This is a genomic window from Anaerocaecibacter muris, from assembly GCF_943192945.1.
In the GTDB taxonomy this organism is placed as follows: domain Bacteria; phylum Bacillota; class Clostridia; order Christensenellales; family Pumilibacteraceae; genus Anaerocaecibacter; species Anaerocaecibacter muris.
On sequence record NZ_CALPCE010000001.1, the window covers coordinates 173,014 to 288,356 of the forward strand.

A 115,343-nucleotide genomic window follows, 5' to 3' on the forward strand; every position below is an offset into this window, starting at 1 on the left:
TTTGCCGTTGCGACGACGGGCGCGGGTCAAATTGCTTATTATACGTTGGTAGCGGCGCAAATTTCGTCGAGCGCGGCTATAAGCCCGTCGATCTCCTCGCGCGTGATAGTAAGCGGCGGAACAAGTCTTATCGTGTTATTGCCCGCAACGTTTACCAAGTACCCGCGTTCGCGCAGTTTGCCCTCGAACGCCGCGGCGGGGATTTTGGGAGAGAGCTGTATTCCGCGCATAAGTCCTATTCCGCGAATATCCGTGATAAAGTTGTACTTGGAAAAATGCGCGAGCCGTTCGCCCAAATATTGTCCGACTTCCGCCGAGCGTTCGAGCAGTCCGCCCTCGGTCAAGATCGTGAGCACCGCGTCAGCCGCGGCGCAGGCGAGCGCGTTGCCGCCGAACGTCGAGCCGTGATCGCCGAGCGCAAACGCCGTTCCGACTTCCTCGGAAGCGAGGCATGCGCCCATGGGTATGCCGCCCGCTATCGCTTTTGCCAGCGTTATTATATCGGGCTTTATTCCGAAATGACTGAAAGAAAACAGTTTGCCCGTTCTGCCCATGCCGGTCTGCACTTCGTCGAGTATAAACAGAACGCCTTTGGACTTGCAAAGCGCGTATGCGTTTACGAGGAAATCATTGGAAAACGGTCTTACGCCGCACTCGCCCTGCACCGTTTCGAGTATTACCGCGCCAACGTCGTCGGTGAGCTTGGTTTTAAAATCGTCGAAATCGTTGTATTTGAATGTTCCGAACCCGTCGGGAAGCGGGGAATATACGCGGTGTTGATTGGCGTTGCCCGTAGCGGTAAGCGTGGCGAGCGTTCTGCCGTGGAACGCGCCCTCGGCGGACAGTATGCGCTTTTCTCCGCCGTTGTTTTTAAAATATCGGCGAGCCAGCTTGATTGCACATTCGTTGGCTTCCGCGCCCGAATTGCACAAAAAAACGCGCGAAAATCCGGACGCTTCGCACAGCTTGGTTATATATTCCGATTGCACGGCGGTATAGTAATGATTGGATACGTGCATGAGTTTGTGCACTTGATCGCATACCACTCGGGTGTATTCGGGGTGGTTATATCCGAGTATGTTGGTCGCTATGCCCGCAACGAAATCGACGTACTTGTTGCCGTGTACGTCGTACAGGCAGTTGCCTTCGCCGCGCTCGATAGCGATGTTGTCGCGCGTGAAAACGGGCATGTAGTGCGTCGCTTCGGCTTCTTTGATTTTATTGAAATTCATTATTCACCTTTAATTGTCTTTTTCGATCATAGTTCCCACGCCGTCGTCGGTAAACAGTTCCAAAAGTATGGAGTGGGGAAGCGTGCCGTTAAGTATGAATACGCTGTTTATGCCGCGTTCGATTGCGTCTATACAGCTTTTGGCTTTGGGTACCATGCCGCCCGAAACGGACCCGTCATCTATCATTTTGCGCAACGCCGACACGTTGATGCGCTTGATGAGCGAATCGGAATTGTCCTTGTTTGCCATAATTCCGTCAATGTCGGACAGAAACAGCAGTTTTTCGGCGTGCATAGCCGCGCCGATAGCCGCCGCCGCAACGTCCGCGTTTACGTTGTAACTGTTGCCCTTGTCGTCAGTCGCAATGGACGCTATAACGGGGATAAACTCGTCCTTTGCGAGTATTTCCAAAAGTTTGGCGTTGATTTCGGTTATTTTCCCGACAAAGCCGAGTTCGGGGTCAAGGTTTTCCGCTTTTATAAGCTGCGAATCCTTGCCGCAAAGCCCTATCGCTTTTACGCCCATGGAGTTTAGCTCGCCGACAATGTTTTTGTTTATTTTTCCGCACAAAATCATCTGCGCGACTTCCATTGTCTGTTCGTCTGTGACGCGCAAGCCGTTTTTGAACTTGGACTGTATGCCCAGCCTGTCGAGCAGTCTGTTTATTTCGGGTCCGCCGCCGTGCACGAGTATGGGATTAACCCCCACTATTTTAAGCGCGGCGATGTCTTGCAATATCGTCGTCGTTACGGCTTCGTCGTTCATGGCGTTGCCGCCGTACTTGATGACCAGCGTTTTGCCCGAATATTTGCGTATGTAGGGCAGTACTTCGCAAATTATGTTTGCGCGTTCTATCGTGGATTTGTATGCGTCGTTCATGTCGTTCTCGCTTGCGATTGAATTTGTTTATTTGGTTGGTCGTCACCGAGTATTCGTAAAAGTTCGGTTGTCGTAACGTGTTATCTGTTGTTGTAACGGTCTGTCAGATAGGCGCGTAACGCGGAAGCCCCGCGGCTTCGTCCAGTCCGAACATTATGTTCATGTTTTGTACCGCCTGTCCCGCCGCGCCTTTTAAGAGGTTGTCTATAACCGACACGACTATGCCGCGGTTGCCGTCGAACCGTGCGGAAAATACGCAACGGTTGGTGTGCGCCACGGTCGTAATTTCGGGGAACGTTTCCGAATATTCGACAAACTTTTCGCCCGTGTACGCGGTTTTAAGCGCGTCGAGCGCGGCAGTCGCGTCGGGCGTTTTAAAATACACCGTGGAAAGTATACCGCGCTTAATGGGTAAAAGGTGGGGGGTAAACAGAATTTCCGCGCCTGTCTTTTCGCTCATTTCGGGCGCGTGGCGGTGGTTGAATACGCCGTATGCCTTAAAGTTTTCGTCGAGCGCGCAAAACCCGTATGCCTCGTCGCTTTTTCTCCCCGCACCGCTCACTCCGCTTTTGCTGTCGGCGATAATATCCGACGCAAGCCCCGCTTTGCACAGCGGGAGCATGGGTAAAAGCACGCTCGTAACATAGCAGCCGGGATTGGCTACAAGTTTAGCCGCGCGTATTTTGTCGCGGTTGTATTCGCAAAGCCCGTAAACGGCAAGCGCGTTTAGGTCGGGTCGGGGGTGCGTGACTTTGTAAACGCGTTCGTATAGCGCAACGTCGTCGAAACGGTAGTCTGCGGACAAATCGACAACGCGCACACCCGCGTCGATAAGTTCGCCGACAAGCGCCGCGCCCGCCGTTTGCGGCAGAGCGACAAATACGACGTCGCAGGTTTTGAGAACGTTGTCCGCCATATCTGTAAAAGCGAGTTCGCAAGGTAAAGCGGGGAACACGTCGCAAACGCGCTTGCCGTAATGCGCTCTGCTTGTTACGGCGGTAAGTTGCGCGTTGGGGTGCGCCGCTATCAGTCTTAAAACTTCTGCGCCCGCATAGCCGTTTGCGCCGACTATGCCGACTTTTACGATGTTGTTTTTCATTGTCAGTCCGTTTAATATATTTAGACTACTATTATAATACATTTAAATATAAAACGCAACAGAAATGCCAAAGTTCGAGCGTTCGATTGAATATCGGCATAATTGCGCTCCAATGCGTTTCGGAAAAATGATTGACAAACGATTGTAAAAATGTTATAACTCAATCAAAGGAGCTTGATATGGCAAAAAGCGGAACTTGCGAGCTGTGCGGACTGCCCGACAACAGCTATTCGGTAGAGGATAACGGTAACGTATTTAAGGTATGTAAGCTGTGCTATGACGGTTTTATCGCAAAGCACGGCAGCGATTCCATTGACGGCGCGGCGACGGACGACGTGGACGCGTTGGCGGAACAGATAAAAGCCACGCCCGAAACAGGCGCAAAGCCCGAAACTCTTTCGCCCGACCAAATGGCAAAGTTGCTCACGCCGACCAGCGAGGAGAGGCGTAAGCTCAACAATGCTATGAAGCGCGCGGCGTCTACATCTTCGGAAGAAGAGGACGAAGCCAAAGAGGAACGGCGCAAATTGAGCGAATCGCTCAAACGCACGACTGCTATGCTCACCGCCGACACGGAAGATATTCGGCGCGAACTTCTCGAAGCCAAAGAGCAGATAGCGGAAGAAGAGCGTATTGTAGTCAAGCAGAAAGAAAAAGACAAGGCGAAACAGGCGCAAAAAAGTCCGTCGGAAACCGAGCAGGATAAACTCGACGGGCAACTGCACGCCCAGCGCGCCGAAGAAAAACGCCGCGCGGCGATAGAAAGAATGCGCAAAGCGGCAAACCCGACTATCGACGACGAGCGTATCAAGATAACCAGTCCGGAAGTGGAATTGCAAAAGGACACGCGTCCCAAAACCAACTTTGACGTTGCGACAAAGGAGCATGTCAGTTCGGTTCGGTTTATTCAGGCGTTTAAGTATGTAGTTCACCCCGCGGTGTACGCCGTTTTTGCGGGGCTTGTCGTGTTGGCGGTTGCCACCGCGCTCATGATAACCATGACGTGGAAGGAAGCGGTAATAGATTTTTGCGCGGGCGCAGGCGCGGTTTCCGTCGGGTTCTTGCTTGTGTGGTATTTAAAACGTAGGCTGGAAGTGGACAGGCGCACATACTTGCTTCGCATACGACAGGAACAAATAGCTTTCGACAGCATGACGACGACTTGTTACCGCGAACTTAAAACCAAATATCCCATGATAAAAGCGTTGGCATGGCTGTTGAGCAAACTCTCGATCATACTTACGGTTGCGACGATAATAGGCGGAACTGCGGCTGCTGTAATACTGTCGTTCTTGGCTAAGTGGTGGTTGCTTGCGCCCGTGATTGTCGGCGCGGCTATCGGTGGCGTGCTTATGTACTATATATTCAAGTTCGCCGCGGACTTTGTCAGCTACAAACTCGATATAGAACGCAATCAACAGATTATGCAACAAACTTTTCTGGATATTCTGTCCAAAAAAGGAAAATAACCCGTCATACTGTATTGTGTACTACAAAACGCTTGACAAATAAGCATAAATGATGTACAATCATTTTGCTTTGCCGGTGTGGTGGAATTGGCAGACGCGCCGGACTCAAAATCCGGTGGGCTAATAACCCGTATCGGTTCGACTCCGATCACCGGCACCAATTAAAAAGGCAGGACGTTACGCCCTGTCTTTTTGATTATAAAAACAAAAAAACGTTCGCCGAGATTAGACGGTTAAAATATATATAATAAGATTGTCGCATAAATCGATTGTTGATAAGTCAAGCAATTTATTAGTATAAAAACGATTGACAATCGAAGTTTAAAAGCATATAATTGCCCATGAATATACTATCTTCGGAGGTTATATGTATTCGAGTAAAGCAAAACGCAAACCGTTTATAGCGGTTATGATCCTTGTCGCGGCGCTGTTTATATCGGCGCTTTTTGTCGGAATCAAATTCGGCGTGAGCGCGGCGGCGGACGAGGGTAATGTCGGAACGAGTTTCTACTATAAGGAACTTAAAGCAAGTCCCATGGCGGAGAAGTTTTACGGCGTTATTAAAGATATGTCCGAAAAAGGACATTTGGATAACGGCACTTACGAATATGATTTGTCCGCAGTGCTTACCGAAAGAGAAATTTCGGATTATGTGGACAATGCTTCGCCTAAAATTCCCGTTGCGTTCGGCGCGGCGCGCGACGCGTTCTATATGGATCACCCCGATCTGTTCTATATAGACGTTTACAAACTGTATTTGAGCGCCGGCATGAAAAACGGCAAGTATGTGGCTTATGTCGGCACGGGCAACGCCGATAATTATTACACCGATTACACGGTTAATAATGCTACGGAAGTCGCGCAGGTGAAAACCGCATACGAAACCGAAATTCAAAAAGCCGTTGCTGCCGCTAAAATAAATAACGCGGACGTCGTGACGCAGATTAGAAACGTAAACAATTACATAATGAGCAAAACGTCTTACGATTACGGCGCGTATGAGGACGCCATGAGCGGCAAGGTTACATACAACGGTTATGTCAACACTGCTTACGGCGCGCTTGTCGAGGGCAAGGCTATGTGCGGCGGTTATGCGCGCGCGTTCAAAGCCGTTATGGATAGGCTCGATATTCCGTGCGTGCTCATACAGGGCTCGGCGTATTCGGGCAAAGGCGTTGTTTCGGATAGTACGTCCGAGGAACTAAAAGCGGGTTTTGTCGCGCATATGTGGAACGCCGTCGAAGTTGACGGCATGTGGTACGGCGTGGACGTTACTTATAACGACGGCGCGAACAATCCCGAAAAATATATGCTTGTCGGCGACGAATATCTTTCGCAAACGCATATCGCCGACGGTGTTATTTCGTCGTCCGGTTTCGAGCTTAAATATCCCGCGCTTCGTCCTCTCGATTACGGCGATTTTACCGATATGAGCGGGTTTACTTTTAAAGACACCGGTAATATCGGCGATAAAGAATTCGGCTATTACAATAGCGGCGAACATGAAGATAATTACTCGCTCACGCTCGGCGTAAGCTATCTCGGCAAGAACTCCAAGCAGTTGGCGGAAGAAAACAAATATTTGGCTTTCCGCATGGGCGACAACGTGATGTGGATCGGCTTCGAGGCGTATGTCGAGTATATGAGCGCCAACATCGATATGAGCGACGCGAATATTAACGAATATTCCACGTTCTTTCTTAACTATTCCGTGTCCAAAATTCAGTGCGCGGTGTTCGACATTGCGCCCAATTTGGAAGTAAAGGACTTTTTGGGTTCTGCTATTATGGGTTATGAAGCCGATAGCCTCACTCCCGATCACATTATAGCGGTAAGTGCGGTTTACGGCAACAAGGCTTTCGGCAATTATGTGCCTGCGCCTTATGTCAAGAAATTGACACCCGACAACAAAGGCAATATAACCAACTTCGACCCTATGAAGGTCACGATTGAATACAGTGAAAAGTTGGTATACGCCGACGAAAACGATAAGACGGTCGGCGTGTCGGTTACGGGAACAAGCCCCGATCTCGGCGAAAAAGTCAAGATTTCCGATGTAGTTTGGAACGAGCAAACCAACACAATATCTTTTACTCTTACGCCGAGCAAGTATTATGCGCATTTCTCCGAGGCATATAACATGGTTCCCACCAACCTTGTAGGCGAGAAGAGCCGAAAAGTACCCGAGGCTGCGCACCTGTCGTTCAAGATGAAGCAAGTCGTTTGTCCCAAAGTATTCAACGACGGCAGACTGTATATGCAAGTGTTCGGTCAACCGCAGTTCGTCAGCGCGAGCGACGAATCGCTTAACGGATTTGCGGACGCCGACGGCAAACCTATTGTCGGCGACCAAAGAAGTCAGCTTATGCTTGTCGTTAACGAGCCGTCCGAGTCGGATAGCGCGGAAATGAAAGACGCCGCGCTCGATCCCTCCAACAACACGGGTTTGACGAACAGCGACGATATTAAAGCAAGCTCCACTTACGAAATAGATCTGCTTATGTGCGGACTTGTTCAAAAGGTTCCCACCGGCAGCTATATGCAAGTCGGCTTCGGATTCCCCAAGGGCTACGGTCCCGAGAGCGCGGGCGTAACGTTTACGGTTTACCACTACACGCGCAATCCCGACGGCACTATTAAGAGCGTTGACGCAGTGCCGTGCGTAGTTACCGAATACGGCATTATTGCTACCGTCAAGAGTTTCAGCCCGTTCATGATTTGCGTTATTGACGAAGCAAAAGCTCCCAAGTACAAAACTTTGTACGTCAATGTCAACGGCGAGGGCGGCAAGATAAGCGACGGAGAAATCCGTACGTTCGAACAGGGCGACAGCCGCACTTATACCGTTACGCCCGAAGAAGGGTATAAAGTAGATAAAGTTATCCTTAACGGTGTGGCGCAACAGCTTACGGGCAATGCGCTTACAGTAAAATACGACCAACTCAACGGCAAAAATAACAGCAACGAACTCGAAGTTACTTTTGTCGCGGAACGCGTTTCGACCTATCGCGCCGAGAACAACTTGGAAATCAAACAGCCCAAAGTAGTTGTGCGTCAAAGCGATATGATAGAAGCCGTCGCACCGAACGCTCCCGTAGTGCCCACTACGCCCGGCGCGGCGCAAAATGACAGCAATGTCGTCGGTATAGTCGTCGGTGTTGTAGTTGCTATCGTGGTCGTGTTAGTCGGCGGATGCCTTGCGTTCTACTTCGTAATGCGTAATAAGAAAAAGGCGGCTACCGCCAACGGCGCGTCCGCTAACGGAACGAAGCGCGCCGAGGTCAAAGCGCAACCCGCAAAAACGGAACAGCCGCGCAAGACCGAAACGACGGCAACCCGTCCCGTTGCGCAAAATCGTCCCGCGCCGCAGAACAGACCGACGCCGCCCGTAAATCGCAATACGGCAACGCCGACTGCCAACGCGCCGCGCAATGCGCCTCCCGCAAAGCCCGCCGCGACTACTCGTCCCGTCGCGCAAAACAGACCGACGGCAAACGGTAACGGTCAACAGCGTCCGCCCGTAAGTCGCAATGTACGGCAGGACGGCGCAAATACCGCACGTCCCAATGGCAACAAGCCGACGAACAATCGTAAATAATAGTAAGGTCAAGCAATCCCGTCGCAAAATCGCGGCGGGATTTTTGCGTACCGTGTTGACTTTTTACGCGCGGCGTGATATTATTGGGCTATGACGGATTTGCACATGCATACTAACTTTTCGTTCGACAGCGACGAATTGCCCGAAAATTACTTAAAGCAAGCGACGGCGCGCGGCGATACTCATATAGGGTTTACGGATCATTGCGAATATAATAATCCGTCATTTCCGACTATTGTCGATTTCGATTTGTATTTTTCAGTTTGGAATGATTTGGCGAACAAGTACCCGAATATAAAGATATTAAAGGGCGTGGAGTTCGGATATGCGGACGGCGTGATTGGGAAGTATAAACAGATATTAAAAAAATATCCGTTCGATTATTGCATTTTGAGTATTCACACCGTCGGCACGCGAGGGGATTGTTTCGATTTAAAGTATTACGACGGGCTCGACAAACACGCCGCTTACGGACAGTATCTCGACGAAACGCTTAAAGCCGTGCGGTCCGATATAGATTTTAAAATATTGGGGCATATAGGATACATAACCAGATATGCGCCGTATGCCGATAAAAGTCTTGTTTACGGCGATTTTGCGAGCGAAATAGATAAAATTTTGATCGCGCTTATTGACCGCGGGGCGGCGTTGGAAATTAACACTAGCGCGGCGGGCTTGCCGACCAAAACAGTTACCGATATAAGTATAATAGCTCGATATGTCGAACTGGGCGGCAAAACTTTTACGTTCGGTAGTGACGCTCACTCCGTCGTGAGATACGCGCAAAACGCGGAGTTTGTCAAAAATCTTTTGACCTCTTTGGGAATAAATTACGTCGTGCGTTACGAAAACGGCATGCAGATTAAAGAATTTTTTGAATAAACTATAAAGTAAAAGATTCCGCCGATTCAGTCGATAACGCGGAATTTTTTATTTTGATTTTTTATGTTAAAACGCTTTACTAATTTAGCGCGATAAAGTATAATGATTATACAGTACGCAAATACAGATATTGCACTATACGCGAATAAATTTTTAAAGCGTGCAACCGCAAAAACGGTATCGCATAAATCGGATCGTATAGTTGCAAAATACGCGGTCTGTTTGACGGTAAAAGGAGAGTGCGCTCATGGATAAGACCAAGATGTCGGAACATATACAAGAATTGTGCGAGGCGATATTGCGGCTCGAAAACGCCGAGCAGTGCCGCGCGTTTTTGGACGATCTTTGCACGTACAAGGAAGTCGAGCAAATGGCAATGCGCATATATGCGGCAAAGCTGTTTTTGCGCGGTAGCACATACAACGACATAATAGACAAGACCGAGCTGTCGAGCGCGACTATAAGCCGCGTATCGCGCGCGCTGTCGCACGGAAGCGGCGGCTACCGCTCTGTGTTGGACGGAAATGCGCGCGGCGCGTCGGTAGAGGCGGGTAATATAAATGAAGATTAACGGCATACGGACGGACAGTCTTAAAAGCGAGGAACGCGCGGCTTTGGCGCTTAAAGCGTTGTATCGCAGTTACGGTTACGGCGAATATAAACTTTCGGGGTTCGAGGATTATTCGCTGTATTCGGATAACAGCAGTTTCCTCGACGGCAAGGGCGTATTGTCGTTCGGCGTAAACGGCAGATTGCTCGCGCTTCGCCCCGATGTGACTTTGAGCGTTGTTAAAAACGTAAATGCGATCGGCGCAACCGATAAATTGTTTTACGACGAGCGTGTGTATCGCAAGGCGGCGGGAAGCGGCGAATTTTCGGAACTGCGGCAGATAGGCGTGGAAGTTATAGGCAATATCGACGGTGTTACGGAAACGGAGGTTTGCGAGCTTGCGCTCAAAACTCTCGATTGCGTGAGCGACGGATATATTCTCGACGTGTCGCATGCGGGTATTATAGAAAAACTGTTGAACGGCATGGGGCTTACGGGCGGCGCGCGCGCGGCGGCGACGGCGTGTTTGCAAAACAAGAACGCGCACGATTTTTTGCGGGTTGCGCACGATTGTCGCGACAGCATTTTTGCCGACGAGTTCGTCAAACTGATAACGCTGCCCGTACAGCCCGAAGCCGCGATTGCGGCGTTAAGCAAAAACGCCGCGACCGTCGGAATACAGTCGGAGCTTGATGAATTGTCGCGCATAGCGGCGACCGATCCAAAACACATGGAAATAGATTTTTCCATAGGCGGTGATGCGGACTATTACAGCGGTGTTGTGTTTAAAGGTTTTACGCGCGGCGTGCCTTACGCGACGCTATCGGGCGGGCGGTACGATAAGTTGCTTAAAAAGTTCGGAAAGTCGTCCGCCGCCGTCGGCTTTGCTCTGTACCTCGGCGAGCTGTGCGACTGTTTTTCGGACGCGCCCGATCGCCCCGACGCCGTGGTCGTTTACGACCGAACGACAGCGGAACAAGCGGTTAAAAAGGCGGCGGAATTGCGTGCGCGCGGGCTTAACGTGCTGTTGAGCGGCGAAAAGCGCGACTACGGCGACGGCGTTAAAGTTTACGGAACGGAGGGCGAATACGGTGATTAATATCGCGTTGCCAAAGGGCAGGCTGGGCGAAAAAGCATACGCATTGTTTACCGCCGCGGGTTACGGCGACGGGCGGTCGGATATAGGCAGGCGGTTGTCGTTCCGCGACGAAAAAAGCGGGTTCAATTATTTTTGGGTCAAGCCGTCGGACGTTGCGATTTACGTCGAGCGCGGCGCGGCGGATGTCGGGGTTGTCGGTAAAGACGTTTTGGACGAGGACAGACCCGACGTGTACGAACTGACCGATTTAAAAATAGGCAAGTGCAAGATGTGCGTTGCGGCGCGCGCCGATTTTAAAGACGATTTTTCGCGTCCGCTACGCGTTGCGAGCAAGTTTGTGCGCAGTGCGGAGCAATACTATTCGTCGGTCGGTCGGCGCATTACGGTTATAAAGCTCAACGGGTCGGTCGAGCTTGCGCCCATACTCGGACTGTCCGACGTTATCTTCGACATAGTGGAAACGGGCGACACGCTAAAAGCCAACGGCTTGCGAGTGATCGCGCAGGCAAACGAAATAAGCGCGCGCTTTATCGCCAACAAAGCGGCGTATAAATTCAAGCGCGATATAATTTCGCGGCTTGTCAAGCAACTGGACGGAGTGACCGAAAATGATTAAACCTGTAATTTATAACGGCGAAAAAGCCGAGGCGTTGTTCGGCGCGCGCGAGGAAGCGAGCGACAAAGCGGAACAAACCGTCAAGGCTATAATATCGGACGTGCGCGACCGCGGCGACGCGGCGTTGCGCGAATATTCCGCCAAGTTCGACGGGTATACGGGCGCGGAACTCGAAGTTACGCAAGCGGAGTCAGACCGAGCGGAACGCGAAGTCGCGCCCGAATTCAAAGAAACGCTTTTGCGCGCCGCGGACAACATACGCGCTTTTCACGCGCGGCAAAAGCGCGACGGGTTCGAGCTTAATGCGGACGGTCGGATCGTCGGGCAAAAGGTGATACCGCTTGCGCGCGCGGCGATTTACGTTCCCGGCGGCACGGCGGCGTATCCGTCTACCGTGCTTATGAACGCTATTCCCGCGAAGATAGCGGGCGTGGGCGAGGTGATTATGGCGACACCCGTGAAAGCGGACGGCAAAGTCAAGCCCGAAGTGCTTGCCGCAGCGCGCGTTTGCGGCGTTGACAGGGTGTTTAAAATGGGCGGCGCGCAGGCGATAGCCGCGCTCGCATACGGCACGGAAAGCGTGCCCAAGGTCGATAAAATAACGGGGCCGGGAAACATATTTGTAGCGACTGCGAAACGACTTGTTGCGGGCGTTGCGTGCGGAATAGACATGATAGCGGGTCCGAGCGAAATATTGGTTGTGGCGGACGGCGGCGCAATTGCGGAACACGTCGCGGCGGATTTGCTGTCGCAAGCGGAACACGATGCGCTTGCTTCCGCGGTGCTTATCTGTGACGACGTAAAGTTTGCCGAGCGCGTTATTTCGTGCATGTACAGGCGATTGGAGCGATTGCCGCGCCGCGAAATTGCGACGGCGTCCGTCGAGAACAACAGCAAGGTTATAATTACCGACAGCGTGGCGACTGCCGTCGGGCTTGCCGACGAATATGCGCCCGAGCATTTGGAACTGTGCGTAAAAGACCCGTTCGCTTTGCTCGATAAAGTGCGCAATGCGGGGTCGGTGTTCCTCGGCTACAACACGCCCGAAGCGGTGGGCGACTACTTTGCGGGCGCAAATCACACACTGCCGACAAACGGCACGGCTCGGTTTTCGTCGCCGCTCGGCGTGGAGGATTTTGTAAAAACAACGCAGTACATATACTACGACGAGAGTGCGATTTGCCGCGCCGCGGACGATGTTGCTCGGTTCGCAAGAGCGGAAGGGCTGACGGCGCACGCGGAGAGCGTGGAGGTGCGGGCGGAGAAATGAGCGAGTATTTTTCTCAAAGGCTGGCGGAGCTAAAACCGTATACTGCGGGCGAACAGCCCAAAGACGGACGGTATATAAAACTAAATACCAACGAAAATCCTTACTTCCCGTCGCGCTATGCGGTCGGTAAAATAGACGGAGCACGGCTTGACGGATTGCGGCTGTATTCCGATCCCGATTGCGAACAGCTTACGACGGCGATTGCGCGGTATTATAACGTAAAGCCGAGCAACGTTTTGCCCTCTAACGGGTCGGACGAAGCGCTTGCGTTTTGCTTTGCGGCGTTCGGCGACTGCGGCGTTGTTTTTCCGGACGTTACTTACGGGTTTTATAAAGTTTTCGCGCGACTGTTCGGCGTGAGTTACGACGAGATCCCGCTCGATTCGGATTTCTCGGTGCGAGTAGACGACTATATCGGCGTGGGCAAAACCGTTGTGCTTGCCAACCCCAACGCGCAGACGGGTATGTATTTGCCGTTAAAAGAAATAGAACGCATTGTTGCGGGCAATCCCGACAACGTCGTGATTATCGACGAAGCGTATATCGACTTCGGCGGCGAGAGCGCGGCGCGATTGACGGAGAAGTACGGTAATCTGATTGTCGTCCAAACATTTTCAAAATCGCGTTCGCTCGCGGGCGCGCGCGTCGGGTACGCAATTGCTTGCGACGCGCTTATAGCGGACTTGCAGCGCGTAAAGTTTTCGTTTAACCCGTACAACGTCAACAGTTTGTCATGTGCGCTTGCTTCGGCGGCTATGGACGACAAAGCGTATTTCGAGCAGTGCACGGCTAAAATAATCGCGACGCGCGCCGACTTGACAAAAAGATTGCTCGCGCTCGGTTATACGGTTATTCCGTCGTCGGCGAATTTCGTGCTTGCCAAAAGCCCTGAAATAGGCGGCGCGGAGCTGTACGCGTTACTTAAAAAAGCGGGTATACTCGTCAGGCATTTCGACGACGCGCGCATTGCGGATTATATAAGGATTACGGTAGGCACGGACGAACAAACGGCGGCGCTTCTTAAAGCCGTCGGAGAATTGGAGGAAAAATATGCGTAACGCACAAATAAGCCGAAAGACGGCGGAAACGGATATAACTTTGTCGCTCGATTTAGACGGCGGCGCGCGCGCTATCGGTACTGGGTGCGGGTTCTTGAACCACATGTTGGAACTGTTCGCCGTACATTCGGGTTACGGTTTTACGGTGTGTTGCGTAGGCGACAGCGACGTGGATTTTCACCACACGACGGAGGACGTCGGAATTGCGCTCGGTCAGGCGTTTAAAGCGGCGCTCGGCGACAAACGCGGCATTGCGCGATATGCGGATATAACTTTGCCAATGGACGAAGCGTTGGTGCTGTGCGCCGCGGACGTAAGCGGGCGCGCGTATCTTAATTTCGACGTGGAGTTGCCCGCCGCAAAGGTGTTTGACGGCGAGGACGAAATAACCGTTAAAAAAGTGGGGTTGTTCGACAGCGAACTTGTCGAGGAATTTTTTATAGCGTTCACGCGCGAAGCGGGCGTCACGTTGCATTTTAAAAAGTTGTACGGAAAGAATACTCACCATATTATAGAGTGCGTGTTTAAAGCGTTTGCGCGCGTTATGCGCGCGGCGACTGTAATTGTCGGCGGCGGCGTGCCGTCGAGCAAGGGCGTGTTATGACGGTCGGGATCATAGATTACGGTTGCGGAAATTTGTTTTCGCTCCGCAGTTCGTTTAGCAGAATAGGCGCGCGCGCGACTGTCACGTCGGACAAAGCCGAGCTTATTAAGTGCGACAGAATTGTCCTCCCGGGGGTGGGCGCGTTCCCCGAAGCAATGCAAAAACTTAACGGAGCGGAGCTTGTCGGCACGGTAAGAGACATGGCGGCAGGCACGCCGCTACTCGGAATTTGCCTCGGCATGCAAATGCTTTTCGACAGAAGTTCGGAGTTCGGCGAGTGCGACGGATTGGGCATGATAAAAGGCAACGTCGTGCCGCTCGACTGTGCGGCTGTCGGACTTAAAGTGCCGCAGATGGGCTGGAACGCGCTTAAAATCGACAAGGGCTGCCCGCTGTTCAAGTATACGCGCAACGGCGACTATGTTTATTTCGTGCACTCTTATCACGCTGTCAACTGCGGCGAGAGCGTGACGGCGACCGTCGATTACGGCGGCGACGTGACGGCGGCGGTTTCTTGCGGACATGTGTTCGGAACACAGTTCCACCCCGAAAAAAGCGGCGAAGTCGGGCTGAATATTTTGCGCGCGTTTACGGAGTTATGATGTTATGAAAATTTTTCCTGCGATAGATATTTTGGGCGGTAAGGTAGTGCGACTGCGGCGCGGCGATTACAACGACGTTAAAACTTACGAAACAGATTGCGCGCAAACGGCGACGGCGTTTAGGGTGCAAGGCGCGTCGTGCTTGCACGCCGTGGATTTGGACGGGGCGCGCATTGGTAAAGCTGTTAATGCCGGTGCGGTCGAGCGCATAATTTCCGCCGCGGATATGTTTGTCGAAATAGGCGGCGGCATACGCACGGAGGCGCAGATACAAAGCTATATCGAGGCGGGCGCGGGCAGGGTTATTCTCGGCACGGTCGCCGTGCGCGATTTCGGATTTACGTCGGCAATGGTCGAAAAGTATGGCGATAAAATTGCCGTCGGAGTGGATGCCGCGGACGGCAATGTGGCTGTCGCGGGCTGGCGCGAAGTGACCGATATTCGGTCGGTCGAGTTTTGCGAGCGGCTTGCAAAAAGCGGCGTTAAGTCTGTTATCTACACCGATATATCGCGCGACGGCATGCTCGGCGGAACAAACATGCAAATCTATTCGCGGCTCGTGCAAATCGACGGGCTTAATATAACGGCTTCGGGCGGGATTTCGTCCATAGAGGAAATAACCGCGCTCAAAGATATGGGCGTGCATGCGGCAATACTCGGCAAGGCGTTATACGAAAACAGGCTGTCGCTTAAAGCCGCGCTCGCGGCGTCGGAGGATTTATAATGCTTGCAAAACGCATAATACCGTGCTTGGACGTAAAAAACGGACGAGTGGTTAAAGGCAAAAATTTCAGCGGGCTTGCCGACGTGGACGACCCCGTCGCGCTCGCCGAAAAATACTCGGACGGCGGCGCGGACGAACTCGTTTTTTACGACATAACGGCGAGCGCAGAGGGGCGCAAGCTGTTTACGGACGTGCTTCGGCGCACTGCGGAGCGCGTGTTTATTCCGCTTACCGTCGGCGGCGGCATAAATTGTACGGACGACTTTGCGGCGGCGCTCGATAGCGGTGCGGACAAAGTGAGCGTCAATTCGGGCGCGATTGCCGATCCCGGAATAATAGACCGCGCGGCGGCAAAGTACGGCAGTCAGTGCGTCGTGCTGTCTGTGGACGTAAAACGATCGGGAGGCGGTTTTACCGTTTTTTCGCACGGCGGGCGGGTCGATACGGGATTGCGCGCCGAGGATTGGATTAAGCAGGGCGAACAGCGCGGCGCGGGCGAAATAGTAATAAACAGCATGGACACCGACGGCGTAAAGCGCGGGTTCGATTTGGAAATGCTCGCCGCGCTCACTCGAGCCGTCGATATTCCCGTCGTTGCGAGCGGCGGCGCGGGCTGTATCGACGATTTTGTCGAGCTATTCAAAAACAGCAACGCGGACGCGGGTTTGGGCGCGTCGGTGTTTCATTACGGCGAGATTGCGTTTTGCGATTTGAAACGCGCGCTGAAAAACAACGGCATTGCCGTCAGAATTTGAGAGGGTAATATATGTTAAAAATAAGCGAATTGAAATTTGACGCCGACGGACTTATCTCCGCGGTCGTGACCGACTTTTACACAAAAAAAGTTTTGACCGTTGCGTACATGAACGCCGCAAGTCTTGAAATAAGCATGCGCGAAGGCAAGACGTGCTTTTATTCGCGATCGCGCAAAAAGCTGTGGCGTAAAGGCGAAACGTCGGGCAATTATCAAAATATCGTTGCAATCAAAGCCGACTGCGACCGCGACGCGCTCACGGTCGAGGTGGTTAAAAGCGGACCTGCGTGTCACCTCGGAACTGACAGTTGCTTTAACGACTACGTTTATATGTCCGACGAACTCGAAGAGTTTTCCGTCGCCGATCTTTATAAGCTAATCGACGGGCGCAAGACCGATAAAAAAGAGGGGTCGTATACCAATTATTTGTTTGAACAGGGCATAGATAAGATTTTGAAAAAAGTGGGCGAGGAGAGCGCAGAAGTGCTGATAGCGGGCAAGGGCGGCGACAAAGCCGAAACGGTCTACGAAATTGCCGACCTTGTTTATCATTTGCTCGTGCTGATGTCGCAAATGCAAATCGCGCCCGCCGACGTTATCGACGAGCTTAAAAAGCGTCACGTGATTGATAAAAAAGTCAAGCAACAACGCATGCAATAGCGTCGGTTGTTGACGGCGCGGCGACAGCGTTATCGACTAATCGCCGACGTGATATTCTCCGTCGTCGTCTGCGGCGTTGTATATTTCATCGTATTTAAACGCCAATTCCTGTGCGAGTTCGAGTTGCAATAGATTGGCGGTAGTTTGTTCCATGCCGAGCATGCCCATTGACGAAGTAACGGCAAGCGCTTCGTAAGCCGCTTCCGCCTCCGCCCTTTTGACGCGTTCGGCGGCGAATTTGCCGCTTTTCGCGTTGTCGAGTTCCGCCGCTTCGGCTATGGTGTCTTTATAATCGTGAGTGCGTTTTTCCATGCGTTTAGTATGCGCCGGAAAAACGCTTTATATTTGCTTTAATAAAAACCGTTGCGGCGCGGATACAGGTACGGCGAAGGTAATACAACGGGGAATACGAAAACGGAGTTATTTGGCGGCGTTGTATATTTTTGCCATGCGTTCCGCTTCCGCGCGTATTGTTTCCACAAGTTCGGGCGGATTTAGCACTTTTACGGACGACCCGTAAGACAACAGCCGTTTGACGAGCGCGTCGTTCATGGGCACTTCCGCGCTCGCTATAAGGCGCGTCCCTCGTTCGGTTATTGCGGACAGGCCGAGCCAATCGATAACGCTGTCGGTGACGGGCGAGTAAAACTCGAATTCGAGATCGGCATACACTTCGTTGTAATATTCCAGTTCGAGTTTTTCGGTGAGTTTGCTTTCGTACTTTATAAAGCCTTTACTTGTAAGTCGCAAGTCGCTTATGCGCGACAGTTTAAACAGTCGAAAATCGCCGCGAAGTTTGCACATGGCGTAAATATACCACGCGCCCGATTTGAATACGAGCGTATACGGTTCGATTGTGCGGTACGACGAAAAACCGCGCGCGTCGGTGTAATTGATTTCCACGGCGCGCGACGCTTCTATTGCGCCCGATAGAATTTTCATGCGCGGGCGCAGGAACGCCGCCTGTTCGTAATCGCAGTCGATATACAGCGCATCTTGCTTGACGGCGAACCCGTCCTGCTCGCGGCTCTTGTTTACGCTGTTAAGTTTTTCTATTATGGCGAGGTTGGCTTTGTCGTCGAATTCATCTGCGGTGCGCGACAGCGCGTTTTTTATTCTTATGGTTTCCGCCTCCGACAGGAACGATTTGTCGATTATATAATCGTCGGCGAGCATAACTCCGCCGCCGCGTCCGGGTACGGACGTAATGGGCACGCCTGCGTCTTCGAGTATGTTTAGGTAGCGCGACACCGTGCGTTTGCTTATGGAAAAACGCTCGGCAAGATAGTCGCGCGATACCTTGCGTTTGCTCATTAAAATCATCAGAATGGAAAAAACGTTTGATTGTTGCATTGTATTACCGTTTTGCGAGCGTTGTTTTTGAGTATAATTATAGAATAATCCGCGCGCCGTGTCAAGATAAAATTTTTTAAAAACGCCGTTAAATCAATTGTAATAATCGCGGAAGTATGATAAAATATCGGTATACCTATAATTATATTCGGAGCCGTAATGAGTAACGAAGAGAATGTAACATTGCAAAACGCGGAAGATTCCGCTGACAAGGAACAACAAAAGGAGCAAACGCCCGATATGCAAGAACCGCAAACGGATAAACCCGTAGAGGGAATGCAGTCGGATACGTCTGCGGACATCAGCGACGATAGCGCGAAAAGCGACGACGTCGCGCTCGCGCCCGAAAAAAAATCGGACAAGCCCGATAAGCAAAAAACGCGCGCCGTGTCGGCAGGCAAGAGCGCCGCGGAAAAACGCAAGCTGTTTAAGGTTATTTATTATCCCGTGCTTGCGCTGTTTGTCATGCTCATGCTTGTATTTTCGGTAATCGACGGTGCGTTCGGGTACAGCCCCGCGCCTTACGGCGACGCTTACTATAAGGCGGTCAACGCGCATATAGCAAAGCTCGCCGAAAACCCGCGCTCGGCAATGTCGCCTTCGGGCGGACAGGGCAGTGCGATCGGTTTGGTCGCCGCGCAGGACTATATAAGAGAAACGCTTATCGACGGCGGATTCGGTTATAACGAAGAGAAAAAGCCCGAAACGAACGACGGCGACGATTCGGACGAAAAGTATAACACCGTCACGGACTGGTACAGAGCTTCGGGCGAAAAGAAGCCCACAGTTACCGTTCAGTCGTCCGTGCTTGCCGCAGACTTGCAAAACGGCATCAACGGCGGGGAATACCTTGTCGGTGCGGAAATTAAAAATATAATTGCGGCTATTCCGTCCAAAAAACAGAACGCCAAATCTATAATCGTTACTGTGCGTTACGACAGCCGTCCCGATACGGTCGGCGCGGCGGATAACGCGGCTTTCGTCGCCAACGCCATGCAAACGCTTATCGAATACGTAAAGTCCGGCGCGCAGTTCGACAACGACATAATAATCGTGTTTACGGAGGACCTGGACAAGTCTTACGGCGCGTATGCGTTTTTCAATCTGTTTAAGGGCTTGGACGACGTGACGGAACGCGCCGTCGCGGGTATCAGCCTCGACGCATACGGCAACGGCGGCACGCTCGCGCTTACCGACGCTTCGGGCGCCGGTTTGGATTATATCAACGCCTACACCAAGGTTTCGGGCAACGTGTTTAATTCGTCGTTCGTGCCGAGCGCCGTTCCGTCCGAACTGATTAACAAAAACGCTGTCGCCGCGTTCGGCGATATTCCCGCCGTTCAAGTAGCCGTTCTCGGCGGGCTCGACGCGGCGCAATCGCCGCTCGACACGGCAGGAAACATATCGCAAGCGATAGTGCGTCAACAGTCGAGCTTTATTAAAGACTATATCGACGAATTCGGCAACATCACTGCCGCGTTCACCGATAAAGCGGACGACGGCACGGCGATATTCTCGTATCTCGACGGCGGTACCGTCGCATATACAAGCGTCGCGTCGTATGTGATAGGCGCGTTGATTGTCGCGCTTGCGGCGGTTGTCGTTATCGTACTCGCGCTCAAAAAGACGTTCTCGCTTAAAAATATGTTTGTCGCGCTCGGAGTGCAATTACTTGTAGTACTCGGCACGTTTATAGCTTTGGTGGGCGCGTATTTCCTCGTAACCCTCATGCTGACGGGCTTCGGCGTATTGCCGTTGCGCGCCATCACCGCGGTAAGATACTTCAATGCGGGAATACTGATTGCCGCAATGATCATATCGCTCGCGGCGTCGTTCGGCTTTACTTCGCTGTTTAAAAAGTTGTTCCGCGTAACTTCGTCGGACGTCGTTCGCGGCACGGCAATGCTGTTCGGGCTTGCGGGCGCGGTAATGAGTTTTGCTTGCCCTGCGTACTCGTTTGTCACGTCGTGGCTCGGCATGCTCATGCTCGCCGTATTGCTTGTGTCGGTGTGCTTGCACAAAACGTTTAAATCCAAGTTCGGCATGGGCATGGACCAGTTGTATCTGTACGCTGTGCCCGTCGCGCTGTGCTTGCCGCTTATAATGTCCAACATAACCATGCTTATGTGGTTATTGCCGCTTGCGCTCATGCCCGTAATCACGACATTGTTTACAGCAACGCTCGGCGTGGGCGTGCCTTACCTCGACCGCACGAAAGCCGTGTTCGATAAGGTAGCAAAAAAATTGCCCAAGCGCACAATCCGCGTCGAACGCGTCGTAACCGAAAAAATTGAGGACAGAGCCAAAAAAGGCAAGTTCACCGAAAAGACGTTTAAGCGCGTCGAGAAAGAAAAGATCGCGGTCAACTATAAAAACTACTTCGGCATAAGCGTTATAGCCGTGCTCGGCATTGTAATAGCGTTGTTCTCCGGCGGGTTCGGAGTTGACTTCGGCAAATCGCTTACGGGCTACACAAGCTATGCAGACAGCGTGTATAACGACGCGCTCGTATACGAATGGGAAAAGGGCACGGGCGACAGCGTTACGCAACGCATAGTCGTCAGCGACCTTACCGCGTATAAGTTTATTCGCTACTCGCTTACCGATCTCGAATGGGACGGGGACAAAGGCAGATACAGCAAGACCGTGCACTACAAGCACACCGATATAGTATCGCGCGAACCCGATATCGAAAAGAACGGCGACGAATACCGCGTAACGACGTTTGACGGCGCGCGTTCCAACGTGACCGTGACAATCCCGTCTGCGCGTGCGATAACCAAGATAACCGTAAAGGAAGCGTCCAAGAACTACGACGACTACGAAGGTTATGTTTACGAATTTACCAATCAGGACAAAATCGTCCTGCGCCTGCCTTACGGTTTCGGCGACTTCACCATGGAGTTCGAGGGCGCATCGCCGACCAAGTTCGAGTACGAAGAACACCGTTCGGTCGCTTCCGACGGCACGGACGGCGCGCTCGACAATATCGACGAATGGAACAGAGTGCGCGTAGATTATTCGGGTACGGAAGTCGGAAAGTCGTTCCGCGGCGCGATCGTGTTAAAGCGCACAATCAGTCTGTAAGACGCATAGTATAGTAATACGCATTACAAAAGCCGTGCCAATCAAGCGCGGCTTTTTTGTGCGTTGCGGTGCGGCGGCGCGTATTTGCGGTATCGTAAACGGCGGCAGTAAACGGCGCGTAAAAATCCTTGCCGATATCAAACGCCCCGCAGAACGGCTGTTTTGGGCAAAAAACGGGCGGTATTTCGATTATTTCGGTATTTTATACGACTAAAATCGCGTCGAACAGTAGACAAATGCGAAAGCGGTGTGATATAATTACACAAGTAATAAGTTGAGGCGAGAAGGAGAAAAAAAATGGCAGTTACACGCAAACCGAAAAATACGTTGAGGTTTTCCCAACCTTCGTCATGGTGGGGAAGTCAGTGGCGCGAGGGTTTGCCGCTCGGCAACGGCGTAATAGGCGCGTCCGTATACGGAGGCGCTGCCAGCGACGTAATTATGCTTACGCACGGCGATCTGTGGTGGCAGGGTAAAGACTCCGCATTGCAGGACGTTGCCGAAAAAGTAGCGGGAGTTCGCAAGAAAATAGACGACGGCGATTTTTTGGGCGCGGAAAAGATTTTATCGACCGAGCTTATTCGCAAGGGCTATCGCCCGCAGTTGTCGTACCCGTTGCCGCTCTGTGATTTTAAAATAGATATGAACCTCGACCGCGCGGCAAAGGAATACAGCCGCACGCTCGATATGGAAAACGCCGAAGCCTCGGTGTCGTTTAAGGACGGCGCGACGCGCTTCGAGCGCAATGCGTTTGTTTCGCGCGCGCGCGATATAATAGTGTACGAAATTACGCGCACGGGGCAGAAGAATATCGACGCGAGCTTTAAGTTCGAGTTGCACGATAAGTTTAACGCGCGCACTCCCGTCGCGGTTTCCGCCACGCCCGAAAGCGTCAGCGTCAAGAGCGAAAATTACTGGTTGTATTTTTCCGCGCGTTCCTCGTCGGGCGCGGACTTCGGCGCGGTTGCAAAGATCAACTTTTTCGCGGGCAAGCAGGAAATCAAGGACGACAGGCTTGTAATTACGGGCGCGGAAAAAATCCTCGTAATAATCAAACCGTTTATCGAAGCGCAACGCGACAAGGCGTGGAAAGACTGCAAAGCGGCGATTATGGAAATTAAATTGCCGTATGATAAATTGCTCAAAGAACATCAAACACTGCACCAAAAACTGTTCTATTCGGCGGAAGTCGATTTTGCCGCCGACCAGCAGTCGCGCGACGAATTTGTAGACAAGTCGGTCGCCGACGCAGTGCAAACGGGCGAAACCAATGCCGCCACGCTCGAAAAACTGTGGGCGTTCGGCAGATACCTGATGATCACGGGTTCTTCGCCCGACGCGCGTCCGTTTGCGCCTTACGGCTTGTGGTGCGGCGATTACAAAGCGGAAAAAGCGCAGATCAATGCGGCAGGCGATTTGCAAGCCGTGTACGACATGACGCAGAGCGGAAATCTTAACGATTTTGCGGAAAGCGTGTTCCACCTGTACGAAGCGGTCATGCCGTCATTAAAGACCAATGCGTCGCGGCTTTACGGTTGCCGCGGCATATTTGTGCCGTATACCACTTCGCCCTCGACGGGCTACCTCGGCGACATAAGCGATTCCATGATTCACTTCACGGGTGTCGCGGGCTGGTTGGGCAACCTGTTTTACGATTATGCGCTGTACACCAACGATCAAAAGTTTTTAAAGACGCGCGCACTCCCGTTCATGAAAGAGGCGGCGACGTTCTACGAAGAGTTTTTCAAGCTCGTCGATCTTAAATATTACGAATCTTCGCCGTCGTATTCTCCGTTTACGACCCCCGGCAACCTTGCGGGAACGGGCGATGAGCACGGTATTGCCAAAAACGCAACGGTCGATTTTGCGGTTGCGCGCAGTCTTTTGACAAATCTTATCGAGGGGTCGAAGTCTGCGGGCATGAACAAAGCGGAAGTCATTAAGTGGGAAGACATGCTCAAAAAGATTCCGCCGTTCAAGTTCAATCCCGACGGCACCGTAAGCGAATTTATAGACGACCGTTGCACGGATAACCCCGCGTCGCCGTCGCTTGCGCTGTATTATCCCGTTTATCCCGATTACAGATGTCGCGAAAACGCCGAGCTTAACAAGGCGATGAGCGCGACCGCGCGTAAAAAGACCTCTACAGCAAAGGAAAATATGTCCGCGGCGGACGTCGCGCGTTATGCGCAGGTGTTTGCGCGGTTGGGCGACGGCGATCAGTTCTATGAGCAAATAAACGCGCTTGTACGCGGCATGGCTATGAACAACTTGATGTTTGCTGAAAGCGATTGGCGCGGCATGGGCAGCGGTAAAAAGGACTTGTGGGCGCAGCCCGTTCCTTACGTCAATCTGATGGTAACGGGCGCAATGCAAGAGGCTCTTGTCCAGTCCACGCCCGACCTTATCCATTTGCTTCCCGCCGTTCCGTCGGAAATGAATAAAGGCGTGCTGACAGGCTTCCAGACAAGGGCGAACGTGGAAATTTCGTCCATGGAGTGGGATATGTCGCGCGGAACGTTGCTTGTCAAGCTAAAAGCCAAGCGCGCGGCTGTGATTGACGTTCAGTTCCCCAAAACGGCAAAAGCGCCCAAAAAGGTGGACGCGCAAAAGTTCGACGATACGCGCGGCTTGCTTATAGGACTGAAACTCGCGGCTAACAAACTTGTAACACTCGATATAAAATTCTAACACAAAAAAACGTGCGGTGACTGTCGCACGTTTTAATTTTGAATTTATTCACTTGTTGTTTGTAAGATAGGCGACTACGTCGTCCATGTCGTATAGCGCGGGTTTTGCCGATAATACGAAGTCCGCCGCGCGGAACGCGCCCGCCGCAAAAAGTTCTCTGCTTCTTGCCGAGTGCGATATTGTAACCGTTTCGTGTTCGCCGTAAAAACCGATTTCGTGTTCGCCAACAACCCCGCCGCCGCGCACCGACGTAATGCCCAGTTCGCCGCTGTTGCGCTTGCCGTCGCGGTTTATTATTTGTTTGTCGCGCGGCGCGAGCGCATCCGCGAGCAATAGCGCGGTTCCGGACGGGCTGTCCGCTTTTTGATTGTGGTGTTTTTCGACGATTTCGATGTCGAACCCGTCGCCGAGTATCGCTTGCGCGGCTTTAGCCGCCGCCTTGGTCGCGGCTATGCCGAGGCTTGTATTGCCCGAACGGAAAACGGGCACGCGCTTTGCAAGCAGTCTTATGCTCATCAGTTCGCTGTCGTTATAGCCGGTCGTGGCGATTACGCAGGGCGTTTTGCGCGCGTCGGCGAGCGATATTAACGGCGTGAGCGTTTGCGGACGTGAAAAGTCGATTATAACGTCGAACGGCACGTTTATGTTGCGCACGTCGTCAAACGTCGGAATTTCGGGGTGGGGAAAAGCATCGAACCCGCCTGTTATTTCGTAACCGAACGACGGCGCACATTGCACGAGCATTTTGCCCATTTTTCCGCTTATGCCGAATAAGAAAGCCTTTTTCATTTTTGTTGTACCTATGCGACTTATTTTATAAGCCCGATTTCTCGCATTGCCGCGGCGAGCCTGTCTGTGTGTTCGGGTTCCAGTTCGGTAAGCGGCAGGCGCGGCGTGCCGACGTCCAGCCCTATGAGTTGCATGGCTTTTTTGACGGGAATAGGGTTGACCTCGCAGAAAAGACTGTGTACAAACTCGCTAATACGAAATTGAAGCGCGCGCGCCTCGGCGTAATTGCCTTTGTCGCACAGTGCGCAAAGTTCGCTCATGATTTTGGGCGCGGGGTTTGCCGCTACCGATATTACGCCTTTGCAACCGAGCGCCATGGCGATAGTCGTAAGACTGTCGTCGCCGCAGTACATTGCAAAGTCTTTTTGCGCGCATACCTTTGCCGCGTCCTGAAATTGGTCGATGTCGCCGCTCGCTTCCTTAATGCCGATAATGCCGTCTATGTCGGCAAGCTCCGCAATGGTTTTTGGCAAAATATTTACGCACGTGCGAGTGGGGACGTTGTAAACAATGACGGGCGCGCCGACAGCGGCGACCGCTTTGTAATGTTCCACAATGCCGCGTTGCGTGCATTTATTGTAGTAGGGGGTTACGACGAGCACGGCGTCCGCGCCCAAGTCCTTTGCTTTTTTAGCGCGTTCGCACGCGACGGCGGTGCTGTTACTGCCCGCGCCGACTATGACCGGTACTCTGCCGTTGGTTTTTGCTATAACAAACTTGACGGCTTGTTCGTATTCCGCCGCTTTGACCGTGGCGGGTTCGCCCGTGGTGCCGAAAGGAATCAGCGCCGTCGTGCCGCCCGACAGCAGGTGCTCTATGTAGCGTTCGAGTACGTTGTAATCGATATTTCCGTCTTTTCCGAACGGCGTGACCATAGCCGCGCCCACGCCCGTAAACAGTGTCATAATCTTACCTCTGAATTAGTCTTGATTATTGTATGCCGCGCGGTTCGCGCGTATGAAATGCCTTAATAGCCGTTGCCGTGCAACAGTTCCGCTATTTGGACGGCGTTGCTTGCCGCGCCTTTGCGAATATTGTCTGCGACGACCCAGATGTTAAGTCCGTTATCGACGGAGTGATCCTCGCGCACTCTGCCGACAAACACTTCGTCGTGCCCTTCCGAATCGATAGGCATGGGGTAGACGTTGTTTGCGGGATCGTCGCACACTACTATGCCTTTGGCTTGACGCAAAACGTCGAGCGCGGCGGCGCGCGTAACGGGGTTGTAAAATTCTATGTTAATGCTTTCGCTGTGACCGTAATATACGGGCACGCGCGCGGTTGTAGCGGTGATGCGCATAGCGTCGTCGCCTAAAATCTTGCGCGTTTCGTTTACCATTTTAAGTTCTTCTTTGGTATAGCCGTCGTCGGTAAAAACGTCTATATGCGGTAAAACGTTAAACGCAATGGGGTGAGGGAACTTTTTGGGCGGCTCGCCGTTTATTCCGTTTTGAAGATCGTCGTAACCTTGACGACCCGCACCCGACACCGCTTGATATGTAGAGTACACTATGCGTTTTATCTTGAACGCGTCGTGGAGCGGTTTGAGCGCGACCACTGCTTGTATCGTCGAGCAGTTTGGGTTGGCGATAATTCCGTTATGCTTGAACGCCGCTTCGGGATTGACTTCGGGCACGACGAGCGGCACGTTTTTATCCATGCGCCAGTAGCTGGAATTGTCTATCGCCACCGCGCCGCACGACGCGAATATAGGCGCGAACTGTTTGGACACGTCGCCGCCCGCGGAAAATATTGCGTATTTTACATTGGCTTTTTTTATGTTTTCGGCGGTTAGTTCTTCAACCGTGTATTTTTTGCCATTAAACTCCATTATTGCGCCCGCACTGCGCGCCGACGCAAAAAGGTGCAATTCTCCGACCGGGAAGTTGCGTTCTTCGAGTACTTTGAGCATCATGCGCCCGACAAGACCGGTTGCGCCTACTACCGCTGTTGTTACGTTCATATAAAGCCTCCGACGAATATATTATCATTATCGTTCGGCATTGTCAAGCGTATGCGATTACGCGCGCGCACAAGGCGCGTCGGAGCGTGCGTTCTTATTTTTAAAAATGCCGTCTTTTTACTTGAAAAAAGGCGCGATAAGTAGTATAATGTAATCATGGGTGATCTATCTTTGCAATACCTTACCGATACGCGGCGCAAGCTACACTCGCTTGCGGAGCTGTCGGGCGAGGAGCATAAAACATCCGCATTTATCGCGGACGAGCTTAAACGGCTCGGCTACAAGCCCAAGTTAATAGGTACGGGCGTATATTGCGACGTAGGGCGCGGCGCGCCGCGGCTGGCGTTTCGTGCGGACATAGACGCGTTACCCATAACCGAGGACGTCGCAACGACGGGCATGTCCGCTTGCGCGGCTTCGGGCAACGTCATGCACGCTTGCGGTCACGACGGGCATACAGCCAACCTGCTAAACGTCGCGCGCATACTCGGCGGAACGAGCGACGTTCCGATTAGATTTATTTTTCAGTTCGGCGAGGAGGGTATAGGCGGCAGTCAGGTCATGATTGACGGCGGAGTGATGAACGACGTCGGCGAAATTTATGCGTTGCACCTTTGCCCCGAACTCGACGAAGGCAAAATCGGCTACTGCTACGGCGGTATGTTTGCGGGTTGTTGCGAATTCGACGTGGAAGTCGAGGGCAAGGCGAGCCATTGCGCAATGCCGCAACTCGGCGCGGACGCCGTTAAAGCGTCGATAGCAATCGCCAACGCGGCGTTCCGCGCGGCGGAGGAACGCGGGCTGTTGTTAAACCTCGGCAAAACCGTCGGCGGCGCGGCGCGCAATATCGTCGCGGACAAGTCGAAGTCGGAATATTCGTTGCGGTTTTACGATATGGCAAAGTGCGAAGCCGCCATGCTCGACATAGAGCGAGCCGCGCTTGACGCGGACGATAAGTTGGGCACAAATCACCGCATAATAAGTCAAGCCGTTTACAAACCGTTAATCAATTCCGCGTTTGCGGTTGACCGAGTGCGGAGCGTAATGGGCGAAGCGTGCGTTGCGGTCGAACCGCGCAACACCGCGGAAGATTTTTCCAACTATCTCTGCGAGGCGACGGGTTGCATGGTTTGGCTGGGCACGGGCGCGGACGGACGCAGATCCCCGTTGCACAGCGAAAGTTTTTCGTTCGACGAGCGCGCGTTGCTCACGGGAACGGAGTTGTTTCTTAAAATAATCGAATCGTACTCGAAGAAGAAATAGGAGAGCTAATGGCTAAAAGCGACACCACGGTAAAAAAGAAAAAGAAAGGCATAGTTCAGCGCATGATGTTCGGCGACGACACAAAGCCCGATCTCACGCCCGAACGCATGAAAATGTCCAAGTGGGCAATGTTTAAACACCTGTTTTTCCACAGATTCGGAACTATGGTGTTTTTGAACTTGCTCACCGTTTTGTTCGCACTGCCCGCGGCGGCGGTTATGGTGCTGTTCTATTTGAACACGGCGGTCGCGGCGAGCTTTATTCCGTATTCGGGCAATCTCGGCATCGGCTATCCCATTGTCACCGACGCAATCACGCAGGGCGTACTTACTAATTTTTCTTACGAACTGATGGAGTTTTTAATACTTGTTCCGTGTATTGCGGTGTTTGCGCTCGGCGTTTCGGGCAACCTGTACGTCATGCGCAAGCTCGTTTGGGAAGAACCCACAAGGACGTTTAAAGACTTTTTCCGCGGCATTAAAAAATGCTGGCTGCCCGCGCTCGTCATGGGCTTTGCGTTCGGGCTTACTATACTGCTTGTACAGTTTTCGTTCGGGTACTTCGACGCTTACCGCCTGTCAACGGGCTTAAAAGCGTTGAGCATAACGCTGTCCATTATTTTCTTGGTGTTTATGATACTGTTTGCGTCGTTCTTCCTGACGCAGAACGCGGCGTTCAAAATGCGCCCCATGGTGTTGATACGCAATTCCTTGCTGTTTGTAATCGGCACCAACATACAGGCGATACTGATAATCGGGCTTGCGCTCGCACCCGTGTATTTGATGTTTATCCCCGGGATAATGATGATACTTGTAATGGTTTACGTGTTTTTGGGCGTGTCGTTCTCCACGCTCGGCATAACGCTGTACTGTCATCACTGTTACGAAAAGTTTTTGTACGACAAGATTGAGAACAAACCCTCTACCGTGTACGCCAAGCGCGCGAGCGATTTCGACGACGAAAAAACGGAGCAGGTCGGCAAAAAGAAGCAACAGCCCGTCGCGTACAAAAATCCCAAAAAGCGCAAGAAGTCCATTGACGAAGGCGCGTCCATTACTCCGCTTACTCCCACGTTCAGGCGCGAGGATTTGGAGCGTTTGGAGAAAGAACACGAAAAGGTCATGCGCGAAAGCACGGACGACGACGGCGAGGACAGCGCGGAGAGCGACGGCGAAGTTGCGCCCGCTGTAACGGAAACCGCGCCGACCGTTCCCGATAGCGCCGCTTCCGAAGTCGGCACAGACAAAGCCGACGGCACGGATAACGGTAAGGAATAACGATTGATAACCGCATTTGATAAAAACGGCGCTGTTGCGCTGTATAAACGCGAGTTTGCGGAACGGCTTAAAGAGGACGATTACGAAGGCGCGCTCGACAGGCTTTTAAAGTATTCGGAAGCGACCGAAAATCCCGATTTTCACATGGCTTGCGGCATGCTTTATCTTGTCATGTCGCAGTCGAGCGACGATCGCGAATTTTTAACGTTGGCTTACCGCGAATTTATGGAGCATATTCGCAGGTTCCCCGACTGCACGGCGGCATACCGCAATCTTTTGGCTACCGTATATTTGCGCCGCGACCCCAACGCAATGCTGTCTTGCGACGAGTTTGTGCAATCGAGCGGGCAGAATTTAAAAGAAATCGTGAACGAGTTGGCGGACGTCGGAATAGGCGTAATCATGGGCGATTCCGAATACGTGTTTGTGGAGGAGTTGTTTCGCGCGGGCGAGTACGGCGCAATAGATCCCGCCGAGCCTGTCGCAGATAAAGACGAAGCCAAAGCGGACGGCGCGAACGTCAAGGGCAGCGGTACGGCGTCTAAAATAATTAAATTTCGCGGCGCGACAAATTCGGAAGCGGCGGAGGATAACGGAAACGGCGGCGACAGGCACAAATTGACGGAAGAATTCGACAGCGATAATCCCGTGTATGATTTTTTGCAAATGGCAAAGATGATTGCCGAGGACGACGACGCGGTCACTGATTTGCTTGCAGACGACGAGGAAACAGACGCCGACGAAAAAGAAAACTTTTCTTTCGAAGACGCGTTTATAAACGATTTAAATAACGAAAACTTGCCTGCGGAACTGCGCGCGCGAGTTGCGCTTCGCACGGCGGAACACTATTGCGACAAAGGCGAATACGACGCGGCGTTGTCCACGCTCGATAAAATAGGAACGCACGACAAGCATTTGTACTATTGCGGCGAGTGCGTGCGCGCGTTTATACTGCTGGAAAACGAGCGGTACGGCGACGCGGAACGCGCAATAAGACGCGCGCTCGGCGTTCATGCGGACGGCGCGCTTGCGGGCACGCTGTTGTGCACGCTTTACGAAGTTCAGCGCAAGTTCGATGAAATTCCCGCCGCGCTCAAAGCTATCGCAACCGACGATTTTATAGACGCAGACCACGTATACAAAGCGGCGCGGCTCGCCATAAATTACTGCACGCCCGACGACGCGCTCGAACTGTTGGAAGATTATATCGACGAGTTCAATATCCTCGACATACGCCAACTGTATGCGCAGGTTTTGTATAATTACGGCGAGCGCGAGGACGCGACCGCCGAGTTGTACGACCTTACCCGCATACTTTACGACGATTTTAACATCAGATATTATTATCTGGCGGCAAAGGCGGGCGCGCAAGAATTACCCATAGGCGAGGAAGCGCCGCAACATGCGTTGAGCATGATTGTAGAAAACATTTCAGGCGTTGCGGCGGCGGGCATAGTAACCGACGAAATGCTTAATAACGAAGCGTTTAGGCTCGGACTCGAAGTGTTTTTGACGCTGGAATATCGCAACGACCGCAAGACGACCGTCGCGATGTTCGAGGCGGCGCGCAGACTGGCGGCAATCTACAAGCTGGACGAAGTAATGCGCGACGCGCTGGTTTCGCCGTATATCGAACCTATGGTCAAGTCTGTTATACTTGCGGAGCTGTTAAAGCGCGCCGACGAATTTACCGTAAGCGTCGCTTACTGCCCGTATTCGGACAGCGTCGTTTGCTCGCTCGGCGAAAATGCGACCGCGGGTAGCCGTATCGCTTATGCGTTTATACTTATTTTGGAGCGGGGCAAGACCGCCGCGCTATCGGAAAAGGTCAAAGAGATAGAACCGTTATTGCAAAGCGGAATATTCGACGACGACGAGAATAGCGAGCGCGACGTTGCGTATTACTTAATCAAGTCCGTTATGACCCCCGAACGGCGTAACGGCACGGTGGGCGACAGAATAGAATACGCGCTCGGATATTCGACAAAGACCGCCGCAAACACGGCATACAAAGCAGTTGCCGCAAAAATACACGGCGCGGCAAAAAATTAACGATCGGATAAAAGTCCGTAAGGAGAAAACAATATGAACGACGAAAACAAAGAACTGTACTTTTTCGACTTTGACAAGCTGTTCGAGAACTATGCCGATAAATATTACAACGAACACGAAGCCGAATATTCCTCGCCGGAGGACTTTGCCAAGCGCGATTTGGACAACGTTTACCATACGTGGGCGACGTCGCCGCAAACCTCGCTCGGCGGAATTTCGCCGTCCGAATTTTTTAACAGAATTCCGACCGAAGAGCTTATAGACATTCTTAAAGGCGCGTGCGTCGGCGAACTCAATCCGTGCTCGCTGTTGTTTGACAGAATAGCGACGGAACCGTCGCTTTTGGACGATCTTGTCGCGCTTGCACGGTCGGCGACGGACGAAAAGTTGCTTGCCGTTACGGTCAGTCTTATATCGGAACTGGGCGGCGCGGACAACGACTTTTATTTGGCAATGATAGAGCGCGATATAGACGAGTCTATTCGCGAAGTGTGCGTGGAAGCGCTGTGCGACCGCGCGGAACAAGTCAAGGATATAATTCTCGAACGCGCGGAAACAACGGACGACCTCGATAAAAAAGAACAGTATGCCGAAATCCTTACGTTCTGCGATGCGGGCGACGACAAAATACTCGCGCTGTTGCGCGATCTGTTGGCGACAGATCCCAAAGTCCCGTATATTGCGGCGCTGATAGGCAGGTACGGCGACGACCGCGCTTGCGCCGATTTGTACAAGCTGATAGACACGTGCACGTTTGCGGAGTTTATAGAAATTCGCAATTCCATAGAAATGATGGGCGGCACTGTTGACGAACACTGTCGGGATTTTTCGGACGATCCGTTATATAAAGCCTATTACGGCTTATAATAATAAGAGTGAATATGTCGAAAGAAATAACGCTTAACGACGTCAAAGAAAACGACGAGTTTAAACAGCTTATAAACGCGAGCAACAACAGCCTTAAAGTTCTCGGTTACACCGAGCACGGGTTGCGGCATGTCGGGTATGTGTCCAAAACTACCGCGAATATTTTGAGCACGCTGGGCTTCCCGCAACGCACCGTCGAACTGGGCGCGATAGCGGGCTGGATTCATGATATAGGCAACGCGATTAACCGCAAGCACCACGGTCTTACGGGGTCGCTTTTGGCTTACGATATACTTGTGCGCATGGGCATGGACGCGGGCGAAGTCGCTTTGATTATTTCGGCGATAGGCAACCACGAGGAAGAAACGGGCACGCCCGTAAACGAAGTTGCCGCCGCGCTTATACTCGCGGACAAATCGGACGCGCACCGATCGCGCGTGCGCAGAGAAACCGCCGACCGCAAGGATATTCACGACCGCGTCAATCTATCCATCAAAAAGAATTACCTCGCCATCGACAAAAACAAAAAGACAATTCGCCTTGTCATACAAATGGACAATACGTCCGCGACAATGGAATATTTGCAAATATATTTGTCGCGCATGGTACTGTCCGAAAAAGCCGCGGCGTTTCTCGGATATTGGTTTGAGCTTGTTATAAACGGAAACGTCATAAATCGCAGAAAGCCGGTCGCTTCTACCAACGTTCACCCCAAAGCGGGCGAAACCGAAGTGTCGGAAGAGTAGTTTGTAGCGCGCGTCAACTCGCGTGTGGAAGTTACATTATCGTTTTTACAGCGAACGTCGTATAAAATTCGGCGTTCGTTTTTTGTGTGGTAAAACGGCAGTGCAACGGGCAAAAGCGCGACTGCTCGGCGCATTTCTAAATGCGCGCTGTTCGACATACAATATAATATGTTTAAATCGTTTTTACGCGCAATGTCGGTATCTATGCTTATAATCGGCACTATGATAGGCGCGGGGTTCGCTTCGGGCAAAGAGGTGGTGTCGTTTTTCGGCGACGTGCCCAACGTGTTTATCGCGTTGATAGCGGGCGGGCTTGTGTTCGCGTGCTCCGTGCTGTTTCTGTTTGTCGGGCGGCGGGTAAAAAAGACGGACATAGGCGAGGTGAACGGCGCGGTTTTCGGCAAACTTCGCCCGTTCGCGGACGTGTTTATGCTGTTCAATTCAATGACGGTGTTGGGCGCAATGCTCGCGGGCACGGACAGCCTTGCGGCGGAGTTTATAGATATACGCCCGCTCGCTTCCATTGTTTTGGGCTTGCTTTGCGCCGTAACTGCGGTTAAAGGGCTGTCGGGCGTGATAAAAGCCAATGCCGTGCTTGTGCCCGTAATGATAGTGTTTTTATGCGCTTGCTCGATATGCGCAATGGAGTTTCCGTTCCGTCCGCAGTCGAGCAATATCAGCGTATATTCGATAGTGCTTTACGTGTCTATGAATATGATTTTAGGCGGCGGGGTATTGACTACCGTACATAAGCTGTCCCCGCGCGAAATAATACTGGCGGCGGCGGTTGCGGCAACGGTAATCGCCGCACTGTTATTGTGCATCATGGGCGCATTGCAGTCGTGTTCGGCGGCGCACGCGGATATGCCGATATTGCTAATTGCGTTGAAAAGCGGGAGGGCGATGTATTTTGTGTGCATGCCCGTTATTGCCGCGTCGATATTCACGACGGCGCTGTCCGCGTTCAAGTCCGTTTACGATTATGTCAGTGTGTTTTTCAAGCACAAAATAACAGCCGCCGGCATTGTGCTTGTCGGCGGACTGATTGTAGGTGCGTTCGGGTTTTCCAACGTCGTCGGCACGCTTTATCCGATAATAGGAATAATAGGTTTGTTGTATTTGGCTTGCAACTGTTGGTTCCTTATCCGTACTCGCGTAAAACGCAGGGTAAAGAGCAAGGCGAAGCGCGTTAAGTCAAAACTCAAACGTCAGTCTATGTGATAGCGTTTTTTCGTAAGTCGTTCCACGCCCGCAACAGCAAGATACATAACCGTTGCGAGTATGCACAATACGACCGTGCTTGCCATTACCAAATCCATTTTAAATACTTGACTGCCGTAAATTATGAGATAGCCCAAGCCCGCCGTAGACACAAGGTATTCGCCCATGATTGTGCCGACCCAAGCAAGTCCGACGTTTATTTTGAGCATGTTGACGAGCGCGGGCACGTTTGCGGGTATGATGAGTTTGGTAAGGATTTGAAAGCGCGTCGCGCCCATGGAGCGCAGCAGTAAAATTTTGCCTTCGTCCACAGACATAAAACCGTTGAGCACGCTGATGACTGTCACTATTATGCAAATAAGCACCGTCATTACTATTATTGCCTGCGCGCCCGCGCCCACCCAAATTATTATGATAGGTCCGAGCGCGATTTTGGGCAGGGCGTTAAGAACGACTATATACGGTTCGAGCACACGCCGCAACCGCGTAAACCGCCACAGCAGTACCGCAATCAGTATACCCAGTCCGCTTGCGACGAAAAAGCCTATAATGCACTCGATAAGGGTGTACGCTATGTGCGTAAACAAGTCCGCCATGTCTATTTCGGACAGTGTTTTGGCAATTCGCGAGGGGCAGGACGTGATAAACGGGTCTATCCAACCGAGTTCCGCGGCGAGTTCCCATAGCCCTATGAAAAACGCGAGTACGCCTATGCGTAACAGTATAACTATTATTTTATCGTTACGCCGCTTTGCAAGATATGTTTGTCGCGGCGTTTTGACTTTTGTCATGCGACAGGGAAGTCCTTTGTTTGTCTTCATGTTTGTTGCTCCTTAATGTAACCCGCGGCGGACGGCGCGAATGTTTGTCGCGTATAGTCATACGGGTTGCGATGTAAGTAGTCGGTGATTATTCGGTCGCTTTGACGGCTTCGGGCTTGTTGGTCTTGCCGTCGTCGGCGAGCGCGGTTTTAACCGCGTTGTACACGCGCTTGCCGAGGTCGATAAGGAATATTCCCGTATCTTTGGCGAGCGTGGCGGCGTCGAGTAAAACTTGTTTGCCCGTAACGCGCGGCTTGTAGTCGTTTTTCATAACGTAACCTCCTTCCACACGCGGTCGAACCAGTATGAAAACCTCGGATTTTCACGGCGTTTGAGTGGCGTGGGCGCGTCGATGTCTATATCGAACACGGTTTTGACTGTCGCGGGGCGCGCGGTGAGTACGACTATCCTGTCCGCCATGGACACCGCTTCCGCTATATCGTGAGTGACAAGCACGGCTGTCTTTTTTTCGTGCTTGATAATGGAATGAACGTCGTCGCATACGGTCATGCGCGTTTGGAAATCCACCGCCGAAAACGGTTCGTCGAGCAATAACAGTCGCGGCTTGAACGCGAGCGTGCGTATAAGCGCGGCGCGCTGGCGCATGCCGCCCGATAGCTGGGTGGGGTACGCCGCTTTAAATTCGCCGAGTCCGTATTTGTCGAGCATATCGAGCGCGTATTTGCGACTTTCGTCGTTGAGTTTTTTCTGTACGGACAGCCCGAGCAAAACGTTGGATTCGATAGTGCGCCATTCAAACAGATTGTCGCGTTGAAGCATATATCCGACGTTTCCCGACGAGGCGACGACGGGCGTGCCGTCGATTGCGACCGTGCCGTTGGTGGGCGCGAGCAAGCCCGCTATCATGGACAGTAAAGTCGTCTTGCCGCAACCCGACGGTCCGACGAGGGCGATAAATTCACCCTCGTCAACCGATAAAGTCAGGTCGCGCACAGCCTCGGTCTCGCTTTTTTCGGTCTGATAAATAATATCCGCGTGACTTATTTCGAGTAGCGCCATGAGCGGTTATCCTTAATTCATGCCGAGCTCGGCGATTAGTTCGTTGGCAATGGTGTTGTCTACCGCGAGCTTGTAATCCGCGCGGGTAGATAGCGTGCCCGCGTTTTCCATAATGTCTTGTAAGCGCTCGAACGCCTCTTGCGACAGCACGGGACTTGTCGCCCACGCGTTTATTTTCAGATAGCTCTTGACTGATGCGGCGATGGACGTTTCGCTGATGCCGGGGAACGATTTGGCAAGGTCTTTGGCGACGACTTCGGGCGTGTTCTCGGTCATGAACTTGTAGCCTTTAAGCACCGCGCGCAAAAACGCTTTAGCCGTGGCGTTGTTGTCTTTGAGCCAAGACTTTTGCGCGGAGAACGCGGTGTACGGCACTTCGCCCGACGCTTCGCCGACAGACGCGACGATGTAGCCTTTGCCGAGCGCAACGTATTCTGATGCAGTCGGCTCGAACATGGTGGTGTACGAAATGGATTTATCGGTGTCGAACGTGCCGACCATTGCGTCGAACGCGACGGACGTGTCGAAGTTTTTGCTGTCGGTCGAAACGCCGTGATTGTTAAGCACCCATTGCAATGTCATTGCGGGAACGCCTCCGGCGCGTCCGGCCAAAATGTGCTTGCCTTCGAGGTTAGCCCAGTCGAAATCGGGTTCGGGATTGCGCCCGACAAGGAACGACCCGTCGCGCATTGTCAACTGCCCGAAAATAACCGGGTAGTCCCGCTGTCCTTCCACGTGACAGTAAATAGTCGCTTCGGGACCCATGAGTCCGATGTCGGCGGAGCCGGAAATGACGGACGTCATGACTTTGTCTGCGCCGCCGCCGTTGGAGAGTTCGATTTTGATGTTTTCCTCGTCGAAATAGCCTTTATTCTGGGCTATGTACAGAGGCGCGTAAAAGATTGAGTGGGTGACTTCGCACAGGCGCACCGTGGTTTTGCCGTCGTCGTTGCAGGCGGTAAGCGACAGCGGACACAGCATGAGTGCGATTGCGGTGATAAAAGCGGTGATTTTTCCTTTCATAAAATTCCTCCGAGTGATAAATATATTCCAGTGTATGCGGTGTGTTTGGGTATAGTGAATACGCAAAACACGTAAATATTTTCGCAGTGCGATATAAATAATTGCTATTTCTGATTGATTGTGTTAAAATGCGATATATATACAATGTTATCGGGAGCGCGACGTAATGGACAAAACGTACAATCCGCAAAGTTTTGAATCACGCATTTACAAAAGATGGGTGGACAACGGCTGTTTCGAGCCCAAGCAGGGCAAGGCTAAAAAGAAATTTTCAATCGTTCAGCCGCCGCCCAACATCACGGGACAACTGCATGTCGGACACTCCATGAACGTCACTATACCCGACGCGATAGTGCGTTACAAGCGCATGAAAGGCTACGAAACGCTATGGCTTCCGGGTATCGATCATGCCTCTATCGCCACCGAAATGAAAGTGGTGGAGGCTATGCGCGACGAGGGGTTAAGCAAAGCCGACGTCGGACGCGACGGGTTTTTGGCGCGCGCGTGGGATTGGAAAAACAAGTACGGCAACCGTATTGTCGAACAGCTTAAATATATGGGCGTCAGCCTCGATTGGTCGAGAATGGCGTTTACTATGGACGATCGTTGCAGTAAAGCCGTGCGCGAAGTGTTTGTTTCGCTGTACGAGCAGGGATATATTTATCGCGGCGACCGCATTATTAACTGGTGTCCCGGTTGCAAAACCGCCATTTCCGACGTCGAGGTCGATTATACCGCCGAGCCGTCGCACCTTTGGCACATCAAATATCCGTTTAAGGACGGAAGCGGCTATGTTACTGTTGCGACGACGCGTCCCGAAACGCTGCTCGGCGACACCGCCGTCGCGGTCAGCCCCAAGGACAAGCGTTATGCGGGTATGGAGGGCAAACTTTTGATTCTTCCGCTCGTCGGCAGGGAAATACCCATTGTTTACGACGAATACGTCGAAGCGGACTTCGGCACGGGCGCGGTTAAAATAACGCCTGCGCACGACCCCAACGATTTTGAAGTCGGGTTACGTCACAACCTCGAAGTCATACGCGTTATGAACGACGACGGTACTATGAACGAAAAGGCGGGCGCGTATTGCGGCATGCCGCGCGACAAGGCGCGGGCGGCGGTTGTAGCCGATTTGCAAGCGCAAGGCTTGATGGATAAAATCGAGGACTATACGCACAACGTCGGGCATTGCAGTAGATGCAAGCAGACCGTCGAGCCTATCGTGTCCAAGCAATGGTTTGTCAAAATGAAAGAGCTTGCCGCGCCCGCAATCGACGCGGTCAAGACGGGTAAAATAAAATTCATCCCCAAACGCTTTGAAAAATCGTATTTCAACTGGATGAACAATATCCGCGACTGGTGCATATCGCGTCAGCTTTGGTGGGGACACAGAATACCCGTATATTATTGCGACGGGTGCGGCAAAGAAATAGTCAGCCGCGAGGACATTACGACCTGTCCGCACTGCGGCGGCGCGGTTCGCCAAGACGAGGACGTGCTCGACACGTGGTTCAGTTCCGCGCTGTGGCCGTTCTCGACTATGGGTTGGCCCGAACAGACCGACGATCTCAAAAAATACTATCCGACGGATTTGCTCGTCACCGCATACGATATAATAACGTTCTGGGTGTCGCGTATGATATTTGCGGGTATTAAATTCGCGGGCGAAGTGCCGTTTAAGGAAGTGTATATACACGGGCTTGTGCGCGACGGCATGGGGCGCAAGATGAGCAAGTCCACAGGCAACGGCGTCGATCCGATAGAGGTTATACAGACCGCAGGCGCGGATGCGTTGAGGTTTTCGCTCGTAAACGGAATAGCGCGCGGCGGCGACGTGTGCTTTTCCAACACGTCGCTGACTGCGTATCGCAATTTCATGAACAAGCTGTACAATGCGGCAAAGTTCGTTATAGGCGCGTGCCAAAACGGCTATGCCAAAAATCCCAAGGCGCTCACCGCCGCCGACGGCTGGGTTATCGGACGAATAAACGATCTTATCGCCGCGGTCAACCACTCTATGAACCGTTACGACGTGGGGCATGCGGCGCAGTTGCTGTACGATTTTATTTGGGACGAATTTTGCGACTGGTATATTGAGTTTGCTAAAGTGCAGTTAAAGGGCGAGAACGCGCTCAACACTGCGGGCGTGTTGCGTTACTCGCTCGACGTGCTGTTGAAACTCGTTCACCCCGTTATTCCGTTTATAACTACCGAAATTTACGACAGCTTGCCCGATTCGGACGGAGAACTGATGCTGTGCGATTTCCCCAAGAAAAGGCGCGGCGAATACGACGGCGCGGTAAAACTCACCGAGCGGCTTAAAGACTGCGTGCGCGCGGTGCGCAATCTCAAACAGACAAACGCCGCCGTTGCCAAATCGCCCGAAGTATATTGCGACGGTGATAAGGAGTTGTGCGAGCTTATCCGCGTATACTTGCCCACGCTCGCAAAGACGGAACAGGTTAAAGACGGGCGAGCCGACAACTGCGCGCTTATCGCGCTCGACGGAATTAAACTGTATATTCCGTTGGCGGACACCCAAAAAGAGCGCGAGCGGTTGGAAAAAGAGCTCGAAAAATGCAAGTCGGAACTTGCGCTTGCACAGTCCAAACTGAATAACGCGGGTTTCTGTCAAAAAGCGCCGCAAAAACTGATTGACGCGGAGCGCGAGAAAGTAGCCAACTATACCGAGCGCATAAACGTTTTGACCGAAAAATTGGGTTAAACGGCGACGCGCCGACGGCATAAATTTAACAAAACCGTTTACTTTTGCCGATAAATATGCTACAATAATACTCTACCTCAAATTAACCGACCGTTGGGTGACGTATTGGAACAGTCCGAAGAGGAATTACTTAATAAACTTATTGTATTGTTCGTGTTTGACAAAATGGACATTGCGCTCGATTACAATACTATTATCAACATCTGTTACACGCAGAACGGGTGGATGATGCCTTTGTATTGCATGGACGCGATAGACAAACTTGCCAAATCGAACTTTATACATAAGGTGGACAGGGGCAGGGAAAAACTGTACTCGATGACGCCTGACGGCAGAGCGTGCCTTGCCAACTTCTATTCGCGTATTCCCGAATCGTTGCGGCAGGAAATAAGCGATTATGTCAAAGCCAACAGAATGTCGTATAAACGTCGGCAGGAGTACAAGCATACTTATTATAAGAACAAGGACGGCACGTATACCGTGTGGTTGCGCGTCGTGGAGCCGTCCTCAACGCTATTGGACTTAAAGTTTGTCGTCGCAAACAACCGCACCGCAAAGTATATCCACGAAAACTGGGAAAAGAATGCGGCGAGTATTTACCTTATGTTGCACGACAGGCTTACGGAGTGAGGTGAAATATGTATTCTTATAAAACTTCCGGAACGTGCTCGCAAGAGATACTGTTCGATGTAGAGGACAACAAAATAACGTCGGTCAAGTTTATTCGCGGCTGTGCGGGCAACACGCAGGGCGTGGCAAAACTCGCGGTCGGGCGCGACGTTGACGAAGTTATAGGACTGCTGTCGGGTATACAGTGTCGCAACGGCACGTCTTGTCCCGACCAATTAGCGCGCGCGCTTAAAGAATACAAGGCGAGCAAGGCGTAACGGCTCGCAAAGGAACTGCATGAATACTCGGCGTTTGGTTTCGATAGCGGTTTTTACCGCGCTGATAATTATAGGCGGGCTTATATCCGTATATATTCCGTTTACACATATATCGCTGTCTTTTCAGACGGTGTTCGTGATTATGGCGGGAATACTGCTCGGCGGACGCGACGGCGCGCTTGCGTCGCTGGTGTATCTTGCAATGGGGTTGCTGGGCTTGCCCGTGTTTACCAAAGGCGGCGGCTTGGGTTATGTCATGATGCCTTCTTTCGGATATTTAATCGGCTTTCCGATAGGCGCGTTTGTTGCGGGCGCGCTGTGCTCGCGGTTAAAAACGCCGACGCGCGGCAAAGTTTTTCTGTGCGGCATAATAGGCATGGCGCCCGTGTATATCGTCGGAATTACTTATCAAGTCCTTATACTTTATTATTATACGGGCATAGGCTGGGCGGCGGCGATAGGCGTGCTTCCCACAATGGCGGTGCTGTTGCTTAAAGATTCGGTGCTGTGCGGATTTGTGGCGATACTGTACCCGTCGTTGCATAGAGTTATGCGCAGTCGCGCCGTCGATAAGCGTAAAAATACAACCGCATTTAAAATGTCCGAACCCGATTAAAGTCGGGTTTTTTATTGCCGTAAAAACGCTTTTGCGGCATGGTCAAATTGTACAAAATAGGCGCGCAAAATTTATGCGGTTTTGCATTGAAATAGCCGCGGCGAAGTGTTATACTATTTATGTAATAAAAATCGGAATAAGGAGAAAATTATGGCAAGTTTGTCTTTAAAGCACATCTACAAGGTGTACTCCGGCGGTGTAAGAGCCGTCAGCGACTTCAACCTCGATATCGACGATAAAGAGTTTATCGTCTTCGTCGGTCCGTCCGGTTGCGGAAAATCCACGACGTTGCGCATGATTGCGGGCTTGGAGGATATTTCGTCGGGCGAGCTCTATATCGACGATAAGTTGGTAAACGACGTCGAACCCAAGGATCGCGACATAGCGATGGTTTTCCAAAACTACGCGCTTTATCCGCACATGACCGTTTATGACAACATGGCGTTCGGTTTGCGACTTCGCCACGTTCCTTCCAAAGTAATAGACGAAAAGGTGCAGGAAGCGGCGAGCATACTCGGTATTCAACACCTTTTGAGCCGCAGACCCAAGGCTTTGTCGGGCGGTCAGCGTCAGCGTGTCGCGCTCGGAAGAGCTATCGTCCGCGAACCGAAAGTATTCCTTTTGGACGAGCCGCTGTCCAACCTCGACGCAAAACTGCGCGTTCAGATGCGTACCGAGATTACCAAAATTCACCACCGTCTTGCCACAACGTTTATTTACGTCACGCACGACCAAACCGAGGCTATGACCATGGGCACGCGTATCGTCGTTATGAAAGACGGTATTGTCCAACAGGTAGATACGCCTACCACGCTTTACGATAACCCCGCCAACCTGTTTGTAGCTTGCTTCTTGGGCTCGCCGCAAATGAACATATTTAAAGCGAAACTCGTCGAGGAAAACGGCAATCTTTACGCGCTTATCGGCGAAACCAACAAGGTCATGATACCCAAGTCGCGCGCCCTGCGCATTATCGACAACAGCATTATCGGCAGCGAGGTGCTTTTGGGTATTCGTCCCGAGGACGTGCACTACGAGCAGGCGCTTGTGGACGCGCATCCCGAATCGGTTATCGAGGCGACTATCGACGTTATCGAAAACCTCGGAAACGAAACAATCCTTTATCTCAATGTCGAGGGTAAAGAGGACTACACCATTTCGCGCGTCAATTCCCGCTACACGTTCGAGCAGGGCGAAAAAGTCAAGATGTATCTTGCAACCGACCATGCGCACCTGTTCGACCCGACGACCGAATTTACGCTCATGGGCGTTCCCGATTACAACCTTATCCCCGCACAGGCTGTTGCCGTCGAAGGCACGCTCGCGGTTATGTTCGGCGATACGGTCATCAAACTTCCCGAAGAATTGCTTAACCGCATTACGGACAAATCGGTTATCAACAATCAAGTATTGCTCGGAATTCCGCCCACCGCGCTCAAAGCGGAAGGCGAAGAGGGCGACGCGTATATCGAGGGTGTTGCGGAGTTCTATGACAACTATCCTCGGTTCAAAGCGGTTTACGCCGCCGTTCCTGGCATGAAGAATTATCTTATCGTTTCGCGCCCGCTCGACAGCGAGTTCGTCGGCGGCGAAAAGATAAAGACTTACGTCGATATAAGCAAGATCCAGTTGTTCAGCGCGGACGGCGAACGCCTTATTGCGGACGCGCCGCTTGCGGGCAATACGACCAAAGGCACGATTGCCAATGTCAACGGAACTTTCGGTTACAGATTTGCCGCGGACAACGGAACGAAGAACAAAATGTCGTTCGACAACTACACTATCGAAGCGGACGAGAGCGGCGTAAAACAGCACAAGACCAAGTTCGACGATTTGCAGACGGCGGACGTAGAAACGCCTATGTACATCATGCCGCGCGGCATGGCGATCGACAAAGAATCGCTTGCGCAAACGCCGAAAATGGTGCTCACGGGCATTATCAAACATCTTGACGAATACCGCAAAGACGCTATCGTCACCGTGGAAATGGCGGGTATCAACGGCGACTTGACCGCGATAATCCGCAACTTCGCGGGCTACAATACCGGCGACAAGATTAAACTTGCCGTAAATCCTCACGCGGTCGTCGTCGGCGAATACGAAAGCGTTGCCGCTGTCGTAACGAGCGAAGCCGCGCAGAACGAGGGCGAAGTACGTCGCAAAGAAATAGAAGCGGCGCGCGCGAAAGAAAAAGAACTCGAAGCCGCCGCGAAACAGCCCGCCAAACCCAAAAAGGAACAGGCGGCGACTACTGCGGAACCTGCGGAAAAAGCGGAAGCGGCTAAAAAGCCTGCGGCAAAAGCAAAGCCCGCGGCGCGCACGACTGCCGTAAAACGCCCCACCGCTAAAAAGAAATAATACGTTTCTTTAAATAAAATTTAATTAAAAACAATAAAACCCCGAATTTGTCACGCGACATGTTCGGGGTTTTATGTTATGCGAAAAGGCGATACGCGTATTACTTTAATTGCTAAAATATCGCTATTGCGTTTGAGCGCGATGCGACTAAATAAACGCAACATAAAAACCGCACATATTACAGTGCGGTTAAAATGTCGATTATTTCTTTTTGAGTTCGTAACCAGTTTTGCTGTCGAGCACTGCGTAACCGAGTGCGTCGAGCTTGTTGCGGAGTTCGTCCGACGTTGCCCAGTCCTTGTTTTGCCGTGCCGCAAAACGTTGTTCGGCAATCTGTTTCACTTCGTCGGGCGCTTCTACGGTCGGCGCGGCGCTAACGTGCGGCACATGCAGGTCGAGCCCGAGCACTGCGTTAAGAACTTCCGCCGCGTCGTAAATTTCTCGGCAGGCGGGGAGCTTTGCCATTGTCCACAGTTCGCCGAGCGCGAGCGGGTAGTTGAGATCGTCGTACACGGCGGCAATGACGGCGGCTTTTTGCTCCGCTACTTTTTGCGCAGTGTTGTTATCGGCGTGCGGCGCGGTTTTGCACGCGCTTATAAGTCCGCACAGCCTGTTGTAAGCGGTCGCCGCTCCCGACAGCCCGTCGAAAGTGAAATTGAGTTTGTTGCGATAGTGCGTGTTTAGGCAGAAATAGCGGAACGCGAGCGGGGAATATCCGCGCGCGATTAAGTCGTCCACGGTGTAAACGTTGCCGAGCGACTTGCTCATTTTTCCGCCGTCCACGAGCATAAATTCGCCGTGCATCCACGTGTTGACTACTTTATGTCCTTCGTATGCTTCCGACTGCGCAATTTCGTTTTCGTGGTGAATGGGAATATGATCGACGCCGCCCGTGTGTATATCGAAGCGTTCGCCCAAAAACTTTTTACTCATGGTCGAGCACTCTATATGCCAACCGGGGTAGCCCATGCCCCAAGGCGATTGCCATTGCATAATGTGGTTCTTTTCGGCTTTTTTCCATAACGCAAAGTCGGCGGGGTGACGTTTTTGCGTGTTTACCGCAACGCGCGCGCCCGCGAGCGCGTCCTCTATATTGCAACGCGACAGCTTGCCGTACTCGTCGAACTTGGATATATCGAAATATATTCCGTCGTCCGTTTCGTACCCGTAGCCCTTTTCGCACAGAGTTTTGACAAAGTCAATCATTTCGTCGATATTGTCTGTCGCTTTGGCTATAATTTCGGGTTTGAGTATGTTGAGCCGTTCCAAGTCCTTAAAAAAGACCTCGGAATAAAACGCGGCAATTTGTTCGGGCGATTTATTTTGTTTTTTTGCGGCGGTTTGCATTTTGTCCTCGCCGTCGTCGCCGTCCGATGTGAGATGCCCCACGTCGGTAATGTTCATGACGGACTTGGTTTTGTAGCCCGCAAATTTAAGCGTGCGGCGAAGCTCGTCCATAAATACGTAAGTGCGCAGGTTGCCGATATGCGCGTAATTGTAAACCGTCGGACCGCATGAATACATTGTAACAAGCGGGGGATTGACGGGCGTAAATTCCTCTTTTTTTCTGGTAAGCGTGTTATAAAATTGAAGTTTATCCATATTTACTCCGAACCTTTTGTTGCTGTATCGTTATTATCGGTCGCGCCGAGCGCGCCGTTTTCGGCAATGTCGTTGCACGTCTAATTGTCCGCGCCCAGCCTGCGTTCGAGGTCTGCGACCCGCTGTGCGAGCTTGGTAATATCGTCCTCGACGGGGTCGGGGAGCGACTGACACAGACTGTCGACGCACACGTCCTCTACGCGCTTGCCGGCAATGCGCACTATGCGCCCCGGCACTCCCACGACCGTGGCGTGCGGCGGCACTTCGTTAAGCACTATCGAGCCTGCGCCTATCTTTGCGCCCTCTCCGACGGTGAACGGTCCCAAAACTTTCGCGCCCGAACTAATCATGACGTTGTCGCCGATAGTGGGGTGGCGTTTGCCTTTGTCTTTGCCCGTGCCGCCGAGCGTAACGCCCTGATAAATAACGACGTTGTTTCCCACAACCGCCGTTTCGCCTATAACTACTCCGGAACCGTGGTCAATAAACACCCCGTGCCCGATAGTAGCTCCCGGGTGTATTTCTATGCCCGTAAAAAAGCGGGTGAGCGCGGAAAGAATACGCGCAAGCAGAAAATATCTGTGCACGTGCAAAAAGTGGAAAAATCGGTACATCAAAAGCGCATGGAACCCGCTGGAACACAGCGCCGCTTCAAACTTGTTTCTCGTGGCGGGATCGTGCAGCATAACGGCATTTAAATCCCGCCTTACGGCTGAAAAGGCTTTTACGGACTTCATACGCTCTCCGTAAGATGATGTCGGGGCTAAAATCCCGAAAATAAAACGCCGCACGCAAACAAAACGTAATGCGGGCAGGCGTTTACAAAACTACAATACCGAGCGTTTATTCAACGCCGTTGAGGAAGTTGATAGCCGCTTCGAGTTTTTTCTCGCCCTTTTGCACTTCTTTTTCGTTGAGTTGAAGTTGTTTGGCAATAGACTCGTCGAGCTCGGCAATCATGCGATTGAGTTCCGCCGTACCCTTATCGGTTATTTTATAATGCACGGAACGCATGTCGCGTTCGACGCGCATTTTTTCTATAAGCCCCTCCGCAATCATGTTGCGGGCGAGGATAGTGAGGTTGGGTTTGGCGATACAAAGCTCGTTTACAAGCTCTTTGGGGGAAAGAACCTCGTTGCGAACGAGGTACAGTAAGCGCATTTTTTGGGAAATAATAGCGCCGTTATCGCAATTTTTACAAAGTTTTCTCGTGGATACGTTTATTGTAAGGATTTGTTCGGCAAGCATGATAATCTCCTATAAAACGATATAACAGGATTCTACCACATTATATGTATAATTGTCAAACAAATTCACGACTTTTTTCAAATTGCGGTCGGCGCGACGGGCGGTTATGACGGTATTAGGCTGTCGCTCGCGTTCATCAACTGTTAGCAATGTTTATATGCGACTGCTAATTTTTTCATATATTGCCTTATATGTTATTGACAAATATGTCGATATATTGTATTATATACTCGTATTATTGCTACAAGAGGTGTTTTATGCCCATTTCCGATGAAGTCATCGAACTTGCGCCGGTAAAAAAAACCAAGAAAAAACTTATAGTCGTGTTCGTGGCGATGGGCGTATTGCTCGCGCTTGCAGTCACGTTCTTGGTAATGTATTTGATAAAGCCGAGCGTCGAAAAGGACAATTCGGTCGTTAAGGACGTTACGATCGAAAGCACGGGGCTGTTCAGCATGAACGGAACGGACTATTACGCTTCGATCGGGAATGAGTACACCGTTTACGCGGATATTACCGTGGAAAACGGCGCAAGCCCCAATATTGCTTGGGAGGTAACGCCGCGCGAAGCCGTTACGGAAATAAAGAGCAGTAGCGGCGACGGCGAGCGCGCATATTTTACGTTTGTGCCTAATGTCGGGCATCACAATAAAGATGTTTCCATAAAAGCGCGTTCTGCGTCCAATACGTCCAAATATAAAGAAGTAAAGTTCAAAGTAGTTAATCAAGGCGCGGAATCAATCAAATTAACCGACTTTTATGCGCAGGGAAACAGCGCTAATAAAGAGCAGATTAAAAACGACGAAATTCGCATCCCGCATTATGTTGCGGACGTAAACAACAGAACTTATACGGTGCTGTTCGATCAGTACGGCAAGTATAACGAATCGACGGGCGAGTACGCCAAAATGTCCATAACCAAGACTGCGGACGGTTTGGAATCCAACGCCGTAACGGTTACTTCCGACAATACGTCCGTCGTTGCCGTGTCCGGTTCTTCGCACGAGGGTTTTATGTTCCGCGCGCGCGGCAAGGGCGTTGCCAACATAAAGATTAAAGCCAACATCAACAACCCTGACGCGCCGCAGAACGTAGAAAAAACGCTTAAAATAAACGTTCAGAGCAGTACCGAGCTGGGTTACATAGAAAAGATATATCTGTTTAATACCGCTGTGGTTGACGGCGATTTTATAGAGAGCGTTCTCGATAAAACGCGCACGCAACTGGACGTAGCCGCGCTTACGGAACTCGTTAAAAACGATCCCGATCTCGTTATGGATCCCAAGGAAATAACGTTCCCGTATAACACGACTTACGACGATATTTTCTCGCACGTACTTATCAGCCCCATAACGATACAGTACGACAGCGCCGCAAAAACCATTAAGAATAACTGGTATAAATCGCTGTCCGTAAAATCGTCCAACGATCAAGCTATGAAAGTCACTACCGATAAAAACGGCGCGGTTTCGCTTGCGGCGACGGGGCTTGCGAGTACGGCGCAGTCGGCGACGACTTGCAAACTTACTTTTTCGGACACGACCGCGGGCAACATCAAGGTCGATAACGAAGTGAACGTAAGAGTAGTTGCGCAGAACGAGAGCGGCAAATTGAGCGTTAAGGTCGGAACGTCCGATTTTGCGGAAGATGCCGTCGCGCCCGTTGCGTCCAACGTATCGGCGACCTTGTCCGCCATATACAATATAAGAATGTCCGGCAAAACGGACGTAAACGAAGTAGTCGATAAAAAGTATCTTACGGGTACTTATATGCTCGACTTCGATCCCGCGATTATGGAAGTGCGCGTTGCGGGAAGCACGGGCGCGTCGCTTACTCCCAATAAGGTGTACGAACTTACGTCCGAAGCCATGAAGATTGAGCGAAAGGGCGCAGACACTTCGTCTATTACCAATTTCGAGGGCACGGTCAAGTTCACCGTCAAAATTAAAGACGGCGTTAAAGACGGTACGTATACGCTTAAATTTATTAAGGTCGGCACGTCCGTAAGCGGCGGCGAGGACTGGAACGGCAAAGACAAGAGCGACCGCACGTGGGAAAAAACCGCGTCGTTCGAGGTTACGGCAAAAGCTACCAAAGCGTTTTTTATAGACACGGAAGACGCAACTGCGCTTGTAACCAAAAACAATGCGTTTGCGGGTAAGTTTGTGCCGAGCGCGGGCGAAAACCCGACAAGCGCGACTGTGTACGTTCAGAACCAACAGCAGGGCACGACGTGGAACAAGGAAAACTTTTTCAATATAGCGGAACTTGTAACGACGGACGTCACGAGGTTTAAGACGCAAGTTAAAATAGTTACTTACAATCAAAACGTGTTCAGCGCGACCGGTAACGTTTTGACTTTCCGCGGTCTTGCGCCCGACGACGCATCCTTGCCGTGTGCGGAATTCGATATTTCGGTTTTCGATATCGAGAATAAAGAAATAGGCGTTCTCAAAGTAAAAGTTTACGTTATCGACGCGATTACTGCGTTTGAAGAAATCGGCGAACAGTCCGTCGAATACGATAAAGACAATAAAAAGGGCACGGGACTGGCTTACGCAGATCTTGTAAAAGTCAAGCGCACGCTTAATACAAAATTCGAGACGTACAACAACTATACGATTAACTTGTATTTCGGGCATATAAGCGAAGATACGAAACTCGTCCCCGAAGAAGACACCGTAAACAAGATAACTTACTATAAGCATAACGGCGTGCGGCTTTATCAAATCCAATCGTTCGTTATTAAACCCGTAACCGATCTTTACGCTTACAGCTATAACAATAAAGTGAATGTCGCCGATTTGCGCGTCGAGTTCTCCGTAAACGAAAAAGACTTTTACCATGTGGAAGGCGGCGATTCGTCGGTGTTGGTTACAAGCGTTATGACTTGTAAGTTTATGCGGCTTGCGGACGGCGTTGCGGCGTTTACGAGTAGCGATTACAGCGAGCAATCGCGCATAAAAGATAACAAGTACAGCGTAAACCAAGGATCGCAAGTCGATATATACGTTTCTTCCACCGTCGAAATAACAAACAACGAAAGCGATAAAGAAATCGTTTACGTTATGCGATACAACGACGGCGCGTTTGCCGTTAAATCGTATATTCAAATACCCACAGGCATAAGCGCGACGGGCGACGCCGCAGGAAAAGGCGATAATACGTTCTACACCGTGCGTTTTGAAGCGCCGCGTATTTCGTCGGGTTCGACGACGGGCGAGGACAATTATAATCTTACATTGTTCTGCGGTTCTACTCCGACGACGGTGGTGCTTACCGTGCAAAATCTCGCGCGCAGTATTGTGAGCGTGGGCGTGTACGAAGATATGCATTGCACCAACGACATTTCAAGTTCGGTTTTGGAATTCGGTAAATACATAGGCAAGAGCGGCGTGTACAGCAAAACAGTTTACGTCAAGATCGTGTATGAGGCTGTTCCCGCATCGGACGCTCACGCCACTCAAAGCACTTCTTGGCAGTATTACGAAGCGGCTGTATTGACATTGCCCGATTATTTGACTGCGTCCGGTTCGGGCGTTGCGGGCAAGAACAACGGCGTATATCATCTTGCTCCGACCGATTCCGATATTTATAACGCAGCTTACGGCGTGGGCGGCGCGGTTATAACTTGCGAAATCAAACTTAAAACAACCGCGAGCGAACACGATTCCGATTATTTGACTATTCACCGCGCCAACAAGATAGACGAGCAACTTATCAAGCAAAGCGTAAAAGTCGGTACGGGCTTGGCTAACATAACCGTAAGCGACGACAACGGACACGGTTGTATCATAAATGCGGGTAATGCGGGTACGGTCGAATATACGTTCGAGCTTAAAAACAACGGCGCGACGCAACCGTCGTACAAACTCAATCTTAATTACGGCGCGTTGACTGCGTCCGAATATCCCGGCATTGCGTACAACAACAAGAGCGAAACGGAATTTACGTTGACGTACACAGCGATAAACGGGCTTACCGTTTCCGATTTTTCGCATGGCGACAATCCTTATATTTTGATAGGTATTGCGTCCGACGTTAAGACGTTGATCGGAACTTACAGTTTTGTTTTCACCGATAAATCGGGCAGGGCGTCGAGCGGCAATACGTTTACGCTCAATGTCAAGATTACCGTCACTATGGATATATTCGCGCTCGACTTCGGCGACGCGGGCAGCGAGTACAGAATTAAAACGACGGGTAACCAGGGCGGAGCCGTTTCCGACGTTGCGTCGTTGCCGATAACCGTTTTGTATAACGGCGGCGATACGACCGTTCAGCCGACGGCGCAGATAATCAAAAACAACAACGTTGCGGACATTGTTACCAAGACCGCCGACGGCAGTTATATCGAATATACGGGCGGCGATATTTACATCCGTCGCAGCGGCACGGACGGCGAGGGATATACGCTGTACGTCAAAAACAGCATAATTACCGCCGCAGACTATTACGTGCGCTTAAAATACGGCGATATAACGCCCGTTTACAGAGCTATCAAGATTGAAACCAACTCGCACACGCTGTATTTGGCGGACGATAATAATGTTTCTGTAACCGAAACGGGCGGCGAGAAATCGGCGGTTGTGTCCGTGTCGCAAGATAATGTTGCGTTCAAACTTGCCGCGGTCGTCAAAAACGACGGCACGCAAGAGGTTGCTGCGGGAAAAAACGTTACATACGCTATCTATACCGATAAAACGTTTAATACGGTTGCGTCGGACGTAACGTTCGATTCGACGAGCGGCGAAATAAAAATCAATCCGTCCGCCGTGACGAATACGGTATACTATAAGGCGAGCTATACCGACGTGGGCGGTAAAGGCGATACGCAGGAAATTGTAATCAAGTTTACTTATCGCGTCGAAATTTCGTCCGTACAGCTCCAAGGCTTGGACGGCAACACGTTTGCCGCGGACGACAAACTTATTACGCTTTATATAGGCGGCAATAAATATACCGAACTCGATTTGTCGAGCTACATCAAACCTATAAACGTATTCGGCAAGGATTTCGGCAATGCCGTTACCAATTCGGTGCGGCTTGCAAATCAGAGCGACGCGAGCAAACTCATCGTAAACGGCTTAAAGCTCATACCCGAATCGCTTACGGGCACGGCGGGCGTTCCGATTATAATCACTTCGCAGTATTTCGGATCGGAAAAGGAATACCGTTGCAACGTCGCGGTCAAGTCCATAACCTCGCTTGCGCTTACGACAGTTAGCGGTAAGATTAACGTTGCGGACGAAGATTCGTCCGTGACCGTATCGTCCAACGTAAAGGATTATGCGGGCTTCGTGGTCGAGTACACCTTGACGTCCGATAAGACGGGGCTTGACATAACGAGCGCGGGCTACGAAAAGACGGTTGCGCTTTCAACGCGTTCGGCGGCGAGCCTCGGCACGTACACGCTTACGGCTACTGTCAAATATAAACTCGCAAGCGGATCGAGCCTTACTTTGAGCGGCGGCGAATTTATGTTCGAAGCGATTTACTCTTTGACGGTAGATTGCGATTACGCGCCGCAATTCGGTTTGGTGTACAACTCTGCCGAAACCGTACTGCCTTACGATACGACCGACGCGACAAAACACACCGTTAAAGACGCATCGAAGTATGCTGTTAATGTTATCGGCGCGACGCACGGCGACGCGAACGCGCGTTATTCCGCGTCGGCGACCAATGTTATCACCGTCGGCACGTTTACGGGCGATAGCGGCGCGGTTACGATAAACGACAATGAAAGCGGCGAATTTAACGTGACGCTTACCGCGGTCGTTTACGGCAAGACGTTTACAGTCACTCAAAAATACTTCTTCTCTTACGGCGCGGACGCTTCGGCTAAACTGTACGGCAAAGTTGACGGACAGGAATATACCGAGCTTACGGCGAGCGACGGACAGCCCGTTATCAATCAGAATATCGATTTCGTAAACGGCAAGCCGTACACGTTTAAGTACGAAATATCCGACGTGGATATTGCCAACAGCGTTGTAGATATTATCGTAAACGGCAACGTGACCGTCGGCGAAATGGTTAAAGCCAACGGAAAATGCTATGTCGAAATAACCGCCGATAAGGAAACGACTTTGCAGGTCGGCGGCATAGTAAAAGTGGGCACGCGCACCGTGTATACGGAGAGCTTTACCGTAAGGCTTACGGCAACCGCGCCCGTGTTCGAGATAACCGCTTCGCGCGACAAAATACTTCCCGCCGAAACTGCTACGTTTACCGCGGGCGTAAAGAACAACGGTTTTGCCGGAAACATCGCGGTGCAATATTCGATAATTTCAGGCGGGAACATGGCGATAAATTCCGCGAGCGGCGTTTTAACCGCAGGCAGCAATATTACGGTGAATACGCTTGTTACCGTGCGCGCGACGATAACCGTAACAGACAGCGTATTTAACGGCGTATATACAGTTGAAAAATCGATAATTGTTCTCGGCGTTCCGCTCCCGACGGTAGCTTGGAGCAATCCAACCGTCGATATAGAAATCGGCACGGACGGCGCGATTGAATTTGTTGCTGATACCGATTACATTTTCGACGGACATAAAGTCTTGTCCGACGGTATTACTTACGACTATGTTGCTAACTATGCGATTACTGTATCGTCCGCGTCGGGCTTGACGGCAAACGATTACAAACTTACAAACGGCAAGCTCGAAATTATAGGCACAAACACGACGTTGGCGGGCGGAAAAATTACGCTGTGCTTGACCGCAACGGTCACGAGCGACGTAAATAAAGGCGCTATCGCTACCGATTATATCGACGTTGTTATCGCGCCGCAAGCGCGCAGCGTTGCGGGGGCGACTGTGTCCAACGGCGTAGGAGTTTACGACGTGCGCGACGCGGTTAAACCCAATACGACGAGCACAACGGGGCATTTTATAGCCGATAGCGAGGCAAACGATTACACCGTGACTTCGGTCGTTGTCGTCAACGACGCCGACAAACAGTTTGTTCAAGCGAGCGGCGCGCGGCTTGCGGTTGTGCGCAACATTACGGAGCTTGGCAAAACCATAGATTTGGACGTTACTATCGTCATGACGAAAGGCGTGTATGCGGGTAAAGAAATGACCTGTCGCACAAGCGTCGCCGTGGTCAATCCCACTGTTACAAACTCCGCCGCGACGTGGAACGGCGATTTGCTCGCATATAATCAAGTAACAGTCAAGGACTGCATTAACATTGCGGAAGTTGCGGACGGAGTAGCGGTAACGCGCATTGCGGTAACCGCAATAGAGGAAGATCAAGCCTCGGCGTTCACCGTTATAAACAACAATACCGTCAATCCCGTGATTACGGTTGATCGCGCGTTCAATACGAGCATAGGCGCGGACGGATCTGACAGCGCGATAAAAGTCGCTTACGTGATAACGCTATCCAACGGCAGAGTGTACTACGGCGAAGGTCAGATTTCCGTTGCCGACGTGAGAGTGGACGTAACGGCGAAAGTGGGCGAGCAAAATATCGCGCTTAACAAAGACTTTGCGGATAACGACATTACGAGCGTACTCATAAACGCAGGCGAGGCAGCCGCGCTCGCGACTTCGGCATCTAACGGGTTCGACGTGCGCGTTAAGTCCGTGGAAATAACCGACGAGCAAGGATTGACGACCGACTATCTTACAGGTCTTGCTAACGGCGACAGCGCAATATTTACCGCTGCGGTCATTAGCTCCGACAAGACGTGCAACGTAACCGTCAAAACGGACGTTTGCGGTACAGAATATATTATCAAATTCAAGGTTAATATCGTTGCGCCCGCAACGTCCTCGGCTTACGACGTCGGCAATACCGAAAATACCGACTTTGCGGTCGGCGAGGGCGGCGAGGTTATTTCCAAATGGGCAAACAACGGCGGATCGGCGTATAAGTACGGATATTCGGTTACTATTACCGCGCCTGCGGGAAATCTGTCCGATTATCTTGCGTCGGCAACGTTGCATTTGACCGAAGGCGGCGCGACGCTCGACACTCTTAACCTTAACGGTCAGTCTGATACGCTGTACTTTAACAACGCAAACGGCAGCAGTCATTCGCATAACGTCAACACTTCCAACTTTGTGTTGAAACTTGTGTTCAAAACGACTGCCGCAGTCAAGCGTTGCAATATAGAAGCGACTTACCGCGCATATAATAAATCGTCGCTCGGCAGTGCGCAGAACTTTACGGGCTGGTACCGTTTTGAAGTAGTGGGCAAAGTTACCGTTACTCTCGATACCAATGCGCACGGCGACGACAGCGCGACTTGCGATAAATCGACGGTTGACGTCAATTATAAAGGACTTTACGGCAACTTGCCGGTAGCGAGCAGAACGGGTTATGACTTCCTCGGTTGGTACACCGCGGCGGTAGGCGGCGACAAGATAGTGTTTGTGACAGGAGAATCGGGCAACACTATGGTTACTAACCGCGAAAGCCATACGCTGTACGCGCACTGGGCGGAAAAAACGTACACAGTCGCGCTCGACGCTAACGCGGACGGCGACAGCGTAACAGACAGCGCGGCTTCGGTAACGGTCAAGTTTGGCGGCACGTATTCGACACTGCCCAAAAATCCCAAGCGCGTCGGATATGAATTCCTCGGCTGGTTTACCGCGGCAAACGGCGGCGACAGAGTGGACGGCGGCGACGAAGTTACCGCAATGCCTCATACTCGACTTTATGCGCACTGGACGCCCGTAATCTATACGGTGACGCTTAACGCCAACGGCGGCAGTATCGCGGGGCTTGACTCTTTTGAGTTTAACGTGCCGTTCGGAACAGAGTTTACCCGCCATGTAAGCGTTATGCCTACGCGCGACGGATACACATTTAACGGTTGGCGCACTGCGGCGAGCGGCGGCGACAGCGTTGGCGCGAGCATAACCGTAACGGGCAACACCGTTATTTATGCCGATTGGTCGGTTATCCCGCAAAAGACGGTCGAGGTAACGTTCGATACGCACGTCGTCGGCATGACTGTCGCGGGCAAAACCGTTAATTACGGCGGAACTTACGGCGAACTCCCGACGGCGGGCGAACGCGCAGGCTATACGTTCCTCGGCTGGTTCACCGCCCAAACCGACGGCGAGCTTGTTACCGAAAATACGATAGTTCCCGACGTTACGTCCGTAGAACTGCATGCGCATTGGCAAGTAAACGTCTATACCGTTACGTTTAACGCCGCCGGCGGCGATATTGCGGGCGTCGAAACAATCGCGTTGAACGTTGCATATAACGAGGCTGTTACGCTGTTTAATCCCGTCAAGGCGGGCTACGTGTTCGACGGGTGGTTCGATGCGGACGATAATAAAGTCGGCATGGGCGGCGACGCTTATACCGTTACGGACGACGTAACGCTTACGGCAAAGTGGTCGCAATATTCGGTGTCGTTCGACCTCAATTATGACGGCGCGGCCGAAACGATAGACGACAAGATTTATGCTGTCGGAGCTAAATACGGCGCGGATTTGCCTGTGCCTACGTCCGCAAGGGACGGTTTCGAGTTTAAAGGCTGGTGCACGGACAAGAACAATGCGGCAGCGACTGCCGTCACCGCGGACGACGTTGTGGAAGGCAACGTCACGCTGTACGCCGTGTGGGAAGCCGTAACGGTCGAGCCTTAACAAACGGACTTACAAATAAATTCCTAAAAGAGGATAGGTTTACCATGGATAAATTTTTCACTGTGGATATTTGCGGCAGAGAGGAACATTTGCCGATTCTTCCGTTGCCGTCGGGAATAAATATCGCGTTTTTCAATCTACACGGCAACGTCGAGCTTACCGAACATTGCGCAAAGCACATAGCCGAACGCATTAAGAAGTATAACCCCGATGTGCTTATTACGGCAGAAAGCAAGGGCTTACAGCTCACTCATTGCGTGGCGCGGGACTTTGGACATAAGATGTACGCCGTTGCGCGCAAAAGCAAAAAGCTGTATATGCAGGACGGAATAGAGGTCGAGGCTAAAACGATTACGACGGGCGAGGTGCAACATTTATACTTATCGGCGCACGACGTGGATTTAATCAATGGCAAGACCGTCGCAATCGTAGACGACGTTATAAGCACGGGCGCGGCAAACGCGGCGCTCGAACAGCTTGTTGCGACGGCGGGCGGCAAGGTTGTGTGCCGCGCGTTCGTGCTTGCGGAGGGCGACGCAAAAGATCGCGACGGCATAGAATATCTTGCGAGTATTCCGTTGCTGTAATAACTTTTAAACGACGCAAAGGTTGTCAATATTTGCGCCTCAATAATTTATGCAACAAAAAATCCGTCGTTTGTTTCGGCGGATTTTTTATATTAGCTGTAATCAGTCACAGCAAGTGTCGCAACCGCAGTTATGGCAGAGCGGCGAGAATTGCTGTTTCGCTTCCGAAATTTTTTGCTCGCTCGCTTGCTCGGTCTGATACATGCCGCGTTTTTGCATAAACTCGAACGCTTTGTATTGATCGGCGGCGGCTTCGTCGAGGTTTTCGCGTAGCAGGTTGCGGAACGGTTCTTCCGACGCTTCGCACAACGCCGTGGAGTAAAGTTTGACGATTTGTTTTTCCGAACCGAGTACGTCCGAAATTATTTCGTAATCGTCGAGTTCGCAACGCTCGCGCGCCGACGGCTTGTCCGTGGTATACCATTCGTCAATGGTCGCCGCGGTTTCGTCGCTGGGGTCGTAATCGTCGGTCACGTTGTAATCTACGTCGTTGCGCGGATTGCAGTTGCGACCGTCGCAATCGTACTCTTCCGAAAATTCTTCCGACGTTTCGGTATCGTAAGGAATTCCGTATTCCTCGGCGGTTTCCGTCTGATAGTCCGAGGAGTCCTCGTAATTGTCCGATTCGTATAAATCGGTGGCGCCGTAAGCGCCGTCGAAACTATTGTAGTCGTCGGTTGCGGCTTGTTCCTTTTGCGGATCGAACTCCTCCGAATTTTCCGCGTCTACGCCGAGCGGGTATTCCACGGGCGGCACAAGAAGTCCGTCGGGATTGTTTACGCCCGTTTCGACAATAAAGTCGCTTGCAAATTCGGGCGAACGGTCGGTGCGGTAGTTGCAATCGGCGGGATCGCAGTCCGCGTTGTTGCGATAGTTGTTGTTATTGTAATCCATAATCGAATCTCCTTTAATTCTTGTCGAGGTAGGTCAAAAGCGTTTCGTAACGCTGTCTGTGACCGTTGGCGAGGTTGCCGAGCGCACACCGCAAGTCCTCGTTATCCGTTTCGGATACGTAGTTGCAGCATTTTTTGTAGGCGAGTTTTTCGCTTCTGCAAAGCTCGCTCAATTCGTTGAGGCTTTTTGTTGTCATGGAAATCTCCTTGATTTATTAGTGAGTTTAATATGCGCGGTATTGCGCCGTTTTATTCGCGCGCACACGGTTGTCGCAAAGTATAGGCAACAAAAACTTGCAATCGGCGCATATTAGTGTTACAATAATCGTGTATGGGCAAAATAACCGACATAACGAAGCAAAAGCGCAACAAGACGCGCGTCAATATATTTATCGACGGCGAGTTTGTTTGCGGACTGGACGAAGTCGCGGTAGCTTCGGCACGGTTTAAAATCGGCGACGAAATTTCCGCCGACGAGTTTAAAAACCTTGTTAAAAAAAGCGAGCTTAACTCGGCGTTCGAGCGCGCCGTGGGATACCTCGGACTTGCGCCGCGCGCGCGTAAGGAAATATCGCGCTATCTTAAAGACAAGGGTTACGACGGCGAAGTGATTGACGCGACGCTCGCCAAGCTCGACGCTTATCACTACATAGACGATTACGGCTATGCGCAGACCTATATAAAATCAAAATCGAAAAAATACGGCGCATTCCGCATAGCCGCCGAACTTCGGCAAAAGGGCATACCGTCCGATATAATCGACGAACTGCTGGACGAGGGCGCGGACGATTCGGCATTACTGGTCGCGCGCAAATATTTGAGTTCGCACAAATCCGCGGACAAGCAAAAGCTAAAACGGTTTTTGGCGGGGCGCGGGTATTCGTGGGACGGCATATCGTCGGCGGTGGCTGCGCTTTCGCAAGAGGGCGCGTTCGACAATATCGACGACGACAAAACGGAAGAAACGGAAGATTACGACTAATCGGAGGAAAATGATATGAACGGAAATTTCGTACTGCCGCAAGGCATTAGGATAGGACACGCCGACGACGGGTATACGGGCGTGACTTGCATACTCACAGATAAGGCTGTGGGCGGCGTGTCGGTGCGCGGCGGCGCGCCCGGTACGCGGGAAACGGACATGCTCCGCGCCGAAAAGTCGCAGGGTTTTGTGGACGCGGTGGTGTTGTCGGGCGGTTCTGCATACGGCTTGGAAGCGGCTTGCGGCGTAACGGAGTTCTTGCGCGAGCGCGGCGTGGGATTTTCTGTGGGTGACAAGGTTGTGCCGCTCGTCGCACAAGCGATACTTTTCGACTTGAACGACCCCGAAAAATACCGCTATCCCGACAAGGCAATGGGCTATAAGGCGGCGCAGACGGCAAAGCCCGATGGCGTCGAGTTCGGCGCGGTGGGCGCGGGCAAGGGCGCGACCGTGGGTAAAATTTTGGGTTTACAGGCGGCGTGCAAGAGCGGAATAGGCGGCGCGACTGTTTTCTTTAACGACGTGTTTGTGTCCGCTGTCGTGGCGGTAAACGCGTTAGGCGACGTGTACGATCGCAAGACTGGTCAAATCATAGCGGGCGCGCGCACACAAGACGGCAAATTTTTAAACACCGTCGAGTGCATGACTAACGGCGTTTTCGCGGCGCAAATGCGCATGCGCGCGGGAACTAACACGACCATAGGTTGCGTGATGACCAATGCGAAGCTGGACAAAACGCAGGTAAACAAACTGGCGGAAATTTCGCACGACGGACTGGCTATGTCAATCCGACCCGTGCACACCGACGCGGACGGCGATACCATGTTTGCGCTGTCGCAGGGCGACAAATCGGCAGACCTTAATATACTCATGGCGCTCGCGGCGGAGGTCACGGCGCAAGCGACCGAAAACGCGGTTAAGCTATGATAGGCGTAGACATAGCGCGTATTGCGCGCGTCGGAAAAGCCGTCGAGTCCAAGCCGTTCCGCGACAGGGTTTTTACCGCGGAGGAACAGCGGTACTGCGACGGCAAACCCAACCCGTCCGAAAGCTATGCGGGCATATTCTGCGCAAAGGAAGCGGCGGTTAAAGCTATAAAGTGCGGGTTCGGCAAGGGAATAATGCCGACGGATATAGAAATTTCGCACGACGGTAACGGTGCGCCCGTGCTTAATGCGCACGGCGATGCGGAAAAAAAGTTTTTCGGGTATTGCGCGGACGTTTCTATTTCACATGAGGGCGAATATGCGATAGCCGCCGTCATGCTATACAAAAGGACTTAAAAATGAAAAACGTGCTTAAAGCCGAACAAATCCGCGAGGCGGAACGCGTTGCGGAAAATGCGGGACTGGACGAAAAACTGTTGCGCGTCAACGCCGCGCTCGCCGTCGCCGACGACATGCTGGATAGAGTGCAAGACCGGCTCGCGCATACCGCGGTGTTTTGCGGAACGGGCGGCAACGGTTATGACGGACTTTTGGCGGCTTGCCGATTGCACCGCAAGGGCGGCGACGTTACGGCGTATCTTGTGGGCGCTCCCGATAAGTACGAAAAATCGGTTATCGCATACGCGCAAGCCGAGGGCATAGCGGTAAAGCCCGCGTCGGAATACGTCGGCGGCGCGAGCATAATTATAGACGCGATTTTCGGCATAGGCTTAAATCGACCGATAGAAGGTGCGACCGCGGAACTTATAAAAAAGTTGAACGCCGCGGAAAACGCGTTTCGGCTGGCAATAGACATACCGTCGGGACTTAACGCGGATAGCGGCGAAATTATGGGCGTGGCTTTTTGCGCGCACGCAACCGTTTCGTTTTCGTGCTACAAGCTCGGCATGCTGTTCGGCGCGGGTCGCGACGTGTGCGGGCGCATAATAGTGGACGATATAGGAGTTAAAACCTCGTCTAATATAAAGGTTTTCGACGGCGAGGACGTTGCGCCGTTTGTAAGAAAAGCAACCGCGCATAAAGGCACGGCGGGCAGGGTCTTTATTATAGGCGGTTGCGGAACTATGATAGGCGCGCCGCTGATGGCGGGCGCGTCGGCGCATGCGGCGTATCTTAACGGTGCGGGAACCGTTACCGTATGTTTGCCGAGCGTGCATCGCGCGGCGGCTTCCGCGCGCTCGACCATGGCAATGATGAAGTTTTTGCCCGACGACAGTAACGGATTTATCAAGTTCGTTAAGCCCGCGCTCGACGGCGTTTTAAAAACAGCCGCGGCGATAGATATTGGCATAGGCATGGGCGCGACGCCCGACCTTAAAAAGATTTTGCGTTACGTGTGCGAAAACTTTTGCGGCACGCTCGTGATAGACGCCGACGCGCTTAATGCCATAAAAGGCGATTACGCGTTTTTGCGCGACGCTAAATGCGCGATTGCCGTCACTCCGCACGTCGGCGAGTTCGAGCGCATGACGGGGTATTCGGCTACCGTCGAAAACGCCGTTAAACTTGCAAACGAAATTAACGGCACGGTCGTGCTCAAATCCGCGACGACTATTATAACGGACGGGCGCGAAGTAAGACTGAACATATCGGGCACGCCCGCAATGGCAAAGGGCGGCATGGGCGATGTGTTGGGCGGGTGCATAACCGCTCTGTCGTGCGCGTTCGATCTGTTCGATGCGGCGACGATAGCTTGTTACCGCAACGGCGTGGGCGCGGAAAAAGCAGTAAGCTCGTATGCGCAAATGATGCTCACGCCGCGTGACGTGCTTAAATACGCCGATTACGACGAACTTTAATTAACGTGGTATATCGGATTAAACGGCAAACATAAACGCGCCGAGGCGCGTATGTATTTGCGGACGATAGTCGATTATACAAAGCCGAGCGAAATGAGCGTGGCGCGTTCTATCTTGCGCATTGCAATCGCGTCCACTTCGCCGACGCGCGCTTTTAGTCTGCGTTTGTCGAGCGTTCGCATTTGTTCGAGCAGGACGACCGAGTCTTTGGCGAGCCCGAATTCGCCTGCGCGCAGTTCGACGTGGGTGGGGAGCTTTGCTTTGGTAATGCGACTGGTTACGGCGCAAACTATAACGGTGGGCGAAAACTTATTGCCCACGTCGTTCTGTATGATAAGAACGGGACGGACTCCGCCCTGTTCCGATCCGATGACGGGGCTTAAATCCGCGTAATATATTTCTCCGCGCTTGAACAGTGGCACAGTTTTCTCCTTTGGTAAACTACAAGTTCGCCCAGTCGAGGTTGACGGCGGCACATTCGTTAATGCCGTTTTCCCAAAGCTCGCTCTGATCCATAATATGCGCGTCGATTAAATAACGTTTCAACATTTCGGCAATTAGCGCGGGAACGGGAACGTTCCGTCTGTTGGCGTTTGAAGTAAGTACAGTGTTCAATTTTTCGTCCACCTCTATAATATACTTCATGAATTTTCTCCTTTTTGGATTGTTTTATACTGTTTAGTTTGCTTTATTTGCGTTGCGTTATGTACGAAATCCGCCCGTATTCGACAAAAATCGGTAAAACAAAAACCCCGCAAGGCGAGTTCGCATTGCGGGGCGGTAAGTTTACGGTATTGTTGCCGAAATTTATTTGGCTTCGGCGGGCTTGGCGGCAATGCCGCAGTAAACGGGCGGGGAGATCATGGGGATTCCGTTGGACGCCTGCGTGAGCTGGGCTATAACGAGCGACATGGACGAAAAAACGTTTCCGCACAGCATGTTGAAATCGGCGGCGGTAAACGTGCGCAAAAGCTCGCGGAAGTCTATATCCTGTCCGACGAATTCGTCGTTGAGCGTGCGGCGCACGGTGTAAACTGCGGTAATTTCAAACACGCCTTCCGGCTCGAAGTCCATTCTGCGCACGATTTCGTATTCGACATTTGCGCCGTCCTGTTTTTGGAAGAACACTTCGTCTTGCGTTCTGCCGCGATAGTTGATCTGCGGGCGGATTTGCAGTCTGTCGAAAGTAGCGCGGCGCATAGTGACCTGAACGGGCGCTTCTTTGAAAAGTTTGGTAAGTTCTATTTTCTCCATTTTTTCCTCCGAAGAATTTAGCTTTTTTTCAATTATATATCATTTGTCGCGCAATGTCAATCATATTTTTTGAATTTTAACTTTATACTATAAAATTATATATACAACTTGACAATGTTTTATATATGATGTATAATTATATCGCTGTTTCAATACGCTAAATAGAGGTGAACCAATGAAACTGTTTGTATCGGGGCTGATTAACGTAGAAACCAATTTGCGAATAAGGTCTTTTCCCGTGACGTATTATCCGATTGACTATCCGTTTTTCGGCATAAACGCTACTATTTCGGGCGTGGGCTATAACGTGTCCACCGCGGCGAAAACGTTGGGCGACGAAGTAGTTTTTTCATCTCTAATCGGCAAGGATCACGAGGGGCGCAGAATTGCGCACGAACTCGATTACAGCGGAATTTCGCGCGAGTACGTGTTCGAGAGCCTCGACGAAACGCCCGTATCGGTTATTCTTTACGAACCGGGTGACGGCGGAAGACGGCAGATATACTGCGACTTAAAAGACATACAGGATAAGTCGATCGACGCGGAGCGGTTGCGCGGCGCGATTGAATCGTCCGACATGTGCATACTTTGCAACAGCAACTTCAACCGCGTGCTTTTGCCGATAGCCAAGCAAGCGGGCAAGCCGATAGCGACGGACGTGCACGTTTTGCGCGACATTTACGACCCGTTTAACCGCGACTTTATGCAGAACGCGGATATACTGTTTTTGAGCGACGAGGACCTGCCCACGTCGCCGCGCGAATTTATTACTTCGCTTAAAAACACATACCCCGCAAAGATAATAGTTATCGGGCTTGGTAGCGACGGCGCAATCATGTACGAACGCGCGACCGACAAAATTACAGCCGTGCCGGCAGTCAACATAGGCGGAGTGGTAAACACCGTCGGCGCGGGCGACGCGTTGTTTACGGCGTTTAACCATTACTATTTGCGCAGATACGACGCGCTGGACGCGTTAAAACGCGCCGAGGTTTTTGCCGCGCTAAAAATACGTTACGACGGCGGCGCGCGCGGGTTTGCTACCGAACAACAGGTGGACGAGGTTTATAACTCGTATAAGTTCTAAATGACCGACCGTGTAATATTGCACTGCGATTTGAATAATTTTTACGCCTCGGCGGAATGTATTTCTCACGACGAATGGAAATCCGTACCGCTCGCGGTGTGCGGCAACCCCGAGTTAAGACACGGGGTTGTTCTTGCAAAGAACGAAATTGCCAAAAAGCTGGGCGTAAAAACGGGCGACGTCATTTGGGAAGCCAAACGCAAAGCGCCCAATCTTGTTACTGTCGCGCCGCACTTCGACTTGTATATGTCATATTCGCGCCGCATGTTCGAGCTGTACAACGAGTTTACGGACATGGTCGAGCCGTTTGGCGCGGACGAGTGTTGGTTGGACGTGACGGGGTCGCAAAAGCTGTTCGGCGACGGCAAGACCATTGCCGACAAAATCCGCGCGCGCGTAAAAGATGAGAGCGGGTTGACCTGTTCTGTCGGGGTTAGTTTCAACAAGGTGTTTGCCAAGCTCGGATCGGATTTGAAAAAGCCCGACGCGACGACGGTGATTGACCGCGAAAACTTTAAACGCCTTATTTGGGGTCTTAAAGCCGACGACATGCTCATGGTCGGCAGACGCACTTACGAACGACTGTTAAAGCTGAATATTATAACAATAGGCGACCTCGCTCGCGCCGACGGCAATATGCTTAAAAGCAACTTCGGCATTAACGGCTTAAAGATGAAGGCTTTTGCAAACGGCGAGGACACGGAGCCGGTGCGCGAAGCGGTAAAGAGCCGCGACGTAAAGTCCATAGGTCACGGCATGACTGCGGTACGCGACATAGAAACGATTGACGACGCGCGCGATCTCATTTACTATTTGTGCGAGCGCGTCGCGGCGCGTATGCGAAAATCGGGTTTTCGCGGTTCGTTGGTGTCGGTAGGCATGCGCGACAGCAGCCTTTTTTCGATAGTACGACAGCGCAAGCTGAACGTGCCGACGTATTCGTCCACGGAGATAGCCGAGTGCGCCTTGGCGGTGTTTGCCGATAATTGGAACGGCGACCCCATGCGCACGATTACGGTCGGCGTGTCCAAGCTCGAAAAGTTTGACGAGCCGCGACAGCTGTCGTTCTTGACAGACAGCGCACGCAACGACAAGCTCGAAAAACTTGACGAAACGCTTGACAAGCTGAATTTTAAATACGGAAATATCGTGCACCGCGCGTCGCTTTTGGGCAAGGATTTTATTTACGACAAGAACGACGCAGAGGACTTTTTGCCTTTTCAAAGATAATTATGTCGGAAAAAGTGAAAAATTCGTTATTGACAAACGGTCGCGCGCATGATAAAATATAAAAAATCGATAGTGTGGGGCGTGAAACATGAAAGATAATGATTATACAAAGTGGATCCTCAATAACGAGATAATTTATGACACGCCTACGCGTATGCACATTCGCAGTCAAGACTCTTGCATGGCTTTAAAGCACTTCCATGGAAATATCGAATTTTTTGGCGTGTGCAAAGGTGAAGTAATGGCGACTGTGGCGGACGAAAAACGCGTTTTGCATGCGGGAGAAATAGTTGCGACAAACCCGTTCGAGGCGCACGGTTTCGAGCAGATCGGCGATATTACCGTATTTGTCGCTTCTATCGGATCGCTGTATTTGAGCAATTTCGAATCGATTTACAAACGAAGCAAGCTGCCGCGTTTTTTGACGGACGCGGAATACAACAAAACTATATTCGATAAAATGACGCTTGTCGATGATAAATACAATTTGCCCGAATTGCGGAAATTCGCGGTGGTCAACGATTTACTTGCCGATATAGTGGAAAGATACGGCGTGATCGCGGTTGATTCCGACATAGCAGACGACGACTTGGCGGCAAACGTCGTTCAGTATATTTACAATCACTATGCCGACGAGCTGTCGCTTACCGTGCTTGCCGATAAGTTCGGCGTAAGCCCCACGTCGCTGTCCAAAAAACTGTCCCCGTTTATAGGCAAGGACTTGCGTGCGTTTATAAACGACATACGCGCTATCAAAGTACAGTATATTTTAAGCGACCCGTCCATGCGCGATTTGCCGCTTAAAGATATAGCGTTCCGTTGCGGCTTTAAAAACCCCGAAACCTTTTACAGGGTGTACGCCCGAAACTTCGGAAGGGGGGGGGGGTGAGGTCAAATAACATAATCTGGAATAACGGCAATATTATCGCAATTATAACTTTGTTCGTCCGCAACCGTGCGGGCGTTTTTTTTTGACGTAAACAACGCAAAATACAGTATAAAACGGCATATATGCGCGTGTTGCAAGATATGTCATAAATTCGGAAAATCTTATCATTTACATTAACGATAACGTGTGTTATAAAATATACAGTAGTCGCATGCGTGATAATATGCGGTTAATAAACGGAGGTGACGGAAAATGAAAAGGAAATCGGCTATTGCGTTAGCCGGCTTGATGAGCGCTTGTTTTTTAACGGGTTGTTCCAACGATGGTAACATAAACGACGGGAAGTATGAGTTGCCGCATCATTTGCAAACTTCGACGAGCGGCATGAATAAGGATTTGTATTATCAAAATGATTGCATAGAAGGTTCCGACCCGTCCATTGTATATTGCGACAACGAAGCGGATACAGAAAATTACGGCTGGTTCTTTTTGTATACGACGGGCGTATTCAATATTCCGGTATATAAAAGTCGCGATTTAAACAACTGGCAGTCTGTCGGATTAGCATTTTCTCCTGCGCAGGGCAGTTGGGCGCGCGAACAGGTTTACGCGCCGGAGTGTGTTTATTCGGACGGCAAATATTATCTGTTCTTTTCTGCGAACGATAATTATTACAGACCGGACGGAATGTTCTTTACCTCGCGCGAAGACCAAAAGGCTTACTATGTAGAAAAAGCCAAAATCGACGCTATGGATTTGGCATCGGCGTCTGCGCGCATGAACGAACAAATAGCAAAATTCGACGGCAAAACGGAGCTCGAAGGCTACTCCGATAATCAGTTGTCGCGGGCGCAGGAAAATATAGACAAATATAAATCGCTTAAAGCGGGCATAGACGCGTCCGAATCCGAGCAGGATGAAAAAGACGCGGAGCTTTTGGAAATTACGCGCACTGCGTTGGCGGAATTCGAGGCAATGGAAGTAAACGCCGATTTATATTTGGGTTACTCCGCGACTTTTTCGATAGGGCTTGCCGTATCCGACAGTCCCGCAGGTCCGTTCGTTCAGTATACCAACGTCGCAGGGCAAGAGGGGTACGATCCTAACAAGCGCGAAATTACTATCGGCGAACCGTTTGTCACGCACGAAGATTTGGCGGGCGTGCCGATTGAACGTCGCGAGCGCATAATGTCGCACATAGACGTTAATCCGTTCGAAGATCCCAAAACGCACAAAAAGTATATGTATCTGTCCAACACTTATCAGGGACAGACCGAAATGTACGGCGTGGAAATAGGCGACGACTGGACGGACGATCTCAATCGCGACAGCGTTACGCACATGACGACGCTCGGTTATAAGGACGTGGATAAAACCGAACCCACCGATTATATCATATCGACCAAGATCGAAGAAGGTCCGCACATGTACTACGATGCGGAAAGCGACAATTACTATTTGACTTTTTCCATAAACGGCTGTTACGACCGCAACTATTCGGTCGCACAGGCGTTGGGCAAATCGCCGCTCGGCAAATTTACAAAAGTGAACGAAGCGGACGGCGGAATATTGTGCGCCGCCGATCCGTACTGGGATCACGTAACCGCGACGGGGCATCACTGTTTTGTCAAGTACGGCGACAAAATGTATATAGCGTATCAGACGCTTGTGGACAGAGCGGGCTCCGGCTCCGGTCCGCGCGGAATATGCGTTGACGAAGTTAAGTTCATCACCAACGACAAAGGGCAGAAGCTGTTGTACACCAACGGTCCCACGTATTCTCCCATGCCGAAAATCGGTCCCGACGCGCAATATCGCAATATTGCGGAAAGCGCAACCGTTACCGCGACTAACGGCGAAGCGGGCATGGACGCAAAATATCTTAACGACGGTTTGCTCACCGCGACGCTTGTACACGAAATCGTAAAAGAATACGACGCGAAGAAAGGCAAGACCGAAATAACGCTCACGTTCGACGATTATCGCACTGTGCGCGCTATAATGGTGTTCAACTCCAAGTGGGCGGAACGGTTGTTCGACGAAGTGTCGCGCATCGAGCTTGATTTTGTTAAAACCAAAGACGGCAAAGACGTGACGGGCACGGCGTATATGTCGGGTCTTAAATTCGAGAAAGACCGTTATCTTACCGCATGGGAAGGCGACGAGGAAGAGGACAGATTCGCGCGGCCTTGCGGCGCAGTGGCGGTAGAGTTCGACGAAATAAAAGTTAAAACCATACGAATAACTATAAATTCCGACAAGCCGATTTCGGTATCCGAAATAATGGTTCTCGGAAAATAGAGGGGTGTAAAATGAAAAAGAAGATTTTAGCGGGATTGGTCGCGGCAGGCTTGCTTTGCGCTACTGCGACGGGCTGTTCCAAGACCATAGACAGCGACAATCGCATTAAAGACTTATTCAATCCTTACGACCGCGGCGATAATATTGCGGGCGAAAATTATTCGGATCAAGACGTCACCGTGGACGGCGATTTGAGCGAGAATATTTGGAAGAACGCGGTATGGAACGACATGAAGTCGGAACCCGCCAACCGCGACAGCGGCAACAGCAAATACGAGTTGGAGGATTGCAACATAAGCGCGACGGCGATTGTGCGCGAAAACGGTTTGCTTGTGGGCATTAAATCCACCGATAAAGTGGCGTATGCGGGAAAAATTTTGCAAGTAAACAATAAGGCGTTACTGTCGGCGTTTGCGCAGACCGGCGTCAGCATATATTTCTGCGATTCGGCGGACACAGTAACGGGCGGACGCCCTTGTTACGAAATAGGTTTCAGCGCGGCGGGATCGATAAGATGTTATTATCGCGACGCGAATATTACATCGGAAATGATTTTATCCCAAGCGAGCGTCAAATCCAAAATCGACGGTCAAGTCAACTCCTCCGACAATAACGGGTATTCAATCGAGGCGTTTATCCCGTGGAGCGATTTGCAAGGTATCGGCGACGGCGAAATAGAATCCGTTATGGCGACTTTCGCTTCGCACCGTCATCCCGAATTCGATATATCAGGCGCTTACGACGGTAAAAAACTGACGTTTGAAATGCTGGAAGTGCAACAGGGCGCGGGCTGGCTTGCGCCGTTGACGTGGAAGGAGTACGGCGAATCTGGTAAAAAACTCGTCGGCATGACTTCGAGCGACAAATACGGCGATTACGACGATACGCTCAAATCCAATGCGATAGTCGTGTATCCTAAAAACAGCGTATTTGCAAACGCTACAAACGGACAAAAATACGTCTATGTTAAAGACGTTAAGGGCAAAAGCCTGTACGCGGAAGCTACTATCAGCAATGCGAGCGTTAATTGGGGCATGGCGGGCTTTGCGTTCCGCGATGTGCTCACGCCGCCTACTTATGAACCCGAAAGCGAGGGAAGCAACAGACAGCGCGAAACGGACAAAGGCGCGGTTTGGGCGGGCTTGCGCTACGGCGGCGACAATAAAGGTCAGCACTTGTATTGCATAAGCACGGATCTCACCGATACGGGCGACATATCCAAAGCGGGCAACACTTACGTTATAGGCACGCCCGAAACTTACGACGATTCCAAGGGCGCGACGGGCGTCAAGATCGGTACGTATATATCGGAAAACGGCACAGTGTTGCTGTACGTAAACGGCGAATTGAAAAAGGTCGGCTATGCCAAGCATTTGTCGGGCAAGGATATGTGCGTATCGTTTGCGGGGCGCGACATGAGTTGTTTGTACGGCGATATAACGGTGCTGTCGGGCGAGCAGGCGTTTGAAAAAGTAAAAGACGATCTTGCCGCAATCGAAAGCGACGTTTACGGCGATTACAGCGCGGAAATCACTGCCGACGCGAGCGCGGTTTACGGCAGTAACGGCGACTTAAGTTTAAACAAGACCCAAAGTCAGCAGTACTTGTATTTTAAAAACGTACACGGCAACAAGCTGTATGCAAAAGCGACGATTAGCAACGTTGATACTAACTGGGGTATGATAGGTTTTGCGTTCCGCGACGTCACCGATTTAACCAAAACCGCATGGATGGGCTTGCGTTACGGCGGCGCGGAAAAGAGCAACCACTTGTACGCAATAAGCACCAATCTGTCGGACGTCGGCAACACCAGTCTTGCGGGCAATTACAGCGCGCAGGGCACGGAGCAGACTTTCGATAACTCCAAGGGTACGGCGGGCGTAACCGTGGAAGTCATGATTGATTCGGACGGCACTGCGCTAATAGCAATAGACGGAGTTGTCAAAAGATACGTAACGCTCGACTTTATGGTCGGCAAAGATATGATTGCGGCTATTGCGGGACGCGACAGCGGAGCGCAGTATAAAAACGTCCAAGTTCTTGCGGGCGAACAGGCGAGCGCGAAAATAACCGCGTATAAGTCCTCCGTCATAAGCGACGTTTACGGCGACTATAATGCTAATATCGCCGCCGACGCGCGCGCTATATACGGTCAAAACGGTGAAGTAAATCTTGCCAAAACAAGCGGACAGCAGTATTTGTACGTCAAGAACATTCACGGCAATAAGCTGTATGCAAAGGCGACAATAAGCAACGTTGATACTAACTGGGGTATGATAGGCTTTGCGTTCCGCGACGCTACCGATTTGAGCAAATCCGTATGGGCGGGCTTGCGTTACGGCGGCACGGACAAAGGTCAACATTTGTACATGATAAGCGCAAAACTTGCGGACGTAGGCGATATAAACGGCAATCATTACGTCATAGGCAAGCCCGCGACTTACGACAACTCCAAAGGCTCGACTGGCGTAACGATAGAAGCGTATATCGACGAAACGGGTTTGGTAGCCCTGTTTGTTGACGGCGAGCTTGCGCTTAACGTCAGACTTGCCGAGTTTGCGGGCAAGGACATGATAGTATCGTTTGCGGCGCGCGACTGCGCGGCGACGTACAAAGACATAACCGTCAAAGAGGGAACACAGGCGTTTGACGCGTTCAACGATAGCGCGAAAGTCAAGGGCGCAACGTTCAGCGCGACTAACATCGACGGTTTGTATCAAAACGGCATAGACCTGTCGCGCGACGTAATCGGCGCAACTAATCCGTCGGTGGAAATAACCGTTCCGTCCAACGGACAGCGTTACGCAATGTACAACAACGCGATCGACAGCAACAAGATTTTTGCGCAATACACTATCAAATCGTTTGGCACGGTAACTGCCAATAAGTGGGGCGCGGTTTCGTTGGCTTTTGTCAATGCCGACGGCAACGGCACTTATTACGGTCTTAAATACGAGCAAAACGAAAGTACTGCCACAAATTTAGCGGCAATCGTTTCGTACCGCACCGAAAATAATGAAATAGTTTCTTGGTCGGATAACGGTAAAGACGCAAACAATATGACTTATGCGAACGCCGGTTTTCCCGCAGACGGCGGTCTGCTCGATAAACTCAACGCCGACGGTCTCACGTTCACCGTTTACTGCGACGGAACTAAATATCACTACTTCCTTAACGGCGTACCCATTGCGGGTTGGCACGGAAGTTACACGCGCAGTTTAATTAGCAATGATCAGAACTTTCAAGCAGTCGGAACGAGCAACATAGTAAAAGCGCTTATAGTAGTGGAAAACGCGCACGTTAATTTCTCCGATTACAAGATAGTATCGGGCGACGCGGCGGCGACGTCTTACGACGACTTTTTGGAAAGCGCGGGCGGCGGAAAATACGGCGATTATAACGCAACGCTCAAAGCGGACGCAGTTGCGGTAATAAACTCCGACAACGACGTATGCTTGGTTAAAACGAGCAAAACGCAATATTCTTATCTTAAATCAGTCAAAAGCGACACGCTGTATGTCGAAGCGCGGGTCAGCAATGTAAATGCCAACTGGGGCGCAGTTGGCTTTGCGTTCCGCGACGTAGACGCTCCTGACAGCGTTGCGTTTTCGACGCTGCGTTACGGCGGCAACGCGGTAGCTGAATTCTTTTATACCGTAGCTACCAATGCCGCCGACGTATGCGCTGATGTGAACCATGCATATAAGAGTGCCGGCACGGAAGCAGACCTCCAAGCCACTTATGGCAAAGACAAATCGAAAGGCGTGCTGTTGCAGGCGTATGTAGACAATGCGGGCAACGTGTCTGTCGCTGTAAACGGCGTTGTCAAAGCTACGCGTAATGTGGCTGCGCTTGCGGGCAAACAGCTTTGCGCGGCGCTGTTCGGCGGCAACGCGGGATGCGTTTACAAAAACGTTTCCGTAAAGACGGGCGCGGATGCGACGGTGGCGTTTAACGCGCTGACGCAGGCGTAACGTTTAATTATTGCTTATTCAAATTCCTCCCCCTATATTATGAGCTTGCGCGGCTTTTCTTACGGAAAGTCGCGCAAGTTCGTTTTACGGCGGAAATATTATGCCGATAATAAATGCGGGTATTTTTCGGGCGGAGAAAATATAGGGCGAAACGCGGCGAAAGAATTGACAAAACGGGTCGAATTGCGGTATAATATATGTCAAAGTTTTCGCGGTAAAATCGGAGAATTATGGAATTTAAGTTGCACAGCGCATACAAGCCGACGGGCGACCAGCCGCAGGCGATAGAAGAACTTGCCAACGGCATAGAGGACGGGCTTGCGGCGCAGGTGTTAAAGGGCGTTACGGGTAGCGGCAAGACTTTTACCATGGCTAACATTATCGAACGCGTACAGCGTCCGACGCTTGTTCTTGCGCACAATAAAACGCTTGCGGCACAGCTTTGCAACGAGTTCCGCGAGTTCTTCCCCGAAAACCGCGTAGAGTTTTTTGTAAGTTATTACGACTACTATCAGCCCGAAGCGTACCTGCCCACAACCGATACTTACATCGAAAAGGATTTGGCAATCAACGACGAAATAGACAAGCTCCGCCATAGCGCGACTTGTTCGTTGCACGAGCGGCGCGACACGATAGTCGTCGCCTCGGTGTCGTGCATTTACGGTCTGGGCGCGCCCGAAGAATATTACAGGCTTGCGCTGTCCGTGCGCCCCAACGACAAGATGTCGCGCGACGCGCTTATCGCTCGGCTTATAGACATCAACTACAAGCGCAACGATCTCGCGCCCGAGCGCACCAACTTCCGCGTGCGCGGCGACACCGTGGATATTTTCCCCGCCAACATGTCCGAGCACGGCATACGCGTCGAGTTTTTCGGCAACGAAATAGACGGTGTGAGCGAGTTCGACATTGTGTCGGGCAATATCGTTGCGCGGCTTGCGCACGCCGCGATTTTCCCCGCGAGCCATTACGCCGTGGAACATCAAACAATGATGAACGCAATCGAGCAGATAGAGCGCGACTGCGAACAGCAGGTCAAATTTTTTACCGACAATCACAAGTTGATAGAGGCGCAACGCATAGGCGAGCGCGTTCGTTACGACATAGAAATGATGAAGGAAATAGGCTATTGCTCGGGCATAGAAAACTACTCGCGGTACTTTGACGGGCGCGTAGCCGGCGAGCCGCCGTTTACGCTTTTGGACTATTTCCCGCATGATTTTATCATGTTTATCGACGAAAGTCACATGACAATTCCGCAACTGCGCGCAATGTATAACGGCGACAAGGCGCGCAAAACCGCGCTTGTCGATTACGGATTCCGTCTGCCTGCGGCGTTCGATAACCGCCCGCTAAAATTCGAGGAGTTTAAAAATCGAATAAAGCAGGTCGTGTACGTGTCGGCAACTCCCGCGCCGTATGAGCTTGAACTGACGGGCGGGCGGTTTACGCGGCAGGTAATTCGCCCGACGGGACTGATGGACCCGCCCGTGACAGTTCGCCCGACAAAGGGGCAAATAGACGACTTGCTTACCGAAATAAAGGACACGGTGCAGGCGGGCGGGCGCATACTCGTTACCACGCTCACAAAGCGCATGTCCGAAAGTCTTGCCGACTATCTCGCCGAGCAGGGTGTAAAGGTCAAGTATTTGCACAGCGACATAGACACCATGGAGCGTGTGAGCATAATAAACAGTTTGCGCCGCGGCGACTACGACGTGGTTGTCGGCATCAACCTTTTGCGCGAAGGTTTGGATATTCCCGAAGTGCGGCTGGTCGCTATTCTCGACGCGGACAAAGAGGGTTTTTTGCGCTCCGAAACGTCGCTCATTCAGACTATAGGCAGGGCGGCGCGCAACAGCGAAAGCCGCGTAATCATGTACGGCGACGTTATAACAAATTCCATGCGCAAGGCAATGGACGAAACGGCGGCGCGGCGCGAATTGCAAATGCGCTATAACGCCGAACACGGCATTACGCCGCAGACCATTATCAAGCCCATTAAAAACACGATAGAAATAACGAGCAAGCAACGCACCGTCGAGCTTAAAGACATTGGCAAAGAGCTTGACAGACTGCGGTCGCTCATGAACACCGCGAGCAGAGATCTCGACTTCGAGTCGGCTATCATGTACAGGGATAAGATAGCGGAACTGCGCGATCTTCAACGCGATATGGATAAAAAGAACAATGCGCGCAAGCGCAACGATAAATAACCGACGGACGGACGGAAAATGAACGGAACAAATAACGAAATAGTGATAAAGGGCGCGCGCGCCCACAACCTGAAAAACGTAAGTCTTAACGTGCCCAAAAACAAGTTTGTCGTGTTTACGGGCGTGTCGGGCAGCGGCAAAACGTCGCTTGCGTTCGATACGATTTTCGCCGAGGGGCAAAGGCGATACGTCGAGTCGCTGTCGTCGTATGCGCGCATGTTTTTGGGGCAAATGGAAAAGCCGGACGTGGACAGCATTGACGGTCTGTCGCCCGCGATTTCCATAGACCAAAAAACCACGGGGCGCAATCCGCGCTCGACTGTGGGCACCGTTACCGAAATTTACGACTATATGCGGCTTTTGTACGCGCGCGTCGGCGACGTTTACTGTTACAACTGCGGTGCGGAAATCCATCAACAGACGGTGGACGAAATAGTCGATAAGATTATGGCGTTGCCGCAAGACAGCAGGGTTATGATAATTTCGCCCGTCGTGCGCGGCAAAAAGGGCGAGTATTCCAAGCTGTTCGAGGATTTTAAAAAGTCGGGTTATTCGCGCATGCGCGTGGACGGAATAATTTACGGCGTGGACGAACAAATAAAGCTCGATAAAAATTCCAAGCACGATATATCTGTCGTGGTGGACAGGCTTGTCATAGAGCCGGATATTCAACAGCGTTTGACAGATTCGGTGGAAACCGCGTTAAAGCTGTCGGACGGGCTTGTGATAGCGTTTTACGACGAACAGGAATTGTTGTTCAATACAAAATACACGTGCGGAAACTGCGGCATATCGCTGTCCGAGGTCGAGCCGAGGCTGTTTTCGTTCAACTCGCCGTGGGGCGCATGTCCGACTTGCGGCGGGCTGGGATTTTTGACCAAGGTCGATCCCGAGCTGTTGTTTTTCGGCGATTCGTCGTTGCAAGATCTTATCGACGGCGGTCAGCTCGACAATACGCCGCATTTCGAGCAGTGCTTTACCGCGCTCTCCAAAAAGTACGGGTTTTCCATGAAAACTCCGTTCAAAAAACTCAAACAGGAAGTGCGCGACGTTATTCTTTACGCCAAGGACGAGCCTATCGTCGTCGAGTACACGACGGGACACTATCACCACAGCGAGAGAATAGTGTACGAGGGCGTTGTGGGATTTTTGGAGCGCAGGCTCGCGGAAACGACGAGCGACGGCGTGCGTTGGCGCATAGGCAGGTTTACCAACTCCCAGCCCTGTCCCGACTGCGGCGGCAAGCGGCTCAAAAAAGAAGCGCTTGCGGTGCGCGTCGGCGGCAAAAATATCGACGAGCTGTGCTGTATGCCCGTTAAACAGCTTTACGAATTTTTTGCGGGGTTGGAGCTTGCCAAGTCCAAAGCGATTATTGCCGAGCGCGTGCTTAAAGAAATTCGCGCGCGATTGGAATTTTTGATGAACGTAGGGCTGGAATACTTGACGTTGTCGCGCTCGGCGCAAACTTTGTCGGGCGGCGAGGCGCAACGCATACGTCTCGCAACGCAGATAGGCTCGGGACTGTCGGGCGTTTTGTATATCCTCGACGAGCCGAGTATCGGTCTGCACCAGTGCGATAACCAAAAACTAATAGGCACGCTCAAACATTTGCGCGACCTCGGCAACACTCTTATCGTCGTGGAGCACGACGAAGACACCATGCGCGCCGCCGACCACATTGTGGATATAGGCGCGGGCGCGGGCATACACGGCGGGTCGGTCATAGCGCAAGGCACTGTGCAAGACATTATCGCGTCGGGCTCGGTTACGGGCAAGTTTTTGTCGGGCGAACGCAAGATAAAAATACCCGAAACGCGCAGACTTACGGACAGCTATATTACGATACGCGGCGCGAGTGAAAACAACCTGCAAAACGTAACGGTCAAATTTCCGCTCGGCGTGCTTACCGCTGTGACGGGCGTGTCGGGCAGCGGCAAATCGTCGCTTGTAAATCAGACGTTGTTCCCCGCGGCGGCTAACATGTTTAACACCGTAAAACAGCGCGTCGGCGCGTGCGAGGGAATTGACGGACTGGAAAAGATAGACAAGGTAATAAATATCGACCAAAGCCCCATAGGCAGAACGCCGCGCAGTAATCCCGCGACGTACACGGGCGCGATGTCCATTATCCGCGATCTGTTTGCCGAACTCCCCGCCGCCAAAGAGCGCGGATATACATCGGGCAGATTCTCTTTTAACGTCCGCGGCGGCAGGTGCGAAAACTGCGAGGGCGACGGCATTATCCGCATAGAAATGAACTTCTTGCCCGACGTGTACGTGCCTTGCGACGTGTGCCACGGCAAGCGGTACAACCGCGAAACGTTGCAGGTCAAATACCGCGACAAATCTATCGCCGATGTGCTTGAAATGACGATAGAAGAAAGTTACGAATTCTTTAAGAATATTCCGTCGCTGAAACGCAAGCTCGGCACGCTCATGGACGTGGGGCTGGGTTACGTCAAGCTCGGACAGCCCGCGACGACTTTGTCGGGCGGCGAGGCGCAACGCGTCAAATTGGCTACCGAGCTTGCCAAGGTTGCTACCAACAGCACGCTTTACGTGCTCGACGAGCCGACGACGGGGCTTCATTCGGCGGACGTGGAGCGGCTTATAGACATACTGTCGCGGCTTGTGGACAACGGCAACACCGTTGTCGTAATAGAACACAATCTCGACGTAATCAAGTGCGCCGATTATATAATAGACCTCGGACCTAACGGCGGCGACGGCGGCGGCAAGATTGTTGCGACGGGCACGCCCGAAAAGGTCGCGTCCGTCAAAGAGAGTAAGACGGGAGAATACCTTAAAATGATTTTGCCCGCGACTGCGGATTGACGGTTGCGTCAAGCGCGGCGGCTCAAACAATTTATAAATATCAAAAGACAAACCGCGGTTTCGGCTATCTTCCGAGCGCGGTTTTTTGTATGCGCAAACGTCGGGCGGCGGCAAGCATAAATGATAAAACGAAAGGCATACTACAATTATCATGTTTGTGGTATTTCTTAAATCGGTAATTACGTTTATAGTCGTGTTCTTTGTAATTCGGCTTATGGGCAAACGTCAGCTCGGCGAAATGCAACCATTCGAGCTGGTTATCACTCTTATTATAGCGGAAGTCGCGTGTATTCCCATGAACGACCCGTATATCCCCATATACTACGGTCTTATTCCCATATTCACGCTTGCGACGTTGCATATACTGCTGTCGCTGTTGTCGCGCAAGTCGATTAAGGCGCGCAAGGTGTTGAGCGGCAGCAGTGTTATCGTAATCGACAAGTCCGGCATAAATTACGCCAATATGAAAAAAATGAACATGAACGTGGACGATCTGATAGAGGCTGTGCGCACGGCGGGCTATGTGGATTTTTCGCAAATCGCTTACGCCATTTTCGAAACCAACGGACAGCTTTGCGTCGTGGAAAAAGAGCAACAGCAACAGGGTCAACAGCAGGATCAGAGCGAGAACGGCGAACAGCCGCAGACGCTTTTGCCGCTCGAACTCGTTATCGACGGCAAATATATCGAGCAAAATTTGTCGCTGTCGGGCACCGAAAAATCGGAGGTCGAGCGCGTGCTCGACGACAACGGACTGCGCCTGTCCGATTTGCTTTACGCAGACGTTAGGCAGGACGGAAATGCGTATTTTTCGCCCAAGCGCAAGCCCGCGTTTTGCAGTAAGCTCGCAATAAGCGGAGGACAGAACTGGTGAAAAAAGTAATAGTTATAGTCGTCGTGTTTTTGATTATGATAGGCGGCATGATAGGCGAAATAACATACGTCAATAAGTTTTACAACGGACTTCAAGCCGACCTCGAAGCTATTGCGCAGAGTATTGACGAAAACGAAGAACACGTTCAAAACCCGCAGACGGAGCAGCTGTGCGACGCAATGCTCAAAAAATGGGAAAAGGGCAAGCGCGCGCTGTTGATGTTGCAAAATCACAACACGGTGCGCAACCTCGACGACAAGCTCGTCAGCCTTGCGGCGGTTGTCGGGTCGGACAACTACAACGACGCGGTTATTTTCGTGCAGTCGGCAATCAATTATATAGACGACGTATTGCTCGACAGTGTTCCTTTTTTGTCGAATATACTGTAAAACACGGTTTTTTGCGGCGGTTGCTACGGTGCGACCGCCGTGCGCATTTGTCGGCAAATTCGCTTCGCATGCTCTTTTATACAAAACGATTGATTTTTGCGCGTGAATGTATTATAATATCGTTATGGAGTTTGTCGAGTTAAAAAAACATTTAAAAACTCAAAAGCCCAATGCGTGCTATGCGTGTTACGGCGACGACGATTTTTTGATCGATCGCGCGGTCGCGCTTTGTCTATCGCTCGCTTCCGAACCCAAGCCGTTCAACTGCACGGACAGGGAATTCGGCAGTGCGAGGGAATTGACCGACGAACTTATGCAACTGCCCATGATGAGCGAATATCGCGTTGTTGTGGCGCGGGGCAAGCCGGACGTTGCGGCGATTGCCGAATATCTTAAAAAGCCCAATCCTTCGTCCGTGCTGGTGTTGCCTATGTACACGCCGCACGACAGTTGGAACAGAACGTCCGCGCCGAGTTTACCAAGCGGCTGTACCGCAGTCGATTGTAACAGACTGCCCGTCAAGCACGTCGTGCCGTTTGTGCAAAAGATTGCCGAACAGTCGCAAGCGCGATTCGACGACGAAGCCGTGGGGTTGCTTTACAACCGTTGCGGCGGGTACATGACGCGTATAAATTCGGAAACGCAAAAGCTCGCAATGCTGCGCGTGGGCGGCACGGTTACGGCGGCGGACGTTACGGAAAACGTCAAAGCCGATACGGAATTCGTCGTGTTCGAGCTGTGCGACAGCATACTTGCGGGCAACGCCGCGCGCGCGCTTGCGATCGTGGACGGCATGGCAAAAAACAACGATCTCGTCGCGGCGTTTACGCTTATTTATAATCGATTTCGCAAGCTGTTCGTCGCCGCGATCGATCCCGACGGATTGACTGCGCTCGGTGTAAAGCCTTTTCAGGCGGGCAAGCTGAAATCCGAAAGCGCAAAGTTTTCCAAGACCAAACTTAAAAATATTCTCGACATGCTCGAAAAAGCGGACTATTCCTACAAAACGGGCGTGATGACCGTTTACGACGCATTGACGTGTTTCGTCGCGCAGGCGGCATACGGAAAATAGGAGGTACGGTGGTTAATATCGCAAAAAAGAAGTTGCCGACGGCGGCGATTTCCGTAATAGTATATTTGAGCTATTGCGCCATGTCGTGGTTTTCCATGCGCGGCACGCTCGCGTATTTGGGTCAGCAGTACGGCATAGGCGGGTGGTTCGCCAACGACGCGTGGGCGTTTTTCCTCGGCGGGCTTATTCCGTTTTTGCTGTACGAAGTGTTTACTTCGTTCGTGTTTAAAATGACGGCGGCGCGCGCGGGCGGCGACATAAAATCATTGCAGTACGGTTTGAACTATGCCGTTATTGCAGCCAACCTGTTGTTGTTTGCGCTTAAATTCATGTATATCGCGCTCCCGTTGTATGCGGCGGTTATCGATATAATTATCGACCCCGCCGTGACGCTTGCGTTTGTCGGACTGTATATGTGGTATGCGTTCTATCAAAATTACGTGGACAAAACGCGTTATCGACTTGTGCTGTCGCAGGTTATGAGCACTTTTGCGGGTGTGTATGGCTTGCTTGCCCTCGTCAATATGATTGTCGCGGTGGCGTAAGGAGGCGGGCATGAAAAAACGTATAAACATTTTATCGATTGTACTTTGCATTATTATCGCCGCGCTTGCGTTTGTCGGCTGTTCGTCCGCGGGCGCGCCCGATCATTCCGTGACAAACCCGCAATACGCGGTGTCCGTCGAGAGTTTGGAAAGCGTGCTTGACGATTTTATAAACACGGTTGGCGACGACAGAACGAGCTTTACACAGGCGGAGGAGAACGCGGCGATTTATTTGCAAGCGCGGCTCATCGAATACGGCTACACCGACGCCGCTTTGCAGACGTTCGACACGACCGAGAACAATACGGAAGTGACCGGGCATAACGTCGTTGCGTATTACAGAACGAGCAACAGTACCGCCGATACGAAAAACGTTATTATCGGCGCGTATTTCGACAACAGATACAAAGCCGCGTATAAGGGCGCGGCGGTCTATAAATCGCAAGGCGCGCTCGCAAACGGTACGGGCGTTGCGACATTGCTTGCGATTGCCGAGTATTTTCAAACCGAAAAACCGCAGTACGATTTTGACGTAACAATCGCGTTTTTCGGCGGGTCGTTCGTGACGGACGTGGGCGCGCGCGAGTTTTACAAGTCGGGCATGACCCACGCGGAACGCGCCAATACCGTGCTGATGGTGGAGTTGCAACGCTTGGGCGTCGATCATGTTTACGCATATTCGGACGCGCGACAGACCAAGCGCGAGCCGTTTTTCGACGGCGTCGCCGCAAAGTACGGGCTGGACGTTTACAAAATAACGCAAAAAACGCCGCTTATTACGGATGCGACCGCTTACGAGGGAATACCGTATTATCAGTGGGCGCACAGCGGAGTTTTCGGTTTGTTTTTCGATTCGGGAATACCCACGCTCAACCTTATAGGCGCGAACTGGGAAACTATAAACATGACCGACGCAGAGTCGAGCAAGCACCCGAATATTGCTTATACCGACAGGGATAACCTCGAAACTCTAAAACGCTTACACCCGCAGTACGCGCAAAAAATGGCGACGGCGGCGACGCTTGTAATAGGCTCGCTTAATTCCGCGGATTTTCTTAACGTTATGAACTACGACCGCGCGCACTTCCCGAACACGGACGTTTTGACGAAAAATTGGATTTGGCACCTTGTCGTTTTGGGCATTGTGATTATATTTGTCGCGGCGTTCATGGCGATAAGCGCGCACCTCGGCAAAAAGTACCCGATAGTCGCGACAGCATCCGCGCCGCGTCGCATGAAAATGGCGGTGTTCGGCATGGATTACGAGGATAAAAATTCGAGCGATATTTTTATCGACATTAAGGGCGCAACGCCGCTCGACGATATTTTTCCGGGTGTGCCGAACAACGACAAGTCGGCGCGTGCCGATAACCCGTTCGACGATATTTTCCCCGCGCTGTTCGACGAGTCGTTTGATGAACATGCAGACAAGCCGACGGTACAAACACCGTTCGACGAAAAAGCCGACACTGCGAATACCGAGCATGCCGAGGGGGAGCAATCGGACGTAAATCGACCCGACGTGGAGCGGACGGAAACAGACGAAACTGCGGTTGACGTGCCCTCGGAACAAAGCGAAGTGAAATCCGCCGACGTGACTTTGTCCGAAAAGCCGTCCGCCGCGCCGCGCGCAAAAGCTCAACAAAAAACAGTCAAGCCTGCCGCAAAAAGCGGAACGACTAAACGGCGCACGGTATCGGCGGGTAAGTCGGTCGGCGCAAAGTCGGGCAGAAGCGGCAAAGCCGCGAGCGGCGATAAACATTCCGACGACGGCAACGCGCAGGACGGCGAATAGCTACAATCGATAGTGTTGTTAAATAGATAATAGGGCATGAAAAAAGGCGTTACGTTTTGTAACGCCTTTGATGTTTTAAGTTTATTTAAACCAACCGCTTATCGTACTGCCCATGTTTTTAAAGAAGTCGGAAATACCGAATTTATCGAACATATCGGACATGACAGTTACAAAATTGAATTTGTCAACCGCGAGATAGCACCAAAGTATGACTATCGCAAGGGTAAACACGATAAGAATAAGGATATTCAAAAGGCAACTGCGGACGTTAAGAGGACTGCGCAGTTTTTTAAGACGGGAATTGGGATCGTTGCTTTCCTTTATAGCTTGTTCGAGCTGTGCCGCCGTCATTTGTTCGGGCGACATGTTTGCAAGCGGAACGGACGGCGTGCCCGCGGGGGGAATACCGTTCGCGCCCGCCGCGCTCTGTGTCGCCGCCGCGCCCTTTTTATTTTTCTTGGATTTTTCTTTGCCCTGTTTTGCCGGCTTTGTTTTTTCCGGTTTTATCTTTTCGGGCTTTTCCTTTTTTGCCATAGAACCCTCTTGTACGGTGATCTATTGTATATTATATAGCATATCGACAAAAAAATCAAGCACTTTTTGAGATTTGTTCATTTATTATTCATACTTCTGCGTGTGATAAAGACCCGAGCAGGGGCGACAGGGCGAAAAAATGTAAAATATAATCGTAAAATATACGCAAAAACGATTGAAAACGCTACGACAATAATGTATAATATTTATACAGGTGTAAAAAGTATGTGGTTTTTCGAGAGAGTATACGATAAAATGGTCGATAAGCCGTGGGCGTGCGCGATCGATATTGCATTGACCGCATTGCTCATTTACGGCGTGATCGTGTTTTTGAGGAAGAACAACGCCAAACGTTTGGTGTTTGTTATTCTCGCGTTTCTCGCGATAGGCGTCGTGCTGTCCTCGCCATACTTGGGGCTTACCGTCATAGGCACTTTGCTCAAATACAGCATGGTGATTATTATTGCCGCAGTGCTGTTGCTGTTTCCGCAGGAGGCTCGGCGCGGCTTGCTTAAAATCGCTTCGCCGCGCGATACGCACGAGGCGTACACCACGGCTTACGACGTGTCGGACGAGCAGTTGCACGCCGCTATCAACGATATTGTTCGCGCCGCGCAAAACATGTCCAAAAAGAACGTCGGCGCGCTTATAGTCATTTCCACGCAAAATATGCCCGAACATATTATCGATTCGGGTACAAAGCTGGACGCTGTTTTGTCTTGCGCTTTGCTTGAAAGTATATTTAATACCAAAGCGCCGCTGCATGACGGCGCGGTGTTTGTTCGCGGCAACCGTATTGTCGCGGCGGGTTGTTTCTTACCGCTGTCGCAGTCAAATTCGATAGACAAAGAACTGGGCACGCGCCACCGTGCGGGCATAGGCGTTAGTGAAAACTACAACGTGCTTACGATAATAGTGTCCGAGGAAACGGGCGTAATTTCCATTGCGCAGGGCGGCGAGCTTACGCGGTATTTCGATTCGCAAATGCTCACCGATAAACTCGAACAAACATACGGGCTTCAAGCGACGCCCGAATCGACGCGCAGGCGCAAGCGCGGAAGGGAGGCTTAATCCGTTATGCAAAACAATAAACAGGACGAAAACGGGCGCGGCAAGTTTGCTGCCGTGCTTAAAAAAATCTTCGTTGACAACATCGGGTGGAAACTTCTTGCGATAGTGTCCGCCGCGGTTATTTGGACTTTGTCCGCGGGACTGTAACGATGGTTGTCGATTTTAACGACCAAATTTTAATACCCGACGGCGACGTCGGCGATTTCGGCGCGGTCGCTTGCGATCAGTTTTCCGCCGCCCCCGAATACTGGAACAACCTCGCCGCGGTCATGCCCGCGCAATCCGCGCTCGATTTGATATTGCCCGAGTGCTTTTTGGCGGACGCGGACAGGCGCATAGAAAACATTAAATCGGCGGCGAAGCGCATGCTCCAATCGAACAGGTTTAAAGCCTGTTGCGGCGCGGTGTACGTGACGCGTAAAACAGCTTACGGCAGGGTCAGGCGGGGCGTTGTCGCGTCCGTCGATTTGAGCGACTACGATTATAAAAGCGGCGCGCAGACGCTTATACGCGCGTCCGAGCGCACCATAGAGGAAAGAATACCGCCGCGTGTGAAAATTCGCGAGGCGATTGACATCGAATTGCCGCACATACTGTTGCTTGTTGACGACCGCGAAAATCTGTTAAAACAGGCGTGCGAAAGCGCAAAACGCGTTCCGCTGTACGACGGCGATTTGCGGGGCGGCGGCGGACACATTACGGGCGAACTGATAACGGACGCGCGCGCGCTCGACGACGCTGTGCAAAAGATAATAAAAGCGTCCGTAAGCAAGTTCGGGTGCGAGCTGTTCGCGCTTGTGGGCGACGGCAATCACTCGCTCGCAACGGCTAAATATTGCGCGGTAAACAATCCCACGCCGTTTAACGGCAGGGCGCTTGTCGAAATAATAAACGTGTACGACGACGGGCTTGTGTTCGAGCCTATTCACAGGCTTGTCAAAACGGACGACCCCGTCATGTTTATGGACAGTTTGCGTTCGGCTGTCAAAGGCAATGCCAAGACGACTGTGTACGCGCCCAATCCCATAGAAATAAGCGTGCCCGAGGATAAGATAGAAGCGATTAACGCCGTAGATAAATTTTGCGAAACGTATGTAAAGCATTTCGGCGGTTACGTCGAATATGTGCACGGCGCGGACGCGCTGAAACGCGAGGGGCATTTCGGCATAGAAATGCGCGGCATACAAAAATCGGAACTGTTTGAATACGTCGTTAAAAACGGTGTATTGCCCAAAAAAACATTTTCGCTCGGCGAGGCGGAAGAAAAGCGTTATTACATAGAGGCGCGCAAAATAAAATAACGCGCGCGTTTTGCGCGGCGTTACTGTCCGAATAAAAATTTTATTCGGTTATTCCAAAACAATAACCTTAATTCGCGGTTGCGAATATATTATATACGGAGTTACTTTTTGATGAAAGCGGTTAAATTCGGCGGAACTTCAATGTCCACGGCGGACAGTATACTGCGCGTAAGTCGGATAGTCAAGTCGGATGCGGAACGTCGGTTTGTCGTCGTTTCCGCGCCGGGTAAGGCGGACGGCGAAAACAAGGTGACGGATATGCTCGTCGCCGTAGCCGCGGCGCGCCCGACCGACAGAGCAAAACTGTTTGCGCACGTGCGCGAGCGGTTTGAAAACATAGTTGCGGGCGTCGGGCTTCCCGTCGGATTTTTAAAGTCCGAGCTTGACGGCATAGAGCGTGCGCTCGAAACTGCGGGGCGCGATTATATTGTGTCGCGCGGCGAGTATTTAAGCGCGTATATTCTTGCCGAGCTGTTGGGCTATGAGTTTGTGGACGCGGCAAAACTCGTCAAGTTTAACGGCGAGTTTTACGACGACGACTATACCGAATCGGTGTGCAAGATAGGTCTTGCGGGGCGGCGCTCCGCGGTTATCCCCGGGTTTTACGGCAGTAACGGCAACGGCGATATAGTTACGTTTTCGCGCGGGGGGTCTGATATATCGGGCGCGATTATCGCGCGCGCGGTCGGTGCGTCGCTGTATGAAAACTTTACGGATGTGGACGGGTTTATGACGTGCGATCCGCGCGTCGTGCCGCACGCTTCGGTGATAGACGTGCTTACGTACAAGGAGTTGCGCGAGCTTGCGTACATGGGCGCAAACGTGTTGCACCCCGAATCCATTTTCCCAGTGCGCAAGGCGAATATCCCCATTCATATATTAAACACGTTCAATCCGCAAGCCTGCGGCACAAAGATAGTGCCTACGGAGGAATTTTTGAGCGGCAAGTACAAGCGCACAAAAAAAATGCCCATCACCGCGATAGCGGGGCGGCAACACTTTTACTCGTTGCATATCGACAAATCGATGATGAACAGCGAGGTCGGTTTTGTGCGCCGCGTTCTGTCCTGCTTCGAGCAGTTCGGCATTGCGATAGAGCATATACCGAGCGGTATAGACTCCATGACCGTCGTGTTTTCGTCCGTCGAGCAAAGCGTGGTCAACGCGCTGACGGAAGCTATACAGAACGAAGTCAAGCCCGATCACATCAGCCTTACGACGGACGTCGCGCTTATAGCGATTGTCGGTCACGGCATGAAAGCCCGACCGGGAACGGCGGCGCGCGCGATTAACAGACTGTCCAACGCCGATATAAACCTGCGCATGATAGACCAAGGCGCGTCGGAAATAAACATTATTCTCGGCGTGTCCGACGACGACTTCGAGCGCGCGTTGGTAGCTTTAAACGGCGAGTTCGAGGTGTAAAAGTCGGCGCGGTCAAATAATCGAATAAATAATATTTTGTAACGTGCTCGCGTTCGACATTATGTCGTGCGCGAGTTTTAGTTGAGTGCGACAGCGCACTAAATTATGTTCGGGATATTGCGTTGCAAAGTATACGTCGCCGTCCAAATAGTCGGTTAAAAACCTTATGCCGCATTCCAGCGTCATTAGATAAGCCGAGTATGGCATGAGTTCGATTTCTTTATCGGTTACGCTGTTTTTGACCGCGTTTAAATATCCTTGCGCGTAAGCGGTAAAGAGCTTTGTATCGAGTTTAGCTTTTTTCGCGTCTTTTTCGTCCTCGCTCGCTTTGTTTGCCGCAAAACGTATCGCGTCGCCGAAGTCGTACAGCATAGACCCCGACATGACCGTATCGAGGTCTATAACCGCGCGAGCGTCGCCCGTAACGCTGTCGAAAAGAATATTGTTCAATTTGGTATCGTTGTGTGTGACGCGCAAAGGCAACGATCCGTCCGCAAGCCCTTTGATTATTTTGTCGAGAGTGTCGCCCGTCGAATTTATAAATTTTATTTCGGGCGCGCATGTGTGTGCGCGACGGGATTTGTCGTTTTCGAGCGCGGCGCAAAACGCACCGAACCTGCGCGGCGTATCGTGGAAAAAGGGGATTGTTTCGTGTAGGCTCGACGCGTCGAAATCCGACAGCGCGTTGACAAATCGCCCGAACGCATTGCCGCACACAGTCAAAGTGTTTTCGTCGCGCGCGGCTTGCAACGCAACGGTGTTTTCGATATATTCGTACATGCGATAGCCGCCGTCGCGCAAATAGCAATCGCCGTCGACCGTCGGCACGAGCGTGAGCGTGTTTTCGCCGCGACTGCGCAAATGATTCGTTACGGCGACGATATTGCTCATAAGATTTTCGACGTTTGGAAAAACGTCGGCGTTAATCTTTTGAAGAATATACCGCTTTTTGTCCGTCGTTACAAGATACGTCCTGTTGATATGTCCGTTGCCGTATTTTTGAACGTCCGACACGCGACCCGTAATATCGAACTTTTGCGCTATGCCTATAAGCGTCGAACTGTGCGATTCCGTCATGATGTTTGCTCCTATGCCGTTGACAAGCGGACTTTTATTTGATAATATAGACTAAATAGCAAAATTTGCATGTTTATGCGTTTTTTGCGGTTTTAATATAATTTTCGATAACGGTGAAAATGAAGTACAATAATTGGGAAGAGTGCCCGATAGCCGAGGTCTTGCAAATAGATTCGCTGTTTACTTGGTTTAGAAACAAGTTTTCGAGCGGCTACAAGTTCGGCGGCGAAGTGCATGATTTTATAGAAGTCGTGTGCGTAATGTCGGGAAGCGCCGGCATAACCGCCGATAAAGACGTGCATATATTGACTGCGGGGCAAATGGTTATCCACGAGCCCAACGAGTTCCACAACATTTGGGCGGCGGACGGCGAGTACGAAGTACTGATCTGCACGTTTAAGGCGAGCAAGTTTCCGCGCATATCGGGCGTTTATTCGCTGTATCCCGACGAGCTTAAAGAGTGGGGCGATATTTTTACCGTCGCAAAGCAAATATTTACTTTTGAGGGTATTGGCGTGTCGGGCATACTCGACGGCAAAACCGCGCAAGCATCGGCGGTCGTAAAAAGACTGGAAAGCGCGCTGATAAGAATAATGGACGCGGACGGCGTGAGCAAGCAAAGCTATAAAGGCGGCAGCGCGCAAAACTATATTAAGATAGTCACGGAAATGGAAAACAATTTATCCGCCGCGCGCACGTCCGAGCAACTTGCCGAGCTGTGTAACATGAGCGTGTCGTCGCTCGAAAAGACGGTGCGCAAGTATGCAAACGCGGGCGCAATGGAACTGTTTAACATTATGAAAATCAAGCGCGCGAGCGAGCTGTTGCAAGCGGGGAACAGCGTTAAAGACGTTGCGTATTCGCTCGGCTATGCCAATCCTTATTATTTTTCGACTTCGTTCAAAAAGCACACCGGCGTTTCGCCGTCCAAGTGGGCGCGCCGTTGACGCGGCAAAACAACGTAACTTTTTTCCGGCGTTAATTATCGTCATGCACTGCGAGCGTTTTTCCGCCCGTCAAGCGCGACTGCTCCGCGCGCAAAGCCATTAAATGGCTTTCTATCGATTGTTCGAGCGTAGTGACTCCCGCGGCGTTATTTCCGTTGAGCGCGGCGTAAAGCGCTTCGATTATTCCGTAATCGCCGCCGCCGTGTCCGCCGTTCGCGTCGCCGCCGAGCGACTTTATATCAATTGCGCGTTGCGACGCGCCAAACGGTTTAACGGCTATGTATCCGTTTTCTTCGTCGAGTACGAGTTCGCCGAGCGTACAGCAAAATCTTATGTTGCGTCCGCCGTTGGCGGTAAAAGCGGTCATCAACAGCGACGCTTTTACGCCGTTTTTAAATACAAAGTCGGACAGTTGGTGATCTACTACATTGTTGTCGCACGCAAACACGCATCTGCCGTAAGGTCCTTCGCGCAACGCTTTTATCAGCGCGGGCTCGGTCAGCGGGCGGGCGTTCGTGATAACGCATTGCGGCCATTTATGGTCGGGACAGCCCTTGTTCTTCCAATCGTCTACATAGAGTTTGACCGCGCTGTATGCGCAACTATCTACATGCGGACAGTCATAGCACCGCGCCGTCGCGCCGTCGGGCGCGTTGTCCGGATTGAAATACGCAAGGTCGCCGACGGACGAAACGCTGTCGCACTCCGACTGCGCGTAATATTGCAACAAGTCAATGTCGTGACAGCACTTTGCGAGTATCATGGGCGCGGTTTCTTCGCGGTTGCGCCAGTTGCCGCGCACAAAGCTGTGCGCTTGATGCCAGTACGCAACCTGTTCAATCGCTTGAATAGCTACAAGCCTGCCCAGCTCGCCCGACTGCAATATTTTTTCGCACTCCAAAAAAGCGGGAGAGTAGCGTAGGACGTGACAAACAATAATCTTGCCGCCGTACTTTTTGCGCGCCGCGAGCAATTTTTCGCACTCCTCGATTTTATCTGTGATCGGTTTTTCGAGCAGTATATCGTAACCGAGTTCGAGTGCGCGGACGGCTTGCCGCACATGATCGCCGTCGAGCGTCGCGATAACCAACACGTCTGCGCGCTTTTCCGCAAAAAACTCGACTTCGTCGATAAATCGCAATGCGTCGGGAACGTCGAACTTTTTGCCTGCAATGTCAAGCCGTTCGGCGTTAATATCGCACAGCGCCGTAATTTTGTATTTGTCGGGCATTCCGTGCATAATATTGCCGTAAACGTCCGTGCCGCGATTTCCGCACCCGATAATAGCCGCGGTAAAAGTTTTGTCGGGCATAATTATGTCCTCCGCGTAAAAAGATTTTGTCGAAACAAGTATAAAACATACGGGTTTATATGTAAATATGTTTTTTGACACAAAACATATAAATTTCGGCATTATAACATAGATTATATCGCGCAGTGTCGGCAGAATAAAGGTTGCGGACAATGTGCCGATAATGCGGTGCGCCGCGCCGAAACAGGTTATAAAAAATATCTTTTATCCCCGATTTCCGCTTGACAAAATTTTGCGCGGCGTGTATAATAGCAGAGAACCGCACGAAAAGGGTTTTTTAATTCGGTTTTTCCGAAACCCCGACGGCGAATACTAAACGGAGGTTATGCTATGTTTGCAATTATCGAAACGGGCGGTAAGCAGTACCGCGTAAATGCGGGCGACGTTCTCGACGTCGAGCGTTTGGACGCGGAAGTCGGCTCTACCGTCAACCTGAAAGTGCTTTTAACGGGCGAGGGCGACAAAATCGTCGCGGGCGCGGAGGCGGAAGGAAAAACCGTCAGCGCGACTGTCGTTCGTCAGTACAAGGCTCCCAAGGTTGTTGTCTTTAAGTACAAAGCTAAAAAGAACGTGCGTAAAAGACAGGGTCACCGTCAAAACTATACGCGCATAAAAATAGACGCAATAGTATGATAACCGTCACGCTGTTCAATAGGAACGGCAGAATAACGGGCGTGCGCGCCGTCGGTCACAGCGACCTTGCCGAAAGCGGCAACGACATACTGTGCGCGGCTGTATCGACTCTCGTACAAACGGCGTATCTTGCCATAAGCGACATAGCGGGCGAAGTTAAATACACGCGCGACAAAAAGTCGGCAAAGTTCGAGTTCGAGGTTCCCGACGGGGAACACAACCACGACGCGGACGTAATACTTCGAGCAATGCGCATTGGCTTACAGGACTTATCGAGCGGTTATCCGCAAAATCTAAAATTGGAGGAAACATAATATGTTTATAGATATTCAGTTATTCGCTCACAAAAAGGGCGGCGGTTCCACCAAAAACGGACGCGACAGTAACGCGCAACGCCTCGGCGTAAAACGTGCGGACGGTCAGTTCGTATTGGCCGGTAATATTCTCATACGTCAACGCGGAACGAAAGTTCATCCCGGCGACAACGTCGGACGCGGCGGCGACGACACGTTGTTCGCGCTTGTGGACGGCAAAGTCAAGTTCGAGAATAAAAACAATCGTAAACAGGTAAGCGTTTACCCGATGGCAAATTAAAAAAAGGGCGTTAAAGCCCTTTTTTGCAATAATAAAGTTTTCGCGCGCGGGCGGCGAAACGATTTGGCGTAGGCCGTTAAAGGAATAATAAGATGTATAAGACCGAAGCAAATAAAATAGCCGTGAGCGCGGCTGCGCTGGACGTAAAAGCGACCCTCGAATGCGGTCAGCTTTTTCGTTACGAAAAGACCGAAAACGGATACACGGTCAAGTCGGGCGGGCACAGTTGCGACATTTACGCTTCGGGTAGCGACGTGATAATAGAAACCGCGTCCGTCGATTATTTCGTCAATTTTTTCAATCTCGATCGCGACGTGAACCGCACCAAGCGCGAGCTGTCGCGTTTTCCCGAACTTCGTCCCGCGCTCGAAAGTTGCGGCGCGTTGCGCATTTTGCGTCAACCGCTGTTTGAAACGATAATATCGTTTATAATTTCCGCCAACAACAATATTCCGCGCATTAAGGCTATTATAAACAGGCTGTGCGGGTTGTACGGCGACGTTTTTCCCACGCCCAAACAGCTCGCCGCAATACCGCTTCGTCAGCTCAACGCAATAGGTTGCGGCTACCGTTCGCAGTACATATCGGACAGCGCAAAAATTTGCGCGCAAACGGATATACTCAACAGACTGCACGCCGCAGACACGACGGACGCCGAAAAAATGCTCATGTCGTTGCCGGGAGTGGGGCGCAAGGTCGCGGACTGCGTCACCTTGTTTTCGCTCGGGCGGTTGGAGGTTTTTCCCGTCGATACGTGGATGCTCAAAACGCAACGGCAGGGCATGGAAACGGAATCGCAACTCCGTCGGCGCGTCATGGAAAAGTACGGCACGTATGCGGGTTACGCTCAACAGGTTTTGTTTTACTATAACGCCATACTACGGAATAATTAAATTATGTCGCCGACCGAGAGTTTTAAAGAGCTGTTCGGCTCGATAAATATGCTTACGGTATGCCTGTGGATAACGGGCTTTATACTGTTTTGCATCGAGTTTTTTCAACCGATGCATGGCGTTGCTTACAGCCTCGGACTGGGACTTCTCGGCGCGGCGTTCATCTCGCGCATGATTTACGGATCGGCGGGCGAAGCGTTTATGTTTGTGATGTTGACATGCGTGCTGTTGTTCTGCGTGCATATTGTGTCTATCGCAACGCAAAAGCGCGACTGGCTTAAAGTGGCGCGTATAGAACGCGCGGGCGCGCGGCGCAGGCGGTATAACGCGCTTATAGACAGCGTGGGTGTTGCCAACACTCCCATAGACTTAACGGGCAACGCGACTATCAACGATATTAACCTTGTAGTGTACAGCGAAACGCCCATAAAGCAGGGCGAGCGCGTTAGGATTACCGGAATTACGCCCGACAAGATAATTGTCGAGCGCGTCGCGCAGGCGGACAGCGAAGCGTAAGTAAATAACGGCAATGTTCTACCGCGGCGATAAAATTCATAATATGTACCGTTATGAGTTTTATAGAGCAAGCGGCAAAAGTGTTTTCAAAAACCGCGGAATTTAAATTCCAAGCGGTGCTGTTCGGGCGCGACGCGTTTTATATAGAAAGCGCGCGCCCCGTCAAGATAGACGAAACGGAAATGATTTTCAAAGCGCCCAACGCGCTTATTTCCGTTTGCGGCGAAAATCTTGCCGTTAAGGAATTGTCGAGCGATTGTGCCGCGGTGACGGGTAAAATTACGGGATTTACGGTGAACGATCTATGAAAAACGTCAAACCGACAGTCGCGGACAGGGATAATAAACAACGCCGAAAAGCTGTCGCTTCGGCGACGGACAAGCGTAAAGCGGAAAAGGCGGCGGAGCGAGCGGCGCAAAAGGAACGCGAGGAGCGCGAACGGCGCAGACTGAAATCGCAACGCGATCTCGAAAACGCGCGGCGCAAAAAGATGGAAGCCGACAGGAAAGAGCGCGAGAACGCGCAGGCAAAGGCGCAACGCGATATCGAACGGCAGAGGCATAAAAACGCGGTTGCCGCAATGAAAAAGGAGCGCGAGGCGGAGCGCGCAAAACTGAAAAAAGCGCGCGAGGAGCTTGCCGCCGCTCGGCTTAAAAAGCGTAAAGCGGTTTATGCCGTGATTAAGTCCAAACTAAAAAACCTGCCCGACGGATTTAATTATCGCAATTACGGCATATTGCCGAGGACGGAGTTAGCGGTGAGCGGCGACAAAACGTCGGTCGCGGCACGGCTGTCCGCGGCGGGTATTACGGTGAGCGATCTGCGTGCCGTGGGCGGGAAAACACGCTTTAAAATACGAAAAAAAGACATGCCCAAAGCTATTGCTATTTTAGATGAAATGTGTTATAATTACGACGCGGGCGAGAAGTACGGCATGGGGCGCAGAATGGCGTTCTGGCTGTCGCGCGCGGGGCTTTTGCTCGGCGCGGTAGCTTCGGTCGCGGGGCTGTACATTTCATACGGATATGTTTGGCGCATAGAAATCGACGGCAACGAAAAACTGTCGGCGGCGGCAATCGAGAGCGCGCTCAACAGCGTAGGCGTGCGCGTGGGACGGAAAAAATCGGATATTGCGCCGATTGCGCCGTCCGCGCTCGACGGGCTGGAAGGCGTTGCCGACGCGTCGTGCGAAATTTCGGGCACGACGTTATACGTCCGCGTTCTCGAAGCAAAGGATTATATCGCGCACGGCAAAAACGGCGCGTATGTGTCCGATTACGACGCGACGGTCACTCGCATAATTATGCGGAGCGGCACGGCGACGGTGGCGCGCGGCGATATAGTCAAGCGCGGCGACATGCTGGCTAACGGCGACGTGTATTCCACAAGCGGCGAACTTTTGTACACTGCGGACTGCGACGCGGAAATATACGGCAAAGTTTCCGTAACGTTCAGCGCGGACGTTTCGCGCGCGGCGGTGGAGTATCGGCGCACGGGCAAGTCGAGTAAAAAGACGGTGTTCGGTTTGTTCGGACATTCGATCGGCAAGGTTAAATCGCCTTACGCCTCGTATGAAACGGTCGCGCACACGGCAAACTATGACGTGTTGATACCGCTGTACGTCACGACATACACGTTTTACGAAACCGCGCCCGTGGAAGCGGAACGCGACATTGACGAAGTGGCGCGCGACTATGCGACGGCAAAAATCGAAGAAATGAATTTTGCAGGCGACTTCGAGTATTCGTATAACGTAACGCAGTCTGTTGCGGGATTGTATTCCGTACACGTATTTTTAAGCGGCGAAGCGCTTATATCCCGCGGCGTGGAAAGAGAACAAGCCCCGCCGCAAGCAATTACATAAACTTCGGAGAGCGTAAAAACGTTTTGAAAAAGAGTATTCACAACGACGAATTGCGCGCCGTGTTCGGCGCGTATGACGCGAATATAAAGGCGTTGGAGGAGCTGTGCGGCGTGACTGTTCGCACCGCCGCCGACAGCGTGGAAATAATCGGGAAAAATACGGAAACGGCGGAGCTTATGCTCGATAAACTTATTGCCGCCGTTCGCCGAGGCGAGCACGTCACGCCCGACACCGTCCGCAGATATTTCGACATTTTGACGGACGATCCCGACGGGATAGAAAATATTTCCGCTCAACCCGTATGCGTAAACGCGCACGGGCAAAAAATCTACGCGAAGACGTTGCGTCAAAAAAAATTCGTGGACGCTGTAAACTCCAATCTATTGACTTTTGCGATAGGTCCGGCGGGCACGGGTAAGACCTATCTTGCCGTTGCCATGGCGGCTAACGCCGTCAAGAAAGGACAGGCGGACAGAATAATACTCACGCGCCCCGCAATCGAGGCGGGCGAAAAATTGGGCTTTTTGCCGGGGGATCTTCAAATGAAAGTCGATCCTTACTTAAAGCCGCTGTACGACGCGCTCGGCGAAATGTTCGGCGCGGACTATACAAAACTAATCGAGCGCGGTACGGTGGAAATCGCGCCGCTCGCGTACATGCGTGGAAGAACGCTGTCGCACGCGTTTATTATTCTCGACGAAGCGCAGAACACCACGCCCGAACAGATGAAAATGTTTTTGACTCGGTTCGGCGAAGGCAGTCGCGCCATAGTGACGGGCGACGTTACGCAAATCGACTTGCGCGGCGAACCGTCGGGGCTTGTCGAAGCGGAACAGGTTTTAAAGGACGTGGACGGCATAGCGTTTGTGCGGCTGTCGGAAGACGACGTAGTGCGGCACGGGCTTGTTATGAAAATAGTCAAAGCGTACAATAATTACAACAGACAGACAACTCAAAGGAGAAATCATGCGGGAAGCGGAAAAACCGAACGACAATAGCGCAACGTCATACGAACCGCCGCGCGGCGCGTACTTTTGGCTTGCGGGAATTTTTGCGATAGTTTTCGCCGTTATTTACATAACGCTCGTATTGTTTGTGCACTTCGTAAGTCCGGGTAAGGGCATATTCGGCATGAACGATACGGAAGCATACACGCTGTACGTATTCGTATTTGCGTTTTTTCTTGTCGCGCTGTACGTGTATATGGTCGTATCGCGCAAAGAATTACTGTTTTCGTTAAAACGCGCGGGCGCGTTAATGGCTATATTTACTTTTGTAGTAGTCGTGAATATAGTTGTGGTCGCGTTCAATCCGTACTTGATATGCGTCGCGCTTACGTCAATGCTTGTGTTGCCGTTTTCCAAACGGAGCGACGCGTTTGTCCTTAATGCGTTTTCGTGCTGGATTTCGTCGTTCGTGTTAATAGCTACGCTCGATTACAGTCAATTTCCCGCCGTTGCGTTTACTCTGCTCGCGGGCATGATTTGCGGCGCGGTCGCAACGTATTCGTTCCCGTCGGACATGACGCGCGCCGTGTCTGTATTGCGTTCGTTCGTTACGGGCGTTGTCACGTTGTTGGTGTACGGCGTGTTGCTGTCCACGTACAAGCTCGACTTTAAACCGTTTTTCGATAACGTCATGTATATAGGTTTTTCGGTCGCGGGCGAACTGTTGCTTACAGCGGTTATCGAGCCTATTATCGAGTGGATTTTCAATCTTACGAGCGACTATAAACTTATGGAGCTTACCAACCACAAAGCGCCGCTTATTCGCAGGTTGAGCACGGAAGCTCCCGGAACGTTTAACCACTGTTTGGCGGTAGCCAACTTTGCCGAAATCTGCGCCGATGCAATAGGCGAGGATACTTATCTTGCGCGCGCGTGCGCTTACTATCACGACGTAGGCAAGCTCAATAACGTCGAATATTTTACCGAAAATCAGGCGGGCTACAACCCTCACGACGAAATTCTGCCCGAGGTGTCCGCGGAAATTATTCGCAAGCACACGGTCGACGGATACGAGCTGTGCAAAAAGTACCGCATACCCGAGGAAGTGGCGCGCGTTACGATAGAACATCACGGCACATTGCCGATTATGTACTTTTTCAATAAAGCGAAGTCTCTTACCGACGGCGACGTCGATATGGACGAATACCGCTATTACGGCGAAATCCCCACGGGCAAGATAGGCGCGATCATCATGATTTGCGATTCCGCGGAAGCGGCGATCCGCGCCATGGACAACCCGACGGGCGAAAAGGTGGACAAGCTGTTGCGCGGCATGATTGACGAGCGGTTAAAGCTCGGACAGTTCGACAACTGCGAAATAACGATGAAAGACTTGACGGCGATACGCGAGGCGATTGTCGGCGCGTTCGGCGGATTGTTCCACAAACGCATAAAATACAATATCGGACGCGGCGGCATAAATGTTTAAACTCACGGGAGAAGTGCAAGCGGGATTCAACAGGCTTGCGGGAATTATTTTTCACATGCTCAAACTCAAAGGCGACGCAACCGTCGATATAGCGGTTACGGACGACGCGAGTATGCGCGAACTTAACAAGACGACGCGCGGCGTGGACGGCACGACGGACGTGTTGAGTTATCCCGCGCTCGACAGGATAGTCGATTTTACGCGAAAAAATTATCCTAACGATTACGACGAGCAGCAAAAAGCTGTCGTTTTGGGCGAAATAGCCATAAACCTCGACGCGGCGGCGCGTCAGGCGGAGGAGTACGGCACGGGCGCGCGCGAGGTCAATTATTTGTTCGTGCACGGCATGTTGCACTTGCTCGGTTACGATCATATCGACGAAAACGACAAAGCGAAAATGCGCGAACTCGAAGAAGCTGCGCTCGCCGAACAGGATAAATCGGTAGTGGTCGCGGTTGTCGGCAGACCAAACGCGGGCAAGTCGTCCATAGTAAACGCGATAGTAGGCGAAAAAGTTTCCATAGTTTCGCCCAAGCCGCAAACGACGCGCGACAGAATAACGGGGATTTGCACCGAGGGTAGCAGGCAGATAATATTCCTCGACACCCCGGGTATGTTTAAACCGCGCACCAAACTGGACGAACACATGGACAAAAGCATACGAAGCTCGCTCGGCGGCGACGCTGATGTTGTACTGGTGGTGCTCGACAGCACGAAAGGCATGACCGAGGCGGACGAAAAACTTATAACCGAACGGCTTAAATGCAAAGCGCCGCTGTATATAGCGGTAAACAAAACCGACTTAAAGGGTTACGACGGCGTTTATCCCATTTTGGAAAAACTAAACCCGCTCATGACGCGGGGCGAGGGTAAGTCCGTCAAGGACGTTATCCCCACAAGCTGTAAAACGGGCAGAAATATAGACGTGCTTAAAGCCGCGCTGTTCGAGGAGTGCAAGGACGGCGGGTTCTTATTTCCGGCGGACGAGTATACAGACAGACCCGTTAAGTTTTTAATAGCGGAAACGGTGCGCGAAAAGGCGTTGTTGTTTTTGCAGGACGAAATCCCGCACGGCGTGGGGGTAAGCGTCAGACAGGTGGACGAATCGGCGCAACCCATACGCATTTCGTGCGACGTGATAGTCGACAAGCAGTCGCATAAACAAATAGCGATTGGCGACGGCGGAGAAATGATAAAACGCATAGGTCAGTCGGCGCGGCGCGACATCGAGCGCATGCTCGGCGAGTCCGTTTACCTCGAACTGTTTGTCAAGGTGCGCACGGGCTGGCGCGATCGATCGGACATACTCAAAGACATAGGTTATTAGTCGCGGCGCATATTTTCTTTGCCGATATGCAAAATAACGGTGGAGGGATTATTATGGAAAACGACGAAAAGATGTTTTGGGATTTGTTTTGCTCGACGGGCGAACCGCGGTACTATTCCATGTATGTAAAAGAACGCGAAAAATCCAACGAAAAGCGTTAGGATATACCAAGCAAAAGTTTTCGCGGAAAAGAGGGCGCAATGATTGATTTTACCGATAAATGCGTTACGCTTAAAATAAGCGATTACCGCGAAAACGACAGGCTGGCAAAAGTGCTTACCGCAGAGCACGGTATGGTTACCGTGTTGCTTCGCGGCGTGAAAAAAGCGAAAGCAAAGTTAAAACCGTTTGCGCAGGAGTTTACCGTTTACGACGCTCGGCTCACAGCCAATAAGGGCGCGTTCTTGACGGTTATAGACCCGTTCCTGATAAGCGACGGTTTTTTGCTTTGCGCGGACTTGAAAGTTTTTACCGCGGCTTCGGTCGCGGCGGAAGCGACGGTTGCGGCGCTCGGCGACGAGCAAACGCACGCGCCCGTGTTTTTGGAATTTTTAAAGCTGTTGCAGGCGTTGCGCCCCGATTGCGACCCGTACTATCAGGCGGCGGTATACATGACGCGGCTGTTGGAGCTTACGGGGTTTTTCAGAGAATATACATACGTCGGCGGCGAGCCGACTTCGCCCGTGCAAATGCTCGGCTATGCGCAACGCAACGGTTACGAGCAGGCGAGCGACAGGGATCTGTCGCGCCGCGCGCTCAAATTCGTGTGCGGCGAGTTTCAACGCAACTTCGACATCGGGCTTAAAAGCGTGGACTCGATAGATTTATACGGAAAATAGCGAAGGGCTTTTACGCGTGCGACAAAACGCTGCAAAATTCGACCTAATAGTTGCGGGCAAATACGGCAAAATCCTCTAAAAATTGCAAAAAGTTGTAAAATTGCTTGCTTTTTCTATTTATTTTTGTTAAACTACTTTGTGGACAAAAACTATATTCAAGGAGAATAAAAACAATGGCAAAAAAGTACTGTTATCTTTTTACCGAAGGTAACGCCAAAATGCGCGAGCTTTTGGGCGGCAAGGGCGCGAACCTCGCCGAAATGACTAACATCGGCTTGCCCGTACCCCAAGGCTTCACTATTTCCACCGAGGCGTGCACCCAGTACTATGAAGACGGTCGTAAAATAAACGACGATATTCAGAAAGAAATAATGACCTACATCGACAAGATGGAGAAGATCTGCGGCAAAAAGTTCGGAGACAAAGAGAATCCTTTGCTTGTTTCCGTGCGAAGCGGCGCGAGAGCGTCCATGCCCGGCATGATGGACACCATTCTCAACCTCGGTCTTAACGAGGACGTTGTAAATACCATTGCCACCAAGTCGGGCAACCCCCGTTGGGCGTGGGACTGCTACCGCCGTTTTATCCAGATGTTCTCGGACGTTGTTATGGAAGTCGGCAAAAAATACTTTGAAAAACTCATCGACAAGATGAAGGAAGAAAAGGGCGTGGAGTTCGACGTGGACTTGACTGCGGACGACCTTAAAGCTCTTGCTCATCAGTTTAAAGCGGAATACAAAAACCAGCTCGGCAAAGAGTTCCCCAACGACCCGAAAGAACAGTTGTTCGAGGCTATCAAAGCCGTTTTCCGTTCGTGGGACAACCCCCGCGCAAACATTTACCGCATGGACCACGACATTCCGTATTCGTGGGGCACGGCAGTCAACGTCCAGATGATGGCTTTCGGCAACATGGGCGACGATTGCGGCACGGGCGTTGCGTTCACGCGTAACCCCGCCACGGGCGAAAAAGGTCTTATGGGCGAGTTCCTTATGAACGCGCAGGGCGAAGACGTCGTTGCAGGCGTTCGCACGCCGATGCCCATTTCCAAAATGGCGGAAGTTCTTCCCGACGTTTACAAGCAGTTCTTGCAGGTTTGCAACACGCTCGAAAACCATTACCGCGACATGCAGGACATGGAGTTCACTATCGAGCAGGGCAAGTTGTACATGCTCCAAACCCGTAACGGCAAGCGCACCGCCGCCGCCGCTATCAAGATCGCTTGCGACCTTATCGACGAAAAAATGATTTCCGAGCAGGAAGCGTTGATGCAGATCGACGCCAAATCGCTCGATATGCTTTTGCACCCGCAGTTCGACCCGAAAGCGCTCAAAGCCGCCGACAAGAGCAATGTAGTCGGCAAAGGCATTGCGGCGTCCCCCGGCGCGGCGGCAGGCTCTATCGTATTTACTGCGGAAGACGCGGTTATCGAGGGCAAAAAAGGCAACAAGGTTGTTCTTGTCCGTTTGGAAACCAGCCCCGAGGACATCGAGGGCATGAAGTACGCACAGGGTATTCTTACCGTTCGCGGCGGACAGACTTCGCACGCGGCGGTCGTTGCGCGCGGCATGGGAACTTGCTGCGTGTCCGGTTGCGGCGACATCAAGATGGACGAGGAAAACAAGCGTTTCACCCTCGGCGGCAAGGTTTACAAAGAGGGCGACGCGCTGTCTTTGGACGGATCTACGGGCAACATTTACGACATAATGATCCCCACGGTTCCCGCCGACCCCAACTCCGGCTACTTCGGCAGAATTATGTCGCTTGCCGATAAATACAAAGCGCTCGGCGTTCGCACCAATGCGGACACCCCCAACGACGCGAAACAAGCCGCGGCGTTCGGCGCGCAGGGTATCGGTCTTTGCCGTACCGAGCACATGTTCTTCGAGCCGACGCGTATCGGCGCGTTCCGCGAAATGATCTGCTCGGACACCGTCGAAGAACGCGAAGCGGCGCTCGCCAAAATCGAGCCCATGCAACAAGCAGACTTCGAGGGACTTATGGAAGCGCTCGAAGGTCAGCCCGTTACAATCCGTTTCCTCGATCCGCCTCTGCACGAGTTCGTTCCGACCGACGATGCGGACATTGCGGCGCTTGCCAAAACGCAGGGCAAGACCGTTGCACAAATCAAACAGCTTATATCCGACTTGCACGAGTTTAACCCGATGATGGGTCACCGCGGTTGCCGCCTTACGGTCACGTATCCCGAAATTGCGGTTATGCAGACCAAAGCGGTTATCAAAGCCGCAATCGCGGTGCAGAAACGTCATCCCAAGTGGAAAGTCGTTCCCGAAATCATGATACCGCTTACCGGCGAAGTCAAAGAAATGGCGTTCGTTAAAAAGACGGTTGTCAACACTGCGGACGAAGTTATCAAGGCGTCGGGCGTCAACCTTAAATACGAAGTCGGGACCATGATAGAAATCCCGCGCGCGGCGCTCACCGCCGACGAGATCGCCAAGGAAGCGGAATTCTTCTGCTTCGGCACCAACGACCTCACGCAAATGACGTTCGGGTTCAGCCGCGACGACGCGGGCAAGTTCTTGCCTAGCTACTATGCCAACAAGATTTACGAGTTCGACCCGTTTGCAAAGCTCGACACGGTAGGCGTCGGTAAGCTCATGGAAACAGCGGTCAAGCTCGGCAAGGGCGAACGCAAAACACTGCATTGCGGTATCTGCGGCGAACACGGCGGCGATCCTTCGTCTATCGAGTTCTGCCACGCGATAGGTTTGGACTATGTGTCCTGCTCGCCGTACCGCGTGCCTATCGCCAGACTTGCCGCAGCGCAAGCTAACATCAAAAATCCGAGAAAGTAATTAAAAATCCGGATTTCGATAAAGCCGAAACGCCCTATAAAAGCTGTTTCGGCTTTTGGAATACTTATGGACTACAAAGCGATCGTATATGAAATTCAAGACAAATATTTGTCGCCTTATGCGTGTAAGGACTGCGACAGCAGGGGACGCGCGCGTCCGTTGCCGTCCTGTCCTTTGCGCACCGAATTTCAGCGCGACCGCGACCGAATTATCCACAGTAAGGCGTTTCGGCGTTTAAAGCACAAAACGCAAGTGTTTTTGTCGCCCGAGGGCGATCATTACAGAACGCGCCTTACGCACACACTCGAAGTAAGCCAAATTGCGCGCACTATTGCGCGCAGTTTGCGGCTTAACGAGGATTTGACGGAAGCAATCGCGCTCGGTCACGACCTCGGTCACACGCCTTACGGTCATGCCGGCGAGCGCGCGCTCGGCAAGTTCACGCATTTCACGCATAACGAGCAGAGCTTGCGCATGGTCGATTGTATCGAGAACGACGGCAAGGGCATGAACCTCACGTTCGAGGTGCGCGACGGCATACTCAACCACACGGGCGAAGGCAAAGCCGTTACGCTCGAAGGCAACGTCGTTGCTTTTGCGGACAGAATAGCGTATATAAACCACGATATAGACGACGCGGTGCGCGGCGGAGTTATCGCGGCAAACGATATTCCCAAGCGTTTTACGGATTTATTCGGCGACAGTCACTCCAAACGCATTTCGTCCATGATTTCCGATATAATAACCGAAAGTTATGGCAAAAATACAGTTGCGCAGACCGCGGAGTTTGCGCAGGGCATGAACGAACTTCGGCAATACATGTTCGATAAAGTTTATACTTCACCGCTTGCGAAATCGGAAGAAAAAAAGGCAATCAAGATGATCGAATATCTGTACCTGTACTATTGCGATCACGAAAACGAAATGCCCAAACAGTTCATTTACGAGTCCGAACCTATCGCAAGGCGCGTATGCGACTATATATCGACCATGTCCGACAGATACGCCGTTTGTAAATTCGAGAGCATAACCGTGCCGCAAAATTGGTCGAAGCTGTAATATAGGCGTGCGGCGTTGGTCGCGGTTTGCGGTGTGTTTGCGGCAATCCGTTTAACGGACAGTGCGCGTTTGCGCCGCGCCGCTCTGTTTTTTACGGGGCGGACGTTACGGCGATCGTGCCCGCATAAAGTCAAGGAGTTTTGTGGAAGACAGGGAATTTTCCGATTACATTACGAGCGTGCTCGACAAGACAGATATAGTGTCGCTGATTTCGCGATATGTCAAAGTCGAGCGCAAGGGAAACACCTATTGGGCGTGTTGCCCGTTTCATCACGAAACGCAACCGTCGTTTTCCATATCCGCGGACAAGCAGATGTTTCACTGCTTCGGTTGCAAGGAGAGCGGCAACGCTTTGTCCTTTGTTAAAAAAATGGAAAACGTCGAATTTATCGACGCGCTTAAAATGCTCGCGGAACAAGCGGGCATGGAAATTCCGGACTTTAAATCGGGCGGACGCGGAAGCGGTCACGTAGACAAAAAACGCCGCGAAACACTGCTGAACCTAATGCGCGACGCGGCGCGGCACTATCACGAAAACTTGTCAAGCCCGCGCGCGAAAATATTTAAAGACTATTTGGAAGAACGCGTTATAACTCAACCTATGGTGCGACGTTTCGGACTGGGCGCGAGCCTCGATTTTAACGAAATGCTTGACTATCTTAAATCCAAGGGCTACACTTACGAGCAGATCAACGCGGCGGGCATAGCCGAAAAAAAGGACGGTCGGGAATACGACGTATTCGGCAGACGGCTGATGTACCCGATAATCGACAACATGAACAACGTGGTTGCGTTCGGCGGGCGCACGCTCGAAAAAGACGTGCATTTTGCCAAATACCGCAACAGCTCGCAAACCGAAATATTTGATAAGTCCAAGGTAATTTACGGCATAAACCTGCTTAAAAAGCGCAAAGCCGCCGCGCCTATTCCTTACGTGATTATGGCGGAAGGGTATATGGACGTAATCGCTTTGCATAAAGCGGGTTTCGATACCGCCGTTGCGTCAATGGGCACCGCGCTCACTACGCGTCAAGCCAAGCAACTGAAACTGTACAGCGATTTGGTGTACATCAGTTACGACGGCGACACGGCAGGGCAAAAAGCCACGCTTCGCGGACTGGATATTCTTCGGGAAACGGGTATCACCGTCAAGGTCGTAAGGCTGCCGAACGGACTCGATCCCGACGACGTTATCAAGCGCGACGGCGCGGCGGGTTATCAAAAACTGCTCGACGAGGCAATCCCGCTTACAGCCTATAAAATCGACGTTCTGCAAGCTCGGTACAATTTGAACGATCCCGACGAGCGCGCGCAGTTCGCAATAGAGAGCACAAAGGTCGTCACCGCACTCAATAACCCGATAGAGCAAGAGCAGTATTTTAATTATATTGCCAAGCACACTAACTTTTCGGTAGACGCGTTGAAGCGGCAGGCGAATTATGCGGTTAAAACCGCGCCCGAAAAACCGCAAGCGCGCATAGAACAGCGGCATGCGGCGCAACGCGCAAAACCGCTCGACGACGCGGTCAAATTCTATCTGTCGAGTATAGTAAACGGGCGCGAGTACGCGCGTTGCGAAAAGAACGTAAAGGAAGCAATGCCAGACGACTTCACTGCCAATCTGTACGAGTGGTGCCGCGACAACGTCGGGTTCGACAGGACGGATTTGGAAGCGGCGTTCGGCGACGACAATCCGCTGTTGAACGAATTGTTTGATTACAAGCAACTCCCCGGCGACGACAGACAAAAGTTCGCCGACGTGGAGAACGAGTTGTACCGTCGCGTACTCGAAACGGAAATCGCGCGGCTTAACGAAATAGTAAAGACGGCGAGCGACAAGAACGAAATAATAGAACGAATAGGCAAGCTGTCCACGGAACGGTCAAAGCTGACCAAATATCGCAGTTAAGGAGAGATACACATGAAAGACAAGAATAAAGAATCGAAAAAACAGTCCGCGTCGGATATGTCCGATATTGACGCGCAGTATGCGCCGCGCGCCGAAATACAGTCTGCGCTGTTCGACCTGTTGCGTTCCGCCACCGACGGCGGTATCGAATATAACACGCTGTTGGAACGTCTTGTTCCGCTCGAAGCGGGCGCAAAGGACATGGATTACGCGCTCAAACTGTTCGAGGATTATTCGATAAATATTCTTAAAGACGGCGTAAAAGCGCCGATACTTACGTCTAAAATGAACAACGCGTTGTCCAAGCTAATCGCGCTCGGCAAAACGCGCAGTTTTCTTTCCAACGTGGAAATAGGCGAAAAATTAACCATAGAGTGCGGCGCGGACGCGCAACAGCTCGAAGAAGCCATGCGCATTATCCGCGAGAGCGAAATAGAAATCACCGACGGACAGGTCAAAAACGCAGAACTTAAAAACATAGAAACGCTTATCGGCGGCGAGATCGGCACGGACGACCCCGTCAAGGTTTTTCTTAAAGACATAGGCAAAATTCCGTTGCTAAACGCCGACGAGGAAACCAAGCTCGCAAAGCTAATGTCGGACGGCGACGAGGACGCAAAGAACAGACTTACCGAAGCCAACCTGCGCCTTGTCGTTGCTATCGCCAAGCGTTACGTCGGGCGCGGCATGCAGTTGCTCGACCTTATTCAGGAAGGAAATTTGGGTCTTCTGAAAGCGGTCGAGAAATTCGACTACACCAAAGGTTTCAGATTTTCGACCTATGCCACGTGGTGGATAAGACAGGCGATAACTCGCGCGATAGCCGACCAAGCCCGCACGATCCGCATACCGGTGCACATGGTGGAAACAATAAACAAACTCGCAAGGACAAACCGCATACTTGTGCAACGGCTCGGCAGAGATCCCACACCGGAGGAGATAGCCGAAGAAATGGAATTGCCCGTTGATCGCGTTATGGAAATACAGCGCATAAGTCAAGACCCCGTGTCGTTGGAAATGCCTGTCGGCGAGGAGGAGGACAGTCACTTGGGCGACTTCCTCGAAGACGAAAAATCCAAAGCCCCCCACGACTTTGCCGAGGCGGGCATGCTGCGCGAACAGCTTGCGGCGGTGCTTAATACGCTCACGCCGCGTGAGGAAATGGTTATACGCTTGCGTTACGGCTTGGACGACGCGCACCCGCGCACGTTGGAAGACGTAGGAAAGGAATTCGGCGTCACTCGCGAGCGTATACGTCAGATAGAAGCCAAAGCGTTGCGTAAACTTCGCCATCCCAACAGGTCGAAGCGACTGAAAGATTTTACCGATAGATGAGCGGGCGGCTCGACGTAATTAAATCGCTGATAACGCCCGCGACTATTATAGCCGATGTCGGTTGCGACCATGCAAAAATCGCCGCTTACTGTGCGGAAAGCGGTATCGCTCAAAAAGTTATTGCGTCCGACATAAGCGAAAAATGCTTGCAAAAAGCCAAATTGCGATTAGGCGGGGCGGACAACGTCGAGTTTAAATGTTGCGACGGCATAGCTTATATTTGCGACGAAGCGATAATTGCGGGCATGGGCGGACTGCTTATATGCGAAATTTTAAAATCCGCAGAACGCTTGCCGCAAACGGTTGTGCTGTGTCCGCACCGCGACGAAGACGCCGTTAGGCGTACATTGTTCGCGCTCGGTTACGGCATTACGGACGACATACCCGTCGCGGAACGCGGCAAATACTATTCGGTTATACGCGCGCGATTGGGCGTGGAGCACGGCGAGGTGAGCGAACTTCAATTACTATTCGGCATGAACGTCGCGCGCCCCAGCGCCGTGTTGACCGAAAGACTGAAAAAACTACACGCGACATATTCGCGCGCGCCCCAAAAAAACAAAGCGCGACTGCAAGCCGTCACGGCGGCTTTGCGACTGCAAGGCGCAGACGCGGACGTAACTTTAAATTGAAACAACACATATATAAAAAGGAGAGAATTATGGACGAAAACGTTAAACAAAAATTTACCAAACTGATAGAATACCAAAAAAAGGATATAGAGCTACGTAAGCTCAACGCCGTGCTCGAACGCGACGACGCGCTCGTCAGCATGAACAAGAATAAACGCGCGTTTAACGAAGCGAAACAAACGCTTGTCGATTGCGATCAGCAGGCGAGCGGGCTTTTGGAAATGTACGGCGAACTGCAAAAATATATAGACGACAACGAAGCGTTGCTCGCGGAACTCGAAAACGGCGTGGGCGACAGCGAGGAAGAGTTGGAAGCGCGCGTCAAGCGGCTCGAAAGTCTTAAATCCAAATTCCAGTCCGCCGATAAAAAAATGCACGACGTTGACGAAAAATCCAAGTCCGTGTGTAAGCGTCGCGCAGATGCGCTCAAATCGGGCAAAGCCGCACAGCAACAGCACGCCGCGGCGCGCGAAAAGCATGCCGCGCTTGTCAATTCCAAAGCGGCAGAGCTTAATAAACTGAAAGCCGAATTGGAAGAATTGCGCAACTCGATCGACGCTCAATTATTCGGAGAATACAAAAAACTCGTAGAGGACAACAAGTTTCCGCCCGTCGTCAACGCGTCGGGCGACGACAAGAAAAATATGTATAACTGCGGCGGTTGCGGGCTTAATCTTCCGCAAAAAGGCAACGCCATGCTCAAAGAAAACGGTTATTGCCGTTGCGAAAACTGTCGAAGAATAATCGTTCTTTTAAAATAACCGATAAATCGAGGTTGATATGAACGCTATCAAAAAAGCAATCATACCGTGCGGTGGACTGGGGACTCGTTTCCTCCCCGCGACAAAAGCCGTGCCGAAAGAAATTTTGCCCGTTATAGATACTCCCGTGCTTGCGTATATAGTGGAAGAGCTTGCGGCAAGCGGCGTCGAACAAGTAATGATTATTTTGGGCACGGGCAAGGAAGCGATACGCGATTACTTTACCGATAGCCCGCGGCTGGAAGCGGCGCTCGAAAATAAGCCGGAGCTGTTGGAAAAAATACGGAGTATCGGCAAGGACGTCGAAATACGGTTCGGCATGCAGGAAAACCCGCGTGGTAGCGGCGACGCTGTTATGCGCGCGCGTGACTTTACGGGCGCGGAGCCGTTCGTTATGTGCAACGGCGACGACTTGATTGTTGCGGACATTCCCGCGTCAAAACAGTTGATTGATGCTTATGAAAAAGATCCCGCGCTGGTTTTGGGCGTGCAAAAGGTAGCGAGAGGCGAAACCGATAAGTACGGCATAATTAATCCGATTGCAATATCGGGCAGGTTTGTACGATGCGACGATATAATAGAAAAGCCCAAAAACAATCCGCCGTCGCTGTACGCCGCGCTCGGCAGGTATGTGCTTACTCCGGAAATTTACGAATATATCGAAAAACTGCCGCAAACGAACGGCGAAGTGGGTTTGACCGACGCTATCTGTGCAATGATCAAGAACGGGCGCGGCTATGCGTATGAGTTTGACGGCACAAGGTACGATATGGGCGACAAGTTCGGCGCATTGACTGCAACCGTGGACTTCGCATTAAAGCGCATGGAGTTCAAGGATAAATTCAAAGACTATCTTAAATCGGTGCTACGCAATGAAAATTAACGCGCTGTGCACGGCCGATATCAGACAAGCGAAAAAGTTTTGCGATAAGTTAGTTGGCGTGAGCGCCGACGTACAGCAGTGCGACGGCGTTACGTTAATACAGGAATACGACAAAACGCAAACGCGCGGCGATATATATTTGCCGACAATGACGGACGAAGACTTGCTCGAAAACGCGTGCGACTACATTGTAACGACAGGCGCGCGCGCAATAGTGCGCGCCGCTTACGACTTGAACGAAACGGGAATAATCGAAGCCAAGTATAAACTGTCGCCCGTGATGTTGCTTCACCGATTAGGTGTTTTGGATAAATGCACTGTTGCGGGCGGGGTGTGCCTCGATAACGACGATTTGGATTTGATGGCGCAAGAGAATGTGCCGCTGATAATCCTGCCGACAGCCGACGCCGGATACGGTCACGGTTTTGCGCCCGTGTGCGCGGCGTTAAAGTGCGGCGTGCGCGTCGGAGTGGGTACGTTCGACGGAAAATATAACAGGGCGTGTGATATAAATTACGAAACGGATTTTTTAAAACTTACGGCTAACGCCGAAATGAGCACGGAAAACGCATTGTCCGACGCGGATATAAAACGAATACTTGCGTTTGAATAGCGTGAAAAATAACGGTCATAAAGTCGGGTAAGCCTTGCCCGCAATTAAAAATTTTCAAAACTGAAAATTTATCGAATATAACGATAAAAATGAGTTGACAAACCGAACAATATTTAGTACAATAACAAGGCTTGCGAGGGTGGCGGAATTGGCAGACGCGCACGTTTGAGGGGCGTGTGGGCAACCGTACGGGTTCAAGTCCCGTCCTTCGCACCAAAGCGGCGCTTATGCGCCTAATAGAATAGATAAGAGATAAAAGATAAGAATTAAGGAAGTTGTGTAATGCTCTGCATGCCGCTTTGTACTATTATCTTTTATCTCTTATTTTTTATCTATTAACTTAATAGAGGTAGCTATGGCACAAGATAATATATTGCAAGAAAAATCACTGTTGTTTGCTGCGAGGATAGTTAAACTACATAAGTATCTGTGTAAAGAAAAACACGAAACGGTAATATCAAAACAGATTATTCGCAGCGGCACAAGTATCGGTGCAAACATAAATGAAGCAACATACGGAGCGAGCAAGGCAGATTTTATTGCAAAGTTACATATTGCATTGAAGGAAACAGCCGAAACAGAGTATTGGTTGAGGTTGATTACGCTATCGGAGTACTTAAATGCATCAGAAAGCAAATCGCTTATTGATGATTGCTTGGAGATAAAACGTATTCTAATATCGACACTGAAAACTTCTAAAGCGCAATAAAAATTATTGCTAATGTAAAACATTGTTCGGCAAATCTATCGTGTTTGTCGATTTTTTATTGCCGTCAATTATTAAGCGATGGTCGGCAGTATAAGTTATGAACGGCTAATTCGCTTAAAACCGATTGTGTAAAGCGTTTTTGCGTCGGGGTTTGCGGAGGCGACAATATGCCTCACATACGGCATATTGTGTGACTTATTTGCGTGTAATTGCGAATATATTGTAAATTTACTATGAGAAATCCCATGTAAAAAGGTATATATGTTTGACAAATGTCAGTTAAAAGTCTATAATATAAGTCGGTATCGGTATTGGCTTATGACAACGGTGTCAGCCAACGCCGATATTTGCATATAAAAAATCCGCCTTTTGAACGTGCGAAATCCTATTTTTATCGTTCAAACCGCTGTCGATTGGATTATGCGCGTAGGCAAGTGACACCGTAAAGACAAGAGGTTATTATGAATAAAATCCGCAAATTCTTGTATTTGGTTTTCATGGCAATGGCTATTGCCGCAATAGCCGTATTCGCTTCGGCATGCGGTGATAAGGAAAAAGCGCCTGCGACCAAGTACACGCTTAAATTTATGAACGGTACCGCCGTTTACGATACGGTTACCGCCACTGCGGGCAGTACTGTCGAGTACAAGCCCGATCCTTCGCGGGCGAACCTCGTGTTTGACGGTTGGAGCCTTTCCGAAAACGGCGAGGTCGTGGAACTGCCCGAAAAAATGCCTGCCGAGGACAGAACGTATTACGCGGTGTTTTCCGCTCGCTACAAAGTAAGACTTAATGCGGGCGAGTGCGGCACGATTCCCGCCGAGAGCGCGGAATTGACTGTTAAGTCGGGCGTTAAGCTGTACGACATTGTTGCGGGCATCACTCCGACGGTAAGCGGCGACGCGACGTTCGGAGCGTGGTTCTATAACGGCGTCGAGTTGACGGCGCAGTCAGCTACGCTCATGCCCACCGTTGATATAACTCTCGAAGCAAAATATACTGTTAATTACGAGCTTAACGAATATAAGCAATTAAAGTACGGCGAAAACACTTACAGCGACGTTAATAAAGTATCGGGTACGGGATATGTCGGCGATTACGTTGTAATATCCAATCATACCGGTTACGAATATTACGAAACCGAAGAAAACGACGGCGACAAAGCCGTTACCGTTCCGCTCTCCGCGAGCAAGTCGGCTAACACTTACAACATCTATTATAATCTTCGCGCATACAACGTTATATTCAATGCGAATATGCCCAAAGACGTAACGGTAAGCGGCACAATGGATAACGCATTATGGGGCTACAACGAGCAGAACGTCGTCCCTCAATGTCTGTATTCGGCTACGGGCTACCGCTTTATCGGTTGGTCGGACCGGTCGGAGGGTAAAGCCAAATATTTCGAGGGCGACAAACTGTCGGTCACTCGCGCGACCGTGCTTTACGCTATTTGGAGCAAAGGCTATACCGACGCAATCGGACAGTCGTCCGACTATATATTCGTTGTGGAAAACGCCGAGGGCAATAACGAAGTTTATCTTCGCCGTTCGTACATAAAAGATATTAAAGGCGAATTCAACGCTGTTAACAATACGTTCGTATTTAAGAACGATAGCAATCAGGTTATACTTCGCGGTATCGTTTATCCCGAAACCGAAACGTATACGTATCTCGATACTCAATCGCAAACTACATACGTCTTGAACGAGCGCAAAGGCGTTATCGGCGCGGACGGTTACGTGACCGTTTCCGATACTGTCAACCGCGACGTTACCTTGGTCGTAAAAGAAAACGGCGATTTGGTTTATAACGACGGCACTGCCGCGCACAACGGAACGCTGTCGTTCGATCAAGAATCCGAATCCATGGTGTTTGACGGCGGGGAAGATTGTACGTTCGTTTTCCGTTTGGCTACGCGCACCGTCAACGACGAGCTTGTGCCCGTGTTTGAAAGGCGCGACGAAACAATGTACGGCGTGCGCTACGGTCTTAATCAGAACGGCACGCTCGACGCGACGACCTATATCGATTTCGACGGGTACGGCGGCGTTGTGATGTACGTTATCGGTTATAAATCGCTTGTTCGTTCCAAAGATACTCTTGTTGTTTCTTCCGCCGGCGGATATTATGCGAAATTGACCGACGGCGGTCGCGCGGACATTTGCGTATCGCTGTTTAAAAACGATTATGTGCGCACGACTTATCTTGCTCTTATCGACAGCGATAAGAATTTGGGCGACAAGGATAATCCCGTGTACAAAGTTTTTGCCGAGCGCCTTCTCGACAAAACCGTGTACGCCAAGCCCGAAACGGAAGTCGGCGAAAACTTCCAGTGGGCTGATTATATTCAGAATGCGGACACCGCGCGTATTACGCTCGACGGGTTCGGCATGTTCGACAACAGCGCAGTCTATACTTATAAAGACGGCGCGGGCGCGCAAAAGACAATTTCCGGCAAGTACGTAATCGATACGGGCGTAAACGAACTCGTTTTGATCACTGCGGAAAAGAACTATTTATTCATATTGTCTTACGTAACGACGGACGCGGAAAGCAAGACGGTTGAAATACTGTTTACCATTGCGGACGAAATGACTTATACGTCGCGCCCCATAATCGGGCTTGACGCGCAGAATTTGAACCTTATGTACAGGTTCCGTCTTATCGACGGCGAAAATGCGGAGTTTGCGTTCGCGTTGCCTATCGCCGATCAGTTCTTCGGCGTTTACGAATACAGCCTGCAACTTCAAACGGCGTTCGGCGGCAAATACGTCGAGGTCGGCAAGGACGAGGATAGCAAAAAGGTTTACGAGTTTACTGCGGGCGCGGGGCTTACGGACGACCTTATTCAGTATATTTTCGCAAACTACTATTACGCAATGCAAAAAGGACTGGACATCAGCGTTTTCCGTCAGTTCAAGTTTATCAGCACTACGGGTTATTTGAGCGACGGTAGCACGCTCGATTGCTTTGCAACGAAAGGCATTTACGACGGCTATAAAGGCGTTACGCTTAAATACGACGGCGTGACTTACACGCTCGACGGTTACGGCATTGCCGTTTCGCCCGACACGTCCGTTGCCAATAAGGCTTATAGCATATCGAGCAACTTTGGCATTGCGACGATACTTGCTTTGGAAGTTTCGCCGAAAGTGGGCACCACCGCCGCCGTTATTAAAGAGTATATGCAAATTACCGAAAACGGCGTAAAAACTTTTAAGTTGATGAACGCACATTATAACACGGTAAACGGAAAATACATGTTCCGCGTAGTTATGCTCGAAGACGGTTTTGCTGCAGTCGGTTCTTACAATTCGTCGGCGAGAAAATTTGAGTTTTATTCGTTCGGCACGCTGTCCGAAACGGACGGACTTTATACATATACCGAAACGGAGTCCAACACCGTGAACGGTATTCCTCTGTTGAGCGTATACGGCGATTTTTCGTTCCGCATCACGCAGGAGCAGGGCACGAGCGTCGGGTATATCTATATACAGGATAAACTGCAAGAAACGTTGGATGTGCCGAACGTCGGTACGCTCACGATAGACAAAGACAAAGTAAAGGCTACTTTCACCGACAAAGACGGCAAAAAGTATTCGGGGACTTATAGATTATTCGAGGATATTCTCGAAATCGTTTACACCGTACCCGCGGAAGGCGAAACGGCAGCGAAATCGATGGTTAAGTCCTTAAAACTTATTTACGACGGCGGCGCTATAACTTCGTTTAAAGAGATAGGCAACGAAGCGGGCACGTGGTGGAACTATGAACAGACAACCGACAAGATCGTTCTTTCGGGCGATTACGACGGCGAAATGGAAATAGACTCATACGACAAAGACGGTAATCCCATTAAGAAAACCGTCAAAACGGCAAAAGCCGTCTGGACGTATCATAGCGAGGATCAGCCCGTAACTGTAAACGGCAAGTATTACAGAACGGATAACGCAATGAATATCGAATACTGCTTTGTGTACAATAACGGCACAGCCGACGTAGAAAAACCGTTCACTACGGCGTACACGGTTATCAATAAACCGTTGTTTAAGTTCAGAAGCGAAAACGTCGCGTTTTTGTCGGCAATATACGGCAGTGTTTCCGACGAAAAGCCCATAGCCCAGCTTATTTCCGACGGATACTTTACATCGCAATTAGTGTTGGGCGCAAATCAAGCGTTGCCGGGCGTGGTGACAATTCACGAGGAAGAGGGAATTGTTGCGTTCGCCGTCAACAGCAGTACGGTATTCTATTTCGGGTTCTTCCCCACATCGCAGACAAGCGGGAAGTGGGTGTTACTCGACGAAACGATAACCGATCCCAATCTCGGCACGTTTAAATGCGTAGAGGGCAACGAACTCGAAATCGACGGCGTCAAAGTTACGCACGTGCGTTTTACGGGTTACGGTGTTGCGTGGATGTATACGGGCGTTGCGGAGAGCGACCCGCAGGGCGTGTTCTATTCGACGGTCGGCAATACGTACTTCCTGTATAACTTCGACGAGAACGATAAGATAGTAATCATTTCAGCTATCAGTTTGCGCATACGCAATAACGGCGAAAATGCGGACGACTATATCATACTTTTCGCCGATAAAGATTTGTACGATTTGAGCATACAAGGCAATATGTTTGTCATGAACAATTCGTTTACTAACAGTGACAATCATGTTCTGGTGTTTGACGGGTACAGCAGCGCTGTTTACATCGACGGCAAGGGCGTGCGCCGCAGTGCGGTATACGCAAAGGTCGAAAACCCGCTTGCTGGCGACGACTCTATAATTGTTCAAGTTATATATGTAGGCGATAACGGTTACGAAATGATAGTAGTCGCTATAAAAGACGGCGAGTTTAAAGTGCTCACGGAGGAAGACCCGCGCTATCCCCGGCCTTCGGAGGACGAACCCCAAGCGCAATCAAGTTTGCCGCTTGCCGCATAAAACGGGCGCGCACATATAAATTTGCCTTACGCAAGGTCAATAAACTTGACAAAGCGACGGAAATCTTGATAAAATATATCAGTTATTTTCCTAATTTGTCGAAATTGCTTGTTCCGTCGATATTTCGGTAAACGGGCAATCACGTTCGAGAGGATATATTCAATGACTAAAACAGCTCGAAAATCACTAATCAATAAATTCATAGTTTCGCTTATTATAGCGTTGTTATGCGTGGTGTTGGCTTTACAGCTTATTTCAGCACCCGTATTTAACATTGCGCCCAACCGCAACGGCGTTGCCAATGCGGACGGCATGGGCGACGTAAGCGTCACTTACGGAAAGTCGGATAACGGGCTTGTCGAAAACGAGTATATTCGTAGCGATTCGTCTGTCGCGCCCTCTACAGTCGGCGGCGTTACGCCCGCTCCCAACGAAAAAATAACCGTAATCGTGTCGCTCAAAGGCACGTCTATGATGAAGTTTGCTTCCGATAACGGTATTTCCGTTGCGGCGGCGCTCAATACGAAAGAGGGATTGCGTAACTACGCCGAGCTCGAAGATATACGTCAAAAAGCATACGGCGGCGTTTCGCAATACATAGAAGAATACGGTTACGAATACAGCACTGTTCTTAACGCTTTTTCGGCGACCGTGCGTTACGGCGATATCGATTCGATTAAAGCCAATAAGTATGTAGAAGAAGTCATTATTTCCAATAAGTACCTCGCGCCCCAAACCGTTACGGAAAACTATGTCGATGTTTACGAAACGGGTATATTCAATTCGTCGGGCATAGGGTACGACGGAACGGGCACTGTCGTCGCGGTTCTCGATACCGGTACCGACTATACGCACGAAGTGTTTGACATGGAACTCAATCCCAACACTTTGGCATTGACAAAAGACGATATTGC

94 protein-coding genes, 2 tRNA genes and 1 pseudogene (1 of these 97 running past the window's edge) are annotated in these 115,343 nt (G+C 51.3%); 74 read left to right on the top strand and 23 right to left on the bottom strand.

Features of this window, described 5'->3' with window-relative positions; all coding sequences use genetic code 11:
* Window positions 1-38 precede the first annotated feature (38 nt).
* From NFR57_RS00620 to argC, 3 genes are all read right to left on the bottom strand, one after another.
* Complete coding sequence (locus tag NFR57_RS00620; protein ID WP_251181900.1) at window positions 39-1,232, bottom strand: aspartate aminotransferase family protein; 1,194 nt, start codon at window positions 1,230-1,232, stop codon at window positions 39-41.
* A gap of 9 nt (window positions 1,233-1,241) precedes the next feature.
* Window positions 1,242-2,111 (bottom strand): acetylglutamate kinase, encoded by an 870-nt coding sequence (gene argB / locus NFR57_RS00625; protein WP_251181901.1) that lies wholly within the window; start codon window positions 2,109-2,111, stop codon window positions 1,242-1,244.
* A 103-nt stretch (window positions 2,112-2,214) separates the two neighbouring features.
* The gene (gene argC / locus NFR57_RS00630; RefSeq protein WP_251181902.1) at window positions 2,215-3,210 is read right to left on the bottom strand and encodes an N-acetyl-gamma-glutamyl-phosphate reductase; all 996 of its coding nucleotides are present in this window, start codon (window positions 3,208-3,210) and stop codon (window positions 2,215-2,217) included.
* Window positions 3,211-3,389: 179 nt separating this feature from the next.
* Here argC and NFR57_RS00635 point away from each other — a divergent pair, with 179 nt between their 5' ends.
* From NFR57_RS00635 to hisIE, 14 genes are all read left to right on the top strand, one after another.
* Window positions 3,390-4,679 carry a hypothetical protein gene (locus tag NFR57_RS00635; RefSeq protein ID WP_251181903.1) on the top strand — a complete coding sequence of 430 codons (1,290 nt, stop codon included), beginning with the start codon at window positions 3,390-3,392 and terminating at the stop codon, window positions 4,677-4,679.
* 72 nt (window positions 4,680-4,751) lie between these two features.
* Window positions 4,752-4,839, top strand: a tRNA-Leu gene (locus tag NFR57_RS00640).
* Window positions 4,840-5,046: 207 nt separating this feature from the next.
* Window positions 5,047-8,277 (top strand): transglutaminase domain-containing protein, encoded by a 3,231-nt coding sequence (locus tag NFR57_RS00645; RefSeq protein WP_251181904.1) that lies wholly within the window; start codon window positions 5,047-5,049, stop codon window positions 8,275-8,277.
* Window positions 8,278-8,367: 90 nt separating this feature from the next.
* Window positions 8,368-9,159, top strand: a complete 792-nt coding sequence (locus tag NFR57_RS00650; RefSeq protein ID WP_251181905.1) for a histidinol-phosphatase HisJ family protein — start codon at window positions 8,368-8,370, stop codon at window positions 9,157-9,159.
* A gap of 247 nt (window positions 9,160-9,406) precedes the next feature.
* Window positions 9,407-9,730 carry a YerC/YecD family TrpR-related protein gene (locus tag NFR57_RS00655; RefSeq protein WP_251181906.1) on the top strand — a complete coding sequence of 108 codons (324 nt, stop codon included), beginning with the start codon at window positions 9,407-9,409 and terminating at the stop codon, window positions 9,728-9,730.
* Window positions 9,720-10,808: an ATP phosphoribosyltransferase regulatory subunit gene (locus NFR57_RS00660; protein ID WP_251181907.1), complete on the top strand. Its 1,089-nt coding sequence runs from the start codon at window positions 9,720-9,722 to the stop codon at window positions 10,806-10,808. The genes NFR57_RS00655 and NFR57_RS00660 overlap by 11 nt, the downstream gene beginning before the upstream one ends.
* A complete protein-coding gene (gene hisG / locus NFR57_RS00665; RefSeq protein ID WP_251181908.1) occupies window positions 10,801-11,424 on the top strand; it encodes an ATP phosphoribosyltransferase in 624 nt (207 codons plus the stop codon). The genes NFR57_RS00660 and hisG overlap by 8 nt, the downstream gene beginning before the upstream one ends.
* Window positions 11,417-12,694: a histidinol dehydrogenase gene (gene hisD, locus NFR57_RS00670; protein WP_251181909.1), complete on the top strand. Its 1,278-nt coding sequence runs from the start codon at window positions 11,417-11,419 to the stop codon at window positions 12,692-12,694. Before hisG ends, hisD begins: the two co-directional genes overlap by 8 nt.
* Window positions 12,691-13,752, top strand: coding sequence for a histidinol-phosphate transaminase (hisC, locus tag NFR57_RS00675; protein ID WP_251181910.1), 1,062 nt, complete (start codon window positions 12,691-12,693; stop codon window positions 13,750-13,752). The genes hisD and hisC overlap by 4 nt, the downstream gene beginning before the upstream one ends.
* On the top strand, window positions 13,745-14,356 hold the full coding sequence (hisB, locus tag NFR57_RS00680) for an imidazoleglycerol-phosphate dehydratase HisB (protein WP_251181911.1): 612 nt from the start codon (window positions 13,745-13,747) through the stop codon (window positions 14,354-14,356). The genes hisC and hisB overlap by 8 nt, the downstream gene beginning before the upstream one ends.
* Window positions 14,353-14,958: an imidazole glycerol phosphate synthase subunit HisH gene (gene hisH / locus NFR57_RS00685; RefSeq protein WP_251181912.1), complete on the top strand. Its 606-nt coding sequence runs from the start codon at window positions 14,353-14,355 to the stop codon at window positions 14,956-14,958. Before hisB ends, hisH begins: the two co-directional genes overlap by 4 nt.
* A gap of 4 nt (window positions 14,959-14,962) precedes the next feature.
* Complete coding sequence (gene hisA / locus NFR57_RS00690; protein WP_251181913.1) at window positions 14,963-15,682, top strand: 1-(5-phosphoribosyl)-5-[(5-phosphoribosylamino)methylideneamino]imidazole-4-carboxamide isomerase; 720 nt, start codon at window positions 14,963-14,965, stop codon at window positions 15,680-15,682.
* On the top strand, window positions 15,682-16,437 hold the full coding sequence (gene hisF / locus NFR57_RS00695; protein WP_251181914.1) for an imidazole glycerol phosphate synthase subunit HisF: 756 nt from the start codon (window positions 15,682-15,684) through the stop codon (window positions 16,435-16,437). The genes hisA and hisF overlap by 1 nt, the downstream gene beginning before the upstream one ends.
* A gap of 11 nt (window positions 16,438-16,448) precedes the next feature.
* On the top strand, window positions 16,449-17,096 hold the full coding sequence (hisIE, locus tag NFR57_RS00700) for a bifunctional phosphoribosyl-AMP cyclohydrolase/phosphoribosyl-ATP diphosphatase HisIE (RefSeq protein WP_251181915.1): 648 nt from the start codon (window positions 16,449-16,451) through the stop codon (window positions 17,094-17,096).
* A 36-nt stretch (window positions 17,097-17,132) separates the two neighbouring features.
* Here the strand turns inward: hisIE and NFR57_RS00705 are convergent, their stop codons facing one another.
* Both NFR57_RS00705 and NFR57_RS00710 read right to left on the bottom strand, forming a co-directional pair.
* Window positions 17,133-17,408: a hypothetical protein gene (locus NFR57_RS00705; protein ID WP_251181916.1), complete on the bottom strand. Its 276-nt coding sequence runs from the start codon at window positions 17,406-17,408 to the stop codon at window positions 17,133-17,135.
* Between the two features lie 108 nt (window positions 17,409-17,516).
* Window positions 17,517-18,449 (bottom strand): helix-turn-helix transcriptional regulator, encoded by a 933-nt coding sequence (locus NFR57_RS00710; RefSeq protein ID WP_338022255.1) that lies wholly within the window; start codon window positions 18,447-18,449, stop codon window positions 17,517-17,519.
* Window positions 18,450-18,608: 159 nt separating this feature from the next.
* Between NFR57_RS00710 and NFR57_RS00715 the strand changes: the two genes are divergently transcribed.
* The 3 genes from NFR57_RS00715 (at window position 18,609) to NFR57_RS00725 (ending at window position 24,227) form a co-directional block, all read left to right on the top strand.
* Window positions 18,609-21,536, top strand: a complete 2,928-nt coding sequence (locus tag NFR57_RS00715) for a M28 family peptidase (protein ID WP_251181918.1) — start codon at window positions 18,609-18,611, stop codon at window positions 21,534-21,536.
* 34 nt (window positions 21,537-21,570) lie between these two features.
* Window positions 21,571-21,750: a hypothetical protein gene (locus NFR57_RS00720; protein ID WP_251181919.1), complete on the top strand. Its 180-nt coding sequence runs from the start codon at window positions 21,571-21,573 to the stop codon at window positions 21,748-21,750.
* Window positions 21,751-21,833: 83 nt separating this feature from the next.
* Window positions 21,834-24,227, top strand: coding sequence for a glycosyl hydrolase family 95 catalytic domain-containing protein (locus tag NFR57_RS00725; RefSeq protein WP_251181920.1), 2,394 nt, complete (start codon window positions 21,834-21,836; stop codon window positions 24,225-24,227).
* Between the two features lie 48 nt (window positions 24,228-24,275).
* Here NFR57_RS00725 and dapB read toward each other — a convergent pair whose 3' ends face one another.
* From dapB to NFR57_RS00740, 3 genes are all read right to left on the bottom strand, one after another.
* Window positions 24,276-25,016, bottom strand: a complete 741-nt coding sequence (gene dapB / locus NFR57_RS00730; RefSeq protein ID WP_251181921.1) for a 4-hydroxy-tetrahydrodipicolinate reductase — start codon at window positions 25,014-25,016, stop codon at window positions 24,276-24,278.
* Window positions 25,017-25,036: 20 nt separating this feature from the next.
* Window positions 25,037-25,921, bottom strand: a complete 885-nt coding sequence (gene dapA, locus NFR57_RS00735) for a 4-hydroxy-tetrahydrodipicolinate synthase (protein WP_251181922.1) — start codon at window positions 25,919-25,921, stop codon at window positions 25,037-25,039.
* A 62-nt stretch (window positions 25,922-25,983) separates the two neighbouring features.
* Window positions 25,984-26,979 carry an aspartate-semialdehyde dehydrogenase gene (locus NFR57_RS00740; protein ID WP_251181923.1) on the bottom strand — a complete coding sequence of 332 codons (996 nt, stop codon included), beginning with the start codon at window positions 26,977-26,979 and terminating at the stop codon, window positions 25,984-25,986.
* A 156-nt stretch (window positions 26,980-27,135) separates the two neighbouring features.
* Between NFR57_RS00740 and NFR57_RS00745 the strand changes: the two genes are divergently transcribed.
* The 6 genes from NFR57_RS00745 to NFR57_RS00770 all read left to right on the top strand — a co-directional run bounded on the left by NFR57_RS00745 (window position 27,136) and on the right by NFR57_RS00770 (window position 34,405).
* A complete protein-coding gene (locus NFR57_RS00745; protein WP_251181924.1) occupies window positions 27,136-28,242 on the top strand; it encodes a M20 metallopeptidase family protein in 1,107 nt (368 codons plus the stop codon).
* An 8-nt stretch (window positions 28,243-28,250) separates the two neighbouring features.
* Window positions 28,251-29,519: a hypothetical protein gene (locus NFR57_RS00750; RefSeq protein ID WP_251181925.1), complete on the top strand. Its 1,269-nt coding sequence runs from the start codon at window positions 28,251-28,253 to the stop codon at window positions 29,517-29,519.
* Between the two features lie 3 nt (window positions 29,520-29,522).
* Window positions 29,523-31,571, top strand: a complete 2,049-nt coding sequence (locus NFR57_RS00755; RefSeq protein ID WP_251181926.1) for a tetratricopeptide repeat protein — start codon at window positions 29,523-29,525, stop codon at window positions 31,569-31,571.
* Between the two features lie 33 nt (window positions 31,572-31,604).
* Window positions 31,605-32,438 (top strand): hypothetical protein, encoded by an 834-nt coding sequence (locus NFR57_RS00760; protein WP_251181927.1) that lies wholly within the window; start codon window positions 31,605-31,607, stop codon window positions 32,436-32,438.
* A gap of 14 nt (window positions 32,439-32,452) precedes the next feature.
* Complete coding sequence (locus tag NFR57_RS00765) at window positions 32,453-33,184, top strand: phosphohydrolase (protein ID WP_251181928.1); 732 nt, start codon at window positions 32,453-32,455, stop codon at window positions 33,182-33,184.
* A gap of 168 nt (window positions 33,185-33,352) precedes the next feature.
* A complete protein-coding gene (locus NFR57_RS00770) occupies window positions 33,353-34,405 on the top strand; it encodes a hypothetical protein (RefSeq protein ID WP_251181929.1) in 1,053 nt (350 codons plus the stop codon).
* Here NFR57_RS00770 and NFR57_RS00775 read toward each other — a convergent pair.
* The 4 genes from NFR57_RS00775 to NFR57_RS00790 all read right to left on the bottom strand — a co-directional run bounded on the left by NFR57_RS00775 (window position 34,393) and on the right by NFR57_RS00790 (window position 37,269).
* Entirely contained in the window at window positions 34,393-35,226 is an 834-nt protein-coding gene (locus NFR57_RS00775) for an ABC transporter permease (protein WP_251181930.1), read from the bottom strand. The two genes, NFR57_RS00770 and NFR57_RS00775, sit on opposite strands and share 13 nt — an antisense overlap.
* A gap of 88 nt (window positions 35,227-35,314) precedes the next feature.
* Window positions 35,315-35,497 (bottom strand): hypothetical protein, encoded by a 183-nt coding sequence (locus NFR57_RS00780; protein WP_251181931.1) that lies wholly within the window; start codon window positions 35,495-35,497, stop codon window positions 35,315-35,317.
* Window positions 35,494-36,246, bottom strand: a complete 753-nt coding sequence (locus NFR57_RS00785; RefSeq protein WP_251181932.1) for an ABC transporter ATP-binding protein — start codon at window positions 36,244-36,246, stop codon at window positions 35,494-35,496. Before NFR57_RS00785 ends, NFR57_RS00780 begins: the two co-directional genes overlap by 4 nt.
* A gap of 12 nt (window positions 36,247-36,258) precedes the next feature.
* Window positions 36,259-37,269: an ABC transporter substrate-binding protein gene (locus NFR57_RS00790; protein ID WP_251181933.1), complete on the bottom strand. Its 1,011-nt coding sequence runs from the start codon at window positions 37,267-37,269 to the stop codon at window positions 36,259-36,261.
* Window positions 37,270-37,435: 166 nt separating this feature from the next.
* Between NFR57_RS00790 and NFR57_RS00795 the strand changes: the two genes are divergently transcribed.
* The 5 genes and pseudogenes from NFR57_RS00795 to NFR57_RS00815 all read left to right on the top strand — a co-directional run.
* Window positions 37,436-39,994, top strand: a complete 2,559-nt coding sequence (locus tag NFR57_RS00795; protein WP_251181934.1) for a valine--tRNA ligase — start codon at window positions 37,436-37,438, stop codon at window positions 39,992-39,994.
* Between the two features lie 105 nt (window positions 39,995-40,099).
* On the top strand, window positions 40,100-40,624 hold the full coding sequence (locus NFR57_RS00800) for a DUF4364 family protein (RefSeq protein WP_251181935.1): 525 nt from the start codon (window positions 40,100-40,102) through the stop codon (window positions 40,622-40,624).
* 8 nt (window positions 40,625-40,632) lie between these two features.
* Entirely contained in the window at window positions 40,633-40,881 is a 249-nt protein-coding gene (locus NFR57_RS00805) for a TIGR03905 family TSCPD domain-containing protein (RefSeq protein WP_251181936.1), read from the top strand.
* Window positions 40,882-40,915: 34 nt separating this feature from the next.
* Window positions 40,916-41,497: a biotin transporter BioY gene (locus tag NFR57_RS00810; protein ID WP_251181937.1), complete on the top strand. Its 582-nt coding sequence runs from the start codon at window positions 40,916-40,918 to the stop codon at window positions 41,495-41,497.
* A gap of 150 nt (window positions 41,498-41,647) precedes the next feature.
* A pseudogene (locus NFR57_RS00815) lies at window positions 41,648-42,751 on the top strand (ABC transporter ATP-binding protein); the annotation flags it as partial.
* A gap of 1,305 nt (window positions 42,752-44,056) precedes the next feature.
* Here NFR57_RS00815 and cysS read toward each other — a convergent pair.
* The 3 genes from cysS to NFR57_RS00830 all read right to left on the bottom strand — a co-directional run bounded on the left by cysS (window position 44,057) and on the right by NFR57_RS00830 (window position 46,705).
* Window positions 44,057-45,457 carry a cysteine--tRNA ligase gene (gene cysS / locus NFR57_RS00820; RefSeq protein ID WP_251181938.1) on the bottom strand — a complete coding sequence of 467 codons (1,401 nt, stop codon included), beginning with the start codon at window positions 45,455-45,457 and terminating at the stop codon, window positions 44,057-44,059.
* An 80-nt stretch (window positions 45,458-45,537) separates the two neighbouring features.
* The gene (gene cysE / locus NFR57_RS00825; RefSeq protein WP_251181939.1) at window positions 45,538-46,194 is read right to left on the bottom strand and encodes a serine O-acetyltransferase; all 657 of its coding nucleotides are present in this window, start codon (window positions 46,192-46,194) and stop codon (window positions 45,538-45,540) included.
* A gap of 106 nt (window positions 46,195-46,300) precedes the next feature.
* Window positions 46,301-46,705, bottom strand: coding sequence for a MarR family winged helix-turn-helix transcriptional regulator (locus NFR57_RS00830; RefSeq protein ID WP_251181940.1), 405 nt, complete (start codon window positions 46,703-46,705; stop codon window positions 46,301-46,303).
* Between the two features lie 257 nt (window positions 46,706-46,962).
* Here NFR57_RS00830 and NFR57_RS00835 point away from each other — a divergent pair, with 257 nt between their 5' ends.
* Window positions 46,963-56,328: an InlB B-repeat-containing protein gene (locus tag NFR57_RS00835; protein WP_251181941.1), complete on the top strand. Its 9,366-nt coding sequence runs from the start codon at window positions 46,963-46,965 to the stop codon at window positions 56,326-56,328.
* Window positions 56,329-56,372: 44 nt separating this feature from the next.
* Window positions 56,373-56,915: a phosphoribosyltransferase family protein gene (locus NFR57_RS00840; protein ID WP_251181942.1), complete on the top strand. Its 543-nt coding sequence runs from the start codon at window positions 56,373-56,375 to the stop codon at window positions 56,913-56,915.
* A gap of 102 nt (window positions 56,916-57,017) precedes the next feature.
* Here NFR57_RS00840 and NFR57_RS00845 read toward each other — a convergent pair whose 3' ends face one another.
* Complete coding sequence (locus NFR57_RS00845; RefSeq protein ID WP_251181943.1) at window positions 57,018-57,809, bottom strand: spore coat protein; 792 nt, start codon at window positions 57,807-57,809, stop codon at window positions 57,018-57,020.
* Between the two features lie 13 nt (window positions 57,810-57,822).
* Window positions 57,823-58,005 (bottom strand): hypothetical protein, encoded by a 183-nt coding sequence (locus NFR57_RS00850; RefSeq protein ID WP_251181944.1) that lies wholly within the window; start codon window positions 58,003-58,005, stop codon window positions 57,823-57,825.
* 134 nt (window positions 58,006-58,139) lie between these two features.
* On the opposite strand from NFR57_RS00850, the gene NFR57_RS00855 reads away from it, so the two are divergent.
* From NFR57_RS00855 to NFR57_RS00870, 4 genes are read left to right on the top strand one after another with little or no spacing between them, the layout of a single operon-like run.
* Window positions 58,140-58,790, top strand: a complete 651-nt coding sequence (locus NFR57_RS00855) for a regulatory protein RecX (RefSeq protein ID WP_251181945.1) — start codon at window positions 58,140-58,142, stop codon at window positions 58,788-58,790.
* Between the two features lie 15 nt (window positions 58,791-58,805).
* On the top strand, window positions 58,806-59,717 hold the full coding sequence (locus NFR57_RS00860) for a P1 family peptidase (protein WP_251181946.1): 912 nt from the start codon (window positions 58,806-58,808) through the stop codon (window positions 59,715-59,717).
* Window positions 59,714-60,073 (top strand): holo-ACP synthase, encoded by a 360-nt coding sequence (gene acpS / locus NFR57_RS00865; RefSeq protein ID WP_251181947.1) that lies wholly within the window; start codon window positions 59,714-59,716, stop codon window positions 60,071-60,073. The genes NFR57_RS00860 and acpS overlap by 4 nt, the downstream gene beginning before the upstream one ends.
* Before the next feature lie 2 nt (window positions 60,074-60,075).
* Window positions 60,076-61,536 (top strand): NAD(P)H-hydrate dehydratase, encoded by a 1,461-nt coding sequence (locus NFR57_RS00870; protein WP_251181948.1) that lies wholly within the window; start codon window positions 60,076-60,078, stop codon window positions 61,534-61,536.
* Window positions 61,537-61,610: 74 nt separating this feature from the next.
* Here NFR57_RS00870 and NFR57_RS00875 read toward each other — a convergent pair whose 3' ends face one another.
* The 3 genes from NFR57_RS00875 to NFR57_RS00885 form a co-directional block, all read right to left on the bottom strand.
* Window positions 61,611-61,952, bottom strand: coding sequence for a type II toxin-antitoxin system PemK/MazF family toxin (locus tag NFR57_RS00875; RefSeq protein ID WP_251182074.1), 342 nt, complete (start codon window positions 61,950-61,952; stop codon window positions 61,611-61,613).
* 25 nt (window positions 61,953-61,977) lie between these two features.
* Window positions 61,978-62,181, bottom strand: a complete 204-nt coding sequence (locus NFR57_RS00880) for a hypothetical protein (protein WP_251181949.1) — start codon at window positions 62,179-62,181, stop codon at window positions 61,978-61,980.
* A 162-nt stretch (window positions 62,182-62,343) separates the two neighbouring features.
* Complete coding sequence (locus NFR57_RS00885) at window positions 62,344-62,790, bottom strand: hypothetical protein (RefSeq protein WP_251181950.1); 447 nt, start codon at window positions 62,788-62,790, stop codon at window positions 62,344-62,346.
* A 175-nt stretch (window positions 62,791-62,965) separates the two neighbouring features.
* Here NFR57_RS00885 and NFR57_RS00890 point away from each other — a divergent pair, with 175 nt between their 5' ends.
* The 12 genes from NFR57_RS00890 (at window position 62,966) to NFR57_RS00945 (ending at window position 81,997) form a co-directional block, all read left to right on the top strand.
* The gene (locus tag NFR57_RS00890) at window positions 62,966-63,877 is read left to right on the top strand and encodes a carbohydrate kinase family protein (RefSeq protein ID WP_251181951.1); all 912 of its coding nucleotides are present in this window, start codon (window positions 62,966-62,968) and stop codon (window positions 63,875-63,877) included.
* The gene (locus NFR57_RS00895; RefSeq protein ID WP_251181952.1) at window positions 63,878-65,107 is read left to right on the top strand and encodes a Y-family DNA polymerase; all 1,230 of its coding nucleotides are present in this window, start codon (window positions 63,878-63,880) and stop codon (window positions 65,105-65,107) included.
* Between the two features lie 88 nt (window positions 65,108-65,195).
* A complete protein-coding gene (locus NFR57_RS00900; RefSeq protein ID WP_251181953.1) occupies window positions 65,196-65,996 on the top strand; it encodes an AraC family transcriptional regulator in 801 nt (266 codons plus the stop codon).
* 252 nt (window positions 65,997-66,248) lie between these two features.
* Complete coding sequence (locus tag NFR57_RS00905; RefSeq protein WP_251181954.1) at window positions 66,249-68,297, top strand: glycoside hydrolase family 43 protein; 2,049 nt, start codon at window positions 66,249-66,251, stop codon at window positions 68,295-68,297.
* An 11-nt stretch (window positions 68,298-68,308) separates the two neighbouring features.
* Window positions 68,309-72,271 (top strand): hypothetical protein, encoded by a 3,963-nt coding sequence (locus tag NFR57_RS00910; protein ID WP_251181955.1) that lies wholly within the window; start codon window positions 68,309-68,311, stop codon window positions 72,269-72,271.
* Window positions 72,272-72,501: 230 nt separating this feature from the next.
* Complete coding sequence (gene uvrB, locus NFR57_RS00915) at window positions 72,502-74,487, top strand: excinuclease ABC subunit UvrB (protein ID WP_420840755.1); 1,986 nt, start codon at window positions 72,502-72,504, stop codon at window positions 74,485-74,487.
* An 18-nt stretch (window positions 74,488-74,505) separates the two neighbouring features.
* Window positions 74,506-77,322, top strand: a complete 2,817-nt coding sequence (gene uvrA, locus NFR57_RS00920; RefSeq protein ID WP_251181956.1) for an excinuclease ABC subunit UvrA — start codon at window positions 74,506-74,508, stop codon at window positions 77,320-77,322.
* 151 nt (window positions 77,323-77,473) lie between these two features.
* Window positions 77,474-78,196, top strand: coding sequence for a DUF421 domain-containing protein (locus tag NFR57_RS00925; protein WP_251181957.1), 723 nt, complete (start codon window positions 77,474-77,476; stop codon window positions 78,194-78,196).
* On the top strand, window positions 78,193-78,585 hold the full coding sequence (locus tag NFR57_RS00930; protein WP_251181958.1) for a DUF4363 family protein: 393 nt from the start codon (window positions 78,193-78,195) through the stop codon (window positions 78,583-78,585). The genes NFR57_RS00925 and NFR57_RS00930 overlap by 4 nt, the downstream gene beginning before the upstream one ends.
* Window positions 78,586-78,709: 124 nt before the next feature.
* On the top strand, window positions 78,710-79,657 hold the full coding sequence (holA, locus tag NFR57_RS00935; protein WP_251181959.1) for a DNA polymerase III subunit delta: 948 nt from the start codon (window positions 78,710-78,712) through the stop codon (window positions 79,655-79,657).
* An 8-nt stretch (window positions 79,658-79,665) separates the two neighbouring features.
* Window positions 79,666-80,202, top strand: coding sequence for a hypothetical protein (locus tag NFR57_RS00940; RefSeq protein ID WP_251181960.1), 537 nt, complete (start codon window positions 79,666-79,668; stop codon window positions 80,200-80,202).
* A 10-nt stretch (window positions 80,203-80,212) separates the two neighbouring features.
* Window positions 80,213-81,997, top strand: coding sequence for a M28 family peptidase (locus tag NFR57_RS00945; RefSeq protein ID WP_251181961.1), 1,785 nt, complete (start codon window positions 80,213-80,215; stop codon window positions 81,995-81,997).
* Between the two features lie 81 nt (window positions 81,998-82,078).
* Here NFR57_RS00945 and NFR57_RS00950 read toward each other — a convergent pair whose 3' ends face one another.
* Window positions 82,079-82,531: a hypothetical protein gene (locus NFR57_RS00950; protein ID WP_251181962.1), complete on the bottom strand. Its 453-nt coding sequence runs from the start codon at window positions 82,529-82,531 to the stop codon at window positions 82,079-82,081.
* Window positions 82,532-82,756: 225 nt separating this feature from the next.
* On the opposite strand from NFR57_RS00950, the gene cdaA reads away from it, so the two are divergent.
* From cdaA to NFR57_RS00970, 4 genes are all read left to right on the top strand, one after another.
* Window positions 82,757-83,602, top strand: a complete 846-nt coding sequence (gene cdaA, locus NFR57_RS00955) for a diadenylate cyclase CdaA (protein ID WP_251181963.1) — start codon at window positions 82,757-82,759, stop codon at window positions 83,600-83,602.
* Window positions 83,603-83,608: 6 nt separating this feature from the next.
* Window positions 83,609-83,749, top strand: a complete 141-nt coding sequence (locus tag NFR57_RS00960; protein ID WP_251181964.1) for a hypothetical protein — start codon at window positions 83,609-83,611, stop codon at window positions 83,747-83,749.
* 2 nt (window positions 83,750-83,751) lie between these two features.
* Window positions 83,752-84,903 carry a DUF1015 family protein gene (locus NFR57_RS00965; RefSeq protein WP_251181965.1) on the top strand — a complete coding sequence of 384 codons (1,152 nt, stop codon included), beginning with the start codon at window positions 83,752-83,754 and terminating at the stop codon, window positions 84,901-84,903.
* Window positions 84,904-85,014: 111 nt separating this feature from the next.
* Window positions 85,015-86,328: an aspartate kinase gene (locus tag NFR57_RS00970; protein WP_338022256.1), complete on the top strand. Its 1,314-nt coding sequence runs from the start codon at window positions 85,015-85,017 to the stop codon at window positions 86,326-86,328.
* A gap of 12 nt (window positions 86,329-86,340) precedes the next feature.
* Here the strand turns inward: NFR57_RS00970 and NFR57_RS00975 are convergent, their stop codons facing one another.
* Entirely contained in the window at window positions 86,341-87,405 is a 1,065-nt protein-coding gene (locus NFR57_RS00975; RefSeq protein WP_251181967.1) for a phosphotransferase enzyme family protein, read from the bottom strand.
* 119 nt (window positions 87,406-87,524) lie between these two features.
* Between NFR57_RS00975 and NFR57_RS00980 the strand changes: the two genes are divergently transcribed.
* Window positions 87,525-88,352 carry a helix-turn-helix domain-containing protein gene (locus NFR57_RS00980; RefSeq protein ID WP_251181968.1) on the top strand — a complete coding sequence of 276 codons (828 nt, stop codon included), beginning with the start codon at window positions 87,525-87,527 and terminating at the stop codon, window positions 88,350-88,352.
* A 31-nt stretch (window positions 88,353-88,383) separates the two neighbouring features.
* Here the strand turns inward: NFR57_RS00980 and NFR57_RS00985 are convergent, their stop codons facing one another.
* The gene (locus tag NFR57_RS00985; protein ID WP_251181969.1) at window positions 88,384-89,664 is read right to left on the bottom strand and encodes a Gfo/Idh/MocA family protein; all 1,281 of its coding nucleotides are present in this window, start codon (window positions 89,662-89,664) and stop codon (window positions 88,384-88,386) included.
* Between the two features lie 330 nt (window positions 89,665-89,994).
* Between NFR57_RS00985 and rplU the strand changes: the two genes are divergently transcribed.
* The 23 genes from rplU to NFR57_RS01100 all read left to right on the top strand — a co-directional run.
* A complete protein-coding gene (gene rplU, locus NFR57_RS00990) occupies window positions 89,995-90,297 on the top strand; it encodes a 50S ribosomal protein L21 (RefSeq protein ID WP_251181970.1) in 303 nt (100 codons plus the stop codon).
* Entirely contained in the window at window positions 90,294-90,611 is a 318-nt protein-coding gene (locus NFR57_RS00995) for a ribosomal-processing cysteine protease Prp (protein ID WP_251181971.1), read from the top strand. The genes rplU and NFR57_RS00995 overlap by 4 nt, the downstream gene beginning before the upstream one ends.
* A 1-nt stretch (window position 90,612) precedes the next feature.
* On the top strand, window positions 90,613-90,891 hold the full coding sequence (rpmA, locus tag NFR57_RS01000) for a 50S ribosomal protein L27 (RefSeq protein WP_251181972.1): 279 nt from the start codon (window positions 90,613-90,615) through the stop codon (window positions 90,889-90,891).
* A 92-nt stretch (window positions 90,892-90,983) separates the two neighbouring features.
* On the top strand, window positions 90,984-91,784 hold the full coding sequence (locus NFR57_RS01005) for a DNA-3-methyladenine glycosylase family protein (protein ID WP_251181973.1): 801 nt from the start codon (window positions 90,984-90,986) through the stop codon (window positions 91,782-91,784).
* Between the two features lie 3 nt (window positions 91,785-91,787).
* Window positions 91,788-92,300, top strand: coding sequence for an NfeD family protein (locus NFR57_RS01010; protein ID WP_251181974.1), 513 nt, complete (start codon window positions 91,788-91,790; stop codon window positions 92,298-92,300).
* A 53-nt stretch (window positions 92,301-92,353) separates the two neighbouring features.
* Window positions 92,354-92,608 carry a YabP/YqfC family sporulation protein gene (locus NFR57_RS01015; protein ID WP_251181975.1) on the top strand — a complete coding sequence of 85 codons (255 nt, stop codon included), beginning with the start codon at window positions 92,354-92,356 and terminating at the stop codon, window positions 92,606-92,608.
* Window positions 92,605-94,164, top strand: coding sequence for a sporulation protein YqfD (locus NFR57_RS01020; protein ID WP_251181976.1), 1,560 nt, complete (start codon window positions 92,605-92,607; stop codon window positions 94,162-94,164). The genes NFR57_RS01015 and NFR57_RS01020 overlap by 4 nt, the downstream gene beginning before the upstream one ends.
* 23 nt (window positions 94,165-94,187) lie before the next feature.
* Entirely contained in the window at window positions 94,188-95,162 is a 975-nt protein-coding gene (locus tag NFR57_RS01025) for a PhoH family protein (RefSeq protein WP_251181977.1), read from the top strand.
* Window positions 95,131-96,600 (top strand): HDIG domain-containing metalloprotein, encoded by a 1,470-nt coding sequence (locus NFR57_RS01030; protein ID WP_251181978.1) that lies wholly within the window; start codon window positions 95,131-95,133, stop codon window positions 96,598-96,600. The genes NFR57_RS01025 and NFR57_RS01030 overlap by 32 nt, the downstream gene beginning before the upstream one ends.
* Complete coding sequence (gene era, locus NFR57_RS01035) at window positions 96,593-97,927, top strand: GTPase Era (protein WP_251181979.1); 1,335 nt, start codon at window positions 96,593-96,595, stop codon at window positions 97,925-97,927. The genes NFR57_RS01030 and era overlap by 8 nt, the downstream gene beginning before the upstream one ends.
* Window positions 97,928-98,127: 200 nt before the next feature.
* Window positions 98,128-98,766, top strand: a complete 639-nt coding sequence (gene recO / locus NFR57_RS01040; RefSeq protein WP_251181980.1) for a DNA repair protein RecO — start codon at window positions 98,128-98,130, stop codon at window positions 98,764-98,766.
* Between the two features lie 173 nt (window positions 98,767-98,939).
* Window positions 98,940-101,585 (top strand): pyruvate, phosphate dikinase, encoded by a 2,646-nt coding sequence (ppdK, locus tag NFR57_RS01045; protein WP_251181981.1) that lies wholly within the window; start codon window positions 98,940-98,942, stop codon window positions 101,583-101,585.
* A 66-nt stretch (window positions 101,586-101,651) separates the two neighbouring features.
* Window positions 101,652-102,644: a deoxyguanosinetriphosphate triphosphohydrolase gene (locus tag NFR57_RS01050; protein ID WP_251181982.1), complete on the top strand. Its 993-nt coding sequence runs from the start codon at window positions 101,652-101,654 to the stop codon at window positions 102,642-102,644.
* Window positions 102,645-102,786: 142 nt separating this feature from the next.
* A complete protein-coding gene (dnaG, locus tag NFR57_RS01055) occupies window positions 102,787-104,553 on the top strand; it encodes a DNA primase (protein ID WP_251181983.1) in 1,767 nt (588 codons plus the stop codon).
* Window positions 104,554-104,838: 285 nt separating this feature from the next.
* Entirely contained in the window at window positions 104,839-105,888 is a 1,050-nt protein-coding gene (rpoD, locus tag NFR57_RS01060) for an RNA polymerase sigma factor RpoD (RefSeq protein WP_251182076.1), read from the top strand.
* Complete coding sequence (locus NFR57_RS01065; protein ID WP_251181984.1) at window positions 105,885-106,520, top strand: tRNA (adenine(22)-N(1))-methyltransferase; 636 nt, start codon at window positions 105,885-105,887, stop codon at window positions 106,518-106,520. Before rpoD ends, NFR57_RS01065 begins: the two co-directional genes overlap by 4 nt.
* A 29-nt stretch (window positions 106,521-106,549) precedes the next feature.
* On the top strand, window positions 106,550-107,281 hold the full coding sequence (locus tag NFR57_RS01070) for a zinc ribbon domain-containing protein (RefSeq protein ID WP_251181985.1): 732 nt from the start codon (window positions 106,550-106,552) through the stop codon (window positions 107,279-107,281).
* Window positions 107,282-107,300: 19 nt separating this feature from the next.
* Window positions 107,301-108,164 carry a UTP--glucose-1-phosphate uridylyltransferase gene (locus NFR57_RS01075; RefSeq protein WP_251181986.1) on the top strand — a complete coding sequence of 288 codons (864 nt, stop codon included), beginning with the start codon at window positions 107,301-107,303 and terminating at the stop codon, window positions 108,162-108,164.
* Window positions 108,154-108,777 (top strand): amidohydrolase family protein, encoded by a 624-nt coding sequence (locus tag NFR57_RS01080; protein WP_251181987.1) that lies wholly within the window; start codon window positions 108,154-108,156, stop codon window positions 108,775-108,777. Before NFR57_RS01075 ends, NFR57_RS01080 begins: the two co-directional genes overlap by 11 nt.
* 133 nt (window positions 108,778-108,910) lie before the next feature.
* A tRNA-Leu gene (locus NFR57_RS01085) sits at window positions 108,911-108,993 on the top strand.
* A gap of 139 nt (window positions 108,994-109,132) precedes the next feature.
* Window positions 109,133-109,486 (top strand): four helix bundle protein, encoded by a 354-nt coding sequence (locus tag NFR57_RS01090; RefSeq protein ID WP_251181988.1) that lies wholly within the window; start codon window positions 109,133-109,135, stop codon window positions 109,484-109,486.
* 461 nt (window positions 109,487-109,947) lie between these two features.
* A complete protein-coding gene (locus tag NFR57_RS01095; protein ID WP_251181989.1) occupies window positions 109,948-114,429 on the top strand; it encodes an InlB B-repeat-containing protein in 4,482 nt (1,493 codons plus the stop codon).
* A gap of 162 nt (window positions 114,430-114,591) precedes the next feature.
* Window positions 114,592-115,343, top strand: the 5' portion of a protein-coding gene (locus tag NFR57_RS01100; protein ID WP_251181990.1) for a leucine-rich repeat protein. 6,568 nt of this gene lie beyond the right edge of the window; 752 of the gene's 7,320 nt are visible here — the first part of the coding sequence; the start codon lies at window positions 114,592-114,594; its stop codon lies off the right edge, out of view.

Coding starts and splice junctions, on each gene's coding strand:
- NFR57_RS00620 (WP_251181900.1), bottom strand. CDS start 1,232: ATGAATTTCAATAAAATCAAAGAAGCCGAAGCGACGCACTACATGCCC.
- argB (WP_251181901.1), bottom strand. CDS start 2,111: ATGAACGACGCATACAAATCCACGATAGAACGCGCAAACATAATTTGC.
- argC (WP_251181902.1), bottom strand. CDS start 3,210: ATGAAAAACAACATCGTAAAAGTCGGCATAGTCGGCGCAAACGGCTAT.
- NFR57_RS00635 (WP_251181903.1), top strand. CDS start 3,390: ATGGCAAAAAGCGGAACTTGCGAGCTGTGCGGACTGCCCGACAACAGC.
- NFR57_RS00645 (WP_251181904.1), top strand. CDS start 5,047: ATGTATTCGAGTAAAGCAAAACGCAAACCGTTTATAGCGGTTATGATC.
- NFR57_RS00650 (WP_251181905.1), top strand. CDS start 8,368: ATGACGGATTTGCACATGCATACTAACTTTTCGTTCGACAGCGACGAA.
- NFR57_RS00655 (WP_251181906.1), top strand. CDS start 9,407: ATGGATAAGACCAAGATGTCGGAACATATACAAGAATTGTGCGAGGCG.
- NFR57_RS00660 (WP_251181907.1), top strand. CDS start 9,720: ATGAAGATTAACGGCATACGGACGGACAGTCTTAAAAGCGAGGAACGC.
- hisD (WP_251181909.1), top strand. CDS start 11,417: ATGATTAAACCTGTAATTTATAACGGCGAAAAAGCCGAGGCGTTGTTC.
- hisC (WP_251181910.1), top strand. CDS start 12,691: ATGAGCGAGTATTTTTCTCAAAGGCTGGCGGAGCTAAAACCGTATACT.
- hisB (WP_251181911.1), top strand. CDS start 13,745: ATGCGTAACGCACAAATAAGCCGAAAGACGGCGGAAACGGATATAACT.
- hisH (WP_251181912.1), top strand. CDS start 14,353: ATGACGGTCGGGATCATAGATTACGGTTGCGGAAATTTGTTTTCGCTC.
- hisA (WP_251181913.1), top strand. CDS start 14,963: ATGAAAATTTTTCCTGCGATAGATATTTTGGGCGGTAAGGTAGTGCGA.
- hisF (WP_251181914.1), top strand. CDS start 15,682: ATGCTTGCAAAACGCATAATACCGTGCTTGGACGTAAAAAACGGACGA.
- hisIE (WP_251181915.1), top strand. CDS start 16,449: ATGTTAAAAATAAGCGAATTGAAATTTGACGCCGACGGACTTATCTCC.
- NFR57_RS00705 (WP_251181916.1), bottom strand. CDS start 17,408: ATGGAAAAACGCACTCACGATTATAAAGACACCATAGCCGAAGCGGCG.
- NFR57_RS00710 (WP_338022255.1), bottom strand. CDS start 18,449: ATGCAACAATCAAACGTTTTTTCCATTCTGATGATTTTAATGAGCAAA.
- NFR57_RS00715 (WP_251181918.1), top strand. CDS start 18,609: ATGAGTAACGAAGAGAATGTAACATTGCAAAACGCGGAAGATTCCGCT.
- NFR57_RS00725 (WP_251181920.1), top strand. CDS start 21,834: ATGGCAGTTACACGCAAACCGAAAAATACGTTGAGGTTTTCCCAACCT.
- dapB (WP_251181921.1), bottom strand. CDS start 25,016: ATGAAAAAGGCTTTCTTATTCGGCATAAGCGGAAAAATGGGCAAAATG.
- dapA (WP_251181922.1), bottom strand. CDS start 25,921: ATGACACTGTTTACGGGCGTGGGCGCGGCTATGGTCACGCCGTTCGGA.
- NFR57_RS00740 (WP_251181923.1), bottom strand. CDS start 26,979: ATGAACGTAACAACAGCGGTAGTAGGCGCAACCGGTCTTGTCGGGCGC.
- NFR57_RS00745 (WP_251181924.1), top strand. CDS start 27,136: ATGGGTGATCTATCTTTGCAATACCTTACCGATACGCGGCGCAAGCTA.
- NFR57_RS00750 (WP_251181925.1), top strand. CDS start 28,251: ATGGCTAAAAGCGACACCACGGTAAAAAAGAAAAAGAAAGGCATAGTT.
- NFR57_RS00760 (WP_251181927.1), top strand. CDS start 31,605: ATGAACGACGAAAACAAAGAACTGTACTTTTTCGACTTTGACAAGCTG.
- NFR57_RS00765 (WP_251181928.1), top strand. CDS start 32,453: ATGTCGAAAGAAATAACGCTTAACGACGTCAAAGAAAACGACGAGTTT.
- NFR57_RS00770 (WP_251181929.1), top strand. CDS start 33,353: ATGTTTAAATCGTTTTTACGCGCAATGTCGGTATCTATGCTTATAATC.
- NFR57_RS00775 (WP_251181930.1), bottom strand. CDS start 35,226: ATGAAGACAAACAAAGGACTTCCCTGTCGCATGACAAAAGTCAAAACG.
- NFR57_RS00780 (WP_251181931.1), bottom strand. CDS start 35,497: ATGAAAAACGACTACAAGCCGCGCGTTACGGGCAAACAAGTTTTACTC.
- NFR57_RS00785 (WP_251181932.1), bottom strand. CDS start 36,246: ATGGCGCTACTCGAAATAAGTCACGCGGATATTATTTATCAGACCGAA.
- NFR57_RS00790 (WP_251181933.1), bottom strand. CDS start 37,269: ATGAAAGGAAAAATCACCGCTTTTATCACCGCAATCGCACTCATGCTG.
- NFR57_RS00795 (WP_251181934.1), top strand. CDS start 37,436: ATGGACAAAACGTACAATCCGCAAAGTTTTGAATCACGCATTTACAAA.
- NFR57_RS00805 (WP_251181936.1), top strand. CDS start 40,633: ATGTATTCTTATAAAACTTCCGGAACGTGCTCGCAAGAGATACTGTTC.
- cysS (WP_251181938.1), bottom strand. CDS start 45,457: ATGGATAAACTTCAATTTTATAACACGCTTACCAGAAAAAAAGAGGAA.
- cysE (WP_251181939.1), bottom strand. CDS start 46,194: ATGAAGTCCGTAAAAGCCTTTTCAGCCGTAAGGCGGGATTTAAATGCC.
- NFR57_RS00830 (WP_251181940.1), bottom strand. CDS start 46,705: ATGCTTGCCGAACAAATCCTTACAATAAACGTATCCACGAGAAAACTT.
- NFR57_RS00835 (WP_251181941.1), top strand. CDS start 46,963: ATGCCCATTTCCGATGAAGTCATCGAACTTGCGCCGGTAAAAAAAACC.
- NFR57_RS00840 (WP_251181942.1), top strand. CDS start 56,373: ATGGATAAATTTTTCACTGTGGATATTTGCGGCAGAGAGGAACATTTG.
- NFR57_RS00845 (WP_251181943.1), bottom strand. CDS start 57,809: ATGGATTACAATAACAACAACTATCGCAACAACGCGGACTGCGATCCC.
- NFR57_RS00850 (WP_251181944.1), bottom strand. CDS start 58,005: ATGACAACAAAAAGCCTCAACGAATTGAGCGAGCTTTGCAGAAGCGAA.
- NFR57_RS00855 (WP_251181945.1), top strand. CDS start 58,140: ATGGGCAAAATAACCGACATAACGAAGCAAAAGCGCAACAAGACGCGC.
- NFR57_RS00860 (WP_251181946.1), top strand. CDS start 58,806: ATGAACGGAAATTTCGTACTGCCGCAAGGCATTAGGATAGGACACGCC.
- acpS (WP_251181947.1), top strand. CDS start 59,714: ATGATAGGCGTAGACATAGCGCGTATTGCGCGCGTCGGAAAAGCCGTC.
- NFR57_RS00870 (WP_251181948.1), top strand. CDS start 60,076: ATGAAAAACGTGCTTAAAGCCGAACAAATCCGCGAGGCGGAACGCGTT.
- NFR57_RS00880 (WP_251181949.1), bottom strand. CDS start 62,181: ATGAAGTATATTATAGAGGTGGACGAAAAATTGAACACTGTACTTACT.
- NFR57_RS00885 (WP_251181950.1), bottom strand. CDS start 62,790: ATGGAGAAAATAGAACTTACCAAACTTTTCAAAGAAGCGCCCGTTCAG.
- NFR57_RS00890 (WP_251181951.1), top strand. CDS start 62,966: ATGAAACTGTTTGTATCGGGGCTGATTAACGTAGAAACCAATTTGCGA.
- NFR57_RS00895 (WP_251181952.1), top strand. CDS start 63,878: ATGACCGACCGTGTAATATTGCACTGCGATTTGAATAATTTTTACGCC.
- NFR57_RS00900 (WP_251181953.1), top strand. CDS start 65,196: ATGAAAGATAATGATTATACAAAGTGGATCCTCAATAACGAGATAATT.
- NFR57_RS00905 (WP_251181954.1), top strand. CDS start 66,249: ATGAAAAGGAAATCGGCTATTGCGTTAGCCGGCTTGATGAGCGCTTGT.
- NFR57_RS00910 (WP_251181955.1), top strand. CDS start 68,309: ATGAAAAAGAAGATTTTAGCGGGATTGGTCGCGGCAGGCTTGCTTTGC.
- uvrB (WP_420840755.1), top strand. CDS start 72,502: ATGGAATTTAAGTTGCACAGCGCATACAAGCCGACGGGCGACCAGCCG.
- uvrA (WP_251181956.1), top strand. CDS start 74,506: ATGAACGGAACAAATAACGAAATAGTGATAAAGGGCGCGCGCGCCCAC.
- NFR57_RS00925 (WP_251181957.1), top strand. CDS start 77,474: ATGTTTGTGGTATTTCTTAAATCGGTAATTACGTTTATAGTCGTGTTC.
- holA (WP_251181959.1), top strand. CDS start 78,710: ATGGAGTTTGTCGAGTTAAAAAAACATTTAAAAACTCAAAAGCCCAAT.
- NFR57_RS00945 (WP_251181961.1), top strand. CDS start 80,213: ATGAAAAAACGTATAAACATTTTATCGATTGTACTTTGCATTATTATC.
- NFR57_RS00950 (WP_251181962.1), bottom strand. CDS start 82,531: ATGGCAAAAAAGGAAAAGCCCGAAAAGATAAAACCGGAAAAAACAAAG.
- cdaA (WP_251181963.1), top strand. CDS start 82,757: ATGTGGTTTTTCGAGAGAGTATACGATAAAATGGTCGATAAGCCGTGG.
- NFR57_RS00960 (WP_251181964.1), top strand. CDS start 83,609: ATGCAAAACAATAAACAGGACGAAAACGGGCGCGGCAAGTTTGCTGCC.
- NFR57_RS00965 (WP_251181965.1), top strand. CDS start 83,752: ATGGTTGTCGATTTTAACGACCAAATTTTAATACCCGACGGCGACGTC.
- NFR57_RS00970 (WP_338022256.1), top strand. CDS start 85,015: ATGAAAGCGGTTAAATTCGGCGGAACTTCAATGTCCACGGCGGACAGT.
- NFR57_RS00975 (WP_251181967.1), bottom strand. CDS start 87,405: ATGACGGAATCGCACAGTTCGACGCTTATAGGCATAGCGCAAAAGTTC.
- NFR57_RS00980 (WP_251181968.1), top strand. CDS start 87,525: ATGAAGTACAATAATTGGGAAGAGTGCCCGATAGCCGAGGTCTTGCAA.
- NFR57_RS00985 (WP_251181969.1), bottom strand. CDS start 89,664: ATGCCCGACAAAACTTTTACCGCGGCTATTATCGGGTGCGGAAATCGC.
- rplU (WP_251181970.1), top strand. CDS start 89,995: ATGTTTGCAATTATCGAAACGGGCGGTAAGCAGTACCGCGTAAATGCG.
- NFR57_RS00995 (WP_251181971.1), top strand. CDS start 90,294: ATGATAACCGTCACGCTGTTCAATAGGAACGGCAGAATAACGGGCGTG.
- rpmA (WP_251181972.1), top strand. CDS start 90,613: ATGTTTATAGATATTCAGTTATTCGCTCACAAAAAGGGCGGCGGTTCC.
- NFR57_RS01005 (WP_251181973.1), top strand. CDS start 90,984: ATGTATAAGACCGAAGCAAATAAAATAGCCGTGAGCGCGGCTGCGCTG.
- NFR57_RS01010 (WP_251181974.1), top strand. CDS start 91,788: ATGTCGCCGACCGAGAGTTTTAAAGAGCTGTTCGGCTCGATAAATATG.
- NFR57_RS01015 (WP_251181975.1), top strand. CDS start 92,354: ATGAGTTTTATAGAGCAAGCGGCAAAAGTGTTTTCAAAAACCGCGGAA.
- NFR57_RS01020 (WP_251181976.1), top strand. CDS start 92,605: ATGAAAAACGTCAAACCGACAGTCGCGGACAGGGATAATAAACAACGC.
- NFR57_RS01030 (WP_251181978.1), top strand. CDS start 95,131: ATGCGGGAAGCGGAAAAACCGAACGACAATAGCGCAACGTCATACGAA.
- era (WP_251181979.1), top strand. CDS start 96,593: ATGTTTAAACTCACGGGAGAAGTGCAAGCGGGATTCAACAGGCTTGCG.
- recO (WP_251181980.1), top strand. CDS start 98,128: ATGATTGATTTTACCGATAAATGCGTTACGCTTAAAATAAGCGATTAC.
- ppdK (WP_251181981.1), top strand. CDS start 98,940: ATGGCAAAAAAGTACTGTTATCTTTTTACCGAAGGTAACGCCAAAATG.
- NFR57_RS01050 (WP_251181982.1), top strand. CDS start 101,652: ATGGACTACAAAGCGATCGTATATGAAATTCAAGACAAATATTTGTCG.
- rpoD (WP_251182076.1), top strand. CDS start 104,839: ATGAACAACGCGTTGTCCAAGCTAATCGCGCTCGGCAAAACGCGCAGT.
- NFR57_RS01065 (WP_251181984.1), top strand. CDS start 105,885: ATGAGCGGGCGGCTCGACGTAATTAAATCGCTGATAACGCCCGCGACT.
- NFR57_RS01070 (WP_251181985.1), top strand. CDS start 106,550: ATGGACGAAAACGTTAAACAAAAATTTACCAAACTGATAGAATACCAA.
- NFR57_RS01075 (WP_251181986.1), top strand. CDS start 107,301: ATGAACGCTATCAAAAAAGCAATCATACCGTGCGGTGGACTGGGGACT.
- NFR57_RS01080 (WP_251181987.1), top strand. CDS start 108,154: ATGAAAATTAACGCGCTGTGCACGGCCGATATCAGACAAGCGAAAAAG.
- NFR57_RS01090 (WP_251181988.1), top strand. CDS start 109,133: ATGGCACAAGATAATATATTGCAAGAAAAATCACTGTTGTTTGCTGCG.
- NFR57_RS01095 (WP_251181989.1), top strand. CDS start 109,948: ATGAATAAAATCCGCAAATTCTTGTATTTGGTTTTCATGGCAATGGCT.